The organism is Bradyrhizobium sediminis (assembly GCF_018736105.1).
GTDB lineage: Bacteria > Pseudomonadota > Alphaproteobacteria > Rhizobiales > Xanthobacteraceae > Bradyrhizobium.
Genome location: NZ_CP076135.1, coordinates 223,460 through 333,916, shown reverse-complemented (window position 1 = coordinate 333,916; position 110,457 = coordinate 223,460). Strand labels below are relative to the sequence as shown.

Below are 110,457 nucleotides of genomic sequence, written 5' to 3'. Positions count from 1 at the left end.
GACCGTCGATCTCGCCAAGCAGGAGATCCGCGGCCCCGACGGCGGCACGGTGAAGTTCGAGATCGATCCGTTCCGCAAGCACTGCCTGATGAACGGCCTCGACGACATCGGCCTCACCATGGAGAAGAAGGCCTCGATCGACGCCTATGAGGCGAAGGCGAAGACCGCGCGCGCCTGGGCCTGATCCCACCGCAAGCCCCTTCGCTCGAGAGCGCCGCGGAAGGTGTCGTGCATGCGGCCTGACGTCGTCACCTTCTGGCACGGTCCGCTCGATCGGCTCCGGCAGACCTGCCTGCGCTCGCAGGTCGCGGCAGGCCACAAGGTCACCGTCTACAGTTTCGAGCCGCTGGCGGGATTGCCCGACGGCGTCGGTAATGCCGAAGCCGAAGCGATCCTGCCGCACGCCTTTTCCGAAAAGCTTCGCCCGCCGCAACCGGACGGCACCTGGCGCGACTGGACCACGCTGCAGTTCTCGGATTTCTTCCGGATGCGGCTGATGGCGCGCGGCGCCGGACTGTGGCTCGACGCCGACGTGCTGCTGCTGAAGCCGGTCGATATCGATCCAGGCAAACCTTTCTTCGCCTGGGAACGGCCGCGCCAGCTCGGCAACTCCGTGCTCTATCTGCCCGCGGACGACGCCATCGTCACGGCGTTCGAAGCGCTGATGCGGCAGGACGAACTGACGCCGGACTGGCTGGCGCTGCGGCATCGCTTGATCTTCGGCCTGCGCAAGCTGCGCGGCAAATCGAACCGCCTCTCCGATATCCGCGTCGCGATCTATGGTCCGGCGGCGCTGACCGCGCTCGCGGCCCGCCATGGCGAACTCGGTTACGCCTTGCCGAAGAAATCCTTTTATGCGGTTCATGCCGAACCACGACTGTTCTTCGAGCCTGCGGATTTCACAGCCCTGATCGGCGATCCCGACATAACGGGGTTTCACATCTCGCCGAAAGGCCGTGGCAGCCAGCCGCCCCTTCCAGGCAGCCTGTATGCGTGGGCGGCGGAACGGTTCGGCCGGCCTTGACGCCCTCGCGCGGGCCGGACCGCCGGACTTGTTTGATCTAACGCAACGACATTTTGTTTCCTTGCGCTCATATGGATCAAATTCTGATCACCTGCGGAGGGGTCCCATGACCGTCCAAGAACACCCGTTTCCTCGCGTCGAACTGCTGATGAATACGTTTGCCGATTGGCTGCGGCACCGACGGGAACTCAGCGAGATCCGCCAGATGGACACCGCCGATTTCGACCGAATCGCCAGCGATCTGCGGGTTTCGCCCGGCGTCCTGGATACGCTGGTCCGTCAGGGACCGCATGCCGCCGATGAGCTGCCGAAGATGCTGAAAGTTCTCGGCATCGACGAAGCCGATCTGGCGCGCACCCAGCCTCTGGTGCTGCGCGACATGGAGCGGGTCTGCGCCCTGTGCGCCAACAAGCGCGAATGCGACCGCGATCTCGCCGCCGGCACCGCCGCCGAGCACTATGAGGGCTATTGCCTCAATGCGCCGACTATCGACAGCCTGGAGCGGCCGGTGAAGCAGTAAGGCCGGGCGCGCGGCGCTCTTACGGTGAACAGATGAAGATGTCGCGCACCAACTGGATCCACATTGTGCTGGCCGTCATCCTTGCGCTGGTGGCGCTGTTCTTCATCCGGCTGCACAATGCCAGCGGCGCGCAATCCTCCAGCGCCGCGGCGGGCCATCGGCTGGCCGAGGCCTGGTGCAGGGAGTGTCACGCCATCGAAGCGGCAACGATCGGGACCGCAAACCCCGGACCGGATTTCATCAAGATCGCCAACCAGATATCGACCACGGCGCTTTCGCTGAAGGTGTTCCTGCAGACCAGCCACGGGAACATGCCGAATCTCATCCTCAAAGCCGATGAGACCGACAACCTGATCGATTACATCCTCAGCCTGAAGCGCAACTAGTACCTGGAATCACAAATCTGTATTGCTGCCCATCCTTCGAGACGGCCACTTCATGGCCTCCTCAGGATGAGGTTTAACTTGTTGAAACACAACAACCTCATGCTGAGGAGCGAGCGACGCGAGCGTCTCGAAGCATGGGCAGCAAGCGACTCACCGATCTCACATAGTCAGTACTAGCCGTATCGATTACGGCTGGCCCATCGCCGCGATCGCGTCGGCGATCGCGATCGTGCGCCTGGCCATGTCGGCATGCAGCCGCTCCACCATCTGGCCGTCGAGCGAAATCGCGCCGCGCGAGGCGTTCTCGGGCTGTTCGAACGCGGCGATGATCTTGCGGGCGAGGGCGACTTCCTCCGCCGGCGGCGTGAAGATCGCGTTGCAGGCCTCGATCTGGCCCGGATGGATCAGGGTCTTGCCGTCGAAGCCGAGATCGCGAGCCTGCGTGCATTCCTGGCCGAAGCCGTTGAAATTGCTGAAATCGCTGTAAGGGCCGTCGAGAATTTCGAGACCGTAAGCGCGCGTCGCAAGAATGCAATGCGTGATCATCGGCAGCATCGTCGCGCGCCCCGGCTGCATCCGTATCCGCGTCTCCCGCGAAATATCGTTCGGTCCGAACACGAAGCCGGCGAGCCGCGTCTCAGAATCGCGCGAGGCGGCGGCAAGTTGCTCGGCATGCAGTACCGCGCGCGCGGTCTCGATCATCGCCCAGACCCGGATCGACAGGTCGGCGTTGATGTCGCTGAGGCGATTGGCGATCGCCGTGAGATCCTCGACGCTGGAAATCTTCGGCACCAGAATGCCGTCGGGCCGCACCTTGCCGGCCATGCTGACGTCGTCAATCCACCACGGCGAATCCAGCGCATTGACCCGGATCAGGATCTCGCGCTTGCCGAAACCGCCCGCGGCGACGGCTGCAGCGATCTGGTCGCGCGCCATCGCCTTGGCGTCCGGCGCCACGGAATCCTCGAGATCGAGAATGATGCCGTCGGCGGGCAGATTGCGCGCTTTTTCCAGCGCCCGCGCATTTGACCCGGGCATGAACAGAAGGCTGCGGCGCGGTCGGATCATCGGCTGGTTCCCTCGGCGTTCGCGTGGCGGTTGCTTGGGCGGTTGCTTGGGCAGTTCCTTGGCGGTTCCTTGGCGGTTCGAGCCTCAGCCGATAACATTTCGGCAGGTCGTCCGAAAGCCTTGTTCCGGCTTTCGCCTTATGGTTAGCAACTCGCATGGCATTCCCGAAACATCTGCTCGAGGGCTACCGGGCCTTCACGTCGCAGCGACTGCCCACCGAGCAGACGCGTTATCGTGAACTGTCCGAGCGCGGCCAATCGCCGGCGGTGATGGTGATCGGCTGTTGCGATTCCCGGGTGTCGCCGGAAGTGATCTTCGATGCCGGCCCCGGCGAATTGTTCGTGGTGCGCAACGTCGCCAATCTGGTGCCGGTGTATCAGCCCGACGGCGGCGCCCACGGCGTATCGGCGGCGCTGGAATATGCGGTCAACGTTCTCCGCATTAAGCACATCGTGGTGCTCGGCCATGCGCAATGCGGCGGCATCCGCGCCTTCATCGACAATATCGAGCCGCTGTCGCCCGGCGATTTCATCGGCAGGTGGATGCAGATGTTCATCAAGCCGGGCGAAGTGGTCGAACAGCGCGAGCGCGAGTCGATGCAGGACTTCACCATCCGGATCGAGAAGGCCGCGATCTTCCGCAGCCTCGAGAACCTGATGACGTTTCCGTTCGTCCGGGCGCTGGTGGAAGAAGGCAGGCTGGGGTTGCACGGCGCTTATTTCGGCGTCGCCGAGGGCTCGCTGTTCGTACTCGATCGGGCGGCAAAGGAGTTTCGCAGCGTCAGGGAAGAAGCGGCGAGGTGATTTTCTTCACCCTCCCCTGGAGGGGGAGGGTAAGCGAGATCGCTGCCCGTGATTCAAATTTTCCAACAGCGCGAAGATATGCGTCCGCATTTCCGCGGCGGAGCGCTACTCGCCGCCATGTTCGCCGCCGCCCCAGCGGTCGGCCAGCGCCAGCATGAAGGCCGAGACCACGAACATCAGGTGGACGCCGACCAGCCAGGCCAGCTTGGTCGGGTCGAACACGGTGTCCATGTTCATGAAGGCCTTCAGCACCTGGATCGCCGAGATCGCGACGATCGAGGCGAGCAGCTTCTGTTTCAGGCCGCCAAAATGGATCTTGGTCATCCATTCCGGCCAGTCCGGATGGCCGCCGGGATCGATCTTCGAAACGAAGTTCTCGTAGCCGGAAAACACCACGATCAGGATCAGATTGCCGGTCAGCGAGATGTCGATCAGGCTGAGCACACCGAGGATGATGTCGGACTCTTTCGAGCCCGGCGCATGAAGGATGAACTCCCACAGCACCATGCAGAATTTGAGCAGCAGCACCGCCAGGCTGACGACGAGGCCGAAGTAGAACGGCGCCATCAGCCAGCGGCTGTTGAAGATCACGCCTTCGAAGCCCCGCTCGACGCGTTTCAGCTTCGGATTGGGCTTGTAGGGAGCAGGCTGTTCGGTCATCGCGATTCCGGCTCCGCAATCCCGGCGCTTACGCCGCCCTTACGCTGCTTTCCTAAGCTGCTTTCTTCTTGGCGCTGATCAGCCTGCGGTTGATCAGGCATTCGGCGATCTGGATCGCGTTCAGCGCAGCGCCCTTGCGCAGATTGTCCGATACGCACCACAGCACGAGGCCGTTCTCCACCGTCGCGTCCTCGCGGATGCGGCTGATGTAGGTCGCGTCCTCGCCGGCCGCCTCGTATGGCGTGACGTAACCGCCGGGCTCGCGCTTGTCGATCACGAGGCACCCCGGCGCGTTGCGCAGGATGTCGCGCGCCTCGTCGGCCGAGATCGGATTCTCGAACTCGATATTGACCGCTTCGGAATGGCCGACGAACACCGGCACCCGCACGCAAGTGGCGGTGAGCTTGATTTTGGGATCAAGAATCTTCTTGGTCTCCATCATCATCTTCCACTCTTCCTTGGTGTAGCCGTCCTCCATGAACACGTCGATCTCGGGGATGACGTTGAAGGCGATACGCTTGGGGAATTTCTTGTTGATCAGCTCGCTGTTGGTATAGACAGCCTTGGTCTGCGAAAACAGCTCGTCCATGGCGTCCTTGCCGGCGCCCGACACCGATTGATAGGTCGAGACCACCACGCGCTTGATCACGGCCTTGTCGTGCAGCGGCTTCAGCGCGACCACCAGCTGCGCCGTCGAGCAGTTCGGATTGGCGATGATGTTCTTCTTGGCGAAGCCCGCCACCGCATCCGCATTGACCTCGGGAACGATCAGCGGCACGTCCGGATCCATCCGCCAGGCCGACGAATTGTCGATCACGACCGCGCCGGCGGCTCCGATCTTCGGCGACCATTCCTTCGACACCGAACCGCCCGCCGACATCAGGCAGATATCGACGTCGGAGAAGTCGTAATTCTCGAGCGCTTTGACCTTCAGGGTGCTATCGCCATAGGACACTTCGACGCCCAAGCTGCGGCGCGACGCCAGCGCCACCACCTCGTCAGCCGGGAATTTGCGTTCGTCCAGGATGTTGAGCATTTCCCGCCCGACATTGCCGGTCGCGCCGACTACCGCGATCTTGTAACCCATCGTTCACTCTCCGACGAAAAATGCCTGCCCACCGCTCGAAGCGGAAAGGGAAGAGGCAGCGCTTCTATGCGAGAAATGCCCATAAGACAACGTTAGACCGCTGCCCCTTGGGCATCTGATGCAATCGTTTGTGGCTTCCCGCACCGGCTCACATTACCCGAGCAGGATACATCCGGCGCTGACCAGCTTTGCTGACGAATGCTGCGGCATGCTGGCGCGTCTCGTGGCCTATGTGGGGGCGCTCGCTTTGCTCGCCATCCTCGGCGCGCATCTGTGGGACCAACTGCCCGAAATTGCCGATGCCGAGCCCGCCCCGGAGGCGGGCTGGAGCGAGGCTTCGCGCTCGCATCCGGCGTTTGCCATCAGCAAGCTCGATTCATTAGATAAGACAGTCTCTTATGAGGTCCTTCGGCATCCCGAGGGCGGCCGCAAGGATATCCTCCGCTGGGGTACCCCAGGGGAAAGGCCGGTTGCCGAACTCGAAATCTATCGCCCCGGGGCCGAACCAGGCCAGTCGGGGCCCGCCATGGCCGAAATCGCCGAGCGAATGAGCTTCGGGGGCCGGTCAGAGCCGGAGGCGGCTGGCGTCGTCGACAGCAAATTCGGCATGGTGACGCTGTTTCGTCTCGCCGGCTCCGCCGGAGGCGGCCGGGGCTGCCTTGGCTTCATCAAGCGTCTCCATGAGCCCGATCTGCGGATTTCGGGGTGGTCATGCCAGGGGGAGACCTTGCCGGCGCGGCGCGCCGCGATCTCCTGCGTACTGAGCCGACTGATGCTGTTGACGGCCGGAAACGACCCGAAACTGGCCGAATTGTTCGCCCGCGCCGAACTCAGGCGCAGCAGCTGCGCCGCCGCCCCTTCATCCGACTGGGTAACGGGCCCGGAAAACCCGGGGCTGCGCGGCACGCTTTGAGGCGGCACTCCGGCAAGATATTGGTTTTCATGCAACTTCCCGGCTTCGCGCCGCATTATTGTGATGCGGTGTGGCCCAATTGACCTAGTGGCGCTATACCCACCGCAGCTAAGATGGTTGCAAATCGGATATGGCGGTCCGGCCGCCCGTGAGGACCTGATGACCCTGAAATTCCCCGCTGCGACCAAGCTCGCAGCCTTGCTCGCCGCCACCGCGGTTGTCGCAATCAGCTTCGACATGACGCCGGCGGGCGCGCAGACCAAGCAGCGATACGACCGGAACGGCCGTCCCTACTATGGCGCGAACGGTCCCAACCGATCCTACCAGCAGGGACCGCGGACCCGCGTTTACGTCACCACACGCTCCTGGCTCGATGCCGGCACCGAAGTGCTGCCCGGTGACCGCAAGTTCCAGGATTACGCATTTCCGCCGGAACTCGGCTACCCATCGTTCGCCCGCGAGAACCTGAACCGCCCGATCGACCGCCAGCCGTTGAACCCGCCGTCGGACATGGGCGGATATCCGCAGCGGTTCCCGCTGTATTGAGCGCATCGCTTCAGACGAAAATGCCCGGCCAAGCCGGGCATTTTTTATGGCGGGTGCAATCGTTGCTTAGGCGTGCAACGCCTGCAGCTCTTTCAGAATAGCCTCACCCATCTGCGTCGTGCTGACTGACGTGGTGCCCTCCGACTTGATGTCGGCGGTGCGCAGGCCGTTGGCGAGCACGGCCGCAATCGCGGCATCGAGCTTGTCGGCCAGCGCCCCCATGTCGAACGAATAGCGCAGCGCCATTCCGAACGAGGCGATCATCGCGATCGGATTGGCAGCACCTGTCCCCGCGATATCCGGCGCCGAGCCGTGCACCGGCTCGTACAACGCCCTGCGCTTCTTGGTCTTGACGTCGACCTCGCCGAGCGAAGCCGACGGCAGCATGCCGAGCGAGCCCGTCAGCATCGCCGCGATGTCGGAGAGCATGTCGCCGAACAGGTTGTCGGTCACGATGACGTCGAACTGCTTCGGCCATTTCACCAGATTCATGCCGCCGGAATCGGCCAGTTGATGCTCGAGCTGGACGTCCTTGTATTCGCGCGCATGGACCTGGGTGACCACCTCGTTCCAGAGCACGCCCGACTTCATGACGTTGCGCTTTTCCATCGAGGTCAGCTTGTTGCGGCGCTTGCGCGCCAGATCGAACGCGACCCGCGCAATGCGCTCGATTTCATAGGTGTCGTAAACCTGGGTGTCGATGGCGCGCTTCTGGCCGTTGCCGAGATCGGTGATGGTCTTCGGCTCGCCGAAATAGACGCCGCCGGTGAGTTCGCGCACGATCATGATGTCGAGGCCCTCGACCACTTCGCGCTTCAGGCTCGAGGCGTCGGCCAGCGCCGGATAACACACTGCCGGGCGCAGATTGGCGAACAGAGCGAGATCCTTGCGCAGCCGCAACAGCCCGGCCTCGGGGCGCGCGTCATAGGGAACGCTGTCCCATTTCGGACCGCCGACCGCGCCGAAGATCACGGCGTCGGCGGCCGTCGCCAGCGCCATGGTGGCATCGGTAATGCTCTGCTTGCTGGCGTCATAGGCCGAGCCGCCGACCAGCCCCTGCTCGGTCGCGAAATGCGCAATGCCCTGCGCGTTGAGCCAGTCGATCAGGCGCTTCACCTCCGCCATCACTTCGGGGCCGATGCCGTCGCCGGGGAGAAGCAGCAGTTTATGGGTCGCCATGTCGGGTCCTCGTTTTGCTCCAATTTGCGGGCGGGCGGAGTGCTAGAACGCCGCGAGAAGATTGGCAAGACGCTCGCCATGGGCGAGAAAATCGGTTTCAATACCCGTCGTAAGATGGAACGCATGACCGCAGCCATCCTGTTTGCCTTTGCGTCGGCGGCCTTTCTGGGCGCCGGCGTGGTGACCTCGCAACTCGGCCTGCGGACCATGGAGCCGCTGGCGGGTGCTGCCGTCAGCGTCCCCGCCTTCACGCTGCTGTTCCTCGTGCTCTCGCCGATCCTGCTCGCCGGCGAGCCGGTGGTCTGGCGCGGCCTGCCGATCTCCGCCGCCATCGGCCTGTTCTTTCCGGCGAGGCTGACGCTGCTTGCGTTTGCCTCCAACCGCGCACTCGGGCCGGTCATCACCTCGACGCTCAGCAATCTCGCGCCATTGTTCTCGGTTTCGCTCGCCGTCGTGCTGCTGCACGAGCCGTTGCGGGCCGTGCAATTGGCCGGCCTCATGATCGCGGTGATGGCGCCGTCATCATCAGCGTCACCCGGCCGCGTGACCTCGGACACTGGCGAAGCTGGGCGCTACTGTTGCCGCTGGCCGCCGCGCTGGTCCGCGGCGTCATACCGCCGGTCGTCAAGCTCGGGCTCGAAGTGTGGCCGAGCCCGCTCTGGGCCTGCCTGATCGGCCATGTCATGTCGTCCCTGGTGGTGTTGGCCGCGTGCGCGAGGGAACCTTTGTCGCGAAGGCACCGGCATCCGGCATCTCGTGGTTTGCTGTCACCGGTATTGTCAACGGCCTCGCCACGCTGTCGATGTTTTCCGCCGTGCGCCACGGACCGATCACGCTGGTCGCACCGATCGTCGCGGTCTACCCACTGGTCACCGTGCTGCTGAGCATGATCATGCTCAAGCACATCGTGATCACCGCGCGGATCGTCGGCGGCACCGTGCTCACCGTGGCCGGCGTCGCGCTGGTGCTGGCGGGCTAGGAAATCACCTGGGCGGCGGCGGATCGTTCGCTGGCGACGTCGGCAAAGCTGACGGCGTTGCCGGTTTCTCGGAATTCAGGAGCACGCAAACCTGGACCGCGCGATCAGCGGAAAGTCGGGTAATCGGCAGATTTGCGTGCGTTGTTGTAGGACCCGCATATGATTCAATGATGGATGGCGCCCTGATCTTCTCCCTGCGCTTCTCCGCCAATTCGTCAAGTTCTTTCTCAATTTGCTTTCGCACGACCGCAACCCGTGCCTCCGCCAGACCCTGATTCGAATTAAACTCCGTCGCCGTCGCCGCTTTCAAAGGCCGCCTGTCGGCCGAACCGGTCAGCACAATTGCAATGATGCGACCTGCGACGACGTCGGCAGCCAGGGAATTCGCCATCCTGTTAAGCTTCGCAAACGGCTCACCCACCAATCTGCTCGTTCCATCCTCGAACGGACTAATCCGCCCACTACCGGCGTAGTCGTCGCCACAGGCCATCTTCACGAAAGGCAGGTTCGCGAGCTGAAGGTTGAGGTCGAGCTTGATATCCGTCGACTGCGGCTCGGACGTTGGGCCCGATTTCAATTCCGGTCTGTATTCGAACTTGATCAGGGAATCGACTTTTTTGATGAGGCTGACATCCTTGAGCAGCGTGGCGCCGCTCCAGACCGAGCCACCGACGACGGCCGCTGATGCGACGGCATAGGCCGGCGTCCGTATCGATTCGTTGGACCATAGAAGATAGAGGAATGCCAGGATCGCCACCGTACAAGCTACCAACACGACGAAGCCGAAGCCGGTGATCAATGATACCAGTGATGACATGACGGACGAGTTCGTGACAGCCACCTCGCCCGGCATGTCCGGACGGCGTTGCTTCAGCTGCTCCTCCAACTCGGCCAATTTGGCCTGCGTCTGCCTCTCAAACTGAGACGGCGTATCGGGGCGTAGGCTGCGGATCGCATCTATGATCTGTTGATGCTGCTGCTTCTGCAATTCCCGATCAATCGATGGCGCAAGCTCCCTCGATGTCAACCGCCCCTCGGTGTTCTCGGATGTGAGCGATTTCCGGACCTCGAACAACGCTGGCAGGAAAGCCACGGCGGAGATCAACACAAGCGCGTGGACGTTGCTTCGGATCGAAAGAACATCGAGTCTCAGACGCGTCCGCTGAGCCTTGTCCTCAAGATGTTCGATTGAGCGTTCAATTGCGTCGAGTTGCCTGATCCTCGCAACCAGCGCGCCAGCGACCAGAACGATAACGACAAGACCAGCAACGAATACCAAACTCGGAGAAATAAACATCGGCGAAACGATCGAAATAGATGAATCAACCTTACGTTGACGGTGTCATCCATGCGTGGGGGTGTCAAGGCTGGAGATAGCACCGGCGACAAGGGATGCCCTCGGACTGTACTGCGGCGAGCGTCTGGCAGCCACGCGGCCAGTGCCGTTGCGAACGATCCGCATCGTCTGCGATAACCTCGCTGCCGGAGCCTTGCGTGAAATCTCCTGATCATTCCAATCCCTATCCGCACCCCGCGCGGCTGATCCTGATCCTGTCGCTAGGGCCCACCGTCGGTCTCGGCATCGGCCGCTTCGCCTATGCGCTGGTGCTGCCGGACATGCGCGACACGCTCGGCTGGTCCTATTCCGCGGCGGGTTTCATGAACACCATCAACGCCGCCGGTTATCTCGCCGGTGCATTGGCCGCCTCGCGCCTGATCAAGCGCTTCGGCCTCGCAGCAACGGTGCGCTGGGGAACGCTCGCCTGCGTGCTGTCGCTGGCGCTGTGCGCCTTCTCGGACAATTTCATCGTGCTGAGTTTCGCGCGGCTGCTGGCGGGGCTCGGCGCGGCCGCAGGTTTCGTCGGCGGCGGGGCGCTGGCGGCGACCATCGCGCAATCGCGGCCCGAACGCGCCAATTTCCTGCTGAGCCTGTTCTACGCCGGGCCGGGGGTCGGCATCCTGTCGTCAGGGCTGGTCGCGCCGTTCGTGCTGCAGGCGTTCGGGCCGGGATCGTGGTGGATCGTGTGGTGGGCGATGACATTGCTCGCGGTCGCCATGACCGTTCCGCTGCTGCTGGCGCCGCTCGATACCACCGCCAGCATCGGCGATGCGGCGGCCACCAAATTCGCGATCCGCCCGGTGCTGATCTATCTCATCGGCTATTTTCTGTTCGGCGCCGGGTACATCGCCTACATGACGTTCATGATCGCCTATGTCCGCGACGCCGGCGGGGGCGCTGCGGCGCAAAGCGCGTTCTGGAGCCTGATCGGCCTCAGCGCCTTCGTCACGCCCTGGGTATGGCGCCGCGTGCTGGCGCTCGACCGCGGCGGCCTTTCCACGACCGTCATTCTCGGCGTCAACGCGGTCGGGGCGGCGCTGCCGATTTTCGGCCATTCCGCATTCCTGCTGGCGATCTCGGCGCTGGTGTTCGGCGTCGCCTTTTTTGCCGTGGTCGGATCGACCACCGCCTTCGTCCGCTTCAACTATCCGCCGGCGGCGTGGCCGGCCGGCATCGCGGCGATGACCATCGCGTTCGGAATCGGCCAGACACTGGGGCCGATCGCGGTCGGCGCCGTCACGGACGCGATGGGCAGCCTGTCCTATGCGCTGAACGTCTCGGCGGCGATGCTGGCGGTGGGCGCGATCGCCGCGGCGTTTCAGGGACGGCTGGCTCGGAAATCATAGATCCGGTCAGGGCGCCTTGTTGCGCTGTGCGCGACTTGGTCTTGATATGCTATTCTGCACGACCGATCTCGATGCCTGGTGCCTGAGACGATGACATCCGCCACGCACAGCCCGCGCGCCTCAAGTCGCCGCTTTCTTGCCGGTTTGCTCGGCGCGCCGATCGCGCAGTCGGCCGCGCCGGCCATGCACGAGCGGGCCGCCGAGGCGCTGGGCCTTCGCTGCCATTATCAGCTCGTCGAGATAGCCGGCGCCGGGCGCGAAGAGCTGAAGATGGTGCTCGAGGGCGTTCGGCGGCTGGGTTTCACCGGCATCAACGTCACCTTTCCCTACAAGGAAGCCGTGCTCGATCTGCTCGATGAACTATCGCCGGGTGCGGCACGGATCGGCGCCGTCAATGCCGTCATCGTTCGCGACGGGCGATTGATCGGCCACAACACCGATACGTCAGGTTTCGCACGAGCCGTTACCCCACTGGTGACGGCCTCCCCGCACGGCGCCGTCGCCGTGATCGGCGCCGGCGGTGTCGGCAAGGCGATTGCGTTCGCGCTGGCCGGGCTCGGCGTCCCCGAACTGCGGATCTTCGATAGCGACCGCGCCAAGGCCGCGCAGCTGGCCGCCCGGCTGGAAGGCCAAGAAGAAATAGGCGCAAAGGCAAGCGTTACCCCCAACGTCGAGGACGCGCTGCACGGTGTCGCGGGAGTGGTCAACGCCTCGCCGGTCGGGATGTTGCCGAGTGTTGACACGCCGGTTCCGGACAATCTGCTGCATGCCGGGCTGTGGGTCGCCGACGCGGTCTATTCACCGCTCTGGACGCCCCTGTTGACCGCGGCAAAGGCCAAAGGCGCCTGCGTGATGACCGGGCGCGAACTTGCAATCTATCAAGCCGCCGACGCTTTCGAACTATTCACCGGGCTGGCGCCGTCGATCGCCGAACTGAAAATGGCATTCGACGGCGTGATGGCGAAGAGATACGCCGCCTCGTCGTCTCCTCTCCCTCCACACGCCCTTGCGCGTGGTGGGGAGGGAAGAAGAAGATGAACGCTCGCTCTAGCTCCCGCTGAACGAATTGTATCCCTGGTCTTCCCAGAAGCCGCCCTTGTAGTCGTTGGTGACTTCCATCGAGACCACGTATTTCGGATTCTTGAAGCCGAGTTTGGTCGGCACGCGAATCTTCATGGGATAGCCGTAAGCGCGCGGCAGGATCTCGTCGCCGAATTTGAAGGTCATCTGGGTCTGCGGATGCAGCGCGGTGCGCATATCGAGCGGGCTGTTATAGCCATCCTTATCGGCGCACTGAAACCAGCAGTATTTCGCGCTTGTGTCGGCGCCGACCAGCTTGAGGAAATCGCGCAGCGGCGTGCCGGTCCAGCTTCCGATCGCGCTCCAGCCCTCGACGCAGATATGGCGGGTGACCTGCTTGACCTGAGGCAGCTTGTAAAGCTCCTCCAGCGTCCATGATTTCTTGTTGTCGACGAGACCGCGCACCTCGAATTTCCATTCCTTGCCGTCGATATCAGGCGCGTCGTCGAGCCCGTAGTAGGCGTTGAACGGGAACGGCTTGGTGATGGCGCTTTCCGGAAAGGTCGGCGCCAGCGCATTCGGATTGAAGATCGCCGCCTGCACGCCGTCATTGAATTTCGAGATCTGCTTCAGCATCTCCTCGGCGGAGAACGAGTCGGAGACATCGCAGCCGGTCAGCAGCGTCAGCGCACCGAGGCTGGCGCCGCCGGATATGAAGCGCCGGCGCGTCAGGTCCGGCATCAGCCTGGTGGCGTCCCTGACCAGCAACTGCTTGTCGACGCCTGATATCAGAAGCGAACGAAGTCGACCCATGATAGATGCTCCCAGATTTGGACTCAGCGGCCGATGACCATGGCGCGCAGGCTTTTCGGCACCAGCACCGCGAGCGCGACATGTACGATCAGGAACGCGACGATCGCTGCCATGCAGATGAAGTGGACGTAGCGCGCGGCATCATAGCCGCCGAACAGCGCCGTCAGATATTGCAGCTGCACCGGCTTCCAGATCGCCAGACCCGACAGCACGACGAGGACGCCGATCGCGATGATCCCCGCATAGAGCAGCTTCTGCACGTAATTGTATTTGGTGAGGTCGTCGTGCGACAGTTTGCCGGTCAGCGCCGCCCTGGCATCGGAGATCACGCCCTCCGGCGTGATCGGCAGCAGCTTCTTGCGGAAACGGCCGGTTGCAAGACCCAGCGCGAGGTAGACGAGGCCGTTGACCATCAGCAGCCACATCGCCGCGAAATGCCAGAGCAGCGCGCCGCCGAGCCAGCCGCCCAGCGTAATCGAGCTCGAGAACTTGAAATCGAACAGCGGCGAGGCGTTGTAGATCTGCCATCCCGACATGATCATCAGGATCATCGCCACCGCGTTGATCCAGTGCAGGGTCCGGACCCAGGCCGGCTGGATGACCTTCGCCGGCGTGGCGGCCGCGGCGTGCCGGTCGTTGACTGCGAGGCTGGACATGGTGATTCCCTGGCTGTTCCACGCTGAGAAGAGGCCGATACGTGCTTATACGCCGGAGGAAGGCGCTTCGTTACTGCCAAGGCAGCTATCAGGTTGATGCCCGTGGCCCATGGCGATCACGAAAAAGCGAGCCGGGTTGCCCCGGCTCGCGCCTCGCGCATCCTGTTGGGACAAGGTCAGGATACCTGCGGTATTACGACGCCGGCATCAGGACGGTGTCGACCACGTGGATCACGCCGTTCGACTGATTGACGTTCGAGATCGTCACCATCGAGGTGCCGCCCTTGACGTCGACGATCCAGACCTTGCCGTCCTGGAGCTTCACCGTCAGTTCCTCGCCTTCAGCGGTCTTGAGCTTCTTGCCGTCGGTCAGGCTGGAGGCTTCGAGCTTGCCCGGAACCACGTGGTAGGTGAGGATCTTGGTGAGGGTCGCCTTGTTCTCGGGCTTCACCAGGGTGTCGACGGTGCCGGCCGGCAGCTTGCCGAAGGCGGCGTTGGTCGGCGCGAACACCGTGAACGGGCCCTTGCCTTCCAGCGTCGCAACCAGGCCGGCGGCCTTCACCGCCGCGACCAGCGTGGTGTGATCCTTGGAGTTGACGGCGTTCTGGATGATGTTCTTCGAGGGGAACATCGCGGCGCCGCCGACCATCACGGTCTTCTCGCCGGACATTTCGCTTTTCATCATCTTGTCTTGCGCGCTGACGGGCGCGACGACGGCGGCGGTCAGAGCCAGGGCGCCGAAGGCGGCGGCGGAAAAGAGTGCAATATGCTTGGACATGGAAACGTCTCCCGATGATTGAGGTGACCGGCGGAGGTCCGCCGGCGATGAAGGGGCAACAACGACGCTTGTCCGTGGGTGATCAGAGCGTCGCCGTCGGGCCGAGTTACGGGAGGTTTTCGGGCCGGTTTCGCAGAATAATTTATCGTGATGCCTGAAACTATTTTCAACGCAGCCCGTGTGCTGCACCGGAGCGCAACTGCCGCGATCCGCTCGACGGCCAAGCGACTGACCAGGCGATTGACCGGTTTACGAAAGACACGTTATGTCCGGCGCACCTGCCAGACGGACGGGGACTGGAACCCCGCGACGAGGACCCATGACCCAATCCGTGCTGCGTGACGACCGCGACGGCGTCGCCTATCTGACGCTGAACCGCCCGGACAAGCTCAATGCCCTGAACCTCGACGTTTTCCAGGCGCTCGAATCCCATGTGAAGGATATCGCCGGCGGCGCGGCGCGCGCGGTGGTGCTGCGCGGGGCCGGACGGTGTTTCTCGGCCGGCCACGACCTCGGCGATATCGCCGCCGGCGAGAAGCCGCTGCGCCCGAACTATCAGTCGCACGTCATCGAAATGCTGGCCGATCTGCCGCTGCCGGTGATCTCAGCGGTGCACGGCCATTGCTACACCGGCGCGCTGGAACTGGCGCTCGCCGGCGATATCATTCTCGCCGCCGAGTCCGCCAAGTTCGGCGACACCCATGCCAAATGGGCGCTGACCCCGGTCTGGGGCCTCAGCCAGCGGTTGCCACGCCGGGTCGGGACCTACAAGGCCCGGGAAATGATGTTCACCTGCCGCACCTATTCCGGCCGCCAGGCGCTGGAGATGGGACTCGCCAATGCCTGCGTGGCGGACGGCGAATTCGACAGTGCGATCCAGGCGCTGACCGCGGAGATAACAGCCCATTCATCGTTCAGCCATGCTGCCAACAAGCGCCTGCTGATCGAGACCGACGGACTGCCGCAGCCCGCCGGTCTGGCGCACGAAATCTATCACAGCGCGGGCCGGGGCCCCGACATGGCCGAGCGGATCGCCGCCTTCACCCGCAAAGCCGTCTCGAAATAGCTGTCGCAGCAAAATCGCGAAAACAACCCCATGCAAAGAATGCTCGGGCTTCGAATGCTTCATCCTTCGCAACGCTAATGCTTGGCAATGCTTGTCACCCCCTCCCCCCACGCGCCCTTGCGCGTGGCGGGGAGGTGAGAAGCAAGAGCATTAATCCCGGTTATTCGTCGTCTGGATAAAACCGCGATTGTGCGTCGGGCTGATCAGGATCTCGTTCATGCAGACCCGCGGCGGCATGCTGGCGACGAAGGCGATGGTGCGGCCGCAATCTTCGGGCTGCAGCATCTTCGCCTGTTCGGCTTCACTCGGCACCACCGGCCGCAGCTTCAGGATCGGGGTTGCGACCTCGCCCGGCGACAGGCAACAGGCCCGCAGCCCGTTGACGCATTCGTCCATGTTGAAGGAATGGGTCAGCGCCAGCACCGCATGCTTGGTCGTGGTATAGGCCGGCCCCGGCATCTTCGACACGTGACGTCCGGCCCAGGACGCGACGTTGATGATACAGCCGTCCTTCTGCTTGCGCATCGCCGGCAGCACCGCGTGCATGCAATACAGCACGCCGTTGAGATTGATATCGACCAGTTTGTTCCAGCCTTCCAGTTCCATGTCGGCCCAGCTGCGTTTCGGTACGTTGATGCCGGCGCTGTTGACCAGGAGATCTATGCGGCCGTGTCTGGCGAGAATCTGCTCCGCGGCCCTGGTCACGTCGTCGGATTTGCTGACATCGAGCGGAATCGCCTCGGCCTTGCCGCCTCTCCCAGTGATTTTCGCCACTACCGCATCCAGCGCATCCTTCCGGCGCCCGGAAACCACTACCGTCCAGCCGTCCGCGGCCAAGGCTTCCGCACCGGCCTCGCCGATGCCGCTGCCGCCGCCCGTCACCCAGGCCACGCGTTTCCCGTTATTTGACATGCAAACTGTCTCCGTTGCTTTGTGAAGGGCCTTTTTGCTAATCCAGCCAGCGGAATTTTCCGGCCTTTGCCCCTTCAGGGAATGTTGCATGAACGCCAACGTCAACGCCAACCTGTTTTCCCGCCTGTTCGACGGCATCGACGATCCCTCGCGCCTCGCGATCGAGATGATCGACGGACAGCGCATCAGCTATGGCGATCTCGTGGCCCGCGCCGGGCAGATGGCGAACGTGCTGGTGTCGCGAGGCGTCAAGCCCGGCGACCGCGTCGCGGCGCAGACCGAAAAATCGGTGCCGGGGCTGGTGCTGTATCTCGCAACCGTCCGCGCCGGCGCCGTCTATCTGCCGCTCAACACCGCCTATACGCTGAACGAACTGGAATATTTCATCACCGACGCCGAGCCGTCGCTGGTGGTGTGCGATCCGTCGAAGGCGGAAGGCATCGGCGCGATCGCCGCGAAGGTCGGCGCCAGGGTCGAAACGCTGGGCGCCGACGGCAAGGGCTCGCTGACGGACGCCGCCGCCACGGCGAAGCCGGGGTTTAACACCGTTGCCCGCGCCAATGACGATCTCGCGGCGATCCTCTACACCTCCGGCACGACAGGCCGCTCCAAGGGCGCGATGCTGACGCATGACAATCTTGCGTCGAATTCGCTCTCGCTGGTCGGCTACTGGCGCTTCACGGACAAGGACGTGCTGATCCACGCGCTGCCGATCTATCATACCCACGGCCTATTCGTGGCGAGCAACGTCACGCTGTTCGCGCGCGCGTCGATGATCTTCCTGCCGAAATTCGACCCCGACCTGATCATCAGGCTGATGGCGCGCGCAACCGTGCTGATGGGCGTGCCGACGTTCTATACGCGGCTGCTGCAAAGCCCTGCCCTGACCAGGCAAGCCACCAGTCATATGCGGCTGTTCATCTCCGGCTCCGCGCCGCTGCTCGCCGACACCCATCGCGAATGGTTTGCACGTACCGGCCATGCCGTGCTCGAGCGCTACGGCATGACCGAGACCAACATGAACACCTCGAACCCCTATGACGGCGAGCGGGTGCCCGGCGCGGTCGGTCATCCGCTGCCCGGCGTCTCCGTGCGCGTCACCGATCCCGAAACCGGCAAGGAGCTGGCGGCCGAAACCATCGGCATGATCGAGGTCAAGGGCCCCAACGTGTTCAAGGGCTATTGGCGGATGCCGGAGAAGACCAAGGCCGAATTCCGCGACGACGGATTCTTCATCACCGGCGACCTCGGCAAGATCGACGGCAAGGGCTATGTCCACATCGTCGGCCGCGGCAAGGACCTCGTGATCTCGGGCGGCTTCAACGTCTATCCGAAGGAAATCGAGAGTGAGATCGACGCCATGCCGGGCGTGATCGAATCCGCCGTGATCGGCGTGCCGCATGCCGATTTCGGCGAGGGCGTCACCGCAGTCCTGGTCTGCGACAAGGGCGCCAAGGTCGACGAAGCCTCGGTGCTGAAAGCGCTCGACGGCAGGCTGGCAAAATTCAAGATGCCGAAACGGGTGATCGTGGTCGAGGAATTGCCGCGCAACGCCATGGGCAAGGTACAGAAGAATATTCTGCGCGACACCTATGCGAAGATTTACGCGAAATAGTCCCGACAGACTGGCTACAGCAGGCTGATCACAAACCGGCCGCCGACGAGAAACAGATAAGTTCCGAACGCCATTTCCAGTGTGCGCCTGGACATCGCATGCGCGGCCTTGACGCCGAGCGGCGCGGTCAAAAGGCTGGTCGGCATGACAAGCACGGCGCCGATCAGCGAGACATAGCCGAGCGCAAACGGCAATTGCAGCGCGGCCACCTCGGGATAGCGCATCGCCGCCGGCCAGCCGGCGTAGATGTAACCGGCGGCGCCGGGAATCGAGATCAGCACCGCCAGCGCCGAGGAGGTCGCGACCGCCTGATGGATCGGCCGGCCGTAAAAGGTCATCAGCAGATTGGAGAACAATCCGCCGCCGATGCCCATCAGCGTCGAAAGCAGGCCGACGAAGAAGCCGTACAGCTTCATCAGCGGCCCCCGCGGCAGGTCGTCGCCGAACTTCCAGGTTACGCGCGCCAGCAGCAACCGCGCCGCGGCGGACCATGCCACCATGACGAACACGATCTTGAACAGCCGCTCCGGCGCGTAGCGCGCGGTGACGCTGCCGGCGATCACGCCGGTCACTATCGGCAGCCACCAGGTCCGCAGGATCTCCATATCCACGGCGCCGCGGGCGTAATGGGCGCGATACGAGCGGATCGAGGTCGGAATGATGATGGCAAGCGATGTCCCGATGCACAGCGGCATCCGGACTTCCAGCGGCACGCCGGCGAGCCGGAAGCATTCGTAAAACACCGGCACCAGGATGGCGCCGCCGCCGATCCCGAATATGCCGGCCAGAAAACCCGACAGCGCCCCCACCGCCACCAGCAGGAGCGCCAGTTCGGCAAGCTCCGGGACATCAAGGCCAGCGATTGCCATCTCCGGTTTCCTTCGGCCCGCGCCAAGTCTGCGCGCGTTCATGAATCGTGCTTCAGGTATACCAGCCAACAGCGCGCGCCAAGCTTGTCAACGCCGCTAATTGCAAGGCTCATCCATAGATGTGAACCGCGGTTCGGAATTGGCGATTTTCATCGTTGCGCTCACTGTTTCGACTTCGTAAATAGACCTCGTCTATCGCGATCCCCCGAAGGGCCCATCGCGGGCCCGCAACCGTCAAAGCCGCCGATGACCGCCAGGATCGAACGACCGCTTTCGCCCCATCTGCAGACCTATCGCTGGACCCTGACGATGGCGCTTTCCATCGTCCACCGCGTTACCGGCGTCGCGCTGTATTTCGGTACCCTGCTGCTGGCATGGTGGCTGATCGCAGCGGCTTCCGGCCCGGCCGCCTATGCCAATGTGCAGGCGTTTACCGGCAGCATCATCGGCAAGCTGATTCTGTTCGGCTACACTTGGGCGCTGCTGCATCACCTGCTTTCGGGCTTGAGGCATTTCGTCTGGGACCTCGGCTACGGCTTCAAGGCCAGCGAACGTGAAACGCTGACCTGGGGCGCGCTGATCGGCGGCGTTTCGCTGACGGTGCTGGTCTGGATCGCCGCCTATGCCATCGGAGGCGGACGATGACCGCGCCAATTTCACCCGCAAAATCCATGCGCACGCCGCTCGCCCGCGTCCGCAACCTCGGCGCCTCGCATTCCGGCACCGGCGATTTCTGGCGCCAGCGCCTCACCGCAGTGGCGATGACGCTGCTGATCGTGCCTGTCATCGTGGTGGTCCTGATGCTGCTCGGCCGCAACCAGGCCGGCGCCGCGCAGATCCTCGGCTCGCTGCCGATCGCGATCATCCTGCTTCTGTTCATCGTCGCCAGCGCCTGGCACATGAAGATCGGCATGCAGGTGGTGATCGAGGATTACGTCCATAACGAGAAGCTGAAGCTCGCCAGCGTGATGGCCAACAACTTCTTCTCGATCGCGGTGGCGCTGGCTTCGATCTACGCCATTCTCAAACTTTCGTCTGGAGTTTAGCCCATGGCCGTTGGCGGAAATGGCAAGGGGAACGGCGCGCCTGCCAGCAACGGCCACGCCTACCCGATTGAAGACCATACCTACGATGTCGTGGTCGTCGGCGCCGGCGGCGCCGGCCTGCGCGCCGTCGTCGGCTGCAGCGAAGCGGGCCTGCGCACCGCCTGCATCACCAAGGTTTTTCCGACCCGCTCGCACACGGTCGCGGCCCAGGGCGGCATTTCGGCGGCGCTCGGCAACATGCACGAGGACAACTGGCGCTGGCACATGTACGACACCGTCAAGGGGTCGGACTGGCTCGGCGACCAGGATTCGATCGAATACATGGTGCGCCAGGCGCCGGAGGCGGTCTACGAACTCGAGCACTGGGGCGTGCCGTTTTCGCGCACCGAAGACGGCAGGATCTATCAGCGGCCGTTCGGCGGCATGACCGTGGACTTCGGCAAGGGCCAGGCGCAACGCACCTGCGCCGCCGCCGACCGTACCGGCCACGCCATGCTGCACACCATGTACGGCCAGGCGCTGCGCCACTCCGCCGAATTCTACATCGAGTTCTTCGCCATCGACCTGATCATGGACGACCAGGGCACCTGCCGCGGCGTGATCGCGCTCAAGCTCGACGACGGCACACTGCATCGCTTCCGCGCGCAAACCACCGTGCTTGCCACCGGGGGCTATGGGCGCATCTATCATTCCTGCACCGGCGCCCACACCCAGACCGGCGACGGCAGCGCGATGGCCTTGCGCGCCGGCCTGCCGCTGCAGGACATGGAGTTCGTCCAGTTCCACCCGACCGGAATTTACGGCGCCGGCTGTCTGGTTACCGAAGGCGCGCGCGGCGAGGGCGGCTATCTGGTCAATTCCGCGGGCGAACGCTTCATGGAACGCTATGCGCCGTCCGCCAAGGACCTCGCCTCGCGCGACGTCGTCTCGCGCGCGATGACCATCGAAATCCGGGAAGGCCGCGGCGTCGGCAAGAACAAGGACCACATCTTCCTGCACCTCGACCATCTCGATCCCAAGGTGCTGCACGAGCGGCTGCCCGGGATTTCCGAATCGGCAAAGATTTTCGCCAACGTCGATGTGACGCGCGAGCCGATCCCGATCGTGCCGACCGCGCATTACAACATGGGCGGGATTCCGACCAACTTCCACGGCGAAGCGCTGACCAAGAAGAACGGCGACGACAATTTCGTGGTGCCCGGCCTGATGGCGGTCGGCGAAGCGGCCTGCGTCTCGGTCCATGGCGCCAACCGTCTCGGCTCCAATTCGCTGATCGATCTCGTGGTGTTCGGCCGCGCCGCCGCCTTGCGCTGCGCCGAAAAGCTGACGCCGAACGGCAAGCAGCCGGAATTGCCGGCAGGGTCGGCCGACAAGGCGCTCGGCCGGCTCGATCGTTACCGCTATGCCGCCGGCGGCACGACGACGGCCAAGCTGCGCGACAGCATGCAGCATGTGATGCAGAACAATTGCGCGGTGTTCCGCACCGGCGAGGTGCTGAACGAAGGGCACAACCTGATTCACAAGGTACACGGCGGCATCAGCGACATCGGCGTGACCGACCGCTCGCTGGTCTGGAATTCCGATCTGGTCGAGACGCTGGAATTCGACAATCTGATCGTGCAGGCGGTGGTGACGATGGACTCGGCGGCGAACCGCACCGAGAGCCGCGGCGCCCATGCCCGCGAGGATTTCCCGGACCGCGACGACAAGAACTGGATGAAGCACACGCTGGCGTGGATCGACGATGGCGGCAAGACCACGATCGATTATCGCCCGGTGCACGACTACACGATGACCAACGACGTTCAGTACATCCCGCCGAAGGCGCGGGTGTATTGAAAAGCAAAACCCCAGCCCGTCATTCCGGGATGGTCCGAAGGACCAGACCCGGAATCTCGAGATTCCGGGTTCGATGCTGACGCATCGCCCCGGAAGGACGAAAGGTTAGAAGAATGGTTGAATTCGCGCTTCCGAAGAATTCGAAGATCACCGGCGGCAAGACCTGGCCGAAGCCGGCCGGCGCGACCGAGACGCGCGAATTCAAGGTCTATCGCTGGAATCCGGACGACGGCAAAAATCCCGGAGTCGATACCTATTATGTCGACACCAAGGATTGCGGTCCGATGGTGCTGGACGGCCTGATCTGGATCAAGAATCACATCGACCCGACGCTGACCTTCCGCCGCTCCTGCCGCGAGGGTGTCTGCGGCTCCTGCGCCATGAATATCGACGGCCAGAACACGCTGGCCTGCACCAAGTCGATGCACGACGTGAAGGACGGCGCGGTCAAGGTCAATCCGCTGCCGCACCAGCCCGTGGTCAAGGACCTGGTGCCCGACCTCACCAATTTCTACGCGCAATACGCTTCGATCGAGCCCTGGCTGAAGACCACCACGCCGACGCCGCAGAAGGAATGGCGGCAGAGCCACGAGGATCGCGGAAAACTCGACGGTCTCTACGAATGCATCCTCTGCGCCTGCTGTTCGACCTCATGCCCGAGCTATTGGTGGAACAGCGACCGCTATCTCGGCCCGGCCGCCTTGCTGCAGGCGAACCGATGGGTCAAGGACAGCCGCGATGAAGCGGCCGGCGAGCGGCTCGACAATCTCGAGGATCCGTTCCGTCTCTATCGCTGCCACACCATCATGAACTGCGCCAAGGCCTGCCCGAAGGGCCTCAATCCCGCCGAGGCGATCGCCGAGCTCAAGCTGAAGATGGTCGAACGCCAGATCTGACGCGGGCCGCGCGCGCCCCACGTCGTTGGAGTCGTCCGCGAAACCGGCTATGTAGGCGTTCGCAATTCTCCGGCGAGAAGATCTTGACCCTGCCAACCCTGCCACCCCTGCCACCCGGCACTGCCGCGGCCAACGATCCCACCTCCCCGCCGTTCGGCGCCTTCGCGCCGAATGCCGCGCAGGCGGCGATCATCCGGCTGGCGCAACGCTCGCGGCTGAAACGCGGCGCGTTTCGTCCGATGCTGTCGCGACTGGTCAACCTGCTGCGCGCGGGTCCGGTCGACGTCCATTATCAGGGCGCGTCGTTCCGCTTCTATCATCAGGCCAGCGCCACCGAGCGCGGCGCATTGTTCAATCCCGACTACAACATCGAGGAGCTGGATTTTCTGCGCGCGCATACGCCTGCCGGTGGCGTGTTCGTCGATGTCGGCGCCAATGTCGGCACCTACGCCATGGTGCTGGCGCGCCAGGTCGGCGCGACCGGCAAGGTGATTGCGATCGAGCCGCATCCGGTGACGCATGCGCGGCTCAGGTTCAACTGCGCCGCATCCGGCTACACCCAGGTCACGCTGGTGGCCGCCGCCGCAGGCCCTTCGGACGGCGAGCTGATGATCGAGACCGACGGCGACAATCTCGGCGCCAGCCATATCGTGTCCGGCGATCCCGCAGGCAACGCCATCAGGGTGCCGTCGTTACGGCTGCAGCGCATTCTCGCCGACGCAGGCGTCGACCATGTCGATGCGCTGAAGATCGACGTCGAGGGCTTTGAAGATCGCATTCTGACCGGTTTCTTCGAGCAGGCGCCGCCGTCGCTGTGGCCGCGCGCGGTCGTGATCGAGCATTTGTCGCGAAACGAATGGCTGAAAGACTGCATCGCCGACATGCGCGCGCGCGGCTACGCCGAGACCGGCAAGACCCGCAGCAACACGCTGCTGGTTCGCGGCTGAATTCCGCCTACATCAGAACTGTCGCAGTCCTCAACCGCAGGAGATTCCCGATGATCGACCATGTCGGCTTTCCGGTTTCCGATTATGCGCGCGCCAAGACTTTCTATCTCAGGGCTTTGGCGCCGCTCGGCTACAGCCTCGTGATGGAAGTGACGCAGGAGCAGACCGGCCACGACCCCGCGGCCGGTTTCGGCGCCGACGGCAAGCCGGATTTCTGGATCGGCAGCGAGGGCGGCTTGAACAAGCCGTTGCATGTTGCGATCCACGCCAGGGACCGCGCCACTGTCGACGCGTTCTACAGGGCTGCATTGGCAGCCGGCGGACGCGATAACGGCGCGCCCGGAATCCGGGCCCATTATCACCCCAATTATTACGGCGCCTTCGTGCTCGATCCCGACGGCCACAACATCGAAGCCGTTTGCCACGCGCCGGAGTGACCGGTTCCCGCAGCCCGAATGTGGAACATCGCGGTGTCGCCGTCGTTATCGCTGCAGCCCCAGGGAGCGATGACATGACCAACGACAATACCGACCCCGCCTGGGCGGCGATGTAAATGCCGATCGATCCGCAGGAAGATCCGCCGGTCAAGCCCGGACAACCGTCCGAGCCGCCGCAGGAGAATCCGCCGGGCAGTCCGCGGCCCGAGGTGCCGCCGCCGATGCAGGAGCCGGGTGAGCCGCTGCAGCCGGAGGAGCTGCCGGGCCGCACGCCAGAGGAATTGCCGGTGCGAAGGACCGCAAGATCCGCGCACGCCCTATCCCGCGACCGATGCCGGAGTTGACGATCTGCCGGGCTCGGAGCCGGATGTGAATCCAGGCACACCTGATTTACAGCAGGAGGCGATGTAATACGATGCAGGATGCGATTCGAAACGAGCGTCTGAATACGCCATGAACAATTGCGCATTCAGACGTGGCGCGTTCGGAAATAAAAGCCGCTTTGCCATCAGAGGCCGCCACAATCCGGCCTAACGCTTATTCGTTGATTGCCAGACTTTGTTGCCAATAATTCCCGGGACCCAGACCATCATGACAAACCTTCGCCTCGTGCTGCTCGCCACGACAGCCCTTACGGCAATGCAATTCGCGGCGGCTGCATCGCACGCGCAAACCGCCCCAATGGTGGTGGCGCAGGCCAAGGAGGAACTTGGTCCCGACGGCAAGCCCAAGGCCCCGCCGAAGGCTGCACCGCCCGCTGTTGCTCCGCGTCAAGCGCCGCCACCGCCTCCGCCGCCGCCGCCGCCCAAGGTTGCTCCGCCTCCGCCGCCGCCCCCTGTCGCGGCTCCGCCTCCGCGCCAGGCACCACCGCCGCCGCCGCCCCCGCCTGCGCGCGTGGCACCGCCGCCTCCGCCGCCGCCGAAGCCCCCAACGGCTGCACCACCGCCGCCGCCCAAGCCCGCGACGCCTCCGCCCCCACCGCCGCCTCCAGCGGCGCGGACGGCACCGCCACCTCCGCCGACGGCAGCACCCGTTCCGCCGAAGCCCCCGGCTCCGCCGAGCACCGCACCTGTGGTGCCGCAGCAGAAGAGCGCGCCGACTTCCGTGCCGCCGCCCGCGGGCGCCAAGCAATTGCCGCCGCCCACAACCGCGCCGGCAACGCAGACACAGGCGCCGCCGCCCCCGGCTGGCGCGGGCGCACCGCCTCCGCCCCCGCCCCCGGCGGGAGCCAAGCAGACCCCGCCGCCTCCGGGCACGCCGCCCGGGACAGCGCCGCGGACTCAAGCCCCCCCGCCTCCGCCACCCCCGGCAGGCGCTGGCGCAGTCACGCCACCTCCGCCGCCCCCGGCTGGAGCCAAGCAAACCCCACCGCCCGTGGGTAGCCCGGCAACTGCCGCTCCGCCGCCGGCTCCGGGAACGACGATAGCGCCCCCGGCAACGCCGAATGCCACGCCGACACCCGGCGCTGGCGGACAGACGTCACTGCCGGCCGGCACACCTGTCGCCAAGAGCCCGCCACCGACGGTGACCGCGCCGATTCCGCCCGCACCGCCCCCGGCCCAGGCGCTGACCCCGATCGCTCCGGGCGCGGCACCGGCGCTGGGATCGAAGACCCTGGAAGGCTTCCGGGGCGAGCGGCGCGAAACCCAGCAGGGCGGCCGCACGGTCTTCACCGAACCCGGCCGCATTATCGTTGTCGACCCCGGCGGGCAGTCGTTCATCCGCCACAACGAAATGGATCGCTTCCGCTATGGCGCGCGCGACATCCAGACCCAGCAGGTCGGCGGTGAAACGCGCACCATCGTCATCCGTCCCGACGGCACGCAAATCATCACGGTGGTCGGTCGTGACGGCCAGTTGTTGCGCCGGATTCGCCGCGACGAGCGGGGCCGCGAGATCATCATCATCGACAACAGCTATCGCGACCCGCGCGCCGTCGGCGGTTTCTATGTCGACCTGCCGCCGCCGATCCTGCGCATTCCACAGAACCGCTATATCGTCGAAGCCGACGAGGCGCCGCCGGAACTGATCTATGACACCATGATCGCTCCGCCGGTGGAACGGATCGATCGTCGCTATACGCTCGACGAAATCCGCTACAGCCCGTCGGTGCGACAGCGCATGCCGAGCATCGATCTCAACAGCATCAACTTCGAAACCGGATCGTGGGAGATTCCCCCCGACCAGGCGGCGAAGCTGCAGGCGATTGCCGACGGCCTCAATCGTGCGATCGCGGCCAATCCGCGCGCGGTGTTCCTGATCGAGGGTCACACCGACGCGGTGGGACCGGACGTCGACAATCTGTCGCTGTCGGACCGCCGCGCCGAATCCGCCGCCACGCTGCTGACGCAGCAATTCAACGTGCCGGCGGAAAACCTGACCTCGCAAGGTTACGGCGAGCAATATCTGAAAGAGCAGACCGACGGACCGAGCCGCATCAATCGCCGCGTCACGATCCGCAACATCACGCCGCTGCTCAACGGCGGGTCGGCATCGTTGCCGCCCCCGCCGCCGGGCACCGCCCCGCCGCGGTAAGGCAAGCCTTCGCCAAACAGAAATGGCCGGGAGCGATCCCGGCCATTTCCATATCTGATCGCGAGGCAGGCTTGGGCGCAGGCCCGGATCGCCGGACCGTGAATCACTTTGGCGACGCAAATGAATTCCAGGTGCTGGCTCGATCTTCACCTCATCCCTTCATCTGCTGCGGGTCGAAAAAGAAGCGCTCCTCGATCAATTGCTCGCCGCGCCAGGTTTGCCACGCGACCTCTTCCATTGTCCGCACCTTGCCGTCCTTGCCCGTGAATTCGAACCGCCAGCAGATCGCCGATCGGTCGCCGTCGAGCAAGAGCGGCCCGAGCCTTGTGGTCTTGACGCCGGCAACGGACGCGAGCACGGCGCGCTCCCGCTCAGCCAGCGCATCGCGGCCAACCCGGGGGGAACGGTCGTTCTCCTGCGTTTGAGCATCAGGCGCATAGAATTTCAGGATGGCGCCGACATGGTCGTTGGATTCGACGGTGGCGGCAAAGGCTTGCAGTGTGGCGAGCGACGGCATAATCAGATTTCCTCCAGATACCGACCAATAGTCGACAATTACCGACCGTCGGTCGACAAGTCAATTGGCCCGGGCACGGAACTGCGCTAGACAGCAACCATGGCAACACAGGCCGAGCGGCGCGAAAAAACACAGACGGCGATCGTCAGGGCGGCGAAGCGCATTTTCGGTGAGCGTGGATTTGCCGCGACAACGATGGACGATATCGCCGCCGGCGCGCACGTCGCGAAGGGCGCGGTCTACCATCATTTTTCGACCAAGGAGGCGCTGTTCGAGGCGGTGTTCGAACAGGCCTCCCTCGAACTGGTCTCCGACCTCGACCGCATCTCGCGCGCTGAGAAGGACACGCTGGCCGCGATAGCAGCGGGAACACAGGCCTATTTCTCGGCCTGTTCAAAGGGGCCAACCGGCCAGATCATCCTGCGCGACGGACCTGCCGTGCTCGGATGGGAGCGCTGGCGCGACATCGATGCCAAGCATTTCGGCGGCAAGTTTCCGCGCGCGCTCGCCGCCGCGATGGACGCCGGCCTGATCGCGCGCCAGCCGGTCGAGCCATTGGCGCGGCTGCTGCTCGGTGCGGTGACGGAAGCCGCGGTTGCCTGCTCGGCCGGTCAGGACATCGGCAAGGCCGGCGCCGAGTATGCGCGTGCGTTCCGCTCACTGCTGGACGCGTTGCGGCTGAAATAGGACCGAGGCGACCGCCCCCGCTTCTTCTTGAGCGAGCGCAGCCGCAACGCGTTGAGCTTGATGAAGCCCGCCGCATAATCCAAGAAGTTGCGCCCGCGCGGTTCAGCCCTTGTCGCTGTCGAGCCTGAAGATGTCGGAGCCTTCCCCGGTCGATAGCAAGCCTGTCTCTCCGTAGAGTTTCAGCTTGGCCCGGGTATCTGATATGTCGAGGTTGCGCATCGTCAGCTGGCCGATACGGTCCGCCGGCGTGAACGCCGCATCGCCCACCTTCTCCATGCTCAGCCGCTCGGGCTGATAGGTCAGGTTGGGGCTGTCGGTGTTCAGGATCGAGTAGTCGTTGCCACGGCGCAGCTCGAGCGTCACCTCGCCGGTGACCGCGCGAGCCACCCAGCGCTGGGCGGTTTCGCGCAGCATGAGGGCCTGGGAATCGAACCACCGCCCCTGGTAGAGCAGTCGGCCAAGGCGCATGCCGCTGATCCGGTATTGCTCGATGGTGTCCTCGTTGTGGATGCCGGTGACGAGGCGTTCGTAGGCGATGTGCAGCAGCGCCATGGCGGGAGCTTCGTAGATGCCGCGGCTCTTTGCCTCGATGATCCGGTTCTCGATCTGGTCGCTCATGCCAAGGCCATGTCGGCCGCCGATGGCGTTGGCTTCGAGGAACAGCGCGACGGGATCGGCGAACGTCCGGCCGTTCAGCGCGACGGGCTGGCCCTCGACAAAACGCACGGCGACCTTTTCGGCCTTGACGATACAGTCCTCGCGCCAGAACGGCACGCCCATGATCGGATTGACGATCTTGATGCCACTGTCCAGGTGCTCGAGATCCTTGGCCTCGTGGGTTGCGCCGAGGATATTGCTGTCGGTCGAGTAAGCCTTTTCGGCGCTCATCTTGTAGCCGAATCCATTGGCGGTCATGAACGCCGACATTTCCGCACGGCCGCCCAGCTCGTCGATGAACTGCTGGTCGAGCCAGGGCTTGTAGATCCGCAGACTCGGGTTGGTCAGCAGGCCGTAACGGTAGAACCGCTCGATATCGTTGCCCTTGTAGGTGGAACCATCGCCCCAGATGTTGACGCCGTCCTCCTTCATCGCCGATACCAGCATCGTGCCGGTCACGGCGCGGCCCAGCGGCGTGGTGTTGAAATACGCGATGCCGCCGGTAGAGACATGGAAGGCGCCGGATTGGATGGCGGCGATCCCTTCGTGCACCAATTGCGTGCGGCAATCCACCAGCCGGGCTTTTTCGGCGCCGTATTCCAGAGCCTTGCGCGGAATTTCGTCGTAGTCGGCCTCGTCAGGTTGGCCGAGATTGGCGGTATAGGCAAAGGTGCGGGCGCCCTTTTGCTTCATCCACAGCAGCGCCGCTGACGTGTCAAGGCCGCCCGAGAAAGCGATACCGACTTTTTCCCCCTTGGGCAGGCTTTTCAGGATCGTACTCATAGAGCTTCCAATCGGTCGAAATGACGGGCGTCGTTTGCGGTTCGAGTGCGCGAATAACAAATTTCGCGCTGATGGGCACGCGTTTAATGGACGTAATGAAGCCGGACTTACCGGGAGCGCCCGCGCGCCCGCAGCCTCGCCAGCAGGCGAAAGGCCGGCCAGCCGAAGCGCGTCAGCGCGGCATCGATCCCCTCGTCGGTCATCCGGGTCGACGGCCAGCGGTAGATGTAGCCGTGGACCAGCCAGATCACCAGGAACGTCACCAGCCCCGCCGCCGCGACGTCGGTGAAGAAGTGCCCGCCAAACGCCATCCGGAGCAGGCTGGTGGTCACGCCGAACACGGTCGCCGCGGCATAGGCGAGCGGACGCCAGGCCGGCGGCGTCAGCGCCGCGGGCGCGTAGGTCCAGAACGCGGTGGCGCCTTCGCCGGAGAAGAACGAACAGTTGCGTCCGCAGCTGCCGCGCGGGTCCCACCACGGCACGAATTCCTGCGCGCCGTTGAACTGCGTGACCACCACCGGACGCGGCCGGCCCCAATAGCTCTTGAATGTGAGGTTGGTGAGCACGCCGGCGGAAAGCGTCAGGGTCACGAGCAGGAACACGACCGCCCGCCCCGATATCAGCAGCGGCTTGTCCGGCCGCGCCAGCTTCACCACCAGTGCGACGATCGCCGGCGCCGCAAGGCCCCACGCAATCCACATCGCGCCGTCGCGCGCGATCGCCGCCAGCGTGTTGAATTTCAGCGGGAACGACTTGTTCGTCCCGTCGTAAAACAGCGCAGCCAGCTTCAGATCGAGTTCGGGATAAATCCCGAACAGCAATCCGACAAAAAGCGAAAGCGCCAGCGCGATGAAAAGTCCCAATCGGTTCATGGCGCGGGGTTTAGCCGAGGCGGTTGGGGATGAAAAGGCTTGAAGGACAGGTCTTGTCCTCCCCTGGAGGGTTGAAGAACGCTCGCTCACAACGGCGGCGGCGATTGCGGGGACGCTGACGGCAGCGGCGGCGGGGGCGTCAGCGGGCGCGGCGGTTCGCGCCAGGCACCGGCGTTGCGGCCGGCGATCATCCAGTAGACGAGGCCGGCGATGATGCCGGCGCCGGTCATGATTTCGAGATGCCGCCGGACGATACCGTCGAAGCGCAGCGTCTCGGGATCGAACGGAACCAGGCCGAGATAACAGGCCAGGCCGACGAGGCCGCCGCCCAGCGCGTAGGCCAGCACGCTGCGGATATAGAATGCCTCGGTGATCGTCACCACGACCATCGCCGGCAACAGCGCAAAGCCGCTGAGGAAGATGAAGCCGAAGCCGAGCAAAATGTTCACCGCGTCCTGATCGATCGGACCGGCCCCGAGATCGCTGAATTCCGGAAACAGCACCGCGCCGACCACGATCATCCCCGCCACCAGGCAGGCGGCGAGGAAACCGAACAGAATGACGAACAGGCGGCCTATCAGTGCCATGTAATCAACCCCATCAACACGAGCACGAACCTCTCAGCCGTCTCATGCGCGGATTAAGGGCGGGTATGCCTTGCGCCAAGCGCCCGCATTGCGTCCGGCGATCGCCCAATAAATGAAGCCGGCGAGGATGCCTGCTCCAACCATGATCCCGCGATCGCGCGCGAATATGGGGCTGATGTTTATTCCGAAGTCCGAGCCGAACGTCAGGACGAGCGCCAGCGCCCCGCCAGCGGGCGCGTAAAAAACCGCTGAGCGCAGCTGAAAGCCCTCGGCAAGCGCGACGATCAGCGCGGAGGGTAGCAGCGCGTACCCGGACAAGGTGACGGAAGACAACCCGATCACCACCAGGATCGCGGCAGGATCGGTCGCAAGACGGGTGAAATCGGTCTGATCGAGCGTCAGGAACGCAACCATCACCACGGTGGCCGCCGCCAAGCAGGCGACCAGCAACGCGAGGATGACGACGAAGATGCGAGCGATGAGCCCCATCTGCAAACCTCAATCCGTCATCGCCATGGCGCGCAGCGCCTGACGCTCGCGCGCCGACAGTTTCTCGGTTTCCGATTTCAGCTGGCCGCAGGCGGCGAGGATGTCGCGGCCGCGCGGCGTGCGCACCGGCGAGGAGTAGCCGGCGTTGAAGATGTATTCGGAGAATTTCTCGATCTGCTCCCAGTCCGAGCATTCGTAGCGCGTGCCCGGCCACGGATTGAACGGAATGAGATTGATCTTGGCCGGAATGCCCTTCAGCAGCTTCACCAGCAGCTTGGCGTCATCGAGCGAATCGTTGACGCCCTTCAGCATCACATATTCGAAGGTGATGCGCCGCGCATTGGAAGAACCGGGATAGTCGCGGCAGGCCTGCAGCAGTTGTTGAATCGGATATTTCCGGTTCAGCGGCACCAGTTCGTTGCGCAGCTCGTCGCGCACCGCATGCAGCGAGATCGCCAGCATGACGCCGATCTCGTCGCCGGTGCGGATGATGTTCGGCACCACGCCCGAGGTCGACAGCGTGATGCGGCGGCGGGAAATGCCGATGCCTTCATTGTCCGAAACGATCAGCAGGGCATCGCGCACCGCGTCGAAATTGTACAGCGGCTCGCCCATGCCCATCATGACGACATTGGTGACGAGCCGGCCGCCGGTAGGGGTGTCGCGGTCGGCCCAGTCGTTGAGGCGATCGCGCGCCACCATGACCTGGCCGACGATCTCGCCCGCGGTCAGGTTGCGCACCAGCCGCTGCGTGCCGGTGTGGCAGAACGAGCAATTCAGCGTGCAGCCGACCTGCGAGGAAACGCACAACGTTCCGCGGTCGGTTTCCGGAATGTAGACGCACTCGACTTCGTGGGCCTTCTCGACGCTGTCGCCGCTCGGCAGCCGCAGCAGCCATTTGCGGGTGCCGTCGTTGGAAATCTGCTCGGCGACCACCTCCGGCCGCGCCACCGTAAAATGCTGGTCGAGTGCGCTGCGCATTTCCTTGGAAATGCTGGTCATCTCGTCGAAATTCTTGGCGCCGCGGACGTAGATCCAGTGCCAGAGCTGCTGCACCCGCATCTTGCGCTGCGCCGGGGCCACGCCGATGGCGCCGAGCCGGTCGGAGATCTCCGCGCGCGACAGGCCGACCAGCGACGGTTTGGCCGGCGGCACGTAGGTTTCGAGCGCGGTCTTTTCCAGGGGCGCGGCGGCGCCGGAACCGGCTTCGGCTGAGGTGATGGTCATGGTCTCGTTCATGGAACATCAGATAGGCCTTCCGCGACCTGCGGGAAAGGCACCAAATGCATCGATTTTGGCTTTAATACGCGCTCAGCGCTTGCAATCCTGCGCCAGCCGGTCGAGCGCCTGGGCAAGACCCTTCAGCGGAAAGACGTCCGTGGTCTCGGTGCCCTTGGCCGACATGCCCTTTACGGTCACATCGGCCGCCTTGCGCATGGCTTCCACCATCCGCTCTTCCTCGGCGGCGTTCTTGATCCAGAGACCGTCGCCCTGGGTGTACATCGCGTAGGAAGCGCCGCCGACTTCCAGCGTCGATTCCGAGCCCGGCTTCAGCGTATATCCGATCATGACCGAGACTTCGTTGACGACTTTTTCCGCCGGACGCGTGGAAACGAAGGCATAGGCCGGATCGCGCGGACGATTCGGCGGATTGGTCTTCGACGATGACGGCTTTGCCAGTGCGAAGCACACCTTCTTGCCGTTCGGCGTCGCGGTATAGGCGCCCCAGGTGCCGAACTGGCCGATCAGCGTCGGCTCCGCGCCGCCGGCAGCCGCGGGCTTGGCCTCCGGCTTTGCGGCCGGCTTGGCCGCTCCTTTGGAGGCTTTCGACGACGCGCTCTGCGCCTGCGCGGGGTGAGCTACCCCACACACCAGCACACTCGCAACAAGGGATGTCAGAATTCGCCGCACGGACATGACCGGAACTGGTTCCCTCATTATTGTGACTGGAAGATGGCCCCGACATCCCGTTGTCACGGACAAATGGATAGCCGGGAAATGCCTTTTTGGGAAGGCAGTTACGGGATCGCTTGGCCGGGCCTCGAGAACCCTGTAGCGCCGCGCCTTCAGCCTTTCGTCCGCGCCGCGCGCTGCTGCTCCCACTGCGCGTCGGTCCATTGCAGCAGATCCTCGGCGCCGGAGCTGCGCAGATGCGACCCGCCGTCCAGCACCACCATCTCGCCATTGATGTAGCCGGCGCGATCCGAAATCAGGAAACTCGCGAGATCGGCAAGCTCGCCATGTTCGCCGACCCGGCCGAGCGGATTTTTCGAGGCCCAACTCTCGTCACGCCCCTCGGGCCGAAGCTGACCCGATGCGCCCGGCGTCGGAAATGCGCCCGGCGCGATCGCCACCGTGCGGATGCCCTTGGGGCCCCACTCCACAGCCAGGCTCTTGGTCATCGCCAGCACGGCGGATTTCGCCATCGCGGAAGGCACCGTGAAGGCGCGGCCGGTAATGGTCGAGGTCGAGAGAATACTCAGCACCACGCCCTTGTGGGCCGTTTCGATCCAGCGCTTGCCGGCGGCAAGCGTGCAATACATCGCGCCGTGCAGGGTGGGCGCGAGGATCGCGTCGGCGGCGCGAAACGACAGATGCTCGGTCTGCGCGATGAAGGTCGCCGCGGCGTTGTTGACCAGCACGTCGAGCGGCGCCTCGCGCCAGAGCGCATCCATCATGGCATCGACCGCGGCGCCGTCGCGGATGTCGCATCTGGCGACGCTGACCTTGCCGCCGAGGTCTGCGCGCATCTGCGCGGCCGTCTGCTCCAGCAGTTCAAGCCGGCGACCGCAGATGATCAGCTCGGCGCCAAGCTCGACGAAGCGGCGCCCCATTGCAGCCCCCAGCCCGGAACCGCCGCCGGTGACCAGTATCCGCTTTCCCTTGAGCAGGCCTTTTTCAAACATCGTTTGATTCCTCCGCCCTGTATTGTAGCCCGGCCTCAAATCCGGCAAGAAGCGTCCAGCCTTCCTTGTGCGTCCGAAACTCAGGTGTGTCCATGAAAGCCATTCTCTGCTCGCAATATTGCGGCCCCGACGATCTCGTGCTGGCCGATGTGCCCGATCCCGTCGCCGGGCCCGGCGAGGCGGTGATCGCGATCAAGGCGGCGGCGCTGAATTTCTTCGACATCCTGATGATCCAGGGCAAATACCAGATCAAGCCGCCGTTCCCGTTTTCGCCGGCAGCAGAAGTCGCAGGCGTGATCGAAAGCGTCGGCGCGGGAGTAACCGACCTCAAGGTCGGCGACCGCGTGGTGGCGTCCTGCGGCCACAACGGCGCGCGCGAGAAAATCGCGCTGCCGGCCAATTCGATCGTCAGGATACCCGACAATCTCGATTTCGATCGCGCCGCCGGGATCATCATCATCTACGGCACCGCGCTGCATGCGCTGGAGGATCGCGCCAGTCCGAAGCCCGGCGAGACCCTGGCGGTGCTGGGAGCCGCCGGCGGCACCGGTCTGGCGGCATGCGAACTCGGCAAGCTGATGGGCCTGAAGGTGATCGCCTGCGCCTCGTCCGACGAGAAGCTCGAATTCGCCAAGGCGCACGGCGCCGAACTCGGGCTGAATTACGCCAAGGAGGATCTCAAGGAGGGGCTGCGGCGACTGACCGGCGGCAAGGGCGCAGACATCATCTTCGACCCCGTCGGCGGCACCTATGCCGAAGCCGCGCTGCGCTCGATCGCATGGGAAGGCCGGTTCCTGGTGATCGGCTTCGCCGCCGGCGACATTCCGAAGATGCCGCTCAATCTGGCGCTGTTGAAGGGCTGCGATATCCGCGGCGTGTTCTGGGGCGCATGGGCGCGACTCAATCCGGAAAAGAACCGCGCCAATCTGGAAAAGCTCGTGAAGTGGACCGCGGAAGGCAAGATCTCGTCGCATGTCGACCGCACCTTCCCGCTGGCGCAAACCGCCGACGCCCTCAAGGTGCTCGCCGGCCGCAAGGCGATGGGCAAGGTGATCCTGCATCCCTGATGCGAGGGGCTTCAAAGGCGGAGCCGTTCTCGCGCGCCGCATCATCCTGATTTGTCATCGCGCGGCCCAATCGGGCGATCCAGTATTCCAGAGACACCCGCGATCAGCCGAGAAGCCGCGACGTACCGGATCCCGCTTTCGCGGGTATGGTTAGGTGTGCTTCAACAATGCACAGGTTTCAGTTGCAAGAACTGGTCAAGAAATCGACGGGTCTCGCCGCAATGAAATCAAGATATCTCCCAATTCGTGCCGGTCATGGTCGCTTTTTGGGCGGATTCAAAATGCGATTTGGGGGCCTCAGTAACAGGCCGCCCGGTCGACAACGACACTAAGAAACTGATGCCGGGATGCCTGATGTTGCGTGCGTAGCGCGGGAGGCATCAGATGGCGCAGAATACAGGGCTCACTCCTTACGACGAACCCATTTACGGCGAACCAACCATCGAGTCGCTTGACGAATTCGCAAGCGGCGCTGAATTCATGGCTTACAGCTCTACGCCATCGATGGCGAAGAAAGACTATTCTCTCCCCGAGGACATTCCGCTGTTCCTCTCCAATGATGCCGAAGAACCCAGACAGCGGGGCTTCGGGAGCGGCGGCGAAAAGGGTTTTGATAGAGCGGTTGATTGGTCGCGTTTTGTTAAGGCTGGGATTTTGGTGGCATCCGCGGCGGGTATCGCGTTTGCGATCGCGTCGGTGGAAAATCCCCTCGCTCTGTTCTCGAACGCCAAGGCATCGCTGATCGGCGCGGCGCCGGCTCAATCCAGCGCCGCTGCGGGATCAGCGTCGGAGCCCGTCGTTGCCGCGCGAGCGGTCGCCGCCCAACCAGCACCGGTCAGTCAACCGGCTGCCGCCATCGGCGCTTCGCCGCCGGCCGCACGGGCGCCGACACGCGACGAAATCGCGCTCGCCCTGAAGGCTGCCGCCCATCAGAGCCAGCCGGAAATCCGCCAGCCTGCGGCGGCCGCCGCTGCACCGCCGCCGCCGACTCGGCGGCTCGATGCCGAAGAACTCGCGACCCTGCTGAAGCGGGCAAGGAGCCTGATCGAGATTGGCGACATCGCGCCGGCGCGATTGCTGCTCGAACGCGCCGCCGATGCGCACGAGGCCAGCGCCGCTCTGATGCTGGCTCAGACCTACGATCCGGCCGTGCTGGGAACGCCGGATACGCGAAGCATCACGCCAGATCCGGCCAAGGCGCGTGAATGGTACCGGAAGGCGGCCCAGTTCGGTTCGCAGGATGCGCAGCAGCGCCTCAGTCAAATACAGAACTAGATTTCACGATAACAGGGGACACCATGCAACGCATATTCGGGATGGCGATGGTCGCCGTGATGATGGTTTGCGGCTTCGCCGCCCGGGCCGCCGACGATAAGGAGTTTGACCCGGCAAAGGTCAGCGAAAGCCTCAAGGCGATATTCCAGTTCGGATCGGTAGAGACAAAGAAGGCATTGAACGCCAACACGGTGACGGTGATGTCGGGCACCATCGGCGGCACCTATGTTCAGTTCGGCGCGGACCTGGCGTCGGTGCTGGATGACGGAAACAAGCTGCGCGTGCTCTCGATCGTCGGCCGCGGCTCGGTGCAAAGCGTCGCCGATATTCTGTTTCTGCAGGGCGTCGATCTTGGAATCGTACGGTCCGACACCCTCGACTATCTCGAGAAAAAAGGCTTCGCGAAGGACATCAAGAAACAATTCACCTATGTGACCAAGCTCTACAATGAAGAGATGTATGTCATCGCGTCGAAATCGATCCGCAGCATGAGGGATCTCGAGGGCAAGACCGTCAGCGTCGACCTTCCAAACGGCGGCACCTTCATCACGGCCTCGATCGTGTTCGAGCGGCTCGGAATCAAGCCGAAGTTCGCTTATATCGAGCAACGCATCTCGATGGAGAAATTGAAGGCCGGCGAGATCGACGCCGTGATCTGTGCCGGAGGCAAGCCGTATAAGTCCGTCAGCCAGTTCAAGGACGACCGGTTTCACCTTGTTCCGGTCGAATACGCCAAGCCTCTGCAGGGCGACTATCTGCCCGCCACCCTGACCGCGAAGGATTATCCGAATCTGATTGCGGATGGGGAGCAGGTCGACACGATTGCGGTTCCGGCGGTGCTGGCGGCCTATAACTGGGCGCCCAACACCGAGCGCTATCGGAAGCTGGCGCTGTTCGTGGATAATTTCTTCACGAAATTCCCGACCTTCCAGAAGCCGCCCTTCCATCCGAAATGGAAGGAAGTTTCGCTGTCGGCCCAGCTGCCGGACTGGCAACGCTTTCCGGCCGCCAAGCAATGGCTCGACGAGCACAAGATCGAGCCCGTCGCGCGCAGCCGGTTCGACGAGTTCCTGAAGCAGAAGACGGCCGCCGGGAGGCTGCCTTCGGATCCCGAACGGGAAGCGCTGTTCAAGCAGTTCCAGGCATGGGAGGCCGAGCAGAATGCGCGGGCGCAGATCCGCACCCCGCAAAGGCAGCGCTAGCGCCCGAAGCCGGCAGGCCTGAAACGCTCAGGCCTCGCCGGCATCGGCGCCGCCGATGCCCCGCTTCAGTGCGGCGCGGGCGGCATCCCGATGCTCCTGCGTGATGTGGGTCGCAACCATCCGGATCGCGGTCGCGAGCACCGCGGCGTCGTCGGTGAAGCCAAGCACCGGCAACATGTCGGGGACGAAGTCGAACGGCAGGATGAAATAGGCGATCGCCCCCAATAGCGCCACCTGCACATGGCGCGGCGTCTGCCGGTCGAACGCGCAATAATAGGCCGCAAGCAGTTCCTCGGCGAACGGCAGTTTGGCCACCACCCGCTTCAGCTTGATCCAGAAGCGACGCCGCACGCTTTCGCGGTCTTTTGCGAGTTCGTCGGCCGGCTCGAAGCCCACGGTGTGTTCAGATGCCATCGCTTGGGCCTCCCGAAGCTGGCGCGGCACATTGCCGGCGCTGACGCGTCTAAGAATTGGGGATGCCGCACCCCCGCTGCAAGATTGCCGGGAAGGCGTTCAGGCGACGCCGATCTGTCTGGCGATCGCGTTCATGGCCCTGGCGAGACCGACGTCGAGGGCGGTGACGCCGCCGGCATCATGGGTTGCCAGGACCACCTCCACCGTCCTGTAGACATTGCGCCATTCGGGGTGATGGTCGTTCTTTTCGGCCACCAGCGCGGCGCGGGCCATGAATCCGAACGCTTCGTTGAAATCCCTGAAAGTGAAGGTTCGCGCAATCGCGTCGCGGCCGGGCGTATCGGTCCACCCCGGTAGCTCCTTCAGGGCTGATTTGCGCGCCTCCGCCGACAGCCGTTCCGCCATGATCGCCTCCGTTTCACGCCAACTTTACCCTAACACCGGAACGCGCCTTCGGGATCCCCGGAGGTTTCGCCGGCGATCCATGCCACAATAAGGCGGCAAATCCGGTGCAGAGCCAGCCGGTAACCATGACACCGATGGAACCCCGCGCCGGCAGGAAATTTGCTAAACTGTTTTTTTAACCGCATTGGCAGCATGAATTTGAACGTCAAACGATTGTTTGCAAGATCGATGACCGGAGGGCTCGACCTGGTCGGGCCGCCGGTGCCGCCATCGCCCCGTTCGGCAAAGCGGCGGATGATGTTCGTCACGCTGGCGGGGATCCTCGCCGTCATCGGCGCGGTCGCGGGGGCTTACTATTATGCGATGCGCCCGGTGACCCTGCGGATCGCGGTCGGTCCGGCCAACAGCGACGACGTCAGGGTGGTGCAGGCGCTGACGCAAGCCTTCATCCAGACGCGCAGCCAGGTCCGCCTGCGCCCGTTGCAGACGGATGGCGCCTTGGCGAGCGCCCACGCGCTGGCCGACGGCAAGGCCGATCTTGCCATCGTCAGAGGCGATCTCGACGTGCCCAAGAATGCCCAGGCCGTGGCAACGCTGCGCAAGAACGTCGCGGTGCTATGGGTGCCGCCGGCGGCGAAAGTCAAAGGCAAGAAGGCCGCGCCGAAGATCACGAAAATAGTCCAGCTCTCGGGACGCCGCATCGGCGTGGTCGGACGCACCCAGGCCAATGTCAATTTGCTCAAGGTGATCCTGAAGCAATACGGCGTCGATCCGGACAAGGTCGAAATCGTGCAATTTCCGGCCAATGAAGCCGCGGACGCCATCCGCAACCAGAAGGCGGACGCCTATCTCGCCGCCGGACCGGTCAATAGCAAGATCACCGCGGACGCGATCGCGGCCTCGACGCGTGATGGCGGAATTCCGACCTTTCTCGCGATCGATTCGGCCGAGGCGATCGCGCAGAACCACCCGGTTTACGAGGCCTCCGAAATACCCTCCGGCACCTTCGGCGGCTCGCCCGCCAAGCCCGAGGAAGAGGTCAAGACGATCCGCTTCTCCCACCATATCGTGGCTCGGAAGGGCATCCCGGAATCGACCGTCGCTACCTTCACCCGGCAGCTGTTTGCGGTACGCCAGACCCTGAAGACGGATTTTCCGCTGGCGGCGCAGATCGAGACCCCCGATACCGACAAGGACGCCGTGCTCCCCGCGCATCCCGGGGCTGCCGCCTATGTCGACGGCGAAGAGAAGACCTTCCTCGATCGCTACAGCGATTTCATCTGGTGGGGGTTGATGGCGCTTTCCGCCATGGGATCGGCCGGCGCGTGGTTCGCCGGTTATCTGAAGAAGGACGAGCGCAGCAACAACAGCTCGTTGCGCGAGCGGCTGCTGGACATGATTGCGGCCGCGCGCCGCAGCGATTCCACCGAGGAACTCGACCGGATGCAGGCCGAGGCGGACGATATCCTGCGCGATACGCTGCACTGTTTCGAGGGCGGCGCCATCGAGGAAGGGGCGTTGACAGCCTTCAATATCGCGCTCGACCAGTTCCACAACGCGGTAGCCGACCGCAGGGCATTGCTGATGAGCCTGCCGCAAAGCCTGCAGCGGGCAGGCGCGCAATTCCGCGCGACCGGCACGCTTTAATTGCACCGTCACACGATCTTCCTATAGCGTTTTCGCGCGAAGCAGCGGCTGACAACAGGCCATCCGTCATTCCGGAGCGATGCGAAGCATCTAACCCGGTTCGCCGCACTTCGAATCGGGCTCCAAACGAGGCTCCCATGCCCACGAGATTTCGCCGTCAGATCTCCCGACGCCGTTTCCTGACGGCGGGCGCCGGTGCGTTCGGCACTATCGCGATGCCCTATCTCAGCCGCGCCGCCGACCGGCCGCAAATTGCTCATGGCGTACAATCCGGCGACGTCGGCGTCGATGACGGCGTGGTTTGGTCGCGCGCCGACCGGCCGTCGCAAATGATGGTGGAAATTTCGACCACCGAATCGTTTGGTCATGCGAGGGCCTTGCCGCCGATCGCGGCGCTGCCCGAGAGCGACTTCACCGCAAGAATGCTGCTGGAAAATCTGCCCGCCGGGCAGGAGATTTTCTATCGCGTCCGGTTCCGCGACCTCGCGCACACCGGCATATCGAGCGAGCCGGTCGTCGGCCGTTTCCGCACCGCGCCTGCCGATCGCCGCGACGTCAGCTTCGTCTGGGGCGGCGATGTCGCGGGGCAAGGCTGGGGCATCAATCCCGACGACGGCGGCATGCTTACTTTCGCCACCATGCGCAAGCACCGGCCGGATTTCCTGCTGCATTCCGGCGACACGATCTACGCCGACGGCGTCATTGCCGCCGAAGTGAAGCTCGCCGACGGCAAGATCTGGAAGAACGTCACGATTCCGGAGAAATCAAAAGTCGCCGAGACGCTCGACGAGTTTCGCGCGGCGCACAAATACAATTTCCTCGACCACAATCTGCGCGCCTTCAACGCCGAGGTTCCGATCTTCGTGCAGTGGGACGACCACGAGGTCGTCAACAACTGGTCGGCGTCGAAACAGCTCCCCGCCGCCTACAAGGAGCGCGACGTCATGCTGCTCGCCGCGCGCTCGGCCCGCGCGTTCCACGAGATGTATCCGTTGCGCCAGAGCCTCGCCGAGCCGGGCCGGATCTACCGCACGCTCAATTACGGGCCGCATCTCGACGTCTTCATGCTGGACGAGCGCAGTTATCGCGGCGCCAACAATCCCAATCTGCAGACCGAATACGGTCCCGAGAGCTACTTCCTCGGACCCGACCAGCTGGCGTGGCTGAAGCGCGGACTATTGAATTCGCGCGCCACCTGGAAGGTGATCGCTTCCGACATGCCGCTCGGCATCATCGTCTATGACGACGGGCCCAACCGGAAGGGCTCGGAAGGGATTGCGCAGGGCGACGGGCCGCCGCGCGGCCGCGAACTCGAGATCGCCGATCTCCTGCGCTTCATCAAGTCAGCCGGGATCGTCAACACGGTGTGGCTGACGGCAGACGTGCACTACGCGGCGGCGCACTACTACAATCCGGACAAGGCGCAATTCCAGGAATTCGATCCGTTCTGGGAATTCGTCGCCGGCCCGTTCAACGCCGGCACTTTCGGGCCGAACGGACTCGACAACACTTTTGGCCCGGAGGTGAAATTCATCAAGGCGCCCGGCCCGGGCAGGCAGAACCTGCCGCCGTCGGCCGGGATGCAGTTCTTCGGTCATGTCAGGATTGACGGCGGAACCGGGCAGATGACCGTGACTTTGCGGGATCGGGCCGATGTGGCGCTGTGGTCGACCACTTTGGACCCGAAAATCGGCTAACCAAATGCGAAACAACCCATTGTTTTTTGGCGTTTTCTGAATATATTGCGCCGCAACGAGTACGGTTTGCCCGGTCCTTTTGGCCGGGCTTCCTTTTTAGGCGCCACGGGCGCCTTCAGAATTCCAGGTTTTTGAGCGTGATCCGGAAAAGTGGGTCCCGGTTTTCCGGTGAGATCGCGCTCCAGCCATTGTCCGAGCCAGAAGAACAGCTATGAACCTTCGCAACGTCGCCATCATCGCCCACGTCGACCACGGCAAGACCACGCTGGTCGATCGCCTGCTGCAGCAATCCGGCACCTACCGCGACAACCAGCGCGTGGTCGAGCGCGCCATGGATTCCAACGATCTGGAGCGCGAGCGCGGCATCACCATCCTCGCCAAGGCAGCCTCGGTGCAGTGGAAGGACACCCGCATCAACATCGTCGATACCCCGGGCCACGCCGATTTCGGCGGCGAGGTCGAGCGCATCCTCAACATGGTGGACGGCGCGCTGGTGCTGGTGGACGCCGCCGAAGGCCCGCTGCCGCAGACCAAATTCGTGGTCTCCAAGGCGCTGAAGGTCGGGCTGAAGCCGATCGTCGTCATCAACAAGGTCGACCGGCCGGACGCACGTCCGACCGAAGTCATCAACGAGGTGTTCGACCTGTTCGCGGCGCTCGACGCCACCGAGGAGCAGCTCGATTTCCCGATCCTGTACGGGTCGGCCAAGCAGGGCTGGATGGCGGAAAGCCCCGACGGTCCGCAGGACGCCGGCATGCAGCCGCTGTTCGACCTGATCCTGCGCCATGTCGCGCCGCCGACGGTCGAGGAAGGTCCGTTCCGCATGATCGGCACCATTCTCGAGGCCAATCCCTATCTCGGCCGCATCATTACCGGCCGCATCACCTCCGGCTCGATCAAGCCCAACCAGGCCGTCAAGGTGCTGAGCGGCGACGGCAAGCTGATCGAGAGCGGCCGTATCACCAAGATCCTCGCCTTCCGCGGCATCGAGCGCACCCCGCTTGAGGAAGCCGAAGCCGGCGACATCGTCGCCATCGCCGGCCTCACCAAGGGCACCGTCGCCGACACCTTCTGCGACCCCTCCGTCGACACCCCGCTGGTGGCGCAGCCGATCGATCCGCCGACGGTGTCGATGTCGTTCATCGTCAACAACTCCCCGCTCGCCGGCACCGAAGGCGACAAAGTGACCAGCCGCATGATCCGCGACCGGCTGCTGCGCGAAGCCGAGGGCAATGTGGCGCTGCGCGTCACGGAGGCGTCCGACAGGGATTCCATGGAAGTCTCCGGCCGCGGCGAATTGCAGCTCGCGATCCTGATCGAGACCATGCGCCGCGAAGGCTTTGAACTCAGCGTGTCGCGCCCGCGCGTCGTGCTGAAGAAGGACGATGCCACCGGCGAGTGGCAAGAGCCGATCGAGGAAGTCGTGATCGACGTCGACGAGGAGCATTCCGGCGTCGTCGTGCAGAAGATGAGCGAACGCAAGGCCGAGATGATCGAGATGCGCCCCTCCGGCGGCCACCGGCTGCGGCTGGTGTTCTACGCGCCGACCCGCGGCCTGATCGGCTATCAGGGCGAACTCCTGACCGACACCCGCGGCACCGCGGTCATGAACCGCCTGTTCCACGGCTACGCGCCCTACAAGGGCGACATCCAGGGCCGCCGCAACGGCGTCTTGATCTCCAATGACCAGGGCGAGGCCGTGGCCTATGCGATGTTCAAGCTGGAAGATCGCGGCCCGATGATGATCGAGCCGGGCTGGAAGGTCTACAAGGGCATGATCGTCGGCGAGCACACCCGCGACAACGACCTCGAGATCAACATTCTCAAGGGCAAGCAGCTCACCAACATCCGCACCACCTCGAAGGACGAAGCGGTGCGCCTGACGCCGCCAATCCGCATGACGCTGGAAAAGGCGCTGGCCTATATCGAGGACGACGAACTGGTCGAGGTGACCCCGAAGTCGATCCGGCTGCGCAAGAAGTTCCTCGACGCCAACGACCGCAAGCGTGCGGAAAAGGCCAAGGAAGCGGTGGCGTAACGCGACCGTCGCAACTGAACGAAAATACCGTCATGGCCGGGCTTGTCCCGGCCATCCACGTTTTGGATACTAGGTAAGTAACCGTGGATGCCCGCGAGGAGCGCGGGCGCGACGACAAGATGGACGACGTTATGTCCTTCCCCTCCGAAATCGATGTCGCCATCATCGGCGCTGGCGCCGCAGGCCTTGGCGCCGCGCGGGCGCTGGAAAATTCCGGACTCTCCGTCATCGTGCTGGAAGCGCGCGACCGCGTCGGCGGGCGCGGCCACACCATCATGGCGTCGCCCGAGGTCACTTTCGACCTCGGCTGCGGCTGGCTGCATTCGGCCGACCAGAATTCCTTCGTCGAGATCGCCGGGCGACTCAATTTCGAGATCGACAAGACCCGTCCGCCCTGGCGCGAGCAGAGTTACGACAAGGCATTTCCACCGAAGGAGCGCGCCGACTTCATCGGGGCGCTCGACGCCTTCTACGGCCGCGCCGAGGACGCCGCGGAGCAATTGCGCAGGGACGGCCGCGACGGCGCCGCCAGCAGCTGTCTCGAGCCCGGCAATCGCTGGAACCCGATGATCGACGCGATCTCGACCTATGTGAACGGCAGCGAGCTCGACCGGGTCTCGCTCCTCGACATGGACGCCTATGAGGACAGCGAGATCAACTGGCGGGTGCGGCGCGGCTTCGGCGCGCTGATCGCGACCTACGGCGCCTCCTGCCCGCTCGCGCTGAATACCCAGGTCACCCTGATCAATCATTCCGGACCGCGCCTGCGGATCGAAACCTCGCGGGGCACCTTGAGCGCCGGCAAGGTGATCGTCACCGTGCCGACCAACCTGATTGCCGATGAATCGATCCGCTTCCACCCGGCGCTGCCCGACAAGGTCGACGCCGCGCGCGGACTGCCGCTCGGCCTTGCCGACAAGGTAACGCTGGCGCTGGACCGGCCCGAGGCGCTGCCGAAGGACGGCAATCTGCGCGGCGCCACCATGCGCACCGCGATGGGCGCCTTTCATTTGCGCCCGTTCGGCCAGCCCTGCATCGAGGGCTTTTTCGGCGGGCGCTTCGCGCGACAACTTGAAGACGCCGGCGACGGCGCGCTGGCCGCGCAAAGCATCGACGAGATCGCAAGCCTGCTCGGCAACGACTTTCGCCGGCGACTGAAGCCGCTTGCGGAATCGCGCTGGGCCCACGACCCCTTCGCGCGCGGCTCCTATTCGCACGCGCTGCCCGGCCACGCCGGCGACCGCGCCGTGCTCGCAGCGCCGGTCGATGGGCGGCTGTTCTTTGCCGGCGAGGCGACCTCGCCGGATTTTTTCTCGACGGCGCACGGGGCGAGGGATTCGGGCGAGCGGGCGACGGGAGAGGTTCTTGCGCGCAAGGCTGAGCGCTAGCCTTTGAAAACTTCGTCCCTGTGAAATTTCAAGAAGTACGCATTTGGATGAAGCGTTGAATCTTTGGGTAAATTGATCATCCCGCTTTGATTCAAGAGACGAACGGCGTCATCAGGAACGTGACCCTTGGCAACGAGAATTTTGTAATCGTCGCCTATAGAAATTAGTCCTCGATCAAACATCCAGTGTACTGTTCCGGATAGAGCTAGTCCGTTGCGAACAGAGTCAGGTCCCTTCGACGCTACCGGCTGGATATGCGCCGCCTGAACCTCAGGGCGCCCTCCACCATTGATCAAGCGTAGTCCCGTGACGGCGCATCGATTTGAATACGCGGCACGAACATTGTGCATGAAAGACCGGTCACGGAATAGCCGAGAGACCATCATCTCGACAACGGGGCGCTCGAATGGCGCAGGCGGCTCCGAGAATCCAGGCAACGTTACTTCTGAGGATAAATTCCCCTGAATGACTGGAGCGAAGCCAGCCCTAAATATCCGATCGAATTCATCATCCGGAATGAGGCGAACGGCGCGTCCAAATGCACCTTTGTTGGTGCTTCCATCATCCTTTTCGAGTGCACTCTCGTAATATTCCTCGCCATGATAGAATGGGACAGCCGTGTCAAAATCTAGATAACTTGTACGGTCAATGATTGCAAAATAGTGATCAGGCAAGTCGGCGTCTTCAATCACCGAATCAACACGAGCCACACCAAAATAGGATTGACGTCCTCCGCGACTTGAAAGTGCTGCGCTGGATCTACGGGGTTCGTAGTAGACGATATAGTCGCCAATAGTCTGTTGGACATAATTTAGGTACGTGCGAGGAAAGTGATATCGCACCTCCGGCAGGTCTTTGTAGCTCGGCGTAACCTTCGTGGTGAAAACTGCTTTGGTCATTCAGAGCGCCTGCAAAATTTGGATATCGCGACTACGGATGAACCTAAAATAATTGTTAGCGGATGAACAGTCTGGGTTCGCTCTATTGACACACCTACCGTTATCACTCGAATTTCTTCTAGACCACCCACGCGGCGCCATGAAGGCGGATAATCGTAGTTGAAATACTTGCCATCGCGGCTTTCTCGATTTTGTCGAACGCGAACGCGCTGTTCAGCGCCGGCAAACGGATAGCACAGGAAATGCCGGCCGTGCTGCTCCCGCGACATAGCGACGTCGTGTTGATGGCGCCCATACGGATGATTTTGCGGCTTGTCGACTAGTGGTGCTGTCTATCAGACAGCCCCCTAAGACGCTTCATTGCGAAGCTTTTTTAATTCTGTGAGAAACCCCTCGTCGTGGGCGGTCAAAACTTCGGTCCAGTCCTCGATCACCGCGTCAAGCACATCTACCGCCCCTTCCGGAACGGCGGCGGAGGACGGGAACGCTTCCGCGTTTCGCAAGAATTCCACTAACCACTGCGCGACGGCATCACGGGACAACGGGTCCACTTCGTCCGGATGATTGTCCAGCCAAATGATGAGATCGTCGATTTCGTCGGCGTTGGCGGCCCACAGAGTTGTCAGCATCGGTTGTCGCTCCGGTTTGATTGATGTCTCGATGACGTTAAGTGACCAGATTTGAGATAAGCGTCGTAGAGGAAGAATGATTCGGTCTAACCCCCTACTTCATCACCCTCGCCCTCAACTCCGCATCCGGAATAAAGCACGCCTCGTACTTCCCGAAAATCCGGTAGCGATTCCGCGCGACGAGATTGTAGACCGCGTCGCGCAGTGGCTTCGGCACCGCGCGCAGGGCGCGCACCCAGCCCCATCCCGGCAAATTCGAAAGCACCGTGAGCGCGGCGTCGGATTTGAAGAACGCCTCGCCGCCATGGACCACGGCGTTGGTGTCGGGGTCATCGGGATCGATGCCGAAGGCCTGCGCCAGCCGCGTGCCGTAGGGTGACTGGATCGCGGTGAAGCGAAAGCGCCGCTCGACGTCATGCGCGGCGACGAAGCGGACCCAGCGCGGGCAGAACACGCAGACGCCGTCGTAGAGGATCACGTCGTCGTCCGGCCACGCTGTCATCTGCTCTTCACTCTTGGCGCGTTTTTCCTGAGCGCGAACCGGCGCCCGCTTTGCTCGAAAACGCTACCTGTTATCCAGCGTCAGCAGCGCCACCGCCATCAGCACGACCGCCGGCCCGGTCTTGACCAGCGCGCCGAGCGGCTCGACCCACAGGTCCGGCGTCAGGATCGCAGCGCCCGCCATGTAGCCGAGCGATGCCACGATGCCCGCGACCAGCCCGAATCCGCAGGTCCGCCGGAATGCGATCAGGACGCCGATGGTCATATCCATCAGGCTGGTCAGAACCGTGACCGGCGCGACCAGGGCCGGCGGAAAGCCGTGCGAGCGCAGGATGCCTGCCGCGGCGTCATAGGAAATGAACAATGCAATAGAGCCCGAAGCGATCCAGAACACGACGAGGCTCGCAATCACCAGCGCCTTGATCAGGAACAGCCGCGAAAACCATTTGTCCTGGATGGTGGCGGCGCGTTGTCCCACCGCCTGCGCCAGCGTCTTCGGCACGATGCCGGTCGCAAGCATCCAGGGACGCGGGTCCCCCCTCACGCCACGGCGCAACTCGGCAATCGCCGTGGTGCGCATCGGCGGCATCCAGCCGAGCCAGCTTGCGAGATTGCCACCCCTGGCGCCGAGATCGAGCAGGAAGGCGGGCAGCGCGAGGCGCGGCATGTCGGCGGTACCGAACGCGCGGCGGAATTGATCGATCACGCCGCCGAGCGTGACCGGCTGCGGCTGCATCAGATCCCACGTCACGGCGTTTGCAGTTTCGTCCGCGATATCGCGGTCGGCGAGCCAGGCGATCGTGGCCGCGATATCCTCGACCGCGACCGGCTGGAACGGGACAGCCGCTTCGGCCGCGCGGAGGTCAACCGGAAATGCCGCCAGCGCGCGCAGCATGGCGCTGCCGCCGTAGGCCGCCGGCGCGATCACAAACCCCGGCCGCAGGATCGCATAGGGTATGCCGAACACGGCGATCAGCCGCTCGGCCTCGCGCTTTGTCGCGCTGAAGGCGGTGCGATCCTCGTCCGCCGCGCCGGGGATCGAGATCTGCACCAGCCGGATCGTCCGGCCGGAATCGCGGATCGCGCGAAGCAACCGTTCCACGAAATCGCGGTGCACATCGCGGGTATCGCTGCCCGGGCCGTCCTGCAGCACGCCGAGACAATTGACGACGATATCGATTTCGTATTCCCCGATCAGCCGCGCCAGCGCGCCGCGATCCATCGACATGACCGGCATTTCCAGATCGTGCGCGGTAGCCTTCTGCGACGGCGAAAATCGCCGCGCGATCCCGATCACGTCAAAGCCGCGGGCACGCAGATCGTCGGTGACGAACCGCCCGATCAGGCCGGAGGCGCCGAGCAGGAGTATTTTGGGCCATTTGCTCTCGCTCATTGCTGACTCTTCCTAGAATTGCGGCTTGGCGATCATCAGCCAGAGGATGATCATGACAGAACCGAAGCCGGGAATGCCGAACAGGAACCAGCGGCGAAACAGCGCGGAGTAGCGCTGCGGCAGCGGCTCGCGCCGCGCATTGGCCGTTCGCGCCAGATCGCGCATTTCGATCTGCATGAAGACCACGGGAACCCAGAACAGCCCGGCGACGGCGTAAAGCCCGAGCGAAGTGACGAGCCAACGCTCGGACAGGCCCGTTGCCGACAACAGCATCAACAGCCAACCGGTGACCGGCTGCAGCAGCACCGCGGTCAGCGTGAAAAGCATGTCGGCGATCACCACCACCGCCGCCGTGCGCGCGATGAAGGCCGGATCGCGGCTGCGATGCGCCATCAGCATAAAGAAGGCGATGCCGGTCCCGGTGCCGAGAATGACTGTCGCACCGAGCACGTGCAGATATTTGATGAGGAAATAGAGCGTCATCGCTTCCTCGCCGCGATCGGCATGCGCGCCTTCAGCGCGCGATCCAGCTCCGGTCCGGCGATTTTCACGCCGGCTTCCGTCTCCGGCAACCAGTGCCCCTCGCTGCCCGACGCCGCCAGCACGCGAAACCCAACCTTGCCGCCGCCGCCGCGGAATGCATCGGCCATCCGCCGCGACAGCTCGGGCGAGAAGTAGGTGTCGTTGGCCGCCACCAGCCAGGTCACCGGCACCCGCGCCGCCTTGCCGAATTCGGCCGCCGCCGAAATCAGCGTATGCGGCGCGCAGACCTGATTGGGCCGATCATTGGCGTGCCCGCCGCGGCCGGGCGCAAAAGCGATGATGGCCGAGACGTCTTTGGGGTTTTCGCTCGCCAGCGCCAGCGCGCCCCATGCGCCGGCCGAGTGCCCGACGATGACCATGCCCTCCGGCCGGATGAAGGACGCCTTGCGCAGCACACCTGCGGCCGCGGCGATCGCATCCGCGGTGGCGCGTCCGGCGCGCGCATAATTGGCTTCGTCGCAACCGCCCTGGTCCTCCAGATAGCGCCCGCCGGTGGCGCCGTGGCCGGGGCGTTCCGGCACCAGCACGGCAAAGCCGCGCGCCACCAGCCAGGCCGCCAGCGCGCGGTATTCGGGCGGGGGCATTTGCGCGCGACGCAGCACGTTCTGCGTGGAGGCGTGTGCGATCACCGCGAGCGGAAACGGCCCGTCGCCGGGCGGACGAAAAAGCAATGCCTGCGCCGCGGATTCCATGGCCGGCGACGGCACCCGCCATTGCTGCATGCGGTTCGGTTCGGCCTCCGCGCCTTGCGGGCCCAGCCGATCCTGCGCGGCCGCGCCTTGGGTACAGACCGCGCCAACCGCAACCAGGACCAGCAGAGCTTTGAGCAATTGCATGAATTTGCCTGACGCAGGCCCGAGGGACAGAGCCCGGATTTGCGGAACAGAATACCCACGACGAATCACATTGAGTGGATTTTCCGCGAGCGGGATGGCGGAGATTGAGCGGTCCCGACCGCTTTTGCACCGCCGGGCGCCGGCAAAATGCCGCCAGAGGCGTCTCCCTGTCCTTTTTCGGTACAGCCGGCCGGCAGGACTGATGCAGAAAATCCACAGGTTAACCGATAATTAACGATAGACCTTGAAGCGGGCGCGCTGACTTGCTTTGATTGCCTCCATGAGCACAACCCTGATCGAGGTTCGGCCGGCCAAAGCTGCGGACGCAGCCGCGGTGGCGTCTACCCATGACGAAGCCTGGCGCTCGGCCTATCAGGGCATCATTCCCGGTGCCGAGCTGGAGAAGCTGATCAACCGACGCGGCCCGCAATGGTGGGACAGCGCGATCCGCAAGGGCAGCCGCGTCAGCGTGCTGGTGTTCGGCGACAAGGTCGCCGGCTACGCCAATTACGGCCGCAACCGCGCCCGCAGCCTGCACTTCGAAGGCGAGATCTACGAACTCTATCTGCGGCCCGAATTCCAGGGTCTCGGCTTCGGCCGCCGGCTGTTCACCGCCGCACGGCGCGACCTGCTGCAAAGCGGGCTGAAGAGCATGGTGATCTGGGCGCTGTCCGACAACGATGCCGCGACCGAGTTTTATCGCGCCCTCGGCGGCCGCATGGTCGCGCGTTCCTCGGAAAAGTTCGGGCCCAAGTCGCTCGACAAGGTCGCGTTCGCCTGGACCAACTAAAGTTCCACCGGGTTTGAGCAAATCGAGGCTGGCTTCGGCCGGCGTCGCACCCTATCCATGAGCTGAATTCAAACCCACGCGGAGCCATCCATGCGTATTGACGCCATTTCGATCGGGATCAATCCGCCGCATGACGTCAACGTCATCATCGAAGTCCCGGTCGGCGGCGAGCCGATCAAATACGAGATGGACAAGGAGGCCGGCACCCTGGTGGTCGACCGGTTTCTCTATACCGCCATGCGCTATCCCGGCAATTACGGCTTCATCCCGCACACGCTGTCGGGCGACGGCGACCCCTGCGACGTGCTGGTCGCGAACACCCGCGCCATCGTTCCGGGCGCCGTCATGAGCGTGCGGCCGGTCGGCGTGCTGCTGATGGAAGACGAGGCCGGCGGCGACGAAAAGATCATCGCCGTGCCTTCATCGAAGCTGACCCAGCGCTACGACAAGGTGCGCAATTACAGCGACCTGCCGGAGATCACGCTGCAGCAGATCCAGCACTTCTTCGAGCACTACAAGGATCTCGAGCCCGGCAAATGGGTGAAAGTCCTGCGCTGGGGCGGCGCCGAGGATGCACACAAGCTGATCGTGGAAGGCATTGCGCGCGCCAAGGCGAAGAAGTAGGCGTTGAAGCCACGCGCGTGATATTCGTCATCCTGAGGAGCCCGCACTTGCGGGCGTCTCGAAGAATGAGGCCCGAGCCTTGGCCTCATGGTTCGAGACGGCGCAAGTGCGCCTCCTCACCATGAGGAAGAGAAATATCATGCGCCGGCTGCTGAAAATCATCCGCAACCTCCTGCTGCTCGTCGTTGCGGGGATCATCGTTCTCGCCGGCGTGCTGCTGTTCAATGTCGTCACCCACGGTTCACGGCAGATTCAGGTCGCAGCCGTACCGCGAGCGGCAGTCGACCAGCAGGGCGCGGCGGCGCGGCTCAGCGAGGCGATCCGCTTCCAGACCATTTCGAATTTTCTCAATCCCGATCAGGATGCCGAGGCGCTGCGCGGCCTGCGGGCGCATATCGAAAGAAGCTTTCCCGCCTTTCATGCCGCGGCCAGACGCGAAGTCATCGCCGGCCACAGCCTGCTCTACACATGGGAGGGCACCGATCCCAAGGCGCAGCCGATCGCGCTGCTCGCGCATCAGGACGTGGTGCCGGTGGCGCCGGGCACCGGGAAGGACTGGCAGCATCCGCCCTATGAAGGCGTCATTGCCGACGGCTTCATCTGGGGCCGCGGATCGTGGGACGACAAGGGCAACCTCTATTCAATGCTGGAAGCCGCCGAACAAATGGCCAAGGAGGGCTATCGCCCGAATCGAACCGTCTATTTCGCCTTCGGCCATGACGAGGAAGTCGCCGGCGTCAGGGGCGCCAAGGTCATCGCCGCCACGCTCGCCTCGCGCGGCGTCAAACTCGACTTCGTGCTCGACGAGGGCCTCTTGATCACCGAAGGCATCATGAAGGGCCTCGACAAGCCGGCCGCCCTGGTCGGCGTTGCCGAGAAGGGCTACGCGACGCTGGTCCTGACCGCGCATTCGACCCCCGGCCATTCCTCGATGCCGCCGCGCCAGACCGCAATCGGCATGATGAGCGCGGCGCTGGCGCGGCTGGAAGACCACCGCCTGCCGATGCAGGTTCGCGGCGCGGTGGCGGAGATGTTCGACACCATCGCGCCGGAAATGAGCGGCTTCAACCGCGTCGTGCTGTCCAACCTCTGGCTGTTCAAGCCGCTATTGCTGCGCGAATTCGAAAAGACCGGGCCCACCGAGGCGATGGTCCGCACCACCACCGCACTGACCATCTTCAATGCCGGCGACAAGGATAACGTGCTGCCCGGCAATGCGGCCGCGACCGTCAACTTCCGCCTGCTGCCGGGCGACACCCAGGGCAGCGTGGTCGATCACATCCGCTCGACCGTCAGGAACGACCGCATCTCCGTCGAGCCGTTTCCCGGCAATACCGATCCGCCGCCGGTGACCGGCACCGAAAGCCCATCCTTCAAGATGCTCAATCGCACCATCCGGGAGATTTTTCCCGACGTCGTCGTGGCCCCCGGCCTGATGGTGGCCGCGACCGATTCGCGCCATTTCGCTGACATTACCGACAAGATTTTCCGGTTCTCGCCGGTGCGCGCCAATTCGGACGACCTGAAACGGTTTCACGGCACCAACGAGCGCCTCAGCATCGAAGGCTATGCCGACATGATCCGGTTCTACCGGCGGCTGATCGAGAATGCCGCGGGGTGACGACAAAGCCCGTCATTCCGGGATGGTCCGAAGGACCAGACCTCAGGTGCGCAATTGCGCACCGGGGAATCTCGAGATTCTCCGATGTGCAATTGCACATCGTAGTTCGCGCAAGTGCGCGCCCCCGGAATGACCGTTACTACACCGCCGGCTTCGGCAATCCGTGGATCGCGCATGCCGCCCGCAGCGTGTTGACCAAAAGGCAGGCCACCGTCATCTGACCGACGCCGCCGGGCACCGGCGTGATCGCGCCGGCAACTTCCGACACTTCCTGAAAGGCGACGTCGCCGACCAGCCGGGTCTTGCCGTCGGCGGCGGGCAACCGGTTGATGCCGACATCGATCACGGTGGCGCCCGGCTTGATCCAGTCGCCGCGCACCATCTCCGGCTTGCCGACGGCGGCATAGACCAGATCGGCGCGGGCGCAGAGCGACGCGAGATCGCGCGAACGCGAATGCGCAATCGTCACCGTGGCGTTCTCGTTGAGCAGCAGCTGCACCAGCGGGCGGCCGACCAGATTGGAGCGGCCGATGACGATGGCGTTCATGCCTTCGAGCGAGGCGTGCACGCTCTTGGTGAGAATGATGCAGCCGAGCGGCGTGCAGGGCGACAGCGCCGCAAAGCCGCCCGCGAGCCGGCCGGCATTGTTCGGATGCAGCCCGTCGACGTCCTTGGCGGGATCGATGGCGTTGATGATGGTCTCGGTAGCAATCGATTTCGGCAGCGGCAATTGCACCAGGATACCGTGCACGGCTGGATCGCGATTGAGCCTCGCGATCAGCGCCAGCAAATCGGCCTGCGCGACGTCGGCCGGCAGCACATGCTCGAAGGAGGCCATGCCGGCTTCCTGCGTCTGCTTGTGCTTGCTGCGGACGTAGACCTGGCTGGCGGGGTCGCTGCCGACCAGCACCACCGCGAGCCCGGGCGTCAGCCGGTGCTCGCGCTGCACGCGGGCCACCTCGGCGGCGACACGGGCGCGAAGCTCTGATGCAATGACCTTTCCATCGATGATCCGGGCCGTCATTTCAATCCTTCTGTCTGATCTTATCCGGCTTCGCCGCGGTCAGTATTCGCAGCGCCTCGCCGAGCCTGGCAGGGTCGCCGTCGACGGCAATCTGCTTGAGGCGGGACGTCGTGCCCGACAGCACCCGCACATTACGCTTGGGCACCCCGAGCGCCTTGGCCAGCAACTCCGTCACCGCGCGATTGGCTTCGCCGCCTTCGGCGATGGCGCGGACGCGCACCTTGACCACGGTGCGGCCGTTGGCGAGCGTCTCAAGGCCGTCGATATCGTCGCGGCCGCCGCGCGGCGTGACGCGCAAGGCGACGCTGATGCCCTCGGTTGAATAGCGCCAGGGATCCATCGAGCATCCATCCGCTATCCGTGCACGCGATCAGATCACATTCGGATAGATGTAGTAGGCAATCACCCGCTGGATGAACATGATGATCAGGATCAGGATGATCGGCGAGATATCGAGGCCGCCGAGATTGGGCATGAAGGAGCGGATCGGCGCCAGCACCGGTTCGGTGATCCGGTACAGGAACTCGGCCACCGCCGACACGAACTGGTTGCGCGTGTTGACGACATTGAAGGCGATCAGCCAGGACAGAATGGCCGAGGCGATCAGCAGCCAGACATAAAGATCGAGAATGATGATGATGATGTCGAGAACGGCACGCATGGGGGATGGGCTCGCGGGGGTTGCTGCCTGCTAGATACCGGTTCCTCCCCCTGCAAACAAGGGAAGTTCCCGGCAAAAAGGCCCGAAAAACCGCGATTTCACTGTTCTTGACTTGGCCTTGGCGCAGATTGTAAATGGCGCCGATTGCCGACCGCCGTTATTCCCTTCGAGGCGGTCGCGATGGGGCCATAGCTCAGCTGGGAGAGCGCGTCGTTCGCAATGACGAGGTCGGCGGTTCGATCCCGCCTGGCTCCACCAGCCTTCGCTCGCTTCGCGAGCTTCGGCCAGGCAAGCCCGAAAGGTCTATCGTAGCGAAGTGAGCGAAGGTTGCCCCGCCAAAAGCCCGCAGGGCGACGGCGGGCTGCAAGGTGCCCCCTTACTTCCCCGTAAACCTTGGCGGCCGCTTCTCCATGAAGCTGGCGACGCCCTCGCGGAAGTCGCTGCCGCGCAGCGCCACCACCATCTCGCGGTTGGCGTCGATGGTCGCTTCGGCCAAGGTCTGGAACGGCATGTCGTAAAGCTGCCGCTTGATGACCGCGATCGCGCTCGGCGAAACGAAATCGGCGAGATCGCGGGCATAGGCATAGGTCTGCTCGCGCAGCTGGTCCGGCGGGTACAGCCGGTTCACGAGGCCGATGCGCAGCGCCTCGTCGCTCGAGACCCGGCGCGCGGACATCAAGAGATCCAGCGCGTTGGCGTGGCCGACGATGCGCGGCAGCATCCAGCTGATGCCATGCTCGGCGATCAGGCCGCGGCGCGAGAATGCGGTCGTGAAAACCGTATTGTCGGCGGCGAAGCGCAGGTCGCAATAAAGCGCATGCACCAGCCCGATGCCGGCGGTGGCGCCGTTCAGCATGCCGATCACAGGCTTTGGGATCGACGGATAATATCCGTAGCGCGACTGCCAGTCCGGCCGCCGGTTCATGTCGAACGGCGGCAGGCTCTGGGCGCGCCTGATGTCGTCGGGATCGAGCCCCTTCAGCGCGTCCATGTCGGCGCCGGCGCAGAATGCCCGCCCTGCACCGGTCAGCACGATGACGCGCACATTGTCGTCCGCGGCGGCGGTTTCCATGGCGTGGCGCACATCGCGCTCCATGATCGGCGTCCACGCATTCATGCGATCGGGGCGATTGAGCGTGATGGTCGCGATCTTCTCGCTCACGTCATAGAGAATATGCTGATAGGCCACCGGACTCTCCCTGTTTTCGCCTGTGTCTTTCGCGGCAGCGCGTTGCTGCTGATTCATGTTTTTCAGGTCGCTCTTTTTGCGCGCGAACCTGCAGGCCGCGCCAGATAGTCGATGGTTTCCGGCCGCTCCTCGAGCCAGCCGGTCCATCGTTTGAATACCTTTGTCATGCGGTCCGGCTCGACCCCGAGTTGCGCCATCGCCACGCCGCCGTTGACGGATTCGCGATATTCGGCGATCAGGCCGTCGCGCACGATGAAGCGGCTCATGCCGTCGATCACGACCGGCTTGCCCTTGAACTGCGGGATTTTCGAAGTGAAGCTCGACAGCGACCACGCATATCCCATCGTGCCGTCGAACACCGGATCGAACATCTCCCAGCGATAGTCGGCAGCATCGCGGTGAAACAGATCCCGCATCATATGCGCGATGTCGGCGCGGCCCTTGTGAGGACCGTAGATATAATCGTGATAGATCGCGTCCTCGGTGAAATGTCTTGCGAAGCGCTCGCCGTCGCCGGATTCCGCTGACAACGTGAAATCGCTCAACAGCCGTGCGAATTCGTCGCCGGTCATATCGCCTCCCCCCGCGCTCGCTGATTATTTGCCTCGAGCTGACGAGGCCGACACTAGCACATCTGCAGATTTGGAAAGGCTTCGAGAACCGCGGCGCGGAATATCGCGGCGTTGTTTTTGTTTTTTGCGCGCTATTCCGCCGCTTCCGACATCATCGACAGCGGCATGCGCGCCAGCCAGCCATCGAGAAACGCCTTCAGCCAGGCGCGCTCGGCCACGTCATGGATCGCGCGGTCGGCGAAGTGGTGGTGGCGCGGCCGCGCGCCCGGCGATTCCAGACGCTCGTGACCGCGCGTGGTCCAGCGATGCATCATCGCGTAGGTCACGTCGGGATGAAACTGGAAGCCGAAAGCATTATCCGACCGGAACGCCTGGATCGGGAAGTCGCCGCCCTCGGCCAGCAATTCGGCGCCGCGCGGAAGTTCAAATCCTTCGCGGTGCCAGTGGTAGACGTGGTCCGGCCAGTGCCGGCAGAGCGCCAGCCCGGCAGGGGTGGGGCGAATCGGATAATAGCCGATCTCCGTCCGGCCTTGCGGATGCGGCGCGACCCGCGCGCCGAGCTGCATCGCGAGCATCTGCGCGCCCAGGCAGATTCCCAGAAACGGCCGCTGCTCCCGCAGCGGCACGGCGATCCAGTCGATCTCCCGGCGAACGAAGTCATCGGGATCATTCGCGCTCATCGGTCCGCCGAAAATGACCGCGCCGGCATGGTCATCCAGGGTTTCCGGAAGCGAATCGCCGAAACGCGGACGCCTGATATCCAGCCCGTGCCCGAGCGCCCGCAGCGCATTACCGACCCGGCCCGGCGTCGAGGTTTCCTGGTGCAGGACGATCAGGACCGGCAGCAGGGAAGCGGCCGCGGCAGGCGCGAGAGGGGCCGCCGCCGCCCGACCCGGGAAGCGCAGGACGTTTTCACCGTTGATCTTGCCGGACTGAAACATCGACTTTTCTGTCTTTCGGCTATCAAGCCAGAATCATACCTAAGTCGCCGTTAATTTCGTGTGAGTTCATGGGAAATATAAGCAAATCGCGGGCCAAAGCCGGGCCGGGACGGGGCGCGATTTTCAGCGTTTCCGCAGCTGATAGCGTCCGACCACGGACAGCACAAACCCGCGCGGGAAAAACCGGAGCAGGAATGGCACGATCTTGATGCCGACCCCGGGCAGCACGGCGCGCTTGTTGGCCATCAGCCCGCGGTAGCCGGCCAACGCAACGTCGGCCGGGGAGACGTTCAGGACCAGCGAATCAACTCCAGGCAGAAAGCCCGCCCGCGCCTGAAATTCCGACGGCACCGGACCCGGACACAGCGCAGTTACCCGCACGCCGTGCGGCGCGAGTTCCCCGCGCAGCGCTTCCGAGAACGACAGCACATAGGCCTTGGACGCGTAATATACCGCCATTCCAGGCCCCGGCAGAAAGCTGGCGATGGAACCGACATTGAGGATGCCACCGCGGTGCCGGATCAGATCATCGGAGAACCGCAACGACAGGTCGGTCAGCGCGCGGATATTGACGGCGAGCATGCCGAGCTGTTCGTCACGATCCAGCTTGATCGCGTGGCCGAACAGACCGAAGCCCGCATTGTTGACGACGAATTCGACCTCCACGCCCTCGGCCGCCAAGGCCGCGGCGATCCTGTCGCCGGCATCAGGCTGTTCGAGATCGCAGGCAATCACGATCGGCGCAGCACCGCCGCCGGCGGTAATCTCATCCGCCAGCGTAGCCAGACGATCTGCGCGTCGCGCCGCCAGGGCCACCCGATGGCCGTTCGAAGCAAAAACGCGCGCCAGCTCGGTGCCTATGCCCGCCGAGGCACCGGTAATCAGCGTCACACGCTCGGTCACGATTCAATGCTCTTGGATCAATTGCAGGAAATGCGGCTAAGTCAGGAAACGAGAGCACAGGCTTGAGGTGAGATGCAAGCCATCTGCAAGCATATCGGGTTGCCCAAACGCACGGTGCTGCGAATTGAAGTGCTGTCTTTCGAAGGTTTATTGCGTTCGGCGAGGCCGATTGTCCGGCACATTAAAATTTCGTCATGTCCGGTACCGCCCCAACCCATGTCCAGTGCCGCGCCAACCAATGACCCCCGGGCTGCGCCTCACGATGCCGCGTCTGCAATATCCTGGCCGCCCTCCGCCGTGGGTAGCCTGCCGGCGACACGGTGCTTGAGCTCGATCCGGTCGCGCGAGGACACTCCCAGGAGGTCGGCCGCGCGCCAGACGACGTTATCCTCGAACTCGCTGACCTGACCGTCGGCAAAAACCAGTTCCCACATCATCTCGACGATGCGGAGCCGGCCTTCCTCATCCACCGAGCGCATGATGACGCTGGTGAAATGATAGAGATCGACCGCCTCGCCCTCGACACGGGTGGCGGCCGCGATCAGGTGATCGGCCGAACCGGGATCAAGCCCGAAGCGCCTTTCGATCAGACTGTGCAGCTTGCGCTTTTCCAATTCGGACGGCTCGCCGTCGATCGAAACGACGTGAATCAATAGCGCCGTCGCCGCCAGACGATACCCGGTATCGTCAAACACCCGATCTTCGTGCCCGGCGGAGGAAACGACCTCGGCAATGAATTGGCGTAATCCGTCCAGCATCAATCTCTCTCTACCGAAATCGCGTGAGCCTGTTTCGCCGCATCGGCGGCCAAGGCCAGTATATGGGTCGGAAAATCAACCGACGCAATCCATGCCGGTTCCGGCGAAGCATTACCGATAGGCAATCTCAGGGTATCTCGTAGACCACCATCTTGTCGGCGATGCCGCGCAGCGCGGCTTCCTTCTGGATTGGCCTGATCGCTTCCTTCTCGAGAATCGCGGCAACCGCCGGCGCTTCGATCACCGGCGCCGTGATGTGGATCTCCTGCGATGTCGACAGGTTCTGGACCCTGGCTGCGATGTTGACGGTCTGTCCGAAATAATCCTGTCGCTCGTTGAGCATGACGGCGAGGCACGGACCTTCATGGATGCCGATCTTGACGACGAGGTCCTCGGTCCCGCGCGCGGCGTTGAGCGCATCCATCGCGGCACGCATCCGCAAGCCGGCGACGATCGCGTGCTCGGGCCGAATGAACGTCGCCATCACGGCGTCGCCGATCGTCTTCACGACGGCGCCCTTCTCCGCGGAGATGATCTCCAGCAGCGCACGGAAATGCGCCCGGACCAGATCGAAGGCGGCGAGATCGCCGACCCGTTCGTACAGCGCCGTCGAACCCTTGAGGTCGGTGAAGAGGAAGGTCAGCGACGTAATCTTGAGGCGCTGATCGACGCTGAGATTGTCGGCCTTGAAGACGTCGCGGAAGGTCTGGTTCGAGAGCATCCGCTTGGCGGTAAGGAACGGCTTGCGCTTGCCGATCAGGTGATGCATCGCATCTCCCGCGATAAACACCGACGGCAGCACCCGCAGGTCGGCCTGGTTGTCGAGCGACAGCCGCAGCGGTCCCGGACGCATCGTCCTGGTTCCCCCGGTCGGCGTCGGCGTCTTGTTGTAGACCAGCGACAACTGCTGACGTTCCCTGGTCGGCTCGCCCTGAACGTCGATGAATTGAGCCGAGTGGGTGACCGGCTCGAAGATAATGATGAATTCCTTCGGCAATTGCAGCGACAGCACCGCCTTCTCGCCCGCCGGCAGTTCAATCGTATCCAGCGTCACCTCGTCAGCCAGCGCCGCAACGGATTCCTTGTCGAAATCGACGCCCGAACTCCAGAAAACCTGTTTGTAATATTCCCAGACCGGCAGCGAATTGGGATCATGTGCGGCGATGTGCCTGACCCGCGGGCTGACCGTGAAGGCGACCTCGACCTGCTCGTCGACCGAGGCCTCGTAACCGCAGGCGCAGAGACCGCAGTGATAGTCGTCCGGACGAAGCGATTTCAGCGTCGAATGGGCGCCGAGCACGCCGCCGCAACCGGGGCACAGCACATTCCAGGAAAGGTCGAACAGCCCTAGCCGGGCGGCATGCAGAAAGCCCGAAATCACCTTCTCTTCGTCGAGCCCGCGCCGCTTCGAAAAGTCCAGCACATTGATGCGGTTGAGCTCGTGGTCCTCGCCCTCCTCGACCACATGCTGGATCGCATCGATCACCACGGGATCGGCTGTCTGTCTCAGCAGGGAAAACTGGGCCTTGATGTCGCTCATAACCCAAGCCTAGGGCAGATTGCGCCCCCCTCCAAGCAATGCCTTGTCACCGACGCGTGATGCGGAACATCGGCGAGCGGTCGGGCTGCGTCGTCACCACGCCGATCGGCATCACCGGCGCCTGGTCGACAAGCTCGACCTTGAACGTGGCGATGATCTTGGCCAGCGCCAGGGTGGCTTCGACCAGCGCAAAATGCGAGCCGATGCAGACCCGGGCGCCGACGCCGAACGGCAGATAGGCGAAACGATCGGGCGGTGGCGCAGGCGGCATGAAACGGGACGGGATGAAGGCGTTCGGATCGCGCCAGAGCTTTTCGTGCCGGTGCAGCAGCCATGGTGCGATCAGAACCACATCGTTCTTCTTCACCGGCATGCCCGCGATGGTGTCCGGCGCGGCGGCGGCGCGCGCGATCAGGAACGCCGGCGGATAGAGCCGCATGGTCTCGTCGACCACCGCGCGGGTAAATTTCAGCCGCTCGACATCGGACGCGTCGCTGACATCAGCGCCTTTGACTTCGGCGGCCAGTTGCTCCTGCGTGTCCGGATCCAGCGCCAACAGATACAGCGACCAGAAAAGGGCGGTGGCGGTGGTCTCGTGGCCGGCGAGAATCATCGTCGCCACCTGATCCCCCAACTGCTCGTCGGTGAAGGCTTCGCCGGTTTCGGGGTCGCGCGCCGCATTCATCAGATCGAACAGGTCGCTCGGCGGGGCGCCTTCCTTCTTGCCGGCGGCCCGGCGTTCCGCCATCAGCATGGCAACGAAACCCGTCCATCGCTTGCGGAAGCGGGCGCGGGAGAAATCCTGCGGACTCGGCCAGTTCAGCGGCAGCAGCAGGTCGAGAAAATGCGGCCGCGCCAGCCGCTCGCCATATTCCATCACGAAATCACGCAACGCCGCGCCGTGGCGATCCATCCCGAACGAAAACATCGTGCGCCCGGCGATCTCGAGCGTCATCCGCTGCATCGCCTCGCGCAGATCGACCGGCCCGCCGCTGGCTGCGCCGAGCTTCGCAATCGTCTCGTCCGTCGCCGCGACCATGTGCGGAACCAGCGTTGCGACTGCGCGCGGCGTAAAGGCCGGCGCCAGTGTTCTGCGCTGATGCTTCCAGGCACGGCCTTCGGCAATCAGCAGGCCTTCGCCCAGCACCGGGCGCAGCACCCGGATCGCGGCCGGCGTGCGCACGTAATTTTCGTAATTGTCGACCAGTACATGACGGATCGAATCCGGCGTGTTGAGAATGAAGCTGGAGCGCCCGAAGAAGCGGCCGCGGATGATGTCCTCTTCATAGGCGCGCTGCCCCCAGGTGCCGATCACGCTCTCGCGCATCGCCATCATCCGCCCGAACACGGTCATGGTATCGGGCGCGCGCGGCGGGCTCGGCGGCAGCAGCGGCCGATGCGCAGCGAGCGTGTCCCAAGCTTCGGCTATGCTCACTTAGGCCTCGCAGTTCTGACGGGCCGTCGGCCCGCATGGCGTCGCTCACAGGCCCCCATCCGGGCGCCATGAGGCGCGCGGATCGGGTCAGATCAAACAGCTAGTAAGTGAACTCGGCGAGCGCAATCCTGTTTTCCGTTGCCGGCCACGCCCGCGCGACGATCCGCTCCTCGTTGAACTGCGCCGCAACGGCACGCCCGGCCTCCGCGGCCGGAAGCCGCAAGGTAGCGACCGAGTCAGTCGGCACGCCCGGCTTCACATCCGCCGGCTGCTTGCCGTCGAACAACACCACATCGCGCGGCAGGCCGAAATAGCCGCGCGGCCGCGACATCAGCACAACCGCGCCCACCCCCGCGTCGGCCGGCCCCAGCGGCCGGGCGGCGCGCAGATGCACGACGTCGGAAGAGCGCGGAAACGGCGAACGGTAGAAGTGCGTGGTGGTCGAACCGGCTGAGATGAGCACGATCTCGAGGTTCCAGGACGGATCGACCTTGGCCGGCCCCCAGCGCCCGTCCGCGCCGGTTTGCGACGAATGAAGCGGGCCACCCAGGCGCTCGCCGGTATCGGGCGACACGCGATGCACTTCGATCGTCGCGCCCGCCACCGGGCGGTTGGTTTGCACGCCGCCCGGCGTACCCGTGACCAGTCCGCTCAGTCTGACCTCCGCTTCCGGCGCAATTGCGATCCGGTCCGGCTCGCGGCCGGCGATGAATTTGAATATCTCGCGGAACGCGCGCGGATGAAACGCCGTCTCGCGATGATCGATCGCGCCGAGCACGAGATTGGTGGCGCCTTTCAGCTCCGGGCCCTCCGGGGTGACGCCGGTCGGCGTGCCCGGCTTGCCGACGAAGCGGCCGTCGGCTTGCGCATATTTGTCGATGCCGTCGCTGCGCAGCGTCAGGAACGCGGTGCCCGGCGTCACTTCGCTGTCGCCGTCGTTCAACCCGCGCAGGAACGGACCGCGGCCGTTGAACTCGTTGCCGAGGTTCTGCTCCCAGTCATAGACGCCGTGATTGGGAACGCCGCACAGCACGGTATGGCTGACATCGGCACCACCGCCGTTCTTCACGTAACTGCGAATCGGATTACCGCCGCGTGAATTGCCGACCAGCGCCACCCGCGGCGCACCGGTACGGCGTTTCAATTCCTTTATCGCCTCGCCGAGTTCGCGGCGCTGGTCTTCCGTGGACGAGCGATTCGGTTGCTCGACCTTGTCGTCGGTTCGCGCCAGCGGATCGGTGAAATTGATCGCCAGCATCCGGTCGCGCGGAACACCGTTCGATTCCATCCGCCACAGCGTGGTGATCCACAGCGCAGCATGGTCGCCATTGCCATGCACGAACAGGATGGGCGGAACCTGGGTCGCGCCCGGGGCAGCCGGCGCCGCCTGCGCAAAAGCTGAAAGCCCGAAATGGCCGGCTGCCAGGGGCAGCACGCTGGCCCCTCTCAGTAGTGTCCGCCGCGATATGCCCATTTTGTCTCCTCCCCCGATTTTCTGGTACTTTAGCCATCCTGTGTGACCGCTGATAGCGGCTTGACCACTGGACAGCGAAGGACTTTCGCAGGCATCACTGCAAATCGCGGGGAATCAGGGGGCCGGCCGCGACCGGCGCTTGTGGAACGGGCCATGACGGAACCGCCGAAACGCTCGATGTTTGCTGGGGACGGCGTGGCGGCCCCGCTGCGGCATGCGGTGTTCCGGCGAATCTGGCTCGCCAGCCTGCTTTCCAATCTGGGGCTCCTGATCCAGGGCGTCGGCGCCGCCTGGGCGATGACGCAGATGACGTCGTCGGCCGACAAGGTCGCGCTGGTGCAGACCGCCCTGATGCTGCCGATCATGCTGATCTCGATGCCGGCCGGCGCCATCGCCGACATGTATGACCGGCGGGTCGTGGCGCTGGTTTCGCTTTCGATCGCATTGGTCGGCGCGACGGCGCTGGCGGCAATGGCGTGGCTCGGTCTGGTCACGCCGAACGTTCTTCTGCTTTTCTGTTTCATCGTCGGCAGCGGCATGGCGCTGTTCGGACCGGCGTGGCAATCGTCTGTTAGCGAACAGGTGCCGGCGGAGAATTTGCCTGCCGCGGTGGCGCTGAACGGCATCAGCTACAACATCGCGCGAAGTTTTGGTCCGGCCATCGGCGGCGTTATCGTCGCCGCCGCGGGCGCGGTCGCGGCCTTCGCCGTCAATGCTGTGCTCTATCTTCCGCTTCTCCTCGTGCTGTTTCTCTGGCGTCGCGTCAGCGAACCGTCGCGGCTTCCCCGCGAGCGTCTCAATCGCGCGATCATATCGGGCGTACGTTACATCGCCAACTCGCCCTCGATCCGCATCGTGCTGGCGCGCACGCTGGTGACGGGGGTGATCGGCGGCTCGGTGATGGCGCTGATGCCGCTGATCGCCCGCGATCTGCTGCATGGCGGCGCGCAAACCTACGGCATCATGCTCGGTGCATTCGGCATGGGGGCGGTGATCGGCGCGCTCAATATCGGCGAATTGCGCAAGCGGATGAGCGGCGAGGCCGCCATCCGCGCCTGTACGCTTTCGATGGCGGGCGCCATCGCCGCGGTCGCGCTGAGCCGGCAACCGGTGCTGACGGCGGCCGCGCTGGTGGTAGCCGGCGCGGTTTGGATGGCGGCGGTCGCGCTGTTCAACATCGGCGTGCAGCTCTCGGCGCCGCGCTGGGTCGCAGGCCGCTCGCTGGCGGCATTCCAGGCCTCGATTGCCGGCGGCATCGCGATCGGGAGCTGGGGCTGGGGACATCTGACCGACCTGGCCGGCGTGGAAACCGCGCTGCTGGTTTCCGCCGCGATGATGTTTGTCTCGCCGCTGCTCGGCCTGTGGCTGCGCATGCCGCCGGTCGGCGCGCGCAACGAGGATGCGGAGGTTCTCGCCGACCCCGAGGTGCGGCTTTCGCTGACCGGGCGCAGCGGGCCCTTGGTGGTCGAGATCGAATACCGCGTCGCCCAGGACAACGCCCGCGCCTTCCACAATGTGATGCAGGAAGTCCAACTCAGCCGCCAGCGCAACGGCGCCTATGGCTGGTCGATCGCGCGCGACATCGCCGATCCGGAATTGTGGACCGAGCGCTATCACTGTCCGACCTGGCTCGATTATCTGCGTCAGCGCAGCCGCTCGACGCAATCCGAACGCGCGCTGCACCAGCAGGCGATGGATTTTCATCTCGGACCGGATCCGGTGCGCGTCCGCCGCATGCTGGAGCGGCCGTTCGGATCGGTGCGCTGGAAGGAAGACACGCCCGACCGCGCCGCGAAAGAGGTGTTGCCGGTCGCAACGGCGGCAGGCGGCAGTACCTGATTAAAGAGTTACTGCCCGTGACTCGCCAGCACCTGCTGGCAACCCTTGCTGAGCCGCGCGCGGTTCTGTTTCAGGCACGCCAGAACGACCTGGTCGCCGTCGTTCAGATGGGCCCGGCAAAACCGCGAGGCATCGCGCGTACAGGCGTCGCCGCCCTGCTGCGCCGAAGCCGCTGAAGCGATCAGAACGAGCGGAATGACGAAGAGAAATCTGGTCATGGTGTTACGCCTACCCGGTCATGAACTGGCTGCGTTCTAATGCGCTCGAACCGGCGCCGCAACGTGTTTTGGGACGTTGCGGCGATTGCGAAGGCAGGCGCGGAAGCCTCGATTACTCCGCGGCGACCTTGTTCGATTTCTGCGCCAGATCGCGGTCCATCACGGCCCGGCAGCCGGTGGAGAGGCTGGCGCGCTTCTTGAACATGCAGGCGGTGATCTTCGGGATGTTCGGGATCTCGTCGCTGCAGAGGCGGAACGCGTCGCCGGTGCACATCTGCTGCGCTTCGGCGCTGAAGGCGAAGCTCGAGGTCGCCGACAGTGCGGAGAAAGAGACCGCGAAGGCCAGCACAAAACCGGCGCGACGGATGGTCCTGGTCAGGTAAGCGGTCATTGTCGGCTCCCTTTGGCCCGGCTCAGCGGGCCCGTTGTTGATACGCAGACACTGCCTGAACGCCGACGCGGCCGCTGTGACGTCGGTCACACTGCAAAAATCCTGCAGAAACCCCCGTTTTCCCGGCCGTCGCAAGCTGGTCCTGATGACGATACGGCGCTTCCGCCCGCCGGTTTCATCGGCGAGCCCGCCTCCGGGCGACGCTTCGCCGCGGGCCTTGGGGGCAAAAAAGTTTCGCCCGGCCAGCCGTCGTTGGTGGGTCGTTAAGACCTCGTTTGCATTAATGGCCCCTGCGCAAGGTGTGGTGAATTTTCTGGAAAGTGTAACGATGCGTAATGCGTTGGGCCTGATGCTGGCGAGTGTTGTTTTGGCTGTTGTCATTGCTGCCGTGTGGTTCTGGACCTCTTCGCCGAAGGCGGATGCGGCGGCTCCCCAGACCGTCAATGCCCGGAAGGCCGAGCCGCTTCCCGTCGCCGCGGCCAAGCCGAGCCAGCCGCGCGAGGACGTCGAGGTCACCGCCGCCCTCTCGGCCCCGGTTCCCGCCAAGCCTGCCGTGCCGGTGCAGCAAAAGACCAACTGCGCCAATCCGGATGCGCTCGGCGTCAGCCGCGTCGTGGTCGTCGACACCACGGGCGGTCCGGGCTTCGGCTTCCAGCAATTCAAGCAGCTCGACTTTCTGACCGACAAGGAAGTGGTGCTGACATTCGACGACGGCCCGTGGCCGACCACGCCCTCGGTGCTGAAGTCGCTCGCCGAGGAATGCACCAAGGCAACGTTTTTCCCGGTCGGCAAGCACTCCACCTATCATCCGGAAATTCTCAAGCAGGTCGCCGCCGCCGGCCACACCGTCGGCTCCCACACCTGGTCGCATGCGCATCTCGACAGCAAGAAGCTGACCGAGCAGCAGGTCAAGGAAGAGGTCGAAAAGGGTTTCAGCGCGATCAAGATGGCGCTGGGCGCAGCGCCCGCGCCGTTCTTCCGCTTTCCGGGACTGCAGCACACCCCGGCCTCGGTGGACTATCTCGGTTCGCGCAATATCGCGATCTTCTCCTGCGACGTCGACTCCTTCGACTTCAGGGCCAAGGACCCGGCGCAGATCGTCACCACCGTGATGACCAAGCTCGACAAGCAGGGCAAGGGCATCATCCTGATGCACGATCTGCAGAAGCACACCGCTGCAGCCCTGCCCACGCTGTTGCGGCGGCTGAAGGCTGGCGGCTACAAGGTCGTGCAGATGAAAGCCAAGGTGCAGCTCGAAACCATGGCCGAATACGACGCAGTCCTGGTCAAGGACATGAAGCTGCCGGCCGTCTCCAGCCGTCCGGTCGGCAGCGTGGTGCAGACCGTTACGGAATAGAGCGTTTTCCAGCGAAGTGGAGACCGGTTCGCGTCAAGAAAACGCGTCAAATCAAAAGTCTGGAGCCCCGTTCCGATTCCATCGGAACGGGGCTCTAGTCGCTCAAGCTTTCGGGGCGCAGGCCGATTTGCTCTTCACGGTCTGCACCGGAACTTGCGACTGCGGCTGATGGTTCGAGCTCGACACCGACGATTTGTCCGCGCGGATAAATTCTTCCCAGGCGAGATCCGACGACCAATTCAGGTACCAGACGACGGCGCCGGTCAGCGCGAGCAAGACGAGAACCTGGACGAGCAAGGTTCGAACGATCCCCGGCCAGTCGAAATTGAGGTTCATTTTACTCTGATTGCCAGTTGGTGACACGGATGCCTCCCACGAGCGGGTTCATTCGCACCGCGTATTAGCTCGGCTATAAATTTTCGATGTGAACTGCTTCACAGGTCACGATTAGTTCAAGACCGTCGCGATCAAGTCACGCGCGGGTGATGGCTTATTTGTGTAGTCATCGCTGCGCGCGAGAGCCATCGCGATGGAACCGGCGGGTCGCTGCGAATGCAAATAGACGCAGCGGAACAATCCGGAGCGGTCAGGAACCGGATTGCTTCGCCTGCGCCTGCGATGATGGAATTGAGGGCTTACCAGTAGATGCCGTGGCGATGCAGTTCGCGGATCACGCGCGCTTCGGTGGTTTCGCGCCTGCGCTTCGGCTTTTCAACCCTGGTCGTCTGCGTGCTCTTCTCGGCGACGGGTTTGCTCGATTCAACCTTCGGCGTTTCGGTTGCGGTGCCGACAGCCGCAGGCCGCGCGACAAATTTCGGTGCTTCGGTAGCGGCCGGAGCCTCGGCGGCTTTCGGCGTCTCGACCGGTTTCTGCTCGACGGCCGTGGGCTGCTCGGCCGCGGCCGGCTGATCGCTCGATGCCAGCGTCAGGCTTCGCATCTCGCCGGCTTGAGCGGACGCGGATGCCAGAACCACGGCGGCGATCAAAATGAGTTTACGCATGCGAAGTCTCCCGTGTTTGAGCGTCAGGGGGAGACTAGGCCCGGCGGAAATGCGGTTATGTGAGGTGGATCACGCAGTAGCCGTCAGACGCAAGGCAGCGCCCAACGATGCTTCCAGCTTCTTCGGATCTGGGGGAAAGACTGGTGCCGCAAACAGGACTCGAACCTGTGACCCCGTCATTACGAATGACGTGCTCTACCAACTGAGCTATTGCGGCGGACCAAGCGGCGCGTTCAGAAACGGCCTGAAAACGCCCGCACCTGATATCGGGCAGCGCCCGATTTGGCAAGAAAAACGCGGCCTTGCGAGGGCCGGTAGCGCCCCGGATCAAGTCCGGGGGCATGCTTCGCTCGAAAATGCTCTGCTTAGCTGCCCCAGCGGGACAGGAACCCGCGCCAGCCGCCGGCCTGGCCCTGCGCCGGGCCGATTTGTTCCGCGAATTCGTCGCTTGCCGCCTCGTCGTCGATCCCGGGATCATCCGGCGCCCGAAGAATCGGAATCACCTGGGGGACGCTGGAGGGGACGGTTTTGGGAATGTCCTGACGCGCCCGGAACAGGGGCGCTGCCGCCACCGGCGCGGGTTCGGCCGGCGGCGGTGGCGACGGGGCGGGCACTGGCCCCGCCACAGGCGAGGCCGGTGGTGGAGCCGGGACCGCTTCGGCTGCCGGCGCCAAGGCCGGCGAATTATCCTGCGCCGCGGGCGGCCCAGTCACCTCGGCGGGGGTCTCGCGCGGCGGCTCGACGCGCCGTGGCGGCGCGAGCATCTCTTCCTCGAGCCTTGCGGATTCGATCGCGGCGCCCTGGTCGGACGGCAACGCCGCCAGCGGCGTCTGCCATTGAAAGGCATCGAGCCGGCCGGACACCGGCGACACCGGCCGCCAGCGATCGCTGACATAGCCGTCCGCGGTCCACACCGGATCGTGCATCGCGCGCACCGCGCGCAGGGTCCAGGCCCGCGCCCGGCCGCTGTCGCCGTGTTCGGTCCGCTCGATCTCCGCCATCAGCATCGCCACCCGCTGCGTCGGCGCGGCGGTGAACGGCGCCAGGACTTCGCGGGCGCGGGTAAATTCCGCGGCGTCGATCGCGGCGCGGGCGATGGCGAGCGCGCTCTCGATATGGCCCGGCGCTTTCGCGGCCAGCGTCTCGATCCGCACCAGCCGCTGCCGCGCGGAATCCCCGAGCTTCACATGCGCGTAGGCATCGGCCAGATCGGGATGCGGCTGCGCCAGCCAGGCCGTCTCCACGATCCGCATCGCACGCCGCACCTGATGCGCCTCGCTCTCGTATTTGCTCGCCAGCACCGCGGCCGGCACCAAAGTCGGCGCCAGCTTGACCGCCTCCTTCGCGCTCTCGCGCGACAGGTCGCGGTCGGCATTCTCAAGTTCCAGCGCGCGCGCGGTCAGCAGCACGCCGCGCTGACGCTTGTACGCGGCCTTGTCGATCAGGCCCGAGGCGAGATTGTTGTCGAGGATGGTCAGCGCGCCGTTCCAGTCGGCCTTGGCGCAGCGGAATCCCAGCACCGCATGCGATGCCCAGGTCGATCCCGGCGCCAGCTTCAGCGCCTCTTCGGCGATCATGACGGCGGCGACGGGATCGTCGGCGCGCTGCGCTTCGATGAACAGCCCGCGCAGGCCCAACAGCCTCGTGTCCTCGCGCTCGGCCATGGCGCGGAACGCGCGTTGCGCGCCTTCGCGGTCGCCGTCGAGCTGCGCCGATTGCGCGTGCAAGAGCAGCGCCAGGGGATCGTGCGCGGCATGGCGGCGCGCGACATCAGCATGGAGGCGAGCCGCGGCGGCATCGCCGTGGCCGACAGCAAGCAGCCCGCGGGTGATGGCATGGCGGCCGCGCGCCTGACGGCGTTCGCGCCGGCTGTGCCTGATCCGCGCCGGCATACGCCAGAGCCCGCGCAGGATGGTCCATGCCAACACGGCCGCGACAATGACAATGCCGAGCGCCAGTGCGAATACCGGCAGCGAGGTCGCGACGCGCCAGCCGCCCCATGACAACACGACGTCGCCGCCCTGATCGGCAACCCACGCCGCGCCCGCGGCTGCGAGCGCGATCAACACCAGAAACAGAATGATCCGATACATCGGTGTCCTATTGCGCCGGTTTGGCGAGCGCCGCCATGGCGTCAGCCGCGAATTGACGGGATGCGGCCAGCGCCGCATCCCGCGCATCTGCTTTCTCGAGCCAGGCTTGCGCCGCGGCGCGGTCACCCGGCGCCAGCGTCTTCAACTCGCGCCTCGCCCCGGAGAAATCGTTGCGCAACGCCGCCGCGGTGACCCGCGCGACGACGGCGCCGCGGTCGGTGCCGGCAGCATCGGTGCGTTCGATGCGGACGAGCTTTGCGGCGCCGGCCTGCAGGCGATCGACGATGCCGGTACCGGTGGTGGAGTTCTCCGGCGCCGGCGGCGACAGCTTTGGCACCAGCGTCAGCAGCTCACGGCTCAGGCTGGCGGCGTTCGGCACCCCCGAAGCCGCAAATCCCTCGAGCGGCTTCAGCGCATCCGGACTGGCCGCGAGCGACTTCGCCGCCGCCAGCGCAGTGGGATAGGGGTCGCCGATTCGAACCAGAACATCGAGCAGGGCAGCCGCCACGATGCGGCGCAGCGGCACGTCATCGGCAGGCTTGCTGCTTTCCTGCGCGATTGCAGCGCTCTGTGCCCGCGCCGCGCGCTCGATCTGCGCGATACGTTCGTTGACCGCGGAAAGATCCACCTGGGGAGCGGGTTCGCGCGGAGCTGATTTCGCATCGTTGATTGCCGAAGCCAGCTTCTCCGACTGCGCGCGCTGGCTGGCAAGTTCGCTGCGCAGCGCGGCGAGCGATTTTTCCAGCGCTTCGGCGCGAGCGGCGGCAGCGGGATCCGGCGCGGCCGCCGCCGGTTTGCTGATTCTGGATTCAATGCCGGCGATACGCGCGGCGAGGTCATCGACGGCGGCGGAATTGACGGCGGAATTGACTTGGGGCGCCACAGGCTGCGCAGCCTGGGGCCATCCCGCGAGCCAGGCCACGGCGATCACCAGCGCTGCGGCAGCGGCGCCGGAAACGGCTGCAACGACCGCAGCCGAAATCGCCGCCACTGAAAGCCGCGGCGACGTTGGTTTGGGCTCCTCGGCCGCGCCGGTACTGTCAGCGTCGCCCGATACCTCGGTCGCCTCGAGGTCGATGGTCGGCGGCGCGCGCTTGGCGCGACCTGAATCGGGCGGCGCTCCGATATCTTCGGGCCTGTCATCGGCCATTATGACGGTTCCTCATCAGTTGCAGCGAACGTGACCAGATTCGCATATCCTCTTACTCCGATCAGGCTCGCAAAGCACGCTCCAGCGCCTCGAATAAGGCATCCTCATCCGGGGTTACCGCCACCACGACCTGCGTGGCCCCGGCCTCGCGGACCACGGAGGCCACGGCCGCCGAGATGCAGCATTGCACGATCGACAGCGCCGATATCTCCACCCCATCCGCCCGCGCCGCATCCAGGAAAGCGCGCGCGCTACGCCGTGAATAATGCAGCACCGCCTCGATCCGGTTGGCGGCGAAGGCATCGCGCACCTCCCGCGGCAGGCTCCCGACCGGCACCATCCGGTAGGTCGTCTGCGTCACCACCCGCAAGCCGCTTTCGCCGAGTTCGCCGGCCAGATCCCGGGCTAGATCGGCGCCGGCAAGATACAGCAGGGTCGAGGCTTTTTTCAGCTCCTTCGCCTTCACCCTTGCACGCACGAGGTCGCGCAAGCCCGCCGCGTCGCCGCTGGCCGAGATCACATGCGTGAACCCGGCGCTCCGGGCGGCGTCCGCGGTATGCTGTCCCACCGCAAACAGCGGCAGCTCGAGCAGCCTGTGGCCCTTGAGATGGTGCTCGATGCTGCGCACCGCGCTGGCGCTGGTGACGATGACCGCGCTGTAGCGCGCGTCCATATCATCGTGGAAGGCCACCGGTTCGAACCGCAGCGCCGGCGCCTGCAACACCTCGTAGCCCCTGCCGCGCAAGCTTGCTGCGGTGGTCGCATCGTCCGGGTGCGGGCGCGTGACTAGAACGGCCATATGTCAGATTCTCTGCCCCGGGCGTTCTGCATCAACGGATGATTGCACCTGACGACCTCGTAATGCTAACCGGAGGATAGGCAAACGCCGCTTTGGCCGATAGCGCAAGGGCTCAAATTGGATAACGACTCGCGAATGCTGGTGCTGGGAATCGAGACTACCTGCGACGAGACCGCTGCCGCCGTGGTCGAACGCTCAGGCGATGGGTCGGGGCGCATTCTGTCCAACATCGTGCGCTCGCAAACCCAGGAGCATGCTGCCTTCGGCGGCGTGGTGCCGGAGATCGCTGCGCGCGCCCATGTCGACGTGCTCGACGGCATCGTCGGCAGCGCGATGAAGGAAGCGGGCGTCGGCTTCGCAGAGCTCTCGGCGGTCGCGGCGGCGGCCGGGCCCGGGCTGATCGGCGGCGTGATCGTGGGGCTGACCACCGCGAAAGCCATCGCGATGGTGCACAATACGCCGCTGATCGCCGTCAACCATCTCGAGGCCCACGCGCTGACGCCGCGGCTGACCTGCGCGCTGGCGTTTCCCTATTGCCTGTTCCTGGCTTCCGGCGGCCATACCCAGATCGTCGCCGTGGTCGGTGTCGGCAACTATGTGCGGCTCGGCACCACCGTCGATGATGCCATGGGCGAGGCCTTCGACAAGGTGGCAAAAATGCTCGGCCTGCCCTACCCCGGCGGACCGGAAGTCGAACGCGCCGCCAGCGGCGGCGACGCCAAGCGGTTCGCCTTCCCGCGGCCGATGCTCGGCCGCCCCGACGCCAATTTCTCGCTGTCGGGCTTGAAGACCGCGGTTCGTAACGAGGCGAGCCGCATCAACCCGCTGGAGCCTCAGGACATCAGCGATCTCTGCGCCGGCTTTCAGGCAGCGGTGCTGGAATCGACAGCGGACAGATTGAGCGTCGGCTTGCGGCTGTTCCACGAACGGTTCGGGCCGCCGCGCGCGCTGGTCGCGGCCGGCGGCGTCGCCGCCAATCAGGCGATACGCGGCGCGCTGCAGGACGTCGCCGCGAAGGCGCAGACCACGCTGATCATTCCGCCGCCGGCGCTCTGCACCGACAACGGCGCGATGATCGCCTGGGCCGGCGCTGAGCGTCTGGCATTGGGCATGATCGACACCATGGACGCCGCGCCCCGGGCGCGCTGGCTGCTCGATGCCAATGCCACGGCGCCGGCCGGTTTCGCCAATACACGCGCCGGCTTCTAGGCGGGAGCCTGACGATGTCAGCATTCAAATCTGTGGCCGTGATCGGCGCCGGTGCATGGGGGACGGCGCTTGCCGCCGTCGCCGCCCGGGCCGGGCGCGAGGTCGTTCTCTGCGCGCGCGACGCCGCGATCGCAACGCAAATTCAGTCGACGCGCGAAAATCGCCGCCTGCCCGGCGTGCGTCTCGACGCCGGCATCAAGGTCATCGCCGATCTTGCGCTGGCCGCTCGCGCCGACATTGTCCTGATCGCAACGCCGGCGCAGAATTTGCGCGCCGCGGTCAAGGCGATTGCGCCTCACCTTGCCAAGGCGGCGCCCGTGATCGCGAGTGCAAAGGGCATCGAGCGCGGCACGCACAAGTTCATGACCGAGGTGATTGCGGAGGCCGCGCCCCAGGCGATGCCGGCGATCCTGTCGGGGCCGAGCTTCGCCGACGACGTGGCGCGCGGCCTGCCTACCGCGGTGACGCTGGCGGCGAAGGACGAAGCGCTTGCGAGTGAATTGGTGCAGGCGCTGGGGTCTTCGACCTTCCGGCCCTATCACACCACGGATGTCCGCGGCGTCGAGATCGGCGGCGCGGCGAAGAACGTGCTCGCCATCGCCGCCGGCATCGTGGTCGGCCGCAAGCTCGGCGCCTCGGCGCAGGCGGCGCTGACCACGCGCGGCTTCAGCGAGCTGGTACGGCTCGGACGCGCCTGCGGCGCACGCAGCGAAACCATGGCGGGCCTCTCGGGCCTCGGCGACCTGATCCTGACCTGCTCCAGCGCGCAGTCGCGCAATTTCGCGCTCGGCGTGGCGCTCGGACGCGGCGAAGGCCGGCCACCCGATAAACTGGCCGAAGGCGAGTTCACCGCGCCGGTTCTGATCGAACTGGCGGCTTCGCAAAATGTCGATATGCCGGTATCAAATGCGGTCGCGGCGATCTTGAGCGGCAAGGCGACGATCGACGCAGCAATCGAAAGCCTGCTGACGCGCCCGTTCAAGGCGGAGGGATGACAATGGCGTACTGGCTGGTGAAATCGGAACCATCGGTCTGGTCGTGGGATCAGCAGGTGGCAAAGGGCGCCAAGGGCGAAGCCTGGACCGGCGTGCGCAATTTCACCGCGCGGCAGAATCTGGTGAAGATGAAGAAGGGCGACCGCGCCTTTTTCTATCACTCCAACGAGGGCAAGGAGATCGTCGGCATCGCGGAAATCATCAAGGAAGCCTATCCGGATCCGAGCGACAAGACCGGCAAGTTCGTCTGCGTCGACATCAAGGCCGACAAACCGTTGAAGACGCCGGTGACGATGGCCGCGATCAAGGCCGACAAGCGCCTGACCAAGATGGCGCTGGTGAAGTATTCCCGGCTGTCGGTACAGCCGGTGACATCGGACGAATGGAAAATCGTCTGCACGATGGGTGGGATGTAGAGTCGCGCTAAGTACCTGATCCGCCAATCGTCGTAGCTCCCAGGCATCAAATTGGAGATGCGGCCGCCCAAATATCACCCGGGTGTTATTGACAGCCTATTATATCCGGGTAATATAGCCGGATCGAAATCAGAAATGAAGGAAGCCCCCGATGGCTCCGGCTTTTCATCTGGTGTGCGGGTCAACCGGCGCCGGCAAGACCACCTATGCCCTGGACCTGGCCCAGCAACTCAACGGCATCAGGTTCTCGATCGACGAGTGGATGGTCGGCCTGTTCGCCAAGGACAGGCCGGAGCCGATGCCATTCGACTGGGTAGTGGAGCGGGTCGAGCGCTGCGAGCAGCAGATCGGCCGGATGGCGGTCCAGTGCGCGCGCGCCGGTGCGGCACCGTGCTCGACCTCTCGTTCCTGCGCGCCAGCAATCGCGCGAACTTTGCGGCGCTGGCCGACGAGGCCGGGTTTTCCGTGGTGCTGCATTTTCTCGACGTACCCGCGGAAGAGCGATGGAACCGCGTCCGGGGCCGCAACGAGACCCGCGGCGAGACCTTCTCGCTCGACGTTCCCAAATGGATGTTCGATTTCATGGAGAAGGTCTGGGAGCCGCCGACACCGGCGGAGATGCTCGCCTATAATGGCGAGTACGCCGCCAGCTAGATCAGGCCGCCGCCGCGGTCACCACTTGCGCCAGCAGCTGCTCGCGTTTCGATTGCGAGCGATAGCCCTTCATGGTCGCGGCGAAGCGCTCGAGGATGCCGTCCTCGAACGCGGTGACGATGGTGTCATGGACATAGCTCTTGCGGCAGATCGCCGGCGTATTCGACAATTCGTCGGCGGCGGCGCGCACGGCATCCAGCACCTGCTTGCGCCGGCCGCGGGCGCTGGCCGCCGGTGAAATCCGCGACAGCGATTCCAGCACCACGGCCGATGCCATCAGGGTGCGGAAATCCTTCAGCGAAATCTTGATGCCGGCGATCTCGCGCAGGAACGCATTGACCTGGGTGGTGGAAACCGCGCGGACCGTGCCGGAATTGTCGCGGTACTGGAACATGCGCTTGCCCGGCACGCCGCGCAGGATGCCGATGGCGCGCACCAGTTTGGCGGCATCGCATTCCTTGCGCACGGCCTTGCCGCCCTTGGCTTTGAAGCTGAGCACGACGCTATCGTCTTCCAGCGTGACGTTGGATTTCAGCAGCGTGGTGGCGCCGCGGGTGCCGTTCAGCCGCGCGTAGGATTCGTTGCCCGGACGGATCGCGGTGCGCGCGATCAGCTCGATCACCGCCGACAGCGCGAATTCACGGGTCGGGGTGTCGCCGGAGAGGTGCATCGAGACGTTGCGGCGGATCTTCGGCAAAGCCCCGACCAGCCGCGCCAGCCGGTGGGCCTTGCGCTGTTCGCGAACTTTTTCCCAATCGGAATGGTAGCGGTATTGCAGCCGGCCCGCGGCGTCGCGGCCGACGGCCTGCAGATGCGAACTCGGATCGGGCGAGTAGCGGACCTCGGCATAGGCCGGCGGCACCGCCATCGAGTGCAGGCGCCTGATGGTGCCGGCATGGCGGACCGCCGTGCCGTTGGCGCGGACGAATGAATAGCTCCTGCCGCGCTTGATGCGGCGAATGGTGAGTTGGTTCTGGTCGCCGAGCCTGAGGCCCAGCTCCTGGGCGAGGGCCTCCACAGAGGCCGTCTTGGCGACCGTCCCGGCATTCGTCTTGGGCGCGATCTTCTGCGTGGGCTTAGGCATCTGCTCCAGCGCCTGCGACAGCGCAACGGCAGGATCGGCGGAAACGGGCCGCGCAGCCTCGAAATTCTGCTGATCCATCATGACTTTAGACGCCTTACTCCAACTGTTGGTCCGGTATTGCCGTTTATCGGTCTTTCGTTCCGGAGGGGCGCCCGGGCCCCGGGGAGGCCATTTAGGGGGTAATGGCCGCGAGCGCCAGCCCATCCCTTGCGCACTGTGGTTTCTGGATACCGTTCGACGTGGAATGGGCGCCATGCAGAGGATTTTTGACTAACGGAAAACGCGATCGTGAAGGCTGCCCGGGTCCAGCCGGCACCCCACCCCGGTCCGGCCGGAGTTTTGATCCCGCGGCGGCTGTAGACCCACCTAAGGTCCTATTTCTTCCGCTTGTCGGTGCCGGTAGGTCCACGCATAATTAGCGCAACAAATGACGGCTTTGGTGCTCGCGTTCACTGGCCGCAGGGGTGGAGGGGTGAAACATGTCCGAGAAGATTTACGACGTATCCGCTGAATGGGCCAAGCGCGCCTGGATCGATGACGCCAAATACCGCGAAATGTATGCGCGCTCGGTCAGCGATCCCAACGGCTTCTGGGGCGAACAGGCCAAGCGCATCGGCTGGATCAAGCCGTTCCACAAGGTCGATAACACTTCCTTTGCCCCCGGCAACATTTCCATCAAATGGTTCGAGGACGGCGTCCTCAACGTCGCCTGGAACTGTATCGACCGTCATCTCGAAAAACGCGGCGACCAGACCGCCATCATCTGGGAGGGCGACGATCCCTCGCAGTCGAAGCACATCACCTATCGGCAGTTGCATGACGAAGTCTGCAAGATGGCCAACATCCTGCGCACCCGCAACGTCGGCAAAGGCGACCGCGTCACGATCTACCTTCCGATGATCCCGGAAGCCGCCTACGCGATGCTGGCCTGCGCGCGGATCGGCGCGATTCATTCGGTGGTGTTCGCCGGCTTTTCGCCCGACAGCCTCGCCCAGCGCATCACCGACTGCCAATCCAGGATCATCATCACTGCCGACGAAGGGCTGCGCGGCGGCAAGAAGGTGCCGCTCAAGGCCAATGTCGACGCCGCGATCGCCAAGGCCGGCGACGTCGATTGGGTCGTCGTCGTCAAGCACACCGGTGCGGCCGTCAACATGAACCCCTCGCGCGATTTCTGGCACCACGAGGCCGCCGAGATGGTGACGACGGAATGTCCGTGCGAGCCGATGCACGCCGAGGATCCGCTGTTCATTCTCTATACCTCGGGCTCTACCGGCCAGCCCAAGGGCGTGCTGCACACCACCGGCGGCTATCTGGTGTTCGCGTCGATGACGCATCAATACGTGTTCGACTATCACGACGGCGACATCTACTGGTGCACCGCCGACGTCGGCTGGGTCACCGGCCACAGCTACATCGTGTATGGGCCGCTGGCGAATGGCGCGACCACGCTGATGTTCGAAGGCGTGCCGAACTATCCCGACAATTCGCGGTTCTGGAACGTCATCGACAAGCACAAGGTCAACATCTTCTACACCGCGCCGACGGCGATCCGCGCGCTGATGCAGGGCGGCGATGCGCCGGTCAAGAAGACCTCGCGCAAGTCGCTTCGATTGCTCGGCAGCGTCGGCGAGCCGATCAACCCCGAAGCATGGGAATGGTATTATCGGGTCGTCGGCGACGAACGCTGCCCGATCGTCGATACCTGGTGGCAGACCGAAACCGGCGGCATTCTGATCACGCCGCTGCCCGGCGCCACCAAACTCAAACCAGGTTCGGCGACCCGGCCGTTCTTCGGCGTGGTGCCCGAGATCGTCGATGCCGACGGCAAGGTGCTGGAAGGCGAATGCACGGGCAACCTTTGCATTGCCAAGTCCTGGCCGGGGCAGATGCGCACCGTCTATGGCGACCACGCCCGCTTCGAGCAGACCTACTTCTCCACCTACAAGGGCAAATATTTTACCGGCGACGGCTGCCGCCGCGACGCCGACGGCTTCTACTGGATCACCGGGCGCGTCGATGACGTGATCAACGTCTCCGGCCACCGCATGGGCACCGCCGAAGTCGAAAGCTCGCTGGTGGCGCACGCGCTGGTCTCGGAAGCCGCCGTGGTCGGCTATCCCCACGACATCAAGGGCCAGGGCATCTATGCCTATGTGACGCTGATGACCGGCACCGAGCCGTCCGAGGCGCTGCGCAAGGAGCTGGTGGCGTGGGTGCGCAAGGACATCGGCCCGATCGCGTCGCCCGATTTGATCCAGTTCGCGCCCGGCCTGCCGAAGACCCGCTCCGGCAAGATCATGCGCCGCATCCTGCGCAAGATCGCGGAGGATGAACCCTCGAGCCTCGGCGACACCTCGACGCTGGCCGATCCCGCCGTGGTCGACGATCTCGTCGCGCACCGCCAGAACAAGAAGGACGCCTCGCCGTAGACGCGCGGTCGGGGCGGCATGCGAGCCTGCGGTCGCGCCTTCGCGCGCCCGTTGGCTCGCGCGCCGGCCGTTTCCCGGCGAGTGTTGTTTTCAAGTCATTTACTTTGTTCGCAACATTTTCTTTGTTCCCCCGCATTGAACGAGCCCCGGGCCCGGCGTGGAAACGGCTTGGTTAAGGCACGCGGTTAAGAATGCGTGGGCAAACCGGCGTTTTGGACGGGCTTTGAAAGATTTGACGGCCCCGCAGGGGGTGTCCGAGACAAAGTGGAGAGATTGATGTCGTTGAGGATTGCGGTGGCGCTGGCGGCCACCATCGGGGTGGGGACCCTGTTGTCGACGGCGGCCGAGGCGCGGCCGGACGTCGTCGGTTTTCGCGGCGATTATTCGCCGGGAACGATCGTGGTGAAGACCCATGAACGCCGGCTCTATCTCGTGGTCGATCAGGGCCGCGCGGTTCGCTATCCCGTCGGCGTCGGCCGCGCCGGCAAGCAATGGGCCGGCACCACCCGGATCGACGGCAAGTACACCAATCCGGCCTGGTCGCCGCCCGCCGAAGTCAAGCGCGACAAGCCGTCGATGCCGAGCGTGATCCCCGGCGGCTCGCCGCGCAATCCGATGGGCGTCGCTGCGATGACGCTGGCCGGCGGCGAATACGCCATCCACGGCACCAACATGCCGGGCTCGGTCGGCGGCTTCGTCTCCTATGGCTGCATCCGCATGCTGAACGCCGATATCACCGACCTCTATCAGCGCGTCTCCGTCGGCACGACCGTCGTCGTGACTCGCTGAGCCGATCCAAGGGATTTGAGAATGCAAAGAGCCGCGCTGCTGTGCGGCTCTTTTGTTTGAAGGCCTATCCCGCACACCAGCCGATGCGGCGGCCGCCGCCATAGCTGCGCACAAAACCCCTGGCGACCAGCGCCGCCGAGACGTTGTCGGTGCGGCGTGTCGCGATATCGGCAACGACGCGCCCGTTATATTTGTCGGGGCCGATATTGTAGATCGTGACCTCGCCCTCACCGAGCAGGTTGCGCAAGGCTTCTCCGGCGGCTTCCGCCATCTGCAATTCCTGCGGACAGGACGCCTTCAGCTCCGGCGCATCGATGCCGCGCAAGCGGACCCGCGTCGTCAGGTCGAGCCCCGGCCACAGATGCACCCGCGCCTCGAAGGTGTCGCCATCGATGGTCCGGATCACATCGACCGGATGGCGGACGCTGGGATTTCCGGCATTCTTCCAGACCATTTCGCTGTCCCGCGCCGCCTGGCTGTCGGCCGATGGCTGCGAGGAGACCGAAGCCGGCCAATGCGCCCATCGCCGCACCGGCAGCAGCGTGCCCGCCACCACGCCCAAAACGAATAGCCAGGGCAGGACAGCCGAAAACCGGCGGCGCCAGGAACTTTTCTGAAAAGGCGGCCTGCCCCGATAAGTATTTATTCTGTTAAATGGGGACATATTCCCAAACTAGGGTGAGTCGCGCCGACTCGGCAAGGGTCATGACCAGACCTGAGAGCTCCCGCTCAGAAATCCGAGGCGATGCCCTTGTTCTCCCAGTCGCCGTAGCGCGTCGGCTCCGGCCCTTTCGGTCCCTGCAATTCCTTAGGCCCGGAGCGGGCATTGGCCTCGGCGGCCTGCCGGCGCGCTTCGGCCTCGGCGAGCGCGCGCTGGGCCGCCGGCGTGAGCTGCCGGCGATCGGGGTCGGCGATGGCCGTTGCGGGCGGCAGGGACTCCTCCGTCGCGTCAGCATTTCCAGCCATCGGATCAATCCCCTCGGTTCAAGGCTCAGGAATAAAGATCGCGCCCGAACTGTGAAATCTTCAAGGCGATTCTTATATTTGGCTTATTCGCGTGCCAGAGGTGCCGTCCATTCGGCGGCATGGCCAAAGCCGCGTCGATCCTTCACCCCTTTTTCCGAGATGTTCCCGCTCCATGCCTCCTCAACGATTCGCAATGCCGTCCGAGGTGCCCGGTCTAGCGGCGCGGCGGATCGCGGCGGATATTCTCGACGGCGTTCTGCACAAGCGGCGGACGCTCGATGACCAGCTCGATGGCGCCGGCGCCCATCCCGGACTGAAGACGCTGCCCGATCGCGACCGCGCCCTGATGCGGCGGCTGGTGGCGACGATCCTGCGGCGGCTCGGCACGCTCGGCCATGTGCTGTCGCGGCTGCTCGATCGCGGCATTCCGACCGACGCCCCCCGTGCGCAGAGCGCCCTCCTGATCGGCGCCGCACAGATTCTCTGGATGGACGTTCCCGATCACGCTGCGGTCGATCTGTCGGTGCGGCTGGTGCAGTCGGACCGGCGCGCCGCCAAATATGCCGGGCTCGTCAACGCGGTGTTGCGCCGCTGCGCGCGCGAGGGACAGCCGCTGATCGACGAGGTCAAGTCGCAGACCCTCGATATTCCCGAGTGGCTGCTGGCGCGCTGGATCGCGCATTACGGGGAAACCACCGCGCGCGAGATGGCAGTGGCGCTCAGCCACGAACCGTCGCTCGACATCACCGTGAAGTCCGATCCCGCGCAATGGGCGACGCGCCTGCACGGCGAAACGCTGCCGACGGGGACCGTGCGCACGCTGCTGCAGGGCTCGGTGAAGATGCTGCCGGGCTTCGCGGAGGGCCAGTGGTGGGTGCAGGACGCCGCCGCCGCCTTGCCGGCGCGCCTGTTCGGCGACGTCGCCGGCAAGACCATCGCCGATCTCTGCGCCGCCCCCGGCGGCAAGACCGCGCAACTGATCCTGGCCGGCGCTGATGTCACTGCGGTCGACCGTTCGCCCGGCCGCATGGCGCGGCTGCGCGAAAATCTCGCCCGGCTGGCGCTGGAGGCGGAAACGGTGGTGGCCGACGCCGCCGAGTGGCAGGGGGGAAACAACAGCAGCGGTTTCGACGGCATCCTGGTCGACGCCCCCTGCGCCTCGACCGGTACCATCCGGCGCCACCCGGACGTGGCATGGCTGCGGCAGGAGGCCGATATCGGGGCGCTGATGGCGGTGCAGAAGCGGCTGCTGCAAAAGGCCACCGCACTGCTCAAGCCGGGCGGGACGCTGGTCTACTGCACCTGTTCGCTTGAACCGGAAGAAGGCGAGCAGGCCATTTCAACCCTTCTCGCCAATGAATCGGGCATGCGCCGCGCCCCGATCGACGCCGGCGAGGTCGCGGGCCTCAGCGAAATCCTGACCCCGGACGGCGATTTGCGCACCCTGCCCTGCCATCTGCCGCACGCCGACCCCCGCCTGGGCGGTCTCGATGGCTTTTACGCCGCCCGGCTGATTAAATCCTGATTTTAAACGGGATTACGGCACCCCCTCGCTGATTCGTCCGTTTTCAAGAGGGTGTCTTGGCCGCGTTTCCGGATTAAAAGGATTCGCATCGAATCCTCCCGATCAAGGCAAGGCGTGTCGGTCGCTCAACGCAGACGTATCTCGACGCTGATCATGGGCCGCTTCGCGCGGAACCTGATGGCGCGTGCGAGCGGTGGCACGGTGGCGCTGTCGCGGCTGTGGCCGGGCCGCACCGATCGCCTGATCATCGCCCCGCACGATCTGCGCACCGCCGACGCCACCCGCGCCGCCGAGATCTACGCCGGCCGCTTCGTGTTCGCCGGCAAGATCGTGACCTGCCACGGCCGCTCGATCTTCGATCTCGAGCCGCCGTCGGAAGACTGGGAGGTGGCGCTGCTCGGCTTCGGATGGTTGCGGCATTTGCGCGCCGCCGACACCGCGCTGACCCGCGCCAATGCGCGCTCGCTGGTCGACGACTGGATTTCAAATCCGGCGCAGAAGCGCCCGGTCGGACGCCGCGCCGACGTGCTGGCGCGCCGCGTCATCTCGCTGCTGTCGCAGGCCCCGTTGGTGCTCGGCGACACCGACGGCAAATTCTACCGGCGCTATCTGCGTGGCCTGACGCGCGAAATCCGCTATTTGCGTTACACGATGCTCGACATCGCCGACGGCGTGCCGCGGCTGCAGGTGCTGATCGCGCTGTGCTACGCCTCGCTCTGCCTCGCCAACCAGGCGCGCCACATCCGCGCCGCGACGCGCAAGCTTTCCGACGAGCTGCAACGGCAGATCCTCCCGGACGGCGGGCACATCTCGCGCAATCCCGGCGCGCTGATCGAGCTGTTGATCGACCTGTTGCCGCTGCGGCAGACCTTCGCCGCCCGCAACATCGCGCCGCCGGCGGCGCTGTTGAACGCCATCGATCGTATGATGCCGATGCTGCGCTTCTTCCGCCATGGCGACGGCAGTTTTGCACTGTTCAACGGCATGAGCAGCGCGCCGTCCGATTTGCTGGCGACGCTGCTCGCCTATGACGACACCCATGGCGCGCCGATGGCGAACATGCCGCATACCGGCTTTCAGCGCCTCGATGCTGGCGCGATGACGGTCATCATGGACACCGGCGCGCCACCGCCGCCGAGCGTCAGCCACGACGCCCATGCCGGATGCCTCTCGTTCGAATTATCCTCCGGTCTCAGCCGGATCGTCGTCAATTGCGGCATGCCCAGCACCGGGCGCGACAACTGGCGCGCATTTGCGCGCAGCACGCCGGCGCATTCCACTTTGACCTATCACGACACCTCATCGTGCCAGTTCGTCGAGCTGTCGGCGATGAAGCGGCTGCTGCAGGGCTCGCCCATCGTCGGCGGCCCGGTTCATGTCGAGAGCCATCGCGAGGCGGTCGCCAACGGCGTGCTGCTGACCACCTCGCATGACGGCTACCTCGCTCGCTTCGGCGTGGTGCATCGCCGGGTGCTGATGGCCGCGCATGACGGCTCCAGGCTCGACGGCGAGGACACCCTGTCGGCGGCGCCGGGAGGACGGATCAGGGGCAACGAGACCGACTACGCGCTGCGATTTCACCTGCATCCCGCGGTGAAGGCGAGCCGTCTTTCCGACGCCCGCGGCGTGATGCTGGTGCTGCCGAACCGCGACGTCTGGACCTTCGAGGCGCTCGACGACAAGGTCGAGCTCGAGGACAGCGTGTTCCTGGCCGGCAATGACGGCCCCCGCCGCACCGTCCAGATCGTGATCCGGCAGGATTCTCGGCACGCCTCCTCGATCCGCTGGAGCTTCGTGCGCTCGACGACGTCGGCCTCGACCACGGCAGCAAGGCGCAGCGCCCGCCGCGAGCCGGAATTGCCGCTCTGAAATTTGTGACCAACACAGACACGCCCTGCCGACCCCGGTTTCGTGGCTGACAAAACCGTGCTACCGGGCAGGCCTATTTTGCAGGATTGAAGCCATGACAGACCGTCCGCGCCGCGTAACCCGCGCCCTGTTGTCCGTTTCGGACAAATCGGGGCTGATCGAATTCGCCCGCGCACTGGCCGGCCACGGCATCGAGCTAGTCTCTACCGGCGGCACCGCGAAGGCGATTGCCGCCGCCGGCCTCAAGGTCAGGGACGTTTCGGAACTGACCGGTTTTCCGGAGATGATGGACGGCCGCGTCAAGACCCTGCACCCGAAAGTGCATGGCGGACTGCTGGCGATCCGCGACAATGCCGAACATGCCGCGGCGATGAGGAGCCACAGCATCGCACCGATCGACCTTCTGGTGGTCAATCTCTATCCGTTCGAGGCCACCGTCGACAACGGCGCCGGCTATGAGGAGTGCATCGAGAACATCGATATCGGCGGGCCCGCGATGATCCGCGCCGCCGCGAAGAACCACGACGACGTTGCGGTCGTCGTCGAGGCGCAGGACTATCAGGCGGTGCTCGATGAACTCGCCGCCAACCAGGGCGCGACCCGGCTTCCCTTGCGCCGCCGGCTCGCCGCCAAGGCCTATGCCCGCACCGCCGCCTATGACGCGGCGATCTCGAACTGGTTTGCCGCCCAGAACAAGACCGATGCGCCGGACTTCCGCGCCTTCGGCGGGCGCTTGATCCAGGCGTTGCGCTATGGCGAGAACCCGCACCAGACCGCCGCTTTCTACCGCACGCCCGACAAGCGCCCGGGCGTCGCCACAGCGCGGCAGCTGCAGGGCAAGGAACTCTCCTACAACAACATCAACGACACCGACGCCGCCTATGAATGCATCGCCGAATTCGATCCGGCGCGCACCGCGGCCTGCGTCATCGTCAAGCACGCCAATCCCTGCGGCGTCGCCGAGGGAGCCGACCTCATCAGCGCCTATCGCAAGGCCTTCGCCTGCGACACCCAATCGCCGTATGGCGGGATTATCGCCGTCAATCGTACGCTCGATGCCGATACGGCACGCGTCATCACCGAAATCTTGACCGAAGTCATCATTGCCCCCGATGCGACCGAGGAAGCCATTGCGATCATCGCCAAGCGGCGAAACTTGCGGCTCCTGCTCGCGGGCAGCCTGCCCGATCCGCGCGCCGCGGGCCTGACCGCGAAGACCGTCGCCGGTGGCTTGCTGGTACAGAGCCGCGACAACGCCGTGGTCGATGACATCACCCTCAGGACGGTGACCAAACGGGCGCCGACGGAAGCGGAGCTGCGCGACCTCAAATTCGCGTTCCGCGTCGCCAAGCACGTCAAATCCAACACCATCATCTACGCCAAGGATCTCGCCACTGTCGGCATCGGCGCCGGACAGATGAGCCGGGTGGATTCCTCGCGGATCGCCGCGCGCAAGGCACAGGACGCCGCCGCCGAAGCCAAGCTGGCTGAGCCCATGACCAAGGGCTCCGTGGTCGCCTCCGACGCGTTCTTTCCGTTTGCCGACGGGCTATTGGTCGCGATCGAGGCCGGCGCCACCGCGGTCATTCAGCCCGGCGGGTCGATCCGCGACGACGAGGTCATCAAGGCCGCCGACGATGCCGGGATCGCCATGGTGTTCACCGGCGTCAGGCATTTCCGGCACTAGACAAGAATGTTGGAGTTGGATCGTTTCGTCCCGTAGGCGCGACGTACGAACGATCTCATGTCCCGGCCCCGCGTCCCTTCGGCGGTGCACGGCACGGCCGGGACAAAAAACTCGAAAACAACCCCATGCAAAGTAAGGAGCCCGGATCGCAGCGCTGTTGCTAGCGCCACGCTAGCGGCTATGAGCATTTTCTGTATACATATAGGTAATATATAACCGGCTATTTAGTGATATTGCGTGCGATTGTCAGTTATTGTATACATGCTGCATCCATAAGGAGAGCTGCCATGCCCCCATCCTTCCCGCGAAATGCCTGGTACGCCGCCGCCTGGGATGCCGATATCAAGCGCGCCCTGTTTCCGCGGACGATCTGCGGCAAGCACGTGGTGATGTACCGGCAGGCCGACGGCCAGGTGACGGCGCTGGAAGACGCCTGCTGGCATCGCCTGGTGCCGCTTTCGAAGGGCCGTCTCGAAGGCGATCAGGTGGTGTGCGGCTATCACGGCCTGAAATTCAATCCGGCCGGCCGCTGCACCTTCATGCCGTCGCAGGAGACCATCAATCCGTCGGCCTCTGTGCGCGCCTATCCGGTGGTCGAGCGTCACCGCTTCGTGTGGCTATGGATGGGCGATCCGGCGATGGCCGATCCTGCACTGGTGCCCGACATGCACTGGAACGACGATCCGGCCTGGGCCGGCGACGGCAAGACCATCCACGTCAAATGCGATTACCGGCTGGTCGTCGATAATCTGATGGACCTCACGCACGAGACCTTCGTGCATGGCGGCAGCATCGGCAATGACGCCGTCGCCGAAGCGCCGTTCGATGTCACCCATGGCGACAAGACCGTCACCGTGACCCGCTGGATGCGCGGCATCGAACCGCCGCCGTTCTGGGCCGCCCAATTGCAGAAGCCGGGACCAGTCGATCGCTGGCAGATCATTCATTTCCAGGGGCCCTGCACCGTCAATATCGATGTCGGGGTGGCGCCATCAGGCACCGGCGCGCCGGAAGGCGATCGCTCGCAGGGCGTCAACGGCTACGTGCTCAATACCATGACGCCGGAAACGGAGACGACCTGTCACTACTTCTGGGCCTTCGCGCGCAATTATCGCCGGACCGAGCAGCGCCTCACCACGGAAATCCGGGAAGGGGTCTCCGGCATTTTCCGCGAAGATGAAGTGATCCTCGAAGCGCAACAGCGCGCCATCGACGAGAACCCCGATCGCGTGTTCTACAATCTCAACATCGACGCCGGCGCGATGTGGGCGCGGCGCATGATCGACCGCATGATCGCCTGGGAGAACCCGCCTTCGGCATTGCAGGCTGCGGAGTGAACAGATGAGCGAACGCGACCCCGACCGCGCGATATCGCACACGGTGCGCGCCCAGCTCGCGCTGCGCGACCTGATCCTTTCGGGCCGGCTGCGGCCCGGCGAGCGAATTTCGGAACTGCAGGCGGTCGAGACCACCGGCGTCTCGCGAACGCCGGTGCGGATGGCGCTGGTCCGGCTCGAGGAGGAGGGCCTGCTGGAAGCGATTCCGTCCGGCGGCTTCATGGTGAAGGCGTTCACCGAACGCGACATCCTCGATTCGATCGAGCTGCGCGGGGTGCTCGAAGGTCTCGCCGCGCGGTTCGCCGCCGAGCGCGGCGTATCGGCACGCGATCTCGAGCCGCTGAAGGAAAGCCTGGCGGAACTCGACCAGCTGGTGGCGCGCGATGCGGTCTCGGAGGAGGCGTTCTCTTCCTATGTCGCGATGAATGCGCGCTTTCATGCGCTGCTCACGGAATTGTCCCGCAGCGCGCCCCTGATCCGCCAGATCGACCGCGCCTCGGCGCTGCCGTTCGCATCACCCAGCGCCTTCGTGATGGCGCAATCGGTGCTGCCGGAAGCCCATCAGATCCTGATCATTGCGCAGGACCATCACCGCATCGTCGTCGATGCGATCGAGAACCGGGAAGGGGCGAGGGCGGAAGCGGTGATGCGCGAGCATGCGCGGCTGGCCGCGCGGAACCTGCGGCTGGCGCTGCGCAATCGGACGCATCCGGACCTGTTGCCGGCGCTGGCGCTGATCCGTTCTCCCGTCACCGAATAGGGTTTTGAGAACATGCGGCTTGAGCGCAAATGGACGAAATGCATCGTTCACGCCATTCGCGACGTCGCACCGGCGATCCGTGAGTTCGTGCTGCGGCCGGAGGATTCGCACGTCGAACATCATGCGCCCGGCAGCCATATCAACGTCGGCGTGTTGATCGACGGCCGGCCGGAGACGCGCTGCTATTCGCTGGTCGGCGACATCAGCCCCGACGGCTACCGGATTGCGGTTCGGCGTGCGCCGGACAGCCATGGCGGCTCGCTCTATATGTGGTCGCTGAAGCCGGGCGCGCGTATCGACGTTTCAAGTCCGGCCTCGCTGTTCAAAATCGACTGGTCGCGCAAGTCCTATTGCCTTGTTGCGGGCGGCATCGGCATCACGCCGATCATCGGCATTGCCGGTGCGTTGATGCGCCGGAACGCCGAACTGGAACTGCACTACGCGGTCGGGTCGCGGCACGACGCCGCGTATCTCGATGAACTCGCCGACCTCCTCGGAGATCGTCTGATCGTCCACGCAAGCGACGAAGGCCGGCGCATCGACCTGGACCAGACCTTCGGCCGTCTGGCTCCGGACGCGCTGGCCGCCATCTGCGGCCCGATGCGTCTTCTCGACGCGGCGCGGCGCGGCTGGGTGGCGGCCGGACGCCTGCCGGCCGATTTGCGCTACGAGACCTTCGGCTCGAGCGGCCTGTTGCCGACCGAGTCGTTCCGGGTCCGGATCGACCATTCCGGCCGCGAGATCGTGGTTCCCGAAAACAAATCGATGCTGGATGCGCTCAACGATGCCGGCTTCGAGGTGATGTCGGACTGCGAGCGCGGCGAATGCGGCGTCTGTGCGATCGACGTCGTTGCAGTGGACGGCCAGATCGATCACCGCGACGTCTTCTTCAGCGATCACCAGAAGAAGGCGAACGGCAAGATCTGTCCCTGCGTGTCCCGGGCCGTCGGCGCCGTTACCGTGAATACGCATTATCAGCGCGACACCCGCTAGCACGGACGCCTATTTTTCCTGCACCCGTGACAACAGCGCCAGTCCCGCCACGAAGAACACCACCAGCACTGCCATGCCGGCCTTCTGGCTTGCGGTCACGGCGGTGATGGCGCCGATCAGCAGGGGCCCGATAAACGAAGTGACTTTGCCGGTCAGCGCGAACAGTCCGAAATATTGCGTGATGCGGTCCTTCGGCGCCAGGCGGACCAACAGCGTGCGGGCCGCGGCCTGCAGCGGACCGCCGGCCATGCCGATCAGGCATCCGAGCACCAGGTAGGCGCGCTCCGCGGCGCCGGAAAACAGCGCGCCGCCCGGCACCGGCGGCGCAACCTTGACGAACAGGATCGAATCCCGGTCCACCAGCAAGATCGCCACGACCGACGACAGCAGGATCAACGCGCTGCCGGCGATGACGCGTTTCGGTCCCAGCGAATCATCGAGCTTGCCGCCGAGCCATGCGCCGATCGTCCCGGCAATGGCGAGCATGATCCCGAAGGTGCCGATCTGGATGGTGTGCCAGCCGAAGGTGCCGGCGGCATAGATTCCGCCGAACGCGAACAGCGAAATCAGGCCGTCGGTGTAGACCATGTTGGCGAGCAGAAAAGCCGCCATCGACTTCCGTTGCGGCAACTCGGCGAGCGTTTCCTTCAACTCGGTCAAGCCCACGCGCAGCGATTCGCGCACCGGGAGCTTCGCCGGATAATCCGGCGTCAACAGGAACATCGGGGTGACGAAGATCATGAACCAGACAGCGGTCAGCGGGCCGGTGATGCGATCGCCCTGATGGCTGACGGGATCGAGACCGAACAGCGGCGCAAACCCGAACAGCGTACGCCCGGTATCGGGGTTTGCCGCCAGAAAGCCGAGCACCAGGATCAGGCAGATGATGCCGCCGACATAGCCGGTGGCCCAGCCGGTACCGGACAATCGGCCGATCTTGTCCGGCGGCACCAGCGAGGGCATCATCGCATTGTTGAAGACGGTAGCGAATTCGACCCCGATGGTCGCGATCCCATAGGCGAACAACAGCGCCGGAATCACGCTGGGGTCGCCGGGCTTGCCGAACCACATCAACGAGGAGCCGATCACCAGCAGCGCGCCGAACGCGGCGATCCACGGCTTGCGGCGGCCGCTGGCGTCCGCGATCGCGCCAAGCACCGGCGACAGCAGCGCGATCACCAGCCCCGCGGCCGCGGTGGCGAACCCCCACAGCGCCTGGCCGCTCGCCGGATCTTTCGCCACATGGGTGGCGAAATAGGGCGAGAACACGAAGGTCGTAATCAGCGTGAAATAGGGCTGGGCGGCCCAATCGAAGAATATCCAGCTGACGACGGCGGCGCGGCGCGGATAGGTCTGCATACCAGCAATGCGCATATCTGAACCAGCAATCGTCATGCTCAAAATCTTCCGCCGAATCACGAACAGGCGTTTTGCGTAATGCGCCGAAATCCATATAGCATTCCTGGCAGCCATGAGCCCTGCGTCATTTCGCTAGACCCAAGATCAGTACGGAAGATTTGATGGTTTCGTTCACAGCCGAGCGGCGCAGGTTCCTTGCAGCAATCGCACTGGTTGCTGCGTTTTGCCTGCCGGCGGGCGCGCAGGAGCGTCGCGAGTACCTTCCTCCGCCCACGGGCACCGTTCACGCCGTTGCCGCCGAACACGGCATGGTGGTCGCGCAGGAGAAGATCGGCGCACGAATTGGGGCCGATATATTGAGGCAGGGCGGCAATGCCGTCGATGCCGCAGTGGCGACCGGCTTTGCGCTGGCAGTAACCTATCCGCGCGCCGGAAACATCGGCGGCGGCGGCTTCATGGTCATCCATTCGGAGGAGCGCCACGAGGACGTCGCCATCGACTATCGCGAGACCGCGCCGGCCGCCGCCACGCGCGACATGTTCCTCGGCGCCGACGGCAAGCCCGACATCGCCAGGTCGCGCGATTCCGCGCTCAGCATCGGCGTGCCCGGCACCGTAGCGGGCCTGGCGCTGGCGCTGGAAAAATACGGCTCGGGCAAATTCACGCTGGCAGATCTGCTGAGGCCGGCGATCGAGCTGGCGCGCGACGGCTTCATCATTGCCGACGACATGGCCGACACCTTGCCCGGTATTGCGCGGCGGCTGGCACGTTGGCCGGCCTCGGCCAAAATATTTTCCCGCGCCGACGGCACTTCCTTGCGCGAAGACGACAGGCTGGTCCAGGCCGACCTGGCGGCAACGCTTTCGGCTATCGCCGCACAGGGACCGCGCGGCTTTTACGAAGGCCCAGTGGCAGAAAGGCTGGCAGCGGGAATTCGCGACGCCGGCGGCATCATGACGACGGACGATCTGAAATCATATCAGCCCGTGATTCGGGCGCCGGTACGCGGCAGCTACCGCGGCTTCGATATCATCTCGATGCCGCCGCCCTCGTCGGGCGGGGTCGTGCTGCTGGAGACGCTGAACATACTGGAGGGATTTCCGATGCCGGAGATGAAGCGGGGTTCGGCCGCTTCGCTGCATGTCATGATCGAGGCGATGAAACGCGCCTATGCCGATCGCGCGCGCTATCTCGGCGATCCCGACTTCATCAGCGCGCCGGTCGCCACGCTGATGTCGAAGGAATATGCCGCCAAACAACGCGCCAGCATCGATCTCGACCGCGCCACGCCATGGACCGATGTGCTGTCGGCGACGCCGCCGCGCGAGGGCAGCAACACCACCCATTTCTCGGTGGTGGACAGCCGCGGCAACGCCGTCAGCAATACCTACACGCTGAATTTCCCCTATGGGGTCGGCCTGGTCGCCGGCGGCACCGGCGTGCTGCTCAACAATGAACTCGACGATTTCACCGCGGCGCCCGGCGCCTCCAACGCCTTCGGTCTGGTCGGGTTCGAGGCCAATTTGCCCGGCCCGGGCAAACGTCCGCTGTCGTCGATGTCGCCGACCATCGTGCTCAAGGACGGCAGACCGGTGCTGGTGACGGGATCGCCCGGCGGCAGCCGCATCATCTCCACGGTGCTGCAGGTGATCGTCAACGTGCTCGATTACGGCATGGACGTCGCGCAGGCGGTGGCGGTGCCGCGCCTGCACCATCAATGGCTGCCGGATGTGGTCCGGGTCGAGCGCGGCTTCGCCGACGACACGCTGGCCGCGCTCAGGGAAAGGGGTCACCAGGTGATCGAACCGCTCGGCCAGACCTCGGCCAATTCGATCGCCGTGACGCCGAACGGATTGCTCGGCGCACCCGATCCGCGTACCCGTGGCGCGGAAGCGGCGGGACAATAGACCAGGAGCGGCGGGAATAGCCGCAGGGAGGCAACATGACTTCGCTCAAGGGCAAGACGCTGTTCATATCCGGCGCCAGCCGCGGCATCGGGCTGGCGATCGCGCTGCGCGCCGCGCGTGACGGCGCCAATGTCGCTATCGCCGCCAAGACGGCGGAGCCGCACCCGAGACTCAAGGGCACGATCTATACCGCCGCCGATGAAGTCCGCGCCGCCGGCGGCAAGGCGCTGCCGGTCCTCTGCGATATCCGCGAGGAGACCCAGGTGATGGCGGCGATCGACAAGACCGTCGCCGAATTCGGCGGCATCGATATCTGCGTCAACAATGCCAGCGCCATCAGCCTGACCAATTCGCAGGCAACCGACATGAAGCGGTTCGACCTGATGATGGGCATCAACACCCGCGGCACTTTCATGGTGTCGAAATACTGCATCCCGCATCTCAAGAAGGCCGCTAACCCGCACATCCTGATGCTGTCGCCGCCGCTCGACATGCAGGCAAAATGGTTCGAGCATTCCACGGCCTACACCATGGCGAAGTTCGGCATGAGCATGTGCGTGCTCGGCCTGTCCGCCGAACTGAAGTCCGCAGGCATCGCCGTCAACGCGCTGTGGCCGCGCACCACCATCGCCACCGCTGCGGTTGGAAATCTCTTAGGGGGAGACGCCATGATGCGCGCCAGCCGGACGCCCGAGATCATGGGCGATGCCGCCTATGCCATTTTCACCAGACCGTCGCGCGAATTCACCGGGCAGTTCTGCATCGACGACAAGGTGCTCTACGAAAGCGGTGTGCGCGACTTCGAGCGCTACCGGGTCGATCCCTCCGTGCCGCTGATGTCGGATTTCTTCGTGCCTGACGGCGACGTGCCGCCGCCCGGCGTCACGGTGCGGGCACTGCCTTCGGTCGGTGAGGCCCAGAAGGCGCGCTAGTATCGAGTATACGAAACCGGCGAGTCGCTTGGTGCCCATGCTTCGAGAAGTTGTTGTGTTTCAGGAGGCTGGGCCTCATCCTGAGGAGGCCACGAAGTTGCCGTCTCGAAGGATAGGCAACAACACCAATTGGTGATTCCAGGTACTAGTCTTGGACCACGCTGGTGATCCTGACGCGTAGGGAGACAAGCATGGTTTCACGGAAACTGGTTGCTGGCGGAGTGGCCGGGTCGCTGGCCCTGGCAGCCGTCGTGATGTCTGCCGCCATCTTCCGCCCCGATCGCGCCATTCGCGTCGCCACCGCTCTTGTGGCGCACAACGTCTGCGCCAAGAGCTTTGTCTCCGGGCTCGATCCACAGGCGGTGTTCGCGGAAATCATGGACCGCGAAGGCATTCGTTTGCTGCGCCCGGTGCTGAGATATCGTCTCGACCGCAGCGGCGGGACGGTCGATGCGTCAGTGGGAGGATTGCTCGGCAGCCGCGCTGTGTTCCATGACGGACTTGGCTGCGTCCTGCTGCACGGAGCCGAACAGCCCTATTTGCTGAGGAGCGATATCGAAGCGCTGAAGGCGTCGAAGACGCCGCCGCTGCTTGCGGAAATCGCCGGACCTGGTGTTGTGGAGCCGGCCGATCAAGCCTTGAGAGCAGCGCTCGATCATGCCTTCGAGGAGCCGGCCGATCCGCCGTTCCGGCGGACCAAGGCCGTCGTCGTGGTACATGGTGGCCGGGTGATTGCCGAGCGCTATGCCGACGGCATCGGCGTTGATACGCCGCTGCTCGGCTTCTCCTTGACCAAGTCCGTGGTCAACGCCCTGCTCGGCATCCTGACCCAGCAAGGCCTGGTCACACCGTCGATGCCGGCGCCGGTTCCGGAGTGGCGCGCGGCCACCGACCCGCGGCGCGAGATCGAAGTCGAGCACCTGATGCGCATGACATCGGGCCTTGCACTGGACGAAACCAATTCCGGCTTCGATCCCTCCAGCCAGATGGTCTACCTGCACGACAACATGGCCGGATTCGCGGCAAAGGCCGCCTTGATTGCCGCGCCGGGAACACGCTGGGCCTATAGCAGCCCCACCACGCAGTTGCTGGCGCGGATCATCCGCGACGCCGTCGGCGGCCCCGAGCCGACACTGGCCTTTGCGTGGCGCGAGTTGTTCAATCCGCTGGGGATGCGTAACGTGACGCTGGAATTCGACGCCACCGGCACGCTGCAGGGATCGTCCTACATGCTGGCCAGCGCCAGGGATTGGGCGCGATTCGGATTGCTGTATCTGTACGACGGGCGGGTCGGTGGGAAGCGCATCCTGCACGAGGATTGGGTCGATCTGTCCGCCGCCGCGACGCTCGATACCGACTATGGCGCCGGCTTCTGGACCAATCGTAGCGAGCATGCGCATGCAAACGGACGCGTCAGGCTCGGCATTCCCCGCGACGCATTCTTCGCATCCGGCGACCTCGGCCAGCGCATCGTCATCCTGCCCTCGCAGAATCTCGTGATCGTTCGGCTGGGCGACTCCGTCGATCCCACCGGCGACATCAAAGGCCTCGCACGCCTTGTCAGTGAAGTGATTGCCGCGACGCAGAAGTGACGATGCGATGGTCTAAACGACCGATCCGTTCAGCGCCGACCGCCAATGCGCCGCGCGTTCCTTCAGGAGCGTGTCCCTGACATATGCGAGTTCCTCGTCCTTCAGCCGCTCGATCGCCTCGAAGGTGAAATCCTCGCCGCCATGCGCGGTCCACGCACCCTGGAGTTCGCGGTTGGCGTTGCTGCCCATTCGCAGCGAGAACCAGATCCGGTTCAGGATGGTGTCGAGATTTGGCGTCTGGCCGACCCAGACCTGACCGGAAGTGCCGCAGCGAATGACGTAGATCCCGGCGACGGTCTTGCGTTCCTTGTAGGCGGCGATGGCCGCTTTCTTGTCCTCGCTCTTCATGACGCCCTTCAGAATGATCCCGCCCATCGTCATAGTAACGATAGCAGGCCTTCGAGCGGCCGTCAATTTAATCCGGGTAATATTAATTCATTAGTTAAGGCAGCGGCTTGGCCGATGCGGGATTCGTTCTTCGAGTGGAGACCGGAGGCAAATCATCCCCGTCCGACCGTATACGGCCCGCCTTTTTCCAGCGCGCGCTTGTAAGCCGGCCGGGCGTGAATGCGTTCGAGAAAAGCCATCGACCTGGGGTGGCCCTGCTCGAGCCCGCCGCGCGCAGCGGCGGCTTCCAGCGGAAAGCTCATCTGGATGTCGGCGGCGGTGAATTCATTGCCGGCGAACCATTCGCTTTTGCCGAGCTCGCCTTCCCAGTACGCCATGTGCTGCTTGAGCTGCGGGTTGACCAGCGTGGTCAGCGCCTGATTGCAGACCTTGCGCACCAGCGGGCGCAGCAACGCCGGCGCGCGCTTCGGCATCAGCGTGAACAGCAGCTTCAACAGCAGCGGCGACATCGCCGAGCCCTCGGCGTAATGCAGCCAGTAGGTATAGCGCAACCGCTCCGGCGTCTTCGGCGGCGGAATCAGGCGTCCCTCGCCATAGGTGTCGATGATGTATTCGGCGATCGCGCCTGACTCGGCGATGGTGTTGCCGCTGTCGGTAATGACGGGCGACTTGCCGAGCGGATGAATCGCGCGCAGTTCCGCCGGCGCCCGCATGTCCGGCTGTCGCTGATAGCGGACGATCTCGTAGGGAACGCCGAGTTCTTCCAGCAACCACAGCACGCGCTGCGATCTGGAGTTGTTGAGGTGATGGACGGTGAGCATGGCGGTTCTCCCGAGGCGCGGCGCATCTGCAGCGGCAGTGCATGGTCGTGCCAGCCGCACACCGGAAAGTCGAGATGCGCAAAACGAACCATATTACCCGGACGTTATTGACGACACCAATTTACCCGGATAATAAATGGTCTGGAATTGAGGAGCATGTCATGACCCCGGGACCCGGTCCTGCCTACATCGCCTTCGATGGCGACCGCTGTATCGCGTCCGGCGATCTCCGTGAGGTCGCCCGCGCGGCCAAAGAGACGCTCGACCGCCGCAAGGATGCGTCGGTGCTGGTGTTCGATGGCAGCAGCGGCCCGGTCGACCTCGATTTCCGCGGCTCGGTCGAGGATGTGCTGGCGCGATTGCCGAAGGCGGCTGACGCGCCTGCCCGGGAAGAGGATGCCGCGCCGCCCGCACCTCGCGGCCCCGGCCGTCCCAAACTCGGCGTGGTCGCGCGCGAAGTCACACTGCTGCCGCGGCACTGGGAATGGCTGGCGCAGCAAAATGGCGGCGCGTCGGTAGCGCTGCGCAGGCTGGTCGATGAAGCCAGGCGCGCCAACCGGGACAAGGACCGCATCAGGCACGCGCAGGAGACGGCTTACCGCTTCATCGCCGCGATGGCGGAAAACAAGCCGCATTACGAGGAAGTGGCGCGCGCGCTGTTTGCAGGCGACGCCGAGCGATTTCAGACCTGGACCGCCTCCTGGCCTGCCGACGTGCGCGATCACGCGCGCCGGCTCGCCGCAGCAGCGTTCGAGCACGAAGCGCAGGAGGGTGCCGCCGGTTGATCCCGCACATCCGACCCGCTAGGCTGTTGAAATGACAGGGATCATATAAGAACCGTCGTGTCAGGGAGACTGCCGCTTGAGTCCGACCGCCCCGCAATTCCTGTTCGATTTCGGCAGCCCCAATGCTTTCCTCAGCCATGAGGCGATCCCGGCGATCGAAAAGCGGACCGGCGTGAAATTCGAATATGTGCCGATCCTGCTCGGCGGCATCTTCAAGGCCACCAACAACAGATCCCCCGCCGAAACGCTTGCCGGCGTCAGGAACAAGCCCGAGTTCAACGCGCTGGAGACCGAACGCTTCCTGAAGCGTTTTCAGGTCAGGCCCTATGTCTGGAACCCGTTCTTTCCGGTCAACACCCTCAATCTGATGCGCGCTGCCGTTGCTGCGCAGCTGGAGGGCGTGTTCGAGAAATATGTCGAAGCGGCGTTTCATCACATGTGGGTCGAACCCAAGAAGATGGACGACCCCGAAGTGGCGATCAGGGCGCTCACGGCGTCCGGCCTCGATGCGGCAAAGCTGTTCGCGCGCGCGCAGGAGCCTGACGTCAAGGCGAAGCTGATCGAGAACACGCAAGGAGCGGTCGAGCGCGGCGCCTTCGGCTCGCCGACCTTCTTCGTCGGCAAGGAGATGTTCTTCGGCAAGGAGCAGTTGCGCGAGGTCGAGGAACTGATTGCGGGCAAGTAACTAAGCGAATCGGGAGTGGCGAGTAGCGAATAGGGAAGGTCCATTCGCTACTCGCCCCCCAACAACAATAAGAAGGAAGCCAAGCAAATGCGCATTCTCGTGGTCGGCGCCGGCGCCATCGGCGGATATTTCGGCGGCAGGATGCTCGAGGCCGGCCGCGACGTCACGTTCCTGGTCCGCCCCAAGCGCGCCGCCGAACTGGCCTCCGCCGGCCTCGTGATCAAGAGTCCGAACGGCGACGTGACCTTGAAGAATCCGCCGACCGTGCAGGCGGGCAATATCAACGAAAAATTCGACGTCGTATTGCTGAGCTGCAAGGCGTTCGACCTCGACGACGCCATCACGTCGTTTGCGCCGGCGGTCGGGCCGCAGACCGCGATCATCCCGCTGCTCAACGGCATGCTGCATCTCGACGTGCTCGACGGCAGGTTCGGCCGCGAGCACGTGCTCGGCGGGCTCTGCGCGATCGCCGCCACGCTCAATGAGGCGCGCGAGGTGGTTCAGCTCAATCCGATGCAATCGCTGAATTTCGGCGAACGCGACGGCAAGCTGTCGGACCGGGTCCGCGCCATCGCCGAGGTGATGGCAAGCGGCCGGTTCGGTTCGGTGGCCAGCGAAAATATCGTGCAGGAGATGTGGGAGAAATGGGTATTCCTCGCCTCGCTTGCGGCCGCGACCTGCCTGATGCGCAGCTCGGTCGGCAATATCCTGGCGGCGCCCGGCGGCAAGGATTTCATCCTCGGCGTGCTCGATGAATGCAGCGAGGTTGCTGAAGCCGAGGGCCATGCGCCGAGCGGGCCGTTCTTCCAGCGCACGCGCGGCTTGCTGACCGCCGAAGGCTCGCAGATCACCGCGTCGATGTTTCGCGACATCAAGGCCGGCGCGCCCGTCGAGGCCGATCACGTGATCGGCGACCTGATCGCGCGCGGCGATGCCGCCAAGGTGCCGGTGCCGCGGCTGCGCATCGCCTACACGCATCTCAAAGTGTATGAGAAGCAGCGCGGGTGAGGCGCTCTCTCGTCGTCCCGGCGAACGCCGGGACCCATACTCCGCGGCGGTAGTTTGTGGCCGAAGACGTCCGACATGGTGCCCTAACGACAGATCACGCGGTATGGATCCCGGATCGCGTTCGCGGAGCCTGTCATCGGGCCGGCCAGAGGCCGGACCCGTTGGCTCACTTGTCCGGGACGACGAATACAAAAATGCCCGAACCTACAAATGCGCGAGATAATGCGCCAACGCCTCGATTTCCTCTTCGCTAAGGGAATAGGCGACGTCGGCCATCGCCGCCATGCCCCCGCCTGCCCGCACGCCCGATTTGTAGTCGTGCAGCGCCTTCAGGAGATATTCCTGGCGCTGGCCCGCGACGCGGGCGACCGCCTTGGTCCCGGCATAGCTTTCGGTGTGGCACGCGGCACAGCGCCGCCCCGCGGCGGCCTGCGCGCCCTTGCGGGATAGATCCGGATTGTCGTCGGGTTTCCCTTTGGGCGGGGTGAGCGACGCAAAATAAGCGCCGAGATTGCGGATATCCTCATTGCTGAGCTGTTCGATGATCGGCTGCATCTGCGCGTTCTTGCGTGTCCCGGCCCGAAAGAAAACCAGCTGCCACTGAATGAACAGATCGGGCTGGCCGGCGAGCGAGGGAATATTCTCGATCTGCGAAATGCCGCCTTCGCCGTGACAGGCGATGCACAGTTCGGCCTTCTGCTTGCCGGCGCCGACGTCGGCGGCATGGGCTGGACCGGCACCAACGACCGCTGCAACCAGCAAGATCCCGACTAAGGCAATCCGCACCACGCTTCTCCCGGTCGTCATTGCCGGGCTTGACCCGGCAATCCATCCTGCTCGCAAGATGCTTGTTCTTCTTGATGGATGCCCGGATCAAGTCCGGGCATGACGAACGTGTTCCATCGCTCTTGCCAAAATCAAACGAGAGAAGCTGCGGCCACCCGTTCCCGAGCGGCCGCAGCCTCTGTCTGTTCAGATCTACTTCTTGCTGTAGCTGATGCGATAGATCGCGCCGGCCCAGTCGTCGGCGACGAACATCGAACCATCCTTGCCCAGAACGATATCGGCCGGCCGGCCGAGATAGCCCTGGTCGCCTTCGAGCCAGCCCGAAGCGAAGATCTCCTGCTTGGCGTTCTTGCCGTCGGCACCGACGATCACGCGCTTGATCCGGGCACCCTGATATTTATGCCGGTTCCAGGAGCCGTGCTCGGCGATGAAGATATTGTTCTTGTACTCGGCGGGGAACTGGTCGCCGGTATAGAACTTCATGCCGAGCGGAGCCACATGCGCGCCGAGTTTGAGTACCGGCGGGGTGAATTCCGAACATTTGTGGCCCATCGCGAACTTCGGATCGGGCAGGTCGCCCTGGTGGCAATAGGGATAGCCGAAGTGCTCGCCCATCTTCGAGATCATGTTGAGCTTGTCGCTCGGGGTGTCGTCGCTCAACCAGTCGCGGGCGTTCTCGGTGAACCAGTATTTGCCGCTGCGCGGATCGACGTCGCCGCCGACGCTGTTGCGGACGCCGAGCGCCACCAGTTCGGCGTTGCCGGTCTTGGGATCGACCCGGCGGATCTGCGAGACGCTGGTCGGCGGGAGCCCGATGTTGAAGGGAGGACCGAACGGCAGATAGAACCAGCCGTCCTTGTCGACGGCGATATATTTCCAGCCGTGCGCCATATAGGGCGGCATGTCGTCATAGACCACCTTGCCGGCGCCGAGATTGTCGAGGTTGGCTTCGGCATTGTCGTATCTGATCAGCTTGTCGACATCGATGACGTAGAGCGCGCCGTCGCGGAACGCCAGACCGGTCGGCATCCGCAGTCCCTTGACGACCGTCTTGACCGTCTTCTTGCCGCCGCTTTCGGTGATCGCGTAGACGTTGCCGAGGCCGAAGGAGCCGACGAACATCGTGCCCTTGTCGCCCCAGGCCATCTGCCGCGCGGCCAGCACGCCGGATGCGTAGACTTCGATCTTGAAGCCCGCCGGCAGCTTGATCTTCTTCATCATCGCCGCGAGTTCGGCTTCCGATGCGCCGGTCGGCGGGCCCGAGGGCGGCGCGAGGCCCCTCTGGGCTTCGTTCTCATCACCGAGGAACCAGTCATCCGGCGGATGGGTCCAGAATTCCTTGGTGCCGGATTCGTATTTCTTCAGCGGTTTTTGCTGCGCGCTGGCCGGACCGGCCCCCGCGACAATGGCGATAGCTGCGAGCGCAAGAATGGATCGATTGAAAGCCGATTTCATCGCGTCACTCCCTATGCAGCCGGTGCGGCCGCGTATGTTATTTATTTTGGCGTCCGAGAAACGAACTTTGGTCTGGTGAGATGGATCAGACGCGGAAAATGTTAGCACATCCTCCGCGGGTGAGAAGCGCGCGTTGCGCTACTCAGTCAGACGAAAACAAATTGAGAGGAAATTTTGTTGGGTCGAGGGAGCCGGCGCCGGGTCGCGCTGCATTGCGGCATATACCATCGCGTTGCGAGACATGCTGATGGGTGGCGTTCAATCGGCGGGCATCATCGCCGAGGTTCTCGCTGCCGCCCATGGCCGGCTTTGCCTGCCTTGCAAGAGAATCAACGTCTCAACCGGAAACTCGGCCTCAAGGAGGTCAACGATGGCATTTGGCTCGTCCGCTTCATGCGCGACGATCTGGGACACTTGGAGCGGAAGGCTGCAAACCTCGACAACCTCGTTCGGCACGAGGTTGTCACCCATGTCTTAGGTACGTGGCGTTACCTATGTGTCCGGGCCGGACATGGAAAATCTGGAGCGGGCGAAGGGATTCGAACCCTCGACCCCGACCTTGGCAAGGTCGTGCTCTACCACTGAGCTACACCCGCATCCGAGAGATTGGCGGCGATCGCTCGCCGGCAACGCGCAGACCTATGCCAAATGCGGCCCCCGAATGCAACAGTCCACACGAGGCCCGGAATCGGCCGGATCACGTCCGATCGACGCCGATTTGCGGCATTTCAGCCGAAAAGCCCGAGGTCCGGGTTCCGCCGATTGCAAATCGGCCGTTCAGGGGCCAATTAGGGCGCAGACCGTGCTAGAACGCCCCCCAATTCGAAAAAGACATCAGACGAGGATCCCGTGACAATAATAGAGCAGGGCAGCGGACCGGCGCCGCAGGCGGCGCCCGATCTGATCAAGGAGACCACCACCCAGACCTTCGTGAAGGACGTCATCGAGGAATCGAAGCGCCAGCCGGTGCTGATCGATTTCTGGGCCCCGTGGTGCGGCCCCTGCCGCCAGCTCACCCCGATCATCGAGAAAGCGGTCCGCGCCGCCAAGGGCAAGGTCAAGCTGGTCAAGATGAACATCGACGAACATCCGGCGATCCCCGGCCAGATGGGGATTCAGTCGATCCCGGCGGTGATCGCCTTCGTCAACGGCCAGCCCGCCGACGGTTTCATGGGCGCGGTCCCGGAAAGCCAGGTCACCGCCTTCATCGACAAGCTGACCAAGGGCATGCCGGGCGCCGGCGAGCCCAATATCGCTGAAATCCTCAAAGAGGCCGAGGCCGTCCTCGCCGAAGGCGATGCGGCCACCGCGGCGCAGATCTATGCCGAGGTGCTGGCGGCGGACGCCACCAATATCGCAGCCCTGGCGGGGCTTGCGAAATGCTACGTCACGACCGGAGCCATCGAGCAGGCCAGGCAGACCATCGCCATGGTGCCGGAATCGAAGCGCAACGAAGCGGCGGTCAAGGCGGTGCAGGCGTCGATCGATCTCGCCGAGCAGGCCAAGGCGGTCGGCCCGGTAACCGAGCTCGAACAGAAAGTCGCCGCAAACCCGCTCGATCATCAGGCGCGATTCGATCTGGCGACCGCGCTCAACGCCTCGGGCCAGCGTGCCGAGGCCACCGGCCAGCTGCTCGAAATCGTCAAGCGCGACCGCAAGTGGAACGAGGACGGCGCGCGCAAGCAACTGGTACAGTTCTTCGAGGCGTGGGGTCCCACCGATGAAGCCACTGTCGAAGGGCGCAAGCGGCTGTCGACTGTGCTTTTTTCATAACAATCTCATGCCTTAGCACCGGGACCGCAAATGCCGATCAATGCCGAATATCGCGGGCCCGGCGACCTTCCCGAGGTAATTCCGGTGTTTCCGCTGCCCGGCGCGCTCCTGCTGCCGCGCGGCCAGATGCCGCTCAACATCTTCGAGCCGCGCTATCTGGCGATGGTGGACGATGCGCTGCGCGACGGCCACCGGCTGATCGGGATGATCCAGCCGGATGCATCCCACACCTATAGCGAAGCGAAGCCGGTGCTGTTTCGGGTCGGCTGCGTCGGACGCATCACCCAGCTCGCCGAATCCGGCGACGGCCGTTACATCCTCGAACTCACCGGCATCGCGCGTTTCAAGGTGATCGAGGAAATGACGGTTCTGACGCCGTACCGGCAATGCAAGGTGGATTATTTCCCCTACATCGACGATTTCACCGCCCGCAAGGGCGAGGAAGCCGTCGACCGCGAGGCCTTGCTCGCGGTGCTGACCGATTTTCTCAAGGCCAACAATCTCAAGGTCGACTGGGAAGGCGTCGAAAGCGCGCCCAACGAGGCGCTGGTCAACGCGCTGGCGATGATGTCGCCCTATGGTCCGCCGGAGAAGCAGGCAATGCTGGAAGCGCCCGATCTCAAGACCCGCGCCGAGATCCTGATCGCGGTCACCGAAATGGACCTCGCCAAGAAGCGCACCAGCGGCGATACCGGGCTGCAGTAGCGCTATAGCTTCGTCATTCCGGGACACGCGTCTTTGCGTGGACCCGGAATCCAGAAATTATCGGGACGAGATTCCCCGATGTGCAATTGCGCATCTGAGGTTCGCGCTTCGCGCGCTCCGGAATGACAGCATGGAAATTCAGTACCCCGCGACTGCCAGCGCGACCACCGCGCTCAGCGCCACCCAGCCGAAATGGCGGCCGCGCTTGGCCCACGCATTGGCCACCGCGCCAAAGCCAAACACCGCTGCCATGGTTATGACGATCCAGTGCCGCGCCGGCTCCGACGCCATCCAGGGCGCCGCCAACAGCAATACGCCGCCACCGATCCATGCCACCGTGCCGGCCTGCCAGACCAGCCGAAGCAGCGTTCGCAGCCCTCTGGGTTCAATCGTAATGTTGCTTGCGTTGGCAAAGATCTTCCTCTCGCCCAGCACCCCGTGGATCAGCGCCACCGCGATCGCGGCCACGCCGGAACATTGCAGCAAGAGGTCGCGCATCGGATCATCCTTCCATACATAACTGTATGGAGGGTATGCCGGGCGCGCTGGTGCCTGTCAATACACTGGTGTATGGTGAGATGTCGCAGGACGGGGACATGACCGATCAACTTTCGGCAAAAGACTGGCTCGATCAGGGTCTGAAAACGCTGGCCAAGAGCGGCTTCACGGCGCTTAAGGCCGAGCCGCTGGCGAAGGCCATGGGGGTTTCGCGCGGCAGCTTCTACTGGCACTTCGCCGATATCGCCGCCTACCACGCCGCTATCCTCAAATATTGGCGCGAAGTCTCCGCCGAGCAGATCATTGCCAGCCTGGAGGCTTCGGCCGGGGACGACGACCCCCTGGCCTTGCTGCTCCGCCGGACATTCAGCAACAAGCCGGCACGGGAGAAGGCGATCCGCAGCTGGGCCGCGATCGACCCCAAGGCCCGCGCGGCGGTGCAGGCCATCGATCGCCGCCGGCTGGATTATGTGGAAAGCCTGCTCAAAAGGTCCGGGCTGACCGACGAGACCGCCCGCGCCCGTGCGCAAATTCTCTATTGGGCGTTTTTGGGTTTCGCGCTGTCGGATCAGCCGCTGCCGCCGGCAGGACAGTCGGCGGTGCTCGACGAACTGGTCCGCTTCGCCTTGCGATAGCGCGGTGCGGCTACCCGTTTCGGGCCAATATGCTAAGGGATCGGAAAGACCAAGCCGGAGACCAATTCATGACAACCCCGTCCGAACGCCTTGAATCCACCGTCGATCCCAAATTGCTGGAGATCCTGGTCTGCCCGCTGACCAAGGGTCCGCTGGAGTTCGACGCGGCGAAGCAGGAGCTGATCTCGCGTTCGGCAAAGCTCGCTTATCCGATCCGCGACGGCATCCCGATCATGCTGCCGGAAGAGGCAAGGAAGATCGAGTGAGGAACCAGGCGAATAGGGAGTGGCGAATGGCGAGGTAGAGAAACTTCCATTCGCTACTCCCTATTCGCCATTCGCTCGCTACAACGCCTCGCCCTTCAACAGGCGCGGCACCTCGCCTGACAATCCAGCGGCCTGGCGGATGAACAGGCTCTTCAGCGGCGGCGCGCGGTCGACCAGGCCAAGCCCGATATCGCGCACCGTGCGCAGCAGCGTCGATTCGTTCGAGAACAGGAAATTCAGAGAATTGGTGGCGAGCCCCATCGCCACGGTGTCGAACCGCCGCCAGCGCTGGTAGCGGTCGAGCACGTCGGCTTGTCCCGGGTCCATGCCGAGCCTCGCGGCGTCGACGACCACTTCGGCCAGCGCCGCGACATCCTTCAGGCCCATGTTGAGACCCTGGCCCGCGATCGGATGAATTAGATGCGCGGCGTCGCCGACCAGCGCCAGCCGCTCGCCGATGAAGGAACGCGCGACGAAATAGCCGAGCGGAAACGCGCGTGGCTTGTCGAGCGCCTTGATCTCGCCGAGATGCAGGCCGAAGCGCTGCTCGAGTTCGGCGTGAAATGCGTCCTCGCTCAGCGCGACCAGGCGCGCAGCCTCCGCGCGCTTCTCGGTCCACACCAGCGACGAACGCTTTCCGGTGAGCGGCAGGATGGCGAACGGTCCCGCGGGCAGGAAATGCTCCTCGGCGCGGCCGTGATGATCGCGCTCATGGCCGACGGTGACGACGATGCCGGACTGGTCGTAGTCCCAGCCGTGGGTGGCGATCCCGGCGCGTTCGCGCAGTTTGGAGCGCGCGCCGTCGGCGGCCACCAGCAGGCTCGCCTCAATGACGCTGCCGTCGGCCAGCGTCACATCGACGCCGTCGGCGCGGGAATCGAAACTCGTCACCGCGGTGGCGCGCAGGTCGATGCCCTCGGCCTCGGCGCGTTTGACCAGCGTATCGATCAGATGGCGATTCTCGACCATGTGCGCGAACGGCTCGCCCGGCTCGACATGGCCGGCGAAGGTCAGGAACACCGGCCGGGTGGCGTCTTCCAGCTTGGAATCGGTGACCACCATGTCGGTTATCGGCTGGGCCCCGTCTGCGACCTCATCCCAGACCCCGATCGCGTCGAACAGCCGGCGGCAGGCGGCGACGATTGCGGTGGCGCGCGGATCGCGGCTGGGTCTTAGCCCCAGCGCCGGATCGGCGACAATGACGGGAATATCGGCGCCGAGACCCTGGCGCAGCGCCAGCGCCAGCGCCAGCCCGGCAAACGCGCCGCCGCCGATGACAATACTTCGCTGTGCCGACATGCTGAACCTGCTTAATCGCGTCACGAAACTATACTTGCTACCTGATTATAGCTGGGCGAAACAGGGCAGAGAAACAAGGGCGAAATCCCTACGTCCGTCATTCCGGGACGCGCGATAGCACGAACCTCAGATGTGCAATTGCACATCGGGGAATCTCGAGATTCCGGGTTCGTTCGCTTGGCTCACGCCCCGGAATGACCACGAACCGAAAGCGCCGCCATGTCCAAAGGCCTGATCGACCTGATTTCCGTTCTCGATCTCGAGCCGATCGAGGTGAACCTGTTTCGCGGCAACAGCCCGAAGACGAGCTGGCAGCGGGTGTTCGGCGGACAGGTGATCGGCCAGGCGATGGTGGCGGCATGCCGCACCGTCGAAGGCCGCCTGCCGCATTCGCTGCACTGCTATTTCATCCTGCCGGGCGACCCGCAGATCCCGATCATTTACGAGGTCGAGCGCTTGCGCGACGGCAAGAGCTATTCGACCCGCCGGGTCACCGCGATCCAGCATGGCAACGCGATCTTCTCGATCATGGTGTCGTTCCATGTCGAGGAAGAGGGCGCGTTCGATCACCAGGACAAGATGCCGGACGTGCCGCCGCCGGAAAAACTCACCGCCGAGGAAGTGGCCAAACAGCCGATGTTCCGCGAGATGCCGGAATTCATCCGCCGCTATTACGAATCCGACCGCCCGATCGAACTGCGCCCGGTCGAACTCGGCCGCTATTTCGGCCAGAAGATCGACGACGGCCGCATCAATGTCTGGATCCGCACCGCGTCGAAACTGTCCGACGATCCGGCGCTGCACATGTGCGCGCTGGCCTATGCCTCGGACTTCTCGCTGCTGGATGCGGCGATGGCGCGTTACGGAAGGACGCTGTTCGACAAGCGCATGATGCCGGCGAGCCTCGATCACGCGATGTGGTTTCACCGGCCGTTCCGCGCCGACGAATGGCTGCTTTACGCGCAGGATTCGCCGAGCGCGCGCGGCGGCCGTGGCCTGACCCGCGGCATGATCTTCAAGCAGGACGGCACGCTGGTGGCTTCCGTCGCGCAGGAAGGCTCGCTGCGGCAACGGAAATCATAACTCTCACGCGTTGGCGAGCGTGCCGCGCTCGACCAATACGGTCTGCGACGCCAGCCAGCGGGCGATCCAGCGATGCATCCATGGAATCGGGATAATGAACATGGAAGCCAACCCGGCCACGACAAAGCGCCACAGAAACTCCCATCCGATGCCGTTGAAGGTCACTTCGCGCCGGGTCCCCTGGATGTTGCGGCAGAACCATCGCGTCTGGGCCGCGTAGACCCAGGCCCAACCGATGATGGTGATGATGGAGATGAACCCCAGAACGGTCCATCCGAGATAGGCCCAGAACGAGCCCGAGAAGCTGAGACCGAGCAGCTGCCCGTTAGACGCGAGGTTCGCGACCACCCATTTAATCAAGAGCCAGTACAGGACGAACTGAACGATAAACATCAGATTGTTCAGCCAATCGATGCCGGTGAGGGCAAGAACGATCGCGAGAACGATGGCCCCGAAGTACCACGCAGCAGCGGTCAGCGCCGTGCCGGTGAAGGTAAGGTTCGGACGTCCCGGCACGTGGATGCGGGAAACGATCCACTTCATGTACCACACCAGGGCCCAAGGCACCGGGATGACGAAGATGAGCCCGATGAAGAGCACGAGGCTTCGCCAGACAAGCTCCCAGATGCCGAAATCGATCGAAAGCGGTGCACCGTAGCCGCCAGCGCCGATCGGCGGGGCACCGGGTCGCGGAACAGTCGGAGGGGCCAATCCACCGCCGGACACCAGGCCTGGAATGTCCCCCGCCCGCTGCCAGTTCGCCATGCCCTCGGTCCAGACCAGCGTATCCGCGTTGATCGTGCCTTTGGCGATGAACTCGCGGAGCTGGATCTCGGGATATGGACCCTGCTGCTGGCCCTCGGATGCGTAAAACCAGGATCGGCCCGCCATGTCATCCCCCGGGGTGGCTGCTGCAGCGGCGCGCCGAATGGCCCGAACGCCGGAAAGAGCATTCTGGCGGACGATCCGGCCTCCTGTACAGGGACGCTTGCGTCCGGCCACAAATGTTTTCCCGGGCACTTGCAACTTTTTTGTGCCAGTTGCACAGAAAGATGCCAGATTTGAGCGGCCGCAAATCATCCGGCGGCTGATTTGCCGAAATTGAGAGAGCAAGGCCTGACCATGAAACTCGTCGTCGCGATCATCAAACCGTTCAAGCTGGACGAGGTCCGCCAGGCGCTGACCGCCATCGGCGTCCACGGCATGACGGTGACCGAGGTCAAGGGCTACGGCCGCCAGAAGGGCCACACCGAAATCTACCGCGGCGCCGAATATGTCGTGAACTTCCTGCCCAAGCTGCGGATCGAAATCGCGGTCTCGTCGGAGCTTGCGGACAAGGCGGTCGAGGTGATCACCAACAGCGCGCGTACCGGCCAGATCGGCGACGGCAAGATTTTCGTGACGCCGATCGACCACGCGCTGCGCATCCGCACCGGCGAAACCGACAGCGACGCACTTTGACAATCATTCACTGCGTGCAAACGGCGGTGCTCCAAGACACCGCATATTGATAACCGCATATTGATAACAGGCCGGGGAAACATCATGGGGGTTCTGTCACGTCACGCAGCGCGCGCTGCGGTGACCTTTTCGATCGCAACATTGTTCGCATCGCCGGTGACGCCGGCGCTTGCCGATACATCCGGTATCAACGCCGCCGACACCGCATGGATGATCGCAGCCACCGCGCTGGTGCTGATGATGACCATCCCGGGCCTGGCGCTGTTCTACTCCGGCATGGTGCGCAAGAAGAACGTGCTGGCGACGATGGCGCAAAGCCTTGCCGCCGTGGCGATCATTTCAGTCCTCTGGGTCGCGTTCGGCTATTCGCTGGCGTTCGTCGGCGACGGTCCCTGGCTCGGAACGCTCGATCGCTGGTTCCTCGCCGGCATGAAGATGGACGACGTCAATCCGGCGGCCAAGACGATCCCGGAAGCGCTGTTCATGCTGTACCAGATGACGTTTGCGATCATTACGGTAGCGCTGGTGGCGGGCGCCGTGGCCGACCGCATGCGGTTTTCCGCCTACCTGCTGTTTTCCGTCGGCTGGTTCATGTTCGTCTATGTGCCGCTGGCGCACTGGGTCTGGGGCGGCGGCTTCCTCGCCACCATGGGCGTGCTGGATTTTGCCGGCGGCCTCGTGGTGCATCTCTCCGCCGGCATCGGCGGCCTGGTCGCGGCCAAGGTGATGGGCCGGCGTCATGGCTACGGCACCGAGAATCTCGCCCCGTTCGATCTGTCGCTCGCGGTGATCGGCACCGGCATGCTGTGGGTCGGCTGGTTCGGCTTCAATGGCGGCTCGGCGCTGTCGGCCAGTCCGCGCGCGGTGATGGCGATCACGGCGACGCACCTTGCCGCCTGCGCCGGCGCGCTGACCTGGGGCGCCATCGAATGGTCGACGCGGCGCAAGCCGTCGGTGCTCGGCATGATCTCCGGCGCGGTGGCGGGATTGGGCACGATCACGCCGGCCTCCGGATTCGTCGCGCCCTGGCACGGCGTCGTCATCGGAATCATCGCCGGATTATTTTGTTTCTGGGCCTGCACCAGCCTCAAGCAGCGCTTCAATTACGACGATTCGCTCGATGTGTTCGGGGTCCATGGCGTCGGCGGAATGACCGGTACGTTGCTCGCGGGCGTGTTCGCGACGACGGCGATCGGCGGGACCTCCGGCCTGCTCGAGGGCAATCCGCAACAATTGCTGATCCAGTTCTACG

General features: G+C 64.3%; 113 protein-coding genes, 3 tRNA genes and 1 pseudogene (2 of these 117 only partly in view). 59 read left to right on the top strand and 58 right to left on the bottom strand.

The window, feature by feature from the left end:
- The 4 genes from leuD to KMZ68_RS01665 all read left to right on the top strand — a co-directional run.
- Positions 1-184 carry the end of a 3-isopropylmalate dehydratase small subunit gene (gene leuD, locus KMZ68_RS01680; protein ID WP_215604443.1) on the top strand. The gene continues 422 nt to the left of window position 1, outside the view, so only the last 184 of its 606 coding nucleotides appear in the window; the start codon falls outside the window, past its left edge; the stop codon is at positions 182-184.
- A gap of 48 nt (positions 185-232) precedes the next feature.
- Positions 233-1,024, top strand: coding sequence for a capsular polysaccharide synthesis protein (locus KMZ68_RS01675; RefSeq protein WP_215614202.1), 792 nt, complete (start codon positions 233-235; stop codon positions 1,022-1,024).
- Positions 1,025-1,130: 106 nt separating this feature from the next.
- The gene (locus KMZ68_RS01670) at positions 1,131-1,544 is read left to right on the top strand and encodes a hypothetical protein (protein ID WP_215614201.1); all 414 of its coding nucleotides are present in this window, start codon (positions 1,131-1,133) and stop codon (positions 1,542-1,544) included.
- Between the two features lie 32 nt (positions 1,545-1,576).
- Complete coding sequence (locus KMZ68_RS01665) at positions 1,577-1,930, top strand: cytochrome c (RefSeq protein WP_371741398.1); 354 nt, start codon at positions 1,577-1,579, stop codon at positions 1,928-1,930.
- A gap of 186 nt (positions 1,931-2,116) precedes the next feature.
- Here KMZ68_RS01665 and KMZ68_RS01660 read toward each other — a convergent pair whose 3' ends face one another.
- Positions 2,117-2,998 carry an HpcH/HpaI aldolase/citrate lyase family protein gene (locus KMZ68_RS01660; RefSeq protein WP_215614200.1) on the bottom strand — a complete coding sequence of 294 codons (882 nt, stop codon included), beginning with the start codon at positions 2,996-2,998 and terminating at the stop codon, positions 2,117-2,119.
- Positions 2,999-3,153: 155 nt separating this feature from the next.
- Between KMZ68_RS01660 and KMZ68_RS01655 the strand changes: the two genes are divergently transcribed.
- Positions 3,154-3,801 carry a carbonic anhydrase gene (locus KMZ68_RS01655; RefSeq protein WP_215614199.1) on the top strand — a complete coding sequence of 216 codons (648 nt, stop codon included), beginning with the start codon at positions 3,154-3,156 and terminating at the stop codon, positions 3,799-3,801.
- Between the two features lie 105 nt (positions 3,802-3,906).
- Here KMZ68_RS01655 and KMZ68_RS01650 read toward each other — a convergent pair whose 3' ends face one another.
- Together KMZ68_RS01650 and KMZ68_RS01645 are read right to left on the bottom strand one after the other, a co-directional pair.
- Positions 3,907-4,461: a TIGR00645 family protein gene (locus KMZ68_RS01650; RefSeq protein WP_215614198.1), complete on the bottom strand. Its 555-nt coding sequence runs from the start codon at positions 4,459-4,461 to the stop codon at positions 3,907-3,909.
- A 52-nt stretch (positions 4,462-4,513) separates the two neighbouring features.
- A complete protein-coding gene (locus KMZ68_RS01645) occupies positions 4,514-5,548 on the bottom strand; it encodes an aspartate-semialdehyde dehydrogenase (protein WP_215614197.1) in 1,035 nt (344 codons plus the stop codon).
- 118 nt (positions 5,549-5,666) lie between these two features.
- Here KMZ68_RS01645 and KMZ68_RS01640 point away from each other — a divergent pair, with 118 nt between their 5' ends.
- A complete protein-coding gene (locus tag KMZ68_RS01640) occupies positions 5,667-6,461 on the top strand; it encodes a hypothetical protein (RefSeq protein ID WP_215614196.1) in 795 nt (264 codons plus the stop codon).
- A 159-nt stretch (positions 6,462-6,620) separates the two neighbouring features.
- On the top strand, positions 6,621-7,007 hold the full coding sequence (locus KMZ68_RS01635) for a hypothetical protein (RefSeq protein WP_215614195.1): 387 nt from the start codon (positions 6,621-6,623) through the stop codon (positions 7,005-7,007).
- Positions 7,008-7,073: 66 nt separating this feature from the next.
- Here the strand turns inward: KMZ68_RS01635 and leuB are convergent, their stop codons facing one another.
- Positions 7,074-8,186, bottom strand: a complete 1,113-nt coding sequence (leuB, locus tag KMZ68_RS01630; RefSeq protein WP_215614194.1) for a 3-isopropylmalate dehydrogenase — start codon at positions 8,184-8,186, stop codon at positions 7,074-7,076.
- Between the two features lie 123 nt (positions 8,187-8,309).
- Here leuB and KMZ68_RS01625 point away from each other — a divergent pair, with 123 nt between their 5' ends.
- Together KMZ68_RS01625 and KMZ68_RS01620 are read left to right on the top strand one after the other, a co-directional pair.
- Entirely contained in the window at positions 8,310-8,858 is a 549-nt protein-coding gene (locus KMZ68_RS01625; protein WP_215614193.1) for a DMT family transporter, read from the top strand.
- A gap of 37 nt (positions 8,859-8,895) precedes the next feature.
- Entirely contained in the window at positions 8,896-9,165 is a 270-nt protein-coding gene (locus tag KMZ68_RS01620; RefSeq protein ID WP_215614192.1) for an EamA family transporter, read from the top strand.
- 4 nt (positions 9,166-9,169) lie between these two features.
- Here KMZ68_RS01620 and KMZ68_RS01615 read toward each other — a convergent pair whose 3' ends face one another.
- Positions 9,170-10,462: a hypothetical protein gene (locus tag KMZ68_RS01615; protein ID WP_215614191.1), complete on the bottom strand. Its 1,293-nt coding sequence runs from the start codon at positions 10,460-10,462 to the stop codon at positions 9,170-9,172.
- A 197-nt stretch (positions 10,463-10,659) separates the two neighbouring features.
- Here KMZ68_RS01615 and KMZ68_RS01610 point away from each other — a divergent pair, with 197 nt between their 5' ends.
- A complete protein-coding gene (locus tag KMZ68_RS01610; RefSeq protein WP_249779490.1) occupies positions 10,660-11,850 on the top strand; it encodes a YbfB/YjiJ family MFS transporter in 1,191 nt (396 codons plus the stop codon).
- 90 nt (positions 11,851-11,940) lie between these two features.
- Positions 11,941-12,888, top strand: coding sequence for a shikimate dehydrogenase (locus KMZ68_RS01605; RefSeq protein ID WP_215614189.1), 948 nt, complete (start codon positions 11,941-11,943; stop codon positions 12,886-12,888).
- Positions 12,889-12,897: 9 nt separating this feature from the next.
- Here KMZ68_RS01605 and KMZ68_RS01600 read toward each other — a convergent pair whose 3' ends face one another.
- The 3 genes from KMZ68_RS01600 to KMZ68_RS01590 all read right to left on the bottom strand — a co-directional run bounded on the left by KMZ68_RS01600 (position 12,898) and on the right by KMZ68_RS01590 (position 15,117).
- A complete protein-coding gene (locus KMZ68_RS01600; RefSeq protein WP_215614188.1) occupies positions 12,898-13,683 on the bottom strand; it encodes a molybdopterin-dependent oxidoreductase in 786 nt (261 codons plus the stop codon).
- Positions 13,684-13,706: 23 nt separating this feature from the next.
- Positions 13,707-14,339 carry a cytochrome b/b6 domain-containing protein gene (locus tag KMZ68_RS01595; protein WP_215614187.1) on the bottom strand — a complete coding sequence of 211 codons (633 nt, stop codon included), beginning with the start codon at positions 14,337-14,339 and terminating at the stop codon, positions 13,707-13,709.
- Between the two features lie 193 nt (positions 14,340-14,532).
- Positions 14,533-15,117: a fasciclin domain-containing protein gene (locus KMZ68_RS01590; RefSeq protein ID WP_215614186.1), complete on the bottom strand. Its 585-nt coding sequence runs from the start codon at positions 15,115-15,117 to the stop codon at positions 14,533-14,535.
- A 319-nt stretch (positions 15,118-15,436) separates the two neighbouring features.
- Here KMZ68_RS01590 and KMZ68_RS01585 point away from each other — a divergent pair, with 319 nt between their 5' ends.
- Positions 15,437-16,183, top strand: a complete 747-nt coding sequence (locus KMZ68_RS01585) for an enoyl-CoA hydratase/isomerase family protein (RefSeq protein ID WP_215614185.1) — start codon at positions 15,437-15,439, stop codon at positions 16,181-16,183.
- A gap of 150 nt (positions 16,184-16,333) precedes the next feature.
- On the opposite strand, the gene KMZ68_RS01580 is transcribed toward KMZ68_RS01585, so the two are convergent.
- On the bottom strand, positions 16,334-17,095 hold the full coding sequence (locus tag KMZ68_RS01580; protein ID WP_215614184.1) for an SDR family oxidoreductase: 762 nt from the start codon (positions 17,093-17,095) through the stop codon (positions 16,334-16,336).
- A gap of 88 nt (positions 17,096-17,183) precedes the next feature.
- On the opposite strand from KMZ68_RS01580, the gene KMZ68_RS01575 reads away from it, so the two are divergent.
- Complete coding sequence (locus KMZ68_RS01575; RefSeq protein WP_215614183.1) at positions 17,184-18,710, top strand: malonate--CoA ligase; 1,527 nt, start codon at positions 17,184-17,186, stop codon at positions 18,708-18,710.
- Positions 18,711-18,724: 14 nt separating this feature from the next.
- Here the strand turns inward: KMZ68_RS01575 and KMZ68_RS01570 are convergent, their stop codons facing one another.
- A complete protein-coding gene (locus tag KMZ68_RS01570; protein WP_215614182.1) occupies positions 18,725-19,579 on the bottom strand; it encodes a sulfite exporter TauE/SafE family protein in 855 nt (284 codons plus the stop codon).
- A gap of 246 nt (positions 19,580-19,825) precedes the next feature.
- Between KMZ68_RS01570 and sdhC the strand changes: the two genes are divergently transcribed.
- The 7 genes from sdhC (at position 19,826) to KMZ68_RS01535 (ending at position 27,279) form a co-directional block, all read left to right on the top strand.
- On the top strand, positions 19,826-20,224 hold the full coding sequence (gene sdhC / locus KMZ68_RS01565; RefSeq protein WP_215614181.1) for a succinate dehydrogenase, cytochrome b556 subunit: 399 nt from the start codon (positions 19,826-19,828) through the stop codon (positions 20,222-20,224).
- 26 nt (positions 20,225-20,250) lie between these two features.
- Positions 20,251-20,625, top strand: a complete 375-nt coding sequence (sdhD, locus tag KMZ68_RS01560) for a succinate dehydrogenase, hydrophobic membrane anchor protein (RefSeq protein WP_371741489.1) — start codon at positions 20,251-20,253, stop codon at positions 20,623-20,625.
- Between the two features lie 3 nt (positions 20,626-20,628).
- Positions 20,629-22,464 carry a succinate dehydrogenase flavoprotein subunit gene (gene sdhA / locus KMZ68_RS01555; protein ID WP_215614179.1) on the top strand — a complete coding sequence of 612 codons (1,836 nt, stop codon included), beginning with the start codon at positions 20,629-20,631 and terminating at the stop codon, positions 22,462-22,464.
- 113 nt (positions 22,465-22,577) lie between these two features.
- A complete protein-coding gene (locus KMZ68_RS01550) occupies positions 22,578-23,360 on the top strand; it encodes a succinate dehydrogenase iron-sulfur subunit (RefSeq protein WP_215614178.1) in 783 nt (260 codons plus the stop codon).
- An 89-nt stretch (positions 23,361-23,449) separates the two neighbouring features.
- Complete coding sequence (locus tag KMZ68_RS01545) at positions 23,450-24,307, top strand: FkbM family methyltransferase (protein WP_249779675.1); 858 nt, start codon at positions 23,450-23,452, stop codon at positions 24,305-24,307.
- Positions 24,308-24,357: 50 nt separating this feature from the next.
- Positions 24,358-24,744 (top strand): VOC family protein, encoded by a 387-nt coding sequence (locus tag KMZ68_RS01540; RefSeq protein ID WP_215614177.1) that lies wholly within the window; start codon positions 24,358-24,360, stop codon positions 24,742-24,744.
- 591 nt (positions 24,745-25,335) lie between these two features.
- Positions 25,336-27,279 (top strand): OmpA family protein, encoded by a 1,944-nt coding sequence (locus KMZ68_RS01535; protein WP_215614176.1) that lies wholly within the window; start codon positions 25,336-25,338, stop codon positions 27,277-27,279.
- A 151-nt stretch (positions 27,280-27,430) separates the two neighbouring features.
- Here KMZ68_RS01535 and KMZ68_RS01530 read toward each other — a convergent pair whose 3' ends face one another.
- Positions 27,431-27,796, bottom strand: a complete 366-nt coding sequence (locus tag KMZ68_RS01530; protein ID WP_215614175.1) for a nuclear transport factor 2 family protein — start codon at positions 27,794-27,796, stop codon at positions 27,431-27,433.
- 99 nt (positions 27,797-27,895) lie between these two features.
- On the opposite strand from KMZ68_RS01530, the gene KMZ68_RS01525 reads away from it, so the two are divergent.
- On the top strand, positions 27,896-28,483 hold the full coding sequence (locus KMZ68_RS01525; RefSeq protein ID WP_215614174.1) for a TetR/AcrR family transcriptional regulator: 588 nt from the start codon (positions 27,896-27,898) through the stop codon (positions 28,481-28,483).
- Between the two features lie 102 nt (positions 28,484-28,585).
- Here the strand turns inward: KMZ68_RS01525 and argG are convergent, their stop codons facing one another.
- The 7 genes from argG to KMZ68_RS01490 form a co-directional block, all read right to left on the bottom strand.
- A complete protein-coding gene (gene argG / locus KMZ68_RS01520; protein WP_215614173.1) occupies positions 28,586-29,923 on the bottom strand; it encodes an argininosuccinate synthase in 1,338 nt (445 codons plus the stop codon).
- 107 nt (positions 29,924-30,030) lie between these two features.
- A complete protein-coding gene (locus tag KMZ68_RS01515) occupies positions 30,031-30,795 on the bottom strand; it encodes a phosphatase PAP2 family protein (protein WP_215614172.1) in 765 nt (254 codons plus the stop codon).
- 86 nt (positions 30,796-30,881) lie between these two features.
- Positions 30,882-31,382 (bottom strand): hypothetical protein, encoded by a 501-nt coding sequence (locus tag KMZ68_RS01510; protein WP_215614171.1) that lies wholly within the window; start codon positions 31,380-31,382, stop codon positions 30,882-30,884.
- A 42-nt stretch (positions 31,383-31,424) separates the two neighbouring features.
- On the bottom strand, positions 31,425-31,871 hold the full coding sequence (locus KMZ68_RS01505) for a hypothetical protein (protein WP_215614170.1): 447 nt from the start codon (positions 31,869-31,871) through the stop codon (positions 31,425-31,427).
- Between the two features lie 9 nt (positions 31,872-31,880).
- A complete protein-coding gene (gene rlmN, locus KMZ68_RS01500) occupies positions 31,881-33,098 on the bottom strand; it encodes a 23S rRNA (adenine(2503)-C(2))-methyltransferase RlmN (protein ID WP_215614169.1) in 1,218 nt (405 codons plus the stop codon).
- A gap of 84 nt (positions 33,099-33,182) precedes the next feature.
- Positions 33,183-33,788: an invasion associated locus B family protein gene (locus KMZ68_RS01495; RefSeq protein WP_215614168.1), complete on the bottom strand. Its 606-nt coding sequence runs from the start codon at positions 33,786-33,788 to the stop codon at positions 33,183-33,185.
- 149 nt (positions 33,789-33,937) lie between these two features.
- The gene (locus KMZ68_RS01490) at positions 33,938-34,777 is read right to left on the bottom strand and encodes an SDR family oxidoreductase (protein ID WP_215614167.1); all 840 of its coding nucleotides are present in this window, start codon (positions 34,775-34,777) and stop codon (positions 33,938-33,940) included.
- A gap of 92 nt (positions 34,778-34,869) precedes the next feature.
- Here KMZ68_RS01490 and KMZ68_RS01485 point away from each other — a divergent pair, with 92 nt between their 5' ends.
- The 3 genes from KMZ68_RS01485 to KMZ68_RS01475 all read left to right on the top strand — a co-directional run bounded on the left by KMZ68_RS01485 (position 34,870) and on the right by KMZ68_RS01475 (position 38,321).
- Positions 34,870-35,844 (top strand): NADPH:quinone oxidoreductase family protein, encoded by a 975-nt coding sequence (locus KMZ68_RS01485; protein ID WP_215614166.1) that lies wholly within the window; start codon positions 34,870-34,872, stop codon positions 35,842-35,844.
- A 384-nt stretch (positions 35,845-36,228) separates the two neighbouring features.
- The gene (locus KMZ68_RS01480) at positions 36,229-37,119 is read left to right on the top strand and encodes a hypothetical protein (protein WP_215614165.1); all 891 of its coding nucleotides are present in this window, start codon (positions 36,229-36,231) and stop codon (positions 37,117-37,119) included.
- Positions 37,120-37,142: 23 nt separating this feature from the next.
- On the top strand, positions 37,143-38,321 hold the full coding sequence (locus tag KMZ68_RS01475) for a TAXI family TRAP transporter solute-binding subunit (protein ID WP_215614164.1): 1,179 nt from the start codon (positions 37,143-37,145) through the stop codon (positions 38,319-38,321).
- Positions 38,322-38,348: 27 nt separating this feature from the next.
- On the opposite strand, the gene KMZ68_RS01470 is transcribed toward KMZ68_RS01475, so the two are convergent.
- Together KMZ68_RS01470 and KMZ68_RS01465 are read right to left on the bottom strand one after the other, a co-directional pair.
- Positions 38,349-38,735, bottom strand: coding sequence for a YkvA family protein (locus tag KMZ68_RS01470; RefSeq protein ID WP_215614163.1), 387 nt, complete (start codon positions 38,733-38,735; stop codon positions 38,349-38,351).
- Positions 38,736-38,834: 99 nt separating this feature from the next.
- Positions 38,835-39,140, bottom strand: a complete 306-nt coding sequence (locus tag KMZ68_RS01465; RefSeq protein ID WP_215614162.1) for a 4a-hydroxytetrahydrobiopterin dehydratase — start codon at positions 39,138-39,140, stop codon at positions 38,835-38,837.
- A gap of 192 nt (positions 39,141-39,332) precedes the next feature.
- Here KMZ68_RS01465 and KMZ68_RS01460 point away from each other — a divergent pair, with 192 nt between their 5' ends.
- The 4 genes from KMZ68_RS01460 to KMZ68_RS01445 all read left to right on the top strand — a co-directional run bounded on the left by KMZ68_RS01460 (position 39,333) and on the right by KMZ68_RS01445 (position 45,910).
- Positions 39,333-40,787: a TAXI family TRAP transporter solute-binding subunit gene (locus KMZ68_RS01460; RefSeq protein WP_215614161.1), complete on the top strand. Its 1,455-nt coding sequence runs from the start codon at positions 39,333-39,335 to the stop codon at positions 40,785-40,787.
- Between the two features lie 137 nt (positions 40,788-40,924).
- Complete coding sequence (locus tag KMZ68_RS01455; protein ID WP_215614160.1) at positions 40,925-42,484, top strand: alkaline phosphatase D family protein; 1,560 nt, start codon at positions 40,925-40,927, stop codon at positions 42,482-42,484.
- Between the two features lie 211 nt (positions 42,485-42,695).
- Complete coding sequence (gene typA, locus KMZ68_RS01450; RefSeq protein WP_215614159.1) at positions 42,696-44,522, top strand: translational GTPase TypA; 1,827 nt, start codon at positions 42,696-42,698, stop codon at positions 44,520-44,522.
- A 131-nt stretch (positions 44,523-44,653) separates the two neighbouring features.
- Positions 44,654-45,910 (top strand): flavin monoamine oxidase family protein, encoded by a 1,257-nt coding sequence (locus KMZ68_RS01445; RefSeq protein ID WP_215616140.1) that lies wholly within the window; start codon positions 44,654-44,656, stop codon positions 45,908-45,910.
- On the opposite strand, the gene KMZ68_RS01440 is transcribed toward KMZ68_RS01445, so the two are convergent.
- The 6 genes from KMZ68_RS01440 to KMZ68_RS01415 all read right to left on the bottom strand — a co-directional run bounded on the left by KMZ68_RS01440 (position 45,907) and on the right by KMZ68_RS01415 (position 50,711).
- On the bottom strand, positions 45,907-46,809 hold the full coding sequence (locus tag KMZ68_RS01440; protein ID WP_215614158.1) for an HNH endonuclease: 903 nt from the start codon (positions 46,807-46,809) through the stop codon (positions 45,907-45,909). The two genes, KMZ68_RS01445 and KMZ68_RS01440, sit on opposite strands and share 4 nt — an antisense overlap.
- Before the next feature lie 347 nt (positions 46,810-47,156).
- Positions 47,157-47,438: a hypothetical protein gene (locus KMZ68_RS01435; RefSeq protein ID WP_215614157.1), complete on the bottom strand. Its 282-nt coding sequence runs from the start codon at positions 47,436-47,438 to the stop codon at positions 47,157-47,159.
- Positions 47,439-47,532: 94 nt separating this feature from the next.
- Positions 47,533-47,940, bottom strand: a complete 408-nt coding sequence (locus KMZ68_RS01430) for a thiol-disulfide oxidoreductase DCC family protein (RefSeq protein WP_215614156.1) — start codon at positions 47,938-47,940, stop codon at positions 47,533-47,535.
- A gap of 63 nt (positions 47,941-48,003) precedes the next feature.
- Positions 48,004-49,332, bottom strand: coding sequence for an SDR family oxidoreductase (locus KMZ68_RS01425; protein ID WP_215614155.1), 1,329 nt, complete (start codon positions 49,330-49,332; stop codon positions 48,004-48,006).
- A gap of 12 nt (positions 49,333-49,344) precedes the next feature.
- Positions 49,345-49,815: a DUF2269 family protein gene (locus tag KMZ68_RS01420; RefSeq protein ID WP_215614154.1), complete on the bottom strand. Its 471-nt coding sequence runs from the start codon at positions 49,813-49,815 to the stop codon at positions 49,345-49,347.
- Positions 49,812-50,711, bottom strand: coding sequence for an alpha/beta hydrolase family protein (locus KMZ68_RS01415; protein ID WP_215614153.1), 900 nt, complete (start codon positions 50,709-50,711; stop codon positions 49,812-49,814). The genes KMZ68_RS01420 and KMZ68_RS01415 overlap by 4 nt, the downstream gene beginning before the upstream one ends.
- Positions 50,712-50,991: 280 nt before the next feature.
- Here KMZ68_RS01415 and KMZ68_RS01410 point away from each other — a divergent pair, with 280 nt between their 5' ends.
- The 3 genes from KMZ68_RS01410 to KMZ68_RS01400 all read left to right on the top strand — a co-directional run bounded on the left by KMZ68_RS01410 (position 50,992) and on the right by KMZ68_RS01400 (position 53,746).
- Entirely contained in the window at positions 50,992-51,501 is a 510-nt protein-coding gene (locus tag KMZ68_RS01410) for a GNAT family N-acetyltransferase (protein WP_215604394.1), read from the top strand.
- Between the two features lie 90 nt (positions 51,502-51,591).
- Positions 51,592-52,125, top strand: a complete 534-nt coding sequence (gene ppa / locus KMZ68_RS01405) for an inorganic diphosphatase (protein WP_215604393.1) — start codon at positions 51,592-51,594, stop codon at positions 52,123-52,125.
- Positions 52,126-52,264: 139 nt separating this feature from the next.
- A complete protein-coding gene (locus KMZ68_RS01400; protein WP_215614152.1) occupies positions 52,265-53,746 on the top strand; it encodes a M20 family peptidase in 1,482 nt (493 codons plus the stop codon).
- 139 nt (positions 53,747-53,885) lie between these two features.
- Here KMZ68_RS01400 and folD read toward each other — a convergent pair whose 3' ends face one another.
- From folD to KMZ68_RS01385, 3 genes are read right to left on the bottom strand one after another with little or no spacing between them, the layout of a single operon-like run.
- Entirely contained in the window at positions 53,886-54,770 is an 885-nt protein-coding gene (gene folD / locus KMZ68_RS01395; RefSeq protein WP_215614151.1) for a bifunctional methylenetetrahydrofolate dehydrogenase/methenyltetrahydrofolate cyclohydrolase FolD, read from the bottom strand.
- A gap of 1 nt (position 54,771) precedes the next feature.
- Positions 54,772-55,110, bottom strand: a complete 339-nt coding sequence (locus KMZ68_RS01390) for a DUF167 domain-containing protein (RefSeq protein WP_215604390.1) — start codon at positions 55,108-55,110, stop codon at positions 54,772-54,774.
- A gap of 30 nt (positions 55,111-55,140) precedes the next feature.
- A complete protein-coding gene (locus KMZ68_RS01385) occupies positions 55,141-55,431 on the bottom strand; it encodes a YggT family protein (RefSeq protein WP_215614150.1) in 291 nt (96 codons plus the stop codon).
- A gap of 182 nt (positions 55,432-55,613) precedes the next feature.
- Between KMZ68_RS01385 and KMZ68_RS01380 the strand changes: the two genes are divergently transcribed.
- Positions 55,614-55,689, top strand: a tRNA-Ala gene (locus tag KMZ68_RS01380).
- Positions 55,690-55,807: 118 nt separating this feature from the next.
- Here KMZ68_RS01380 and KMZ68_RS01375 read toward each other — a convergent pair.
- From KMZ68_RS01375 to KMZ68_RS01340, 8 genes are all read right to left on the bottom strand, one after another.
- Positions 55,808-56,620, bottom strand: a complete 813-nt coding sequence (locus KMZ68_RS01375; RefSeq protein WP_215614149.1) for an enoyl-CoA hydratase — start codon at positions 56,618-56,620, stop codon at positions 55,808-55,810.
- A gap of 62 nt (positions 56,621-56,682) precedes the next feature.
- Positions 56,683-57,192 carry a nuclear transport factor 2 family protein gene (locus KMZ68_RS01370; RefSeq protein WP_215614148.1) on the bottom strand — a complete coding sequence of 170 codons (510 nt, stop codon included), beginning with the start codon at positions 57,190-57,192 and terminating at the stop codon, positions 56,683-56,685.
- Between the two features lie 131 nt (positions 57,193-57,323).
- Complete coding sequence (locus KMZ68_RS01365; RefSeq protein WP_215614147.1) at positions 57,324-58,133, bottom strand: glutamine amidotransferase; 810 nt, start codon at positions 58,131-58,133, stop codon at positions 57,324-57,326.
- 123 nt (positions 58,134-58,256) lie between these two features.
- Positions 58,257-59,036 (bottom strand): SDR family NAD(P)-dependent oxidoreductase, encoded by a 780-nt coding sequence (locus tag KMZ68_RS01360; RefSeq protein WP_215614146.1) that lies wholly within the window; start codon positions 59,034-59,036, stop codon positions 58,257-58,259.
- Between the two features lie 257 nt (positions 59,037-59,293).
- On the bottom strand, positions 59,294-59,794 hold the full coding sequence (locus tag KMZ68_RS01355; RefSeq protein ID WP_215614145.1) for a TerB family tellurite resistance protein: 501 nt from the start codon (positions 59,792-59,794) through the stop codon (positions 59,294-59,296).
- 127 nt (positions 59,795-59,921) lie between these two features.
- The gene (locus tag KMZ68_RS01350) at positions 59,922-61,334 is read right to left on the bottom strand and encodes an adenylate/guanylate cyclase domain-containing protein (RefSeq protein ID WP_215614144.1); all 1,413 of its coding nucleotides are present in this window, start codon (positions 61,332-61,334) and stop codon (positions 59,922-59,924) included.
- 46 nt (positions 61,335-61,380) lie between these two features.
- Positions 61,381-62,769: a cytochrome P450 gene (locus tag KMZ68_RS01345; RefSeq protein ID WP_249779489.1), complete on the bottom strand. Its 1,389-nt coding sequence runs from the start codon at positions 62,767-62,769 to the stop codon at positions 61,381-61,383.
- Between the two features lie 100 nt (positions 62,770-62,869).
- Complete coding sequence (locus KMZ68_RS01340) at positions 62,870-64,243, bottom strand: hydrolase (RefSeq protein WP_215614143.1); 1,374 nt, start codon at positions 64,241-64,243, stop codon at positions 62,870-62,872.
- A 153-nt stretch (positions 64,244-64,396) separates the two neighbouring features.
- Between KMZ68_RS01340 and KMZ68_RS01335 the strand changes: the two genes are divergently transcribed.
- Positions 64,397-66,082: an MFS transporter gene (locus tag KMZ68_RS01335; protein ID WP_215614142.1), complete on the top strand. Its 1,686-nt coding sequence runs from the start codon at positions 64,397-64,399 to the stop codon at positions 66,080-66,082.
- A gap of 8 nt (positions 66,083-66,090) precedes the next feature.
- Here KMZ68_RS01335 and KMZ68_RS01330 read toward each other — a convergent pair whose 3' ends face one another.
- On the bottom strand, positions 66,091-66,300 hold the full coding sequence (locus KMZ68_RS01330) for a hypothetical protein (protein ID WP_215614141.1): 210 nt from the start codon (positions 66,298-66,300) through the stop codon (positions 66,091-66,093).
- Between the two features lie 112 nt (positions 66,301-66,412).
- Entirely contained in the window at positions 66,413-66,691 is a 279-nt protein-coding gene (locus tag KMZ68_RS01325; protein WP_249779488.1) for a hypothetical protein, read from the bottom strand.
- Positions 66,692-67,019: 328 nt separating this feature from the next.
- On the opposite strand from KMZ68_RS01325, the gene KMZ68_RS01320 reads away from it, so the two are divergent.
- The gene (locus KMZ68_RS01320; RefSeq protein WP_215614140.1) at positions 67,020-68,048 is read left to right on the top strand and encodes a polysaccharide deacetylase family protein; all 1,029 of its coding nucleotides are present in this window, start codon (positions 67,020-67,022) and stop codon (positions 68,046-68,048) included.
- Between the two features lie 102 nt (positions 68,049-68,150).
- Here KMZ68_RS01320 and KMZ68_RS01315 read toward each other — a convergent pair whose 3' ends face one another.
- The 6 genes from KMZ68_RS01315 to KMZ68_RS01290 all read right to left on the bottom strand — a co-directional run bounded on the left by KMZ68_RS01315 (position 68,151) and on the right by KMZ68_RS01290 (position 73,091).
- A complete protein-coding gene (locus tag KMZ68_RS01315; protein WP_215614139.1) occupies positions 68,151-68,411 on the bottom strand; it encodes a hypothetical protein in 261 nt (86 codons plus the stop codon).
- Between the two features lie 272 nt (positions 68,412-68,683).
- A complete protein-coding gene (locus tag KMZ68_RS01310; RefSeq protein ID WP_215614138.1) occupies positions 68,684-69,049 on the bottom strand; it encodes a hypothetical protein in 366 nt (121 codons plus the stop codon).
- 141 nt (positions 69,050-69,190) lie between these two features.
- Positions 69,191-69,266: transfer RNA gene (locus tag KMZ68_RS01305), tRNA-Thr, on the bottom strand.
- 148 nt (positions 69,267-69,414) lie between these two features.
- The gene (locus KMZ68_RS01300; protein WP_215614137.1) at positions 69,415-71,142 is read right to left on the bottom strand and encodes a heme biosynthesis protein HemY; all 1,728 of its coding nucleotides are present in this window, start codon (positions 71,140-71,142) and stop codon (positions 69,415-69,417) included.
- Positions 71,143-71,149: 7 nt separating this feature from the next.
- Complete coding sequence (locus KMZ68_RS01295) at positions 71,150-72,292, bottom strand: COG4223 family protein (protein WP_215614136.1); 1,143 nt, start codon at positions 72,290-72,292, stop codon at positions 71,150-71,152.
- Between the two features lie 61 nt (positions 72,293-72,353).
- Positions 72,354-73,091: a uroporphyrinogen-III synthase gene (locus tag KMZ68_RS01290; RefSeq protein ID WP_215614135.1), complete on the bottom strand. Its 738-nt coding sequence runs from the start codon at positions 73,089-73,091 to the stop codon at positions 72,354-72,356.
- Positions 73,092-73,226: 135 nt separating this feature from the next.
- Here KMZ68_RS01290 and tsaD point away from each other — a divergent pair, with 135 nt between their 5' ends.
- The 4 genes and pseudogenes from tsaD (at position 73,227) to KMZ68_RS26190 (ending at position 76,365) form a co-directional block, all read left to right on the top strand.
- Positions 73,227-74,300 carry a tRNA (adenosine(37)-N6)-threonylcarbamoyltransferase complex transferase subunit TsaD gene (gene tsaD / locus KMZ68_RS01285; RefSeq protein ID WP_215614134.1) on the top strand — a complete coding sequence of 358 codons (1,074 nt, stop codon included), beginning with the start codon at positions 73,227-73,229 and terminating at the stop codon, positions 74,298-74,300.
- 14 nt (positions 74,301-74,314) lie between these two features.
- The gene (locus tag KMZ68_RS01280) at positions 74,315-75,295 is read left to right on the top strand and encodes an NAD(P)H-dependent glycerol-3-phosphate dehydrogenase (RefSeq protein ID WP_215614133.1); all 981 of its coding nucleotides are present in this window, start codon (positions 74,315-74,317) and stop codon (positions 75,293-75,295) included.
- A 2-nt stretch (positions 75,296-75,297) separates the two neighbouring features.
- The gene (locus KMZ68_RS01275) at positions 75,298-75,711 is read left to right on the top strand and encodes an EVE domain-containing protein (RefSeq protein WP_215614132.1); all 414 of its coding nucleotides are present in this window, start codon (positions 75,298-75,300) and stop codon (positions 75,709-75,711) included.
- Between the two features lie 151 nt (positions 75,712-75,862).
- A pseudogene (locus KMZ68_RS26190) lies at positions 75,863-76,365 on the top strand (AAA family ATPase).
- 1 nt (position 76,366) lies between these two features.
- Here KMZ68_RS26190 and KMZ68_RS01265 read toward each other — a convergent pair.
- Positions 76,367-77,530, bottom strand: a complete 1,164-nt coding sequence (locus KMZ68_RS01265; protein WP_215614130.1) for a DNA topoisomerase IB — start codon at positions 77,528-77,530, stop codon at positions 76,367-76,369.
- 398 nt (positions 77,531-77,928) lie between these two features.
- Between KMZ68_RS01265 and acs the strand changes: the two genes are divergently transcribed.
- A complete protein-coding gene (gene acs, locus KMZ68_RS01260) occupies positions 77,929-79,881 on the top strand; it encodes an acetate--CoA ligase (protein ID WP_215614129.1) in 1,953 nt (650 codons plus the stop codon).
- Positions 79,882-80,157: 276 nt separating this feature from the next.
- Positions 80,158-80,670, top strand: a complete 513-nt coding sequence (locus KMZ68_RS01255) for a L,D-transpeptidase (RefSeq protein ID WP_215614128.1) — start codon at positions 80,158-80,160, stop codon at positions 80,668-80,670.
- A 64-nt stretch (positions 80,671-80,734) separates the two neighbouring features.
- Here KMZ68_RS01255 and KMZ68_RS01250 read toward each other — a convergent pair whose 3' ends face one another.
- Positions 80,735-81,334, bottom strand: a complete 600-nt coding sequence (locus KMZ68_RS01250) for a thermonuclease family protein (protein WP_215614127.1) — start codon at positions 81,332-81,334, stop codon at positions 80,735-80,737.
- Positions 81,335-81,399: 65 nt separating this feature from the next.
- Positions 81,400-81,636 carry a DUF1674 domain-containing protein gene (locus tag KMZ68_RS01245; RefSeq protein ID WP_215614126.1) on the bottom strand — a complete coding sequence of 79 codons (237 nt, stop codon included), beginning with the start codon at positions 81,634-81,636 and terminating at the stop codon, positions 81,400-81,402.
- Between the two features lie 172 nt (positions 81,637-81,808).
- On the opposite strand from KMZ68_RS01245, the gene KMZ68_RS01240 reads away from it, so the two are divergent.
- From KMZ68_RS01240 to KMZ68_RS01215, 6 genes are all read left to right on the top strand, one after another.
- Entirely contained in the window at positions 81,809-83,161 is a 1,353-nt protein-coding gene (locus KMZ68_RS01240) for an RsmB/NOP family class I SAM-dependent RNA methyltransferase (protein WP_215614125.1), read from the top strand.
- Between the two features lie 153 nt (positions 83,162-83,314).
- Entirely contained in the window at positions 83,315-85,030 is a 1,716-nt protein-coding gene (locus KMZ68_RS01235) for a heparinase II/III family protein (RefSeq protein WP_215616138.1), read from the top strand.
- Positions 85,031-85,124: 94 nt separating this feature from the next.
- Positions 85,125-86,717, top strand: a complete 1,593-nt coding sequence (gene purH, locus KMZ68_RS01230; protein ID WP_215614124.1) for a bifunctional phosphoribosylaminoimidazolecarboxamide formyltransferase/IMP cyclohydrolase — start codon at positions 85,125-85,127, stop codon at positions 86,715-86,717.
- Positions 86,718-87,004: 287 nt separating this feature from the next.
- Positions 87,005-88,054: an aromatic ring-hydroxylating dioxygenase subunit alpha gene (locus tag KMZ68_RS01225; protein WP_215614123.1), complete on the top strand. Its 1,050-nt coding sequence runs from the start codon at positions 87,005-87,007 to the stop codon at positions 88,052-88,054.
- A 4-nt stretch (positions 88,055-88,058) separates the two neighbouring features.
- A complete protein-coding gene (locus tag KMZ68_RS01220) occupies positions 88,059-88,814 on the top strand; it encodes a GntR family transcriptional regulator (protein WP_215614122.1) in 756 nt (251 codons plus the stop codon).
- A 12-nt stretch (positions 88,815-88,826) separates the two neighbouring features.
- Entirely contained in the window at positions 88,827-89,807 is a 981-nt protein-coding gene (locus KMZ68_RS01215; protein ID WP_215614121.1) for a PDR/VanB family oxidoreductase, read from the top strand.
- 9 nt (positions 89,808-89,816) lie between these two features.
- Here the strand turns inward: KMZ68_RS01215 and KMZ68_RS01210 are convergent, their stop codons facing one another.
- Positions 89,817-91,202 carry an MFS transporter gene (locus tag KMZ68_RS01210; RefSeq protein WP_215614120.1) on the bottom strand — a complete coding sequence of 462 codons (1,386 nt, stop codon included), beginning with the start codon at positions 91,200-91,202 and terminating at the stop codon, positions 89,817-89,819.
- Positions 91,203-91,327: 125 nt separating this feature from the next.
- Here KMZ68_RS01210 and ggt point away from each other — a divergent pair, with 125 nt between their 5' ends.
- The 3 genes from ggt (at position 91,328) to KMZ68_RS01195 (ending at position 95,597) form a co-directional block, all read left to right on the top strand.
- Complete coding sequence (gene ggt, locus KMZ68_RS01205; protein ID WP_215614119.1) at positions 91,328-93,073, top strand: gamma-glutamyltransferase; 1,746 nt, start codon at positions 91,328-91,330, stop codon at positions 93,071-93,073.
- Positions 93,074-93,108: 35 nt separating this feature from the next.
- Complete coding sequence (locus tag KMZ68_RS01200; protein ID WP_215614118.1) at positions 93,109-94,005, top strand: SDR family oxidoreductase; 897 nt, start codon at positions 93,109-93,111, stop codon at positions 94,003-94,005.
- A 191-nt stretch (positions 94,006-94,196) separates the two neighbouring features.
- Entirely contained in the window at positions 94,197-95,597 is a 1,401-nt protein-coding gene (locus KMZ68_RS01195; RefSeq protein ID WP_215614117.1) for a serine hydrolase domain-containing protein, read from the top strand.
- Between the two features lie 12 nt (positions 95,598-95,609).
- Here KMZ68_RS01195 and KMZ68_RS01190 read toward each other — a convergent pair whose 3' ends face one another.
- On the bottom strand, positions 95,610-95,972 hold the full coding sequence (locus KMZ68_RS01190) for a GIY-YIG nuclease family protein (protein WP_249779487.1): 363 nt from the start codon (positions 95,970-95,972) through the stop codon (positions 95,610-95,612).
- A gap of 125 nt (positions 95,973-96,097) precedes the next feature.
- A complete protein-coding gene (locus tag KMZ68_RS01185) occupies positions 96,098-96,766 on the bottom strand; it encodes a glutathione S-transferase family protein (RefSeq protein WP_215614116.1) in 669 nt (222 codons plus the stop codon).
- Positions 96,767-96,927: 161 nt separating this feature from the next.
- Here KMZ68_RS01185 and KMZ68_RS01180 point away from each other — a divergent pair, with 161 nt between their 5' ends.
- The 3 genes from KMZ68_RS01180 (at position 96,928) to panE (ending at position 99,244) form a co-directional block, all read left to right on the top strand.
- Positions 96,928-97,551, top strand: coding sequence for a DUF2239 family protein (locus tag KMZ68_RS01180; RefSeq protein ID WP_215614115.1), 624 nt, complete (start codon positions 96,928-96,930; stop codon positions 97,549-97,551).
- A 76-nt stretch (positions 97,552-97,627) separates the two neighbouring features.
- Positions 97,628-98,236 carry a 2-hydroxychromene-2-carboxylate isomerase gene (locus KMZ68_RS01175; RefSeq protein WP_215614114.1) on the top strand — a complete coding sequence of 203 codons (609 nt, stop codon included), beginning with the start codon at positions 97,628-97,630 and terminating at the stop codon, positions 98,234-98,236.
- An 87-nt stretch (positions 98,237-98,323) separates the two neighbouring features.
- Complete coding sequence (gene panE / locus KMZ68_RS01170) at positions 98,324-99,244, top strand: 2-dehydropantoate 2-reductase (protein WP_215614113.1); 921 nt, start codon at positions 98,324-98,326, stop codon at positions 99,242-99,244.
- Between the two features lie 204 nt (positions 99,245-99,448).
- On the opposite strand, the gene KMZ68_RS01165 is transcribed toward panE, so the two are convergent.
- The 4 genes from KMZ68_RS01165 to KMZ68_RS01150 form a co-directional block, all read right to left on the bottom strand.
- Positions 99,449-100,051 (bottom strand): c-type cytochrome, encoded by a 603-nt coding sequence (locus tag KMZ68_RS01165; RefSeq protein ID WP_215614112.1) that lies wholly within the window; start codon positions 100,049-100,051, stop codon positions 99,449-99,451.
- A 171-nt stretch (positions 100,052-100,222) separates the two neighbouring features.
- On the bottom strand, positions 100,223-101,485 hold the full coding sequence (locus KMZ68_RS01160; RefSeq protein ID WP_215614111.1) for a PQQ-dependent sugar dehydrogenase: 1,263 nt from the start codon (positions 101,483-101,485) through the stop codon (positions 100,223-100,225).
- A 258-nt stretch (positions 101,486-101,743) separates the two neighbouring features.
- Positions 101,744-101,956, bottom strand: coding sequence for a hypothetical protein (locus KMZ68_RS01155; protein WP_215614110.1), 213 nt, complete (start codon positions 101,954-101,956; stop codon positions 101,744-101,746).
- Between the two features lie 50 nt (positions 101,957-102,006).
- Positions 102,007-102,081, bottom strand: a tRNA-Gly gene (locus tag KMZ68_RS01150).
- 253 nt (positions 102,082-102,334) lie between these two features.
- Between KMZ68_RS01150 and trxA the strand changes: the two genes are divergently transcribed.
- Together trxA and KMZ68_RS01140 are read left to right on the top strand one after the other, a co-directional pair.
- On the top strand, positions 102,335-103,258 hold the full coding sequence (trxA, locus tag KMZ68_RS01145) for a thioredoxin (RefSeq protein WP_215614109.1): 924 nt from the start codon (positions 102,335-102,337) through the stop codon (positions 103,256-103,258).
- Between the two features lie 30 nt (positions 103,259-103,288).
- Positions 103,289-103,963, top strand: a complete 675-nt coding sequence (locus KMZ68_RS01140; RefSeq protein ID WP_215614108.1) for an LON peptidase substrate-binding domain-containing protein — start codon at positions 103,289-103,291, stop codon at positions 103,961-103,963.
- A 138-nt stretch (positions 103,964-104,101) separates the two neighbouring features.
- On the opposite strand, the gene KMZ68_RS01135 is transcribed toward KMZ68_RS01140, so the two are convergent.
- On the bottom strand, positions 104,102-104,461 hold the full coding sequence (locus KMZ68_RS01135; RefSeq protein ID WP_215614107.1) for a hypothetical protein: 360 nt from the start codon (positions 104,459-104,461) through the stop codon (positions 104,102-104,104).
- 98 nt (positions 104,462-104,559) lie between these two features.
- Here KMZ68_RS01135 and KMZ68_RS01130 point away from each other — a divergent pair, with 98 nt between their 5' ends.
- The gene (locus tag KMZ68_RS01130) at positions 104,560-105,096 is read left to right on the top strand and encodes a TetR/AcrR family transcriptional regulator (protein ID WP_215616136.1); all 537 of its coding nucleotides are present in this window, start codon (positions 104,560-104,562) and stop codon (positions 105,094-105,096) included.
- A gap of 68 nt (positions 105,097-105,164) precedes the next feature.
- On the top strand, positions 105,165-105,362 hold the full coding sequence (locus tag KMZ68_RS01125) for a Trm112 family protein (protein WP_215614106.1): 198 nt from the start codon (positions 105,165-105,167) through the stop codon (positions 105,360-105,362).
- Positions 105,363-105,440: 78 nt separating this feature from the next.
- On the opposite strand, the gene KMZ68_RS01120 is transcribed toward KMZ68_RS01125, so the two are convergent.
- Positions 105,441-106,661 (bottom strand): ubiquinone biosynthesis hydroxylase, encoded by a 1,221-nt coding sequence (locus KMZ68_RS01120; protein WP_215614105.1) that lies wholly within the window; start codon positions 106,659-106,661, stop codon positions 105,441-105,443.
- A gap of 219 nt (positions 106,662-106,880) precedes the next feature.
- On the opposite strand from KMZ68_RS01120, the gene tesB reads away from it, so the two are divergent.
- Positions 106,881-107,744 carry an acyl-CoA thioesterase II gene (gene tesB, locus KMZ68_RS01115; protein WP_215614104.1) on the top strand — a complete coding sequence of 288 codons (864 nt, stop codon included), beginning with the start codon at positions 106,881-106,883 and terminating at the stop codon, positions 107,742-107,744.
- Positions 107,745-107,747: 3 nt separating this feature from the next.
- On the opposite strand, the gene KMZ68_RS01110 is transcribed toward tesB, so the two are convergent.
- Complete coding sequence (locus tag KMZ68_RS01110) at positions 107,748-108,635, bottom strand: DUF4339 domain-containing protein (RefSeq protein WP_215616135.1); 888 nt, start codon at positions 108,633-108,635, stop codon at positions 107,748-107,750.
- A gap of 231 nt (positions 108,636-108,866) precedes the next feature.
- Between KMZ68_RS01110 and KMZ68_RS01105 the strand changes: the two genes are divergently transcribed.
- A complete protein-coding gene (locus KMZ68_RS01105; protein WP_215604339.1) occupies positions 108,867-109,205 on the top strand; it encodes a P-II family nitrogen regulator in 339 nt (112 codons plus the stop codon).
- An 84-nt stretch (positions 109,206-109,289) separates the two neighbouring features.
- Positions 109,290-110,457 carry the 5' portion of an ammonium transporter gene (locus KMZ68_RS01100; protein WP_215614103.1) on the top strand. It continues 143 nt past the right edge of the window, so the window shows 1,168 of its 1,311 coding nt (coding positions 1-1,168); it begins with the start codon at positions 109,290-109,292; its stop codon lies off the right edge, out of view.

Excerpts from the sequence above, each read along its gene's own strand:
- KMZ68_RS01605 (WP_215614189.1), top strand. The coding sequence starts at position 11,941 with ATGACATCCGCCACGCACAGCCCGCGCGCCTCAAGTCGCCGCTTTCTT.
- KMZ68_RS01615 (WP_215614191.1), bottom strand. The coding sequence starts at position 10,462 with ATGTTTATTTCTCCGAGTTTGGTATTCGTTGCTGGTCTTGTCGTTATC.
- KMZ68_RS01185 (WP_215614116.1), bottom strand. The coding sequence starts at position 96,766 with ATGCTCACCGTCCATCACCTCAACAACTCCAGATCGCAGCGCGTGCTG.
- KMZ68_RS01570 (WP_215614182.1), bottom strand. The coding sequence starts at position 19,579 with ATGGCAATCGCTGGCCTTGATGTCCCGGAGCTTGCCGAACTGGCGCTC.
- sdhC (WP_215614181.1), top strand. The coding sequence starts at position 19,826 with ATGACCGCCAGGATCGAACGACCGCTTTCGCCCCATCTGCAGACCTAT.
- leuB (WP_215614194.1), bottom strand. The coding sequence starts at position 8,186 with ATGGCGACCCATAAACTGCTGCTTCTCCCCGGCGACGGCATCGGCCCC.
- typA (WP_215614159.1), top strand. The coding sequence starts at position 42,696 with ATGAACCTTCGCAACGTCGCCATCATCGCCCACGTCGACCACGGCAAG.
- KMZ68_RS01655 (WP_215614199.1), top strand. The coding sequence starts at position 3,154 with ATGGCATTCCCGAAACATCTGCTCGAGGGCTACCGGGCCTTCACGTCG.
- acs (WP_215614129.1), top strand. The coding sequence starts at position 77,929 with ATGTCCGAGAAGATTTACGACGTATCCGCTGAATGGGCCAAGCGCGCC.
- KMZ68_RS01670 (WP_215614201.1), top strand. The coding sequence starts at position 1,131 with ATGACCGTCCAAGAACACCCGTTTCCTCGCGTCGAACTGCTGATGAAT.
- KMZ68_RS01475 (WP_215614164.1), top strand. The coding sequence starts at position 37,143 with ATGCAACGCATATTCGGGATGGCGATGGTCGCCGTGATGATGGTTTGC.
- KMZ68_RS01495 (WP_215614168.1), bottom strand. The coding sequence starts at position 33,788 with ATGTCCGTGCGGCGAATTCTGACATCCCTTGTTGCGAGTGTGCTGGTG.
- KMZ68_RS01645 (WP_215614197.1), bottom strand. The coding sequence starts at position 5,548 with ATGGGTTACAAGATCGCGGTAGTCGGCGCGACCGGCAATGTCGGGCGG.
- KMZ68_RS01235 (WP_215616138.1), top strand. The coding sequence starts at position 83,315 with ATGGGCCGCTTCGCGCGGAACCTGATGGCGCGTGCGAGCGGTGGCACG.
- KMZ68_RS01460 (WP_215614161.1), top strand. The coding sequence starts at position 39,333 with ATGAATTTGAACGTCAAACGATTGTTTGCAAGATCGATGACCGGAGGG.
- KMZ68_RS01470 (WP_215614163.1), bottom strand. The coding sequence starts at position 38,735 with ATGGCATCTGAACACACCGTGGGCTTCGAGCCGGCCGACGAACTCGCA.
- KMZ68_RS01290 (WP_215614135.1), bottom strand. The coding sequence starts at position 73,091 with ATGGCCGTTCTAGTCACGCGCCCGCACCCGGACGATGCGACCACCGCA.
- KMZ68_RS01155 (WP_215614110.1), bottom strand. The coding sequence starts at position 101,956 with ATGGGTGACAACCTCGTGCCGAACGAGGTTGTCGAGGTTTGCAGCCTT.
- KMZ68_RS01480 (WP_215614165.1), top strand. The coding sequence starts at position 36,229 with ATGGCGCAGAATACAGGGCTCACTCCTTACGACGAACCCATTTACGGC.
- KMZ68_RS01320 (WP_215614140.1), top strand. The coding sequence starts at position 67,020 with ATGCGTAATGCGTTGGGCCTGATGCTGGCGAGTGTTGTTTTGGCTGTT.
- KMZ68_RS01240 (WP_215614125.1), top strand. The coding sequence starts at position 81,809 with ATGCCTCCTCAACGATTCGCAATGCCGTCCGAGGTGCCCGGTCTAGCG.
- KMZ68_RS01355 (WP_215614145.1), bottom strand. The coding sequence starts at position 59,794 with ATGCTGGACGGATTACGCCAATTCATTGCCGAGGTCGTTTCCTCCGCC.
- KMZ68_RS01165 (WP_215614112.1), bottom strand. The coding sequence starts at position 100,051 with ATGACGACCGGGAGAAGCGTGGTGCGGATTGCCTTAGTCGGGATCTTG.
- KMZ68_RS01135 (WP_215614107.1), bottom strand. The coding sequence starts at position 104,461 with ATGCGCGACCTCTTGCTGCAATGTTCCGGCGTGGCCGCGATCGCGGTG.
- KMZ68_RS01370 (WP_215614148.1), bottom strand. The coding sequence starts at position 57,192 with ATGACCGGCGACGAATTCGCACGGCTGTTGAGCGATTTCACGTTGTCA.
- KMZ68_RS01420 (WP_215614154.1), bottom strand. The coding sequence starts at position 49,815 with ATGACGCTCTATTTCCTCATCAAATATCTGCACGTGCTCGGTGCGACA.
- KMZ68_RS01580 (WP_215614184.1), bottom strand. The coding sequence starts at position 17,095 with ATGTCAAATAACGGGAAACGCGTGGCCTGGGTGACGGGCGGCGGCAGC.
- KMZ68_RS01650 (WP_215614198.1), bottom strand. The coding sequence starts at position 4,461 with ATGACCGAACAGCCTGCTCCCTACAAGCCCAATCCGAAGCTGAAACGC.
- KMZ68_RS01195 (WP_215614117.1), top strand. The coding sequence starts at position 94,197 with ATGGTTTCACGGAAACTGGTTGCTGGCGGAGTGGCCGGGTCGCTGGCC.
- KMZ68_RS01540 (WP_215614177.1), top strand. The coding sequence starts at position 24,358 with ATGATCGACCATGTCGGCTTTCCGGTTTCCGATTATGCGCGCGCCAAG.
- KMZ68_RS01640 (WP_215614196.1), top strand. The coding sequence starts at position 5,667 with ATGCAATCGTTTGTGGCTTCCCGCACCGGCTCACATTACCCGAGCAGG.
- KMZ68_RS01485 (WP_215614166.1), top strand. The coding sequence starts at position 34,870 with ATGAAAGCCATTCTCTGCTCGCAATATTGCGGCCCCGACGATCTCGTG.
- KMZ68_RS01415 (WP_215614153.1), bottom strand. The coding sequence starts at position 50,711 with ATGCAATTGCTCAAAGCTCTGCTGGTCCTGGTTGCGGTTGGCGCGGTC.
- KMZ68_RS01295 (WP_215614136.1), bottom strand. The coding sequence starts at position 72,292 with ATGGCCGATGACAGGCCCGAAGATATCGGAGCGCCGCCCGATTCAGGT.
- KMZ68_RS01140 (WP_215614108.1), top strand. The coding sequence starts at position 103,289 with ATGCCGATCAATGCCGAATATCGCGGGCCCGGCGACCTTCCCGAGGTA.
- KMZ68_RS01130 (WP_215616136.1), top strand. The coding sequence starts at position 104,560 with ATGACCGATCAACTTTCGGCAAAAGACTGGCTCGATCAGGGTCTGAAA.
- KMZ68_RS01350 (WP_215614144.1), bottom strand. The coding sequence starts at position 61,334 with ATGAGCGACATCAAGGCCCAGTTTTCCCTGCTGAGACAGACAGCCGAT.
- ppa (WP_215604393.1), top strand. The coding sequence starts at position 51,592 with ATGCGTATTGACGCCATTTCGATCGGGATCAATCCGCCGCATGACGTC.
- panE (WP_215614113.1), top strand. The coding sequence starts at position 98,324 with ATGCGCATTCTCGTGGTCGGCGCCGGCGCCATCGGCGGATATTTCGGC.
- KMZ68_RS01385 (WP_215614150.1), bottom strand. The coding sequence starts at position 55,431 with ATGCGTGCCGTTCTCGACATCATCATCATCATTCTCGATCTTTATGTC.
- KMZ68_RS01220 (WP_215614122.1), top strand. The coding sequence starts at position 88,059 with ATGAGCGAACGCGACCCCGACCGCGCGATATCGCACACGGTGCGCGCC.
- KMZ68_RS01490 (WP_215614167.1), bottom strand. The coding sequence starts at position 34,777 with ATGTTTGAAAAAGGCCTGCTCAAGGGAAAGCGGATACTGGTCACCGGC.
- KMZ68_RS01365 (WP_215614147.1), bottom strand. The coding sequence starts at position 58,133 with ATGTTTCAGTCCGGCAAGATCAACGGTGAAAACGTCCTGCGCTTCCCG.
- KMZ68_RS01430 (WP_215614156.1), bottom strand. The coding sequence starts at position 47,940 with ATGACAGCGTGGCCGGACGACGACGTGATCCTCTACGACGGCGTCTGC.
- KMZ68_RS01180 (WP_215614115.1), top strand. The coding sequence starts at position 96,928 with ATGACCCCGGGACCCGGTCCTGCCTACATCGCCTTCGATGGCGACCGC.
- KMZ68_RS01425 (WP_215614155.1), bottom strand. The coding sequence starts at position 49,332 with ATGAGCGAGAGCAAATGGCCCAAAATACTCCTGCTCGGCGCCTCCGGC.
- KMZ68_RS01435 (WP_215614157.1), bottom strand. The coding sequence starts at position 47,438 with ATGCTGACAACTCTGTGGGCCGCCAACGCCGACGAAATCGACGATCTC.
- KMZ68_RS01530 (WP_215614175.1), bottom strand. The coding sequence starts at position 27,796 with ATGCCGTCGCTCGCCACACTGCAAGCCTTTGCCGCCACCGTCGAATCC.
- KMZ68_RS01245 (WP_215614126.1), bottom strand. The coding sequence starts at position 81,636 with ATGGCTGGAAATGCTGACGCGACGGAGGAGTCCCTGCCGCCCGCAACG.
- KMZ68_RS01510 (WP_215614171.1), bottom strand. The coding sequence starts at position 31,382 with ATGGCACTGATAGGCCGCCTGTTCGTCATTCTGTTCGGTTTCCTCGCC.
- argG (WP_215614173.1), bottom strand. The coding sequence starts at position 29,923 with ATGAGTACGATCCTGAAAAGCCTGCCCAAGGGGGAAAAAGTCGGTATC.
- KMZ68_RS01200 (WP_215614118.1), top strand. The coding sequence starts at position 93,109 with ATGACTTCGCTCAAGGGCAAGACGCTGTTCATATCCGGCGCCAGCCGC.
- rlmN (WP_215614169.1), bottom strand. The coding sequence starts at position 33,098 with ATGACCATCACCTCAGCCGAAGCCGGTTCCGGCGCCGCCGCGCCCCTG.
- KMZ68_RS01210 (WP_215614120.1), bottom strand. The coding sequence starts at position 91,202 with ATGACGATTGCTGGTTCAGATATGCGCATTGCTGGTATGCAGACCTAT.
- folD (WP_215614151.1), bottom strand. The coding sequence starts at position 54,770 with ATGACGGCCCGGATCATCGATGGAAAGGTCATTGCATCAGAGCTTCGC.
- KMZ68_RS01300 (WP_215614137.1), bottom strand. The coding sequence starts at position 71,142 with ATGTATCGGATCATTCTGTTTCTGGTGTTGATCGCGCTCGCAGCCGCG.
- sdhD (WP_371741489.1), top strand. The coding sequence starts at position 20,251 with ATGCGCACGCCGCTCGCCCGCGTCCGCAACCTCGGCGCCTCGCATTCC.
- KMZ68_RS01440 (WP_215614158.1), bottom strand. The coding sequence starts at position 46,809 with ATGACCAAAGCAGTTTTCACCACGAAGGTTACGCCGAGCTACAAAGAC.
- KMZ68_RS01215 (WP_215614121.1), top strand. The coding sequence starts at position 88,827 with ATGCGGCTTGAGCGCAAATGGACGAAATGCATCGTTCACGCCATTCGC.
- KMZ68_RS01110 (WP_215616135.1), bottom strand. The coding sequence starts at position 108,635 with ATGGCGGGCCGATCCTGGTTTTACGCATCCGAGGGCCAGCAGCAGGGT.
- tesB (WP_215614104.1), top strand. The coding sequence starts at position 106,881 with ATGTCCAAAGGCCTGATCGACCTGATTTCCGTTCTCGATCTCGAGCCG.
- tsaD (WP_215614134.1), top strand. The coding sequence starts at position 73,227 with ATGCTGGTGCTGGGAATCGAGACTACCTGCGACGAGACCGCTGCCGCC.
- KMZ68_RS01550 (WP_215614178.1), top strand. The coding sequence starts at position 22,578 with ATGGTTGAATTCGCGCTTCCGAAGAATTCGAAGATCACCGGCGGCAAG.
- KMZ68_RS01280 (WP_215614133.1), top strand. The coding sequence starts at position 74,315 with ATGTCAGCATTCAAATCTGTGGCCGTGATCGGCGCCGGTGCATGGGGG.
- KMZ68_RS01675 (WP_215614202.1), top strand. The coding sequence starts at position 233 with ATGCGGCCTGACGTCGTCACCTTCTGGCACGGTCCGCTCGATCGGCTC.
- KMZ68_RS01265 (WP_215614130.1), bottom strand. The coding sequence starts at position 77,530 with ATGATGGATCAGCAGAATTTCGAGGCTGCGCGGCCCGTTTCCGCCGAT.
- KMZ68_RS01525 (WP_215614174.1), top strand. The coding sequence starts at position 27,896 with ATGGCAACACAGGCCGAGCGGCGCGAAAAAACACAGACGGCGATCGTC.
- KMZ68_RS01225 (WP_215614123.1), top strand. The coding sequence starts at position 87,005 with ATGCCCCCATCCTTCCCGCGAAATGCCTGGTACGCCGCCGCCTGGGAT.
- KMZ68_RS01515 (WP_215614172.1), bottom strand. The coding sequence starts at position 30,795 with ATGAACCGATTGGGACTTTTCATCGCGCTGGCGCTTTCGCTTTTTGTC.
- KMZ68_RS01585 (WP_215614185.1), top strand. The coding sequence starts at position 15,437 with ATGACCCAATCCGTGCTGCGTGACGACCGCGACGGCGTCGCCTATCTG.
- KMZ68_RS01275 (WP_215614132.1), top strand. The coding sequence starts at position 75,298 with ATGGCGTACTGGCTGGTGAAATCGGAACCATCGGTCTGGTCGTGGGAT.
- KMZ68_RS01410 (WP_215604394.1), top strand. The coding sequence starts at position 50,992 with ATGAGCACAACCCTGATCGAGGTTCGGCCGGCCAAAGCTGCGGACGCA.
- KMZ68_RS01310 (WP_215614138.1), bottom strand. The coding sequence starts at position 69,049 with ATGCGTAAACTCATTTTGATCGCCGCCGTGGTTCTGGCATCCGCGTCC.
- KMZ68_RS01590 (WP_215614186.1), bottom strand. The coding sequence starts at position 15,117 with ATGTCCAAGCATATTGCACTCTTTTCCGCCGCCGCCTTCGGCGCCCTG.
- KMZ68_RS01160 (WP_215614111.1), bottom strand. The coding sequence starts at position 101,485 with ATGAAATCGGCTTTCAATCGATCCATTCTTGCGCTCGCAGCTATCGCC.
- KMZ68_RS01445 (WP_215616140.1), top strand. The coding sequence starts at position 44,654 with ATGTCCTTCCCCTCCGAAATCGATGTCGCCATCATCGGCGCTGGCGCC.
- KMZ68_RS01255 (WP_215614128.1), top strand. The coding sequence starts at position 80,158 with ATGTCGTTGAGGATTGCGGTGGCGCTGGCGGCCACCATCGGGGTGGGG.
- KMZ68_RS01575 (WP_215614183.1), top strand. The coding sequence starts at position 17,184 with ATGAACGCCAACGTCAACGCCAACCTGTTTTCCCGCCTGTTCGACGGC.
- KMZ68_RS01390 (WP_215604390.1), bottom strand. The coding sequence starts at position 55,110 with ATGGATCCCTGGCGCTATTCAACCGAGGGCATCAGCGTCGCCTTGCGC.
- KMZ68_RS01505 (WP_215614170.1), bottom strand. The coding sequence starts at position 31,871 with ATGGGGCTCATCGCTCGCATCTTCGTCGTCATCCTCGCGTTGCTGGTC.
- KMZ68_RS01340 (WP_215614143.1), bottom strand. The coding sequence starts at position 64,243 with ATGGGCATATCGCGGCGGACACTACTGAGAGGGGCCAGCGTGCTGCCC.
- KMZ68_RS01595 (WP_215614187.1), bottom strand. The coding sequence starts at position 14,339 with ATGTCCAGCCTCGCAGTCAACGACCGGCACGCCGCGGCCGCCACGCCG.
- KMZ68_RS01455 (WP_215614160.1), top strand. The coding sequence starts at position 40,925 with ATGCCCACGAGATTTCGCCGTCAGATCTCCCGACGCCGTTTCCTGACG.
- KMZ68_RS01250 (WP_215614127.1), bottom strand. The coding sequence starts at position 81,334 with ATGTCCCCATTTAACAGAATAAATACTTATCGGGGCAGGCCGCCTTTT.
- KMZ68_RS01665 (WP_371741398.1), top strand. The coding sequence starts at position 1,577 with ATGAAGATGTCGCGCACCAACTGGATCCACATTGTGCTGGCCGTCATC.
- KMZ68_RS01535 (WP_215614176.1), top strand. The coding sequence starts at position 25,336 with ATGACAAACCTTCGCCTCGTGCTGCTCGCCACGACAGCCCTTACGGCA.
- KMZ68_RS01600 (WP_215614188.1), bottom strand. The coding sequence starts at position 13,683 with ATGGGTCGACTTCGTTCGCTTCTGATATCAGGCGTCGACAAGCAGTTG.
- purH (WP_215614124.1), top strand. The coding sequence starts at position 85,125 with ATGACAGACCGTCCGCGCCGCGTAACCCGCGCCCTGTTGTCCGTTTCG.
- sdhA (WP_215614179.1), top strand. The coding sequence starts at position 20,629 with ATGGCCGTTGGCGGAAATGGCAAGGGGAACGGCGCGCCTGCCAGCAAC.
- KMZ68_RS01625 (WP_215614193.1), top strand. The coding sequence starts at position 8,310 with ATGACCGCAGCCATCCTGTTTGCCTTTGCGTCGGCGGCCTTTCTGGGC.
- KMZ68_RS01400 (WP_215614152.1), top strand. The coding sequence starts at position 52,265 with ATGCGCCGGCTGCTGAAAATCATCCGCAACCTCCTGCTGCTCGTCGTT.
- KMZ68_RS01330 (WP_215614141.1), bottom strand. The coding sequence starts at position 66,300 with ATGACCAGATTTCTCTTCGTCATTCCGCTCGTTCTGATCGCTTCAGCG.
- KMZ68_RS01190 (WP_249779487.1), bottom strand. The coding sequence starts at position 95,972 with ATGGGCGGGATCATTCTGAAGGGCGTCATGAAGAGCGAGGACAAGAAA.
- KMZ68_RS01125 (WP_215614106.1), top strand. The coding sequence starts at position 105,165 with ATGACAACCCCGTCCGAACGCCTTGAATCCACCGTCGATCCCAAATTG.
- KMZ68_RS01105 (WP_215604339.1), top strand. The coding sequence starts at position 108,867 with ATGAAACTCGTCGTCGCGATCATCAAACCGTTCAAGCTGGACGAGGTC.
- ggt (WP_215614119.1), top strand. The coding sequence starts at position 91,328 with ATGGTTTCGTTCACAGCCGAGCGGCGCAGGTTCCTTGCAGCAATCGCA.
- KMZ68_RS01660 (WP_215614200.1), bottom strand. The coding sequence starts at position 2,998 with ATGATCCGACCGCGCCGCAGCCTTCTGTTCATGCCCGGGTCAAATGCG.
- KMZ68_RS01120 (WP_215614105.1), bottom strand. The coding sequence starts at position 106,661 with ATGTCGGCACAGCGAAGTATTGTCATCGGCGGCGGCGCGTTTGCCGGG.
- KMZ68_RS01325 (WP_249779488.1), bottom strand. The coding sequence starts at position 66,691 with ATGACCGCTTACCTGACCAGGACCATCCGTCGCGCCGGTTTTGTGCTG.
- KMZ68_RS01635 (WP_215614195.1), top strand. The coding sequence starts at position 6,621 with ATGACCCTGAAATTCCCCGCTGCGACCAAGCTCGCAGCCTTGCTCGCC.
- KMZ68_RS01335 (WP_215614142.1), top strand. The coding sequence starts at position 64,397 with ATGACGGAACCGCCGAAACGCTCGATGTTTGCTGGGGACGGCGTGGCG.
- KMZ68_RS01465 (WP_215614162.1), bottom strand. The coding sequence starts at position 39,140 with ATGGCGGAACGGCTGTCGGCGGAGGCGCGCAAATCAGCCCTGAAGGAG.